The 96,790-nt window shown below is 67.9% G+C and carries 79 protein-coding genes (1 of these 79 only partly in view); 43 read left to right on the top strand and 36 right to left on the bottom strand.

The window, feature by feature from the left end; translation table 11 throughout:
- Positions 1 to 148: 148 nt before the first annotated feature.
- Positions 149 to 472, bottom strand: a complete 324-nt coding sequence (locus ACSFA5_RS31335; protein WP_435447954.1) for a cell envelope biogenesis protein TolA — start codon at positions 470 to 472, stop codon at positions 149 to 151.
- 219 nt (positions 473 to 691) lie between these two features.
- On the opposite strand from ACSFA5_RS31335, the gene icd reads away from it, so the two are divergent.
- The 19 genes from icd (at position 692) to ACSFA5_RS31240 (ending at position 26,830) form a co-directional block, all read left to right on the top strand.
- Positions 692 to 1,951, top strand: coding sequence for an NADP-dependent isocitrate dehydrogenase (gene icd, locus ACSFA5_RS31330; protein WP_435447953.1), 1,260 nt, complete (start codon positions 692 to 694; stop codon positions 1,949 to 1,951).
- Positions 1,952 to 2,309: 358 nt separating this feature from the next.
- Positions 2,310 to 5,012: a type VI secretion system ATPase TssH gene (tssH, locus tag ACSFA5_RS31325; protein ID WP_435447952.1), complete on the top strand. Its 2,703-nt coding sequence runs from the start codon at positions 2,310 to 2,312 to the stop codon at positions 5,010 to 5,012.
- A 76-nt stretch (positions 5,013 to 5,088) separates the two neighbouring features.
- Complete coding sequence (gene tssB, locus ACSFA5_RS31320) at positions 5,089 to 5,646, top strand: type VI secretion system contractile sheath small subunit (protein WP_435447951.1); 558 nt, start codon at positions 5,089 to 5,091, stop codon at positions 5,644 to 5,646.
- A gap of 21 nt (positions 5,647 to 5,667) precedes the next feature.
- Entirely contained in the window at positions 5,668 to 7,170 is a 1,503-nt protein-coding gene (gene tssC / locus ACSFA5_RS31315) for a type VI secretion system contractile sheath large subunit (RefSeq protein ID WP_435447950.1), read from the top strand.
- 121 nt (positions 7,171 to 7,291) lie between these two features.
- The gene (locus ACSFA5_RS31310) at positions 7,292 to 7,777 is read left to right on the top strand and encodes an Hcp family type VI secretion system effector (RefSeq protein ID WP_435447949.1); all 486 of its coding nucleotides are present in this window, start codon (positions 7,292 to 7,294) and stop codon (positions 7,775 to 7,777) included.
- A gap of 130 nt (positions 7,778 to 7,907) precedes the next feature.
- Positions 7,908 to 8,447, top strand: a complete 540-nt coding sequence (gene tssJ, locus ACSFA5_RS31305) for a type VI secretion system lipoprotein TssJ (protein WP_435447948.1) — start codon at positions 7,908 to 7,910, stop codon at positions 8,445 to 8,447.
- Positions 8,448 to 8,480: 33 nt separating this feature from the next.
- The gene (gene tssK / locus ACSFA5_RS31300) at positions 8,481 to 9,836 is read left to right on the top strand and encodes a type VI secretion system baseplate subunit TssK (protein ID WP_435447947.1); all 1,356 of its coding nucleotides are present in this window, start codon (positions 8,481 to 8,483) and stop codon (positions 9,834 to 9,836) included.
- A 152-nt stretch (positions 9,837 to 9,988) separates the two neighbouring features.
- The gene (gene tssL, locus ACSFA5_RS31295) at positions 9,989 to 11,356 is read left to right on the top strand and encodes a type VI secretion system protein TssL, long form (protein ID WP_435447946.1); all 1,368 of its coding nucleotides are present in this window, start codon (positions 9,989 to 9,991) and stop codon (positions 11,354 to 11,356) included.
- A gap of 20 nt (positions 11,357 to 11,376) precedes the next feature.
- On the top strand, positions 11,377 to 15,405 hold the full coding sequence (tssM, locus tag ACSFA5_RS31290) for a type VI secretion system membrane subunit TssM (protein WP_435447945.1): 4,029 nt from the start codon (positions 11,377 to 11,379) through the stop codon (positions 15,403 to 15,405).
- 2 nt (positions 15,406 to 15,407) lie between these two features.
- Positions 15,408 to 16,154 carry a type VI secretion system-associated protein TagF gene (gene tagF / locus ACSFA5_RS31285; protein ID WP_435447944.1) on the top strand — a complete coding sequence of 249 codons (747 nt, stop codon included), beginning with the start codon at positions 15,408 to 15,410 and terminating at the stop codon, positions 16,152 to 16,154.
- Complete coding sequence (locus tag ACSFA5_RS31280) at positions 16,151 to 17,260, top strand: TagK domain-containing protein (RefSeq protein WP_435447943.1); 1,110 nt, start codon at positions 16,151 to 16,153, stop codon at positions 17,258 to 17,260. The genes tagF and ACSFA5_RS31280 overlap by 4 nt, the downstream gene beginning before the upstream one ends.
- Before the next feature lie 29 nt (positions 17,261 to 17,289).
- The gene (gene tssG / locus ACSFA5_RS31275; protein WP_435447960.1) at positions 17,290 to 18,375 is read left to right on the top strand and encodes a type VI secretion system baseplate subunit TssG; all 1,086 of its coding nucleotides are present in this window, start codon (positions 17,290 to 17,292) and stop codon (positions 18,373 to 18,375) included.
- A gap of 20 nt (positions 18,376 to 18,395) precedes the next feature.
- Positions 18,396 to 19,391 (top strand): type VI secretion system protein TssA, encoded by a 996-nt coding sequence (locus tag ACSFA5_RS31270; RefSeq protein ID WP_435447942.1) that lies wholly within the window; start codon positions 18,396 to 18,398, stop codon positions 19,389 to 19,391.
- Positions 19,388 to 19,999 (top strand): hypothetical protein, encoded by a 612-nt coding sequence (locus ACSFA5_RS31265; RefSeq protein WP_435447941.1) that lies wholly within the window; start codon positions 19,388 to 19,390, stop codon positions 19,997 to 19,999. The genes ACSFA5_RS31270 and ACSFA5_RS31265 overlap by 4 nt, the downstream gene beginning before the upstream one ends.
- Before the next feature lie 138 nt (positions 20,000 to 20,137).
- Positions 20,138 to 20,497, top strand: a complete 360-nt coding sequence (gene clpS / locus ACSFA5_RS31260; protein WP_435447940.1) for an ATP-dependent Clp protease adapter ClpS — start codon at positions 20,138 to 20,140, stop codon at positions 20,495 to 20,497.
- A 67-nt stretch (positions 20,498 to 20,564) separates the two neighbouring features.
- Positions 20,565 to 22,886 carry an ATP-dependent Clp protease ATP-binding subunit ClpA gene (clpA, locus tag ACSFA5_RS31255; protein WP_435447939.1) on the top strand — a complete coding sequence of 774 codons (2,322 nt, stop codon included), beginning with the start codon at positions 20,565 to 20,567 and terminating at the stop codon, positions 22,884 to 22,886.
- Positions 22,887 to 23,009: 123 nt separating this feature from the next.
- The gene (cls, locus tag ACSFA5_RS31250; protein ID WP_435447938.1) at positions 23,010 to 24,455 is read left to right on the top strand and encodes a cardiolipin synthase; all 1,446 of its coding nucleotides are present in this window, start codon (positions 23,010 to 23,012) and stop codon (positions 24,453 to 24,455) included.
- A complete protein-coding gene (sbcB, locus tag ACSFA5_RS31245) occupies positions 24,456 to 25,895 on the top strand; it encodes an exodeoxyribonuclease I (protein WP_435447937.1) in 1,440 nt (479 codons plus the stop codon). It abuts the gene before it with no gap.
- An 83-nt stretch (positions 25,896 to 25,978) separates the two neighbouring features.
- Positions 25,979 to 26,830, top strand: a complete 852-nt coding sequence (locus ACSFA5_RS31240) for an NAD-dependent protein deacetylase (protein WP_435447936.1) — start codon at positions 25,979 to 25,981, stop codon at positions 26,828 to 26,830.
- A gap of 48 nt (positions 26,831 to 26,878) precedes the next feature.
- Here the strand turns inward: ACSFA5_RS31240 and ACSFA5_RS31235 are convergent, their stop codons facing one another.
- From ACSFA5_RS31235 to ACSFA5_RS31200, 8 genes are read right to left on the bottom strand one after another with little or no spacing between them, the layout of a single operon-like run.
- Complete coding sequence (locus ACSFA5_RS31235) at positions 26,879 to 27,793, bottom strand: isocitrate lyase/PEP mutase family protein (protein WP_435447935.1); 915 nt, start codon at positions 27,791 to 27,793, stop codon at positions 26,879 to 26,881.
- A gap of 29 nt (positions 27,794 to 27,822) precedes the next feature.
- Positions 27,823 to 29,037: an ABC transporter substrate-binding protein gene (locus ACSFA5_RS31230; protein ID WP_435447934.1), complete on the bottom strand. Its 1,215-nt coding sequence runs from the start codon at positions 29,035 to 29,037 to the stop codon at positions 27,823 to 27,825.
- A gap of 43 nt (positions 29,038 to 29,080) precedes the next feature.
- On the bottom strand, positions 29,081 to 29,803 hold the full coding sequence (locus ACSFA5_RS31225; protein WP_435447933.1) for an ABC transporter ATP-binding protein: 723 nt from the start codon (positions 29,801 to 29,803) through the stop codon (positions 29,081 to 29,083).
- Positions 29,804 to 29,807: 4 nt separating this feature from the next.
- The gene (locus ACSFA5_RS31220) at positions 29,808 to 30,659 is read right to left on the bottom strand and encodes an ABC transporter ATP-binding protein (protein WP_435447932.1); all 852 of its coding nucleotides are present in this window, start codon (positions 30,657 to 30,659) and stop codon (positions 29,808 to 29,810) included.
- The gene (locus tag ACSFA5_RS31215) at positions 30,656 to 31,630 is read right to left on the bottom strand and encodes a branched-chain amino acid ABC transporter permease (protein ID WP_435447931.1); all 975 of its coding nucleotides are present in this window, start codon (positions 31,628 to 31,630) and stop codon (positions 30,656 to 30,658) included. The genes ACSFA5_RS31220 and ACSFA5_RS31215 overlap by 4 nt, the downstream gene beginning before the upstream one ends.
- 12 nt (positions 31,631 to 31,642) lie before the next feature.
- Entirely contained in the window at positions 31,643 to 32,506 is an 864-nt protein-coding gene (locus ACSFA5_RS31210) for a branched-chain amino acid ABC transporter permease (protein ID WP_435447930.1), read from the bottom strand.
- A gap of 16 nt (positions 32,507 to 32,522) precedes the next feature.
- Entirely contained in the window at positions 32,523 to 33,056 is a 534-nt protein-coding gene (locus ACSFA5_RS31205; RefSeq protein ID WP_435447929.1) for a 3-isopropylmalate dehydratase small subunit, read from the bottom strand.
- The gene (locus ACSFA5_RS31200; protein ID WP_435447928.1) at positions 33,053 to 34,363 is read right to left on the bottom strand and encodes a 3-isopropylmalate dehydratase large subunit; all 1,311 of its coding nucleotides are present in this window, start codon (positions 34,361 to 34,363) and stop codon (positions 33,053 to 33,055) included. The genes ACSFA5_RS31205 and ACSFA5_RS31200 overlap by 4 nt, the downstream gene beginning before the upstream one ends.
- Before the next feature lie 160 nt (positions 34,364 to 34,523).
- Between ACSFA5_RS31200 and ACSFA5_RS31195 the strand changes: the two genes are divergently transcribed.
- Entirely contained in the window at positions 34,524 to 35,339 is an 816-nt protein-coding gene (locus ACSFA5_RS31195) for an IclR family transcriptional regulator (protein ID WP_435447927.1), read from the top strand.
- 3 nt (positions 35,340 to 35,342) lie between these two features.
- On the opposite strand, the gene ACSFA5_RS31190 is transcribed toward ACSFA5_RS31195, so the two are convergent.
- The 11 genes from ACSFA5_RS31190 to ACSFA5_RS31140 all read right to left on the bottom strand — a co-directional run bounded on the left by ACSFA5_RS31190 (position 35,343) and on the right by ACSFA5_RS31140 (position 49,623).
- Entirely contained in the window at positions 35,343 to 36,629 is a 1,287-nt protein-coding gene (locus ACSFA5_RS31190) for an amidohydrolase family protein (protein WP_435447926.1), read from the bottom strand.
- Positions 36,630 to 36,709: 80 nt separating this feature from the next.
- Positions 36,710 to 37,159, bottom strand: a complete 450-nt coding sequence (locus ACSFA5_RS31185; protein ID WP_435447925.1) for a hypothetical protein — start codon at positions 37,157 to 37,159, stop codon at positions 36,710 to 36,712.
- A gap of 2 nt (positions 37,160 to 37,161) precedes the next feature.
- The gene (locus ACSFA5_RS31180) at positions 37,162 to 38,085 is read right to left on the bottom strand and encodes an ABC transporter permease (RefSeq protein WP_435447923.1); all 924 of its coding nucleotides are present in this window, start codon (positions 38,083 to 38,085) and stop codon (positions 37,162 to 37,164) included.
- A gap of 279 nt (positions 38,086 to 38,364) precedes the next feature.
- Positions 38,365 to 39,429, bottom strand: a complete 1,065-nt coding sequence (locus ACSFA5_RS31175) for an ABC transporter permease (RefSeq protein ID WP_435447922.1) — start codon at positions 39,427 to 39,429, stop codon at positions 38,365 to 38,367.
- Positions 39,429 to 41,027 carry an ABC transporter ATP-binding protein gene (locus ACSFA5_RS31170; protein WP_435447921.1) on the bottom strand — a complete coding sequence of 533 codons (1,599 nt, stop codon included), beginning with the start codon at positions 41,025 to 41,027 and terminating at the stop codon, positions 39,429 to 39,431. Before ACSFA5_RS31170 ends, ACSFA5_RS31175 begins: the two co-directional genes overlap by 1 nt.
- A gap of 136 nt (positions 41,028 to 41,163) precedes the next feature.
- Positions 41,164 to 42,138, bottom strand: coding sequence for a 5'-methylthioadenosine/S-adenosylhomocysteine nucleosidase (locus ACSFA5_RS31165; RefSeq protein ID WP_435447920.1), 975 nt, complete (start codon positions 42,136 to 42,138; stop codon positions 41,164 to 41,166).
- On the bottom strand, positions 42,135 to 44,984 hold the full coding sequence (locus tag ACSFA5_RS31160) for a polysaccharide deacetylase family protein (RefSeq protein WP_435447919.1): 2,850 nt from the start codon (positions 44,982 to 44,984) through the stop codon (positions 42,135 to 42,137). Before ACSFA5_RS31160 ends, ACSFA5_RS31165 begins: the two co-directional genes overlap by 4 nt.
- Before the next feature lie 9 nt (positions 44,985 to 44,993).
- A complete protein-coding gene (locus tag ACSFA5_RS31155) occupies positions 44,994 to 45,995 on the bottom strand; it encodes a BMP family protein (protein WP_435447918.1) in 1,002 nt (333 codons plus the stop codon).
- A gap of 201 nt (positions 45,996 to 46,196) precedes the next feature.
- The gene (gene upp / locus ACSFA5_RS31150) at positions 46,197 to 46,826 is read right to left on the bottom strand and encodes a uracil phosphoribosyltransferase (RefSeq protein ID WP_187110530.1); all 630 of its coding nucleotides are present in this window, start codon (positions 46,824 to 46,826) and stop codon (positions 46,197 to 46,199) included.
- A 41-nt stretch (positions 46,827 to 46,867) separates the two neighbouring features.
- On the bottom strand, positions 46,868 to 48,274 hold the full coding sequence (locus ACSFA5_RS31145; RefSeq protein WP_435447917.1) for a URC4/urg3 family protein: 1,407 nt from the start codon (positions 48,272 to 48,274) through the stop codon (positions 46,868 to 46,870).
- Positions 48,271 to 49,623 (bottom strand): GTP cyclohydrolase II, encoded by a 1,353-nt coding sequence (locus ACSFA5_RS31140; protein ID WP_435447916.1) that lies wholly within the window; start codon positions 49,621 to 49,623, stop codon positions 48,271 to 48,273. Before ACSFA5_RS31140 ends, ACSFA5_RS31145 begins: the two co-directional genes overlap by 4 nt.
- Positions 49,624 to 49,759: 136 nt before the next feature.
- Between ACSFA5_RS31140 and ACSFA5_RS31135 the strand changes: the two genes are divergently transcribed.
- Both ACSFA5_RS31135 and ACSFA5_RS31130 read left to right on the top strand, forming a co-directional pair.
- Entirely contained in the window at positions 49,760 to 50,350 is a 591-nt protein-coding gene (locus tag ACSFA5_RS31135; protein WP_435447915.1) for a sigma-70 family RNA polymerase sigma factor, read from the top strand.
- Positions 50,347 to 50,988, top strand: a complete 642-nt coding sequence (locus ACSFA5_RS31130) for a DUF1109 domain-containing protein (RefSeq protein ID WP_435447914.1) — start codon at positions 50,347 to 50,349, stop codon at positions 50,986 to 50,988. Before ACSFA5_RS31135 ends, ACSFA5_RS31130 begins: the two co-directional genes overlap by 4 nt.
- Before the next feature lie 27 nt (positions 50,989 to 51,015).
- Here ACSFA5_RS31130 and ACSFA5_RS31125 read toward each other — a convergent pair whose 3' ends face one another.
- A complete protein-coding gene (locus ACSFA5_RS31125; RefSeq protein ID WP_435447913.1) occupies positions 51,016 to 52,533 on the bottom strand; it encodes a helicase HerA-like domain-containing protein in 1,518 nt (505 codons plus the stop codon).
- A gap of 100 nt (positions 52,534 to 52,633) precedes the next feature.
- Between ACSFA5_RS31125 and ACSFA5_RS31120 the strand changes: the two genes are divergently transcribed.
- The 10 genes from ACSFA5_RS31120 (at position 52,634) to fabG (ending at position 62,200) form a co-directional block, all read left to right on the top strand.
- Positions 52,634 to 52,945, top strand: coding sequence for a phosphopantetheine-binding protein (locus tag ACSFA5_RS31120; protein ID WP_435447912.1), 312 nt, complete (start codon positions 52,634 to 52,636; stop codon positions 52,943 to 52,945).
- Between the two features lie 71 nt (positions 52,946 to 53,016).
- A complete protein-coding gene (locus ACSFA5_RS31115) occupies positions 53,017 to 53,595 on the top strand; it encodes a COG4648 family protein (protein WP_435447911.1) in 579 nt (192 codons plus the stop codon).
- 16 nt (positions 53,596 to 53,611) lie between these two features.
- Entirely contained in the window at positions 53,612 to 55,339 is a 1,728-nt protein-coding gene (locus ACSFA5_RS31110) for an ApeI family dehydratase (RefSeq protein ID WP_435447910.1), read from the top strand.
- The gene (locus ACSFA5_RS31105; protein ID WP_435447909.1) at positions 55,339 to 56,361 is read left to right on the top strand and encodes an acyl-CoA synthetase; all 1,023 of its coding nucleotides are present in this window, start codon (positions 55,339 to 55,341) and stop codon (positions 56,359 to 56,361) included. Before ACSFA5_RS31110 ends, ACSFA5_RS31105 begins: the two co-directional genes overlap by 1 nt.
- Positions 56,333 to 56,977: a LolA-related protein gene (locus ACSFA5_RS31100; protein ID WP_435447908.1), complete on the top strand. Its 645-nt coding sequence runs from the start codon at positions 56,333 to 56,335 to the stop codon at positions 56,975 to 56,977. Before ACSFA5_RS31105 ends, ACSFA5_RS31100 begins: the two co-directional genes overlap by 29 nt.
- Positions 56,974 to 59,385: an MMPL family transporter gene (locus ACSFA5_RS31095; RefSeq protein ID WP_435447907.1), complete on the top strand. Its 2,412-nt coding sequence runs from the start codon at positions 56,974 to 56,976 to the stop codon at positions 59,383 to 59,385. The genes ACSFA5_RS31100 and ACSFA5_RS31095 overlap by 4 nt, the downstream gene beginning before the upstream one ends.
- 16 nt (positions 59,386 to 59,401) lie before the next feature.
- The gene (locus tag ACSFA5_RS31090) at positions 59,402 to 60,226 is read left to right on the top strand and encodes a polysaccharide deacetylase family protein (protein WP_435447906.1); all 825 of its coding nucleotides are present in this window, start codon (positions 59,402 to 59,404) and stop codon (positions 60,224 to 60,226) included.
- The gene (locus ACSFA5_RS31085) at positions 60,223 to 61,002 is read left to right on the top strand and encodes a methyltransferase domain-containing protein (protein ID WP_435447905.1); all 780 of its coding nucleotides are present in this window, start codon (positions 60,223 to 60,225) and stop codon (positions 61,000 to 61,002) included. Before ACSFA5_RS31090 ends, ACSFA5_RS31085 begins: the two co-directional genes overlap by 4 nt.
- A complete protein-coding gene (locus ACSFA5_RS31080) occupies positions 60,999 to 61,472 on the top strand; it encodes a hotdog family protein (RefSeq protein WP_435447903.1) in 474 nt (157 codons plus the stop codon). The genes ACSFA5_RS31085 and ACSFA5_RS31080 overlap by 4 nt, the downstream gene beginning before the upstream one ends.
- Positions 61,469 to 62,200 (top strand): 3-oxoacyl-ACP reductase FabG, encoded by a 732-nt coding sequence (gene fabG, locus ACSFA5_RS31075; RefSeq protein ID WP_435447902.1) that lies wholly within the window; start codon positions 61,469 to 61,471, stop codon positions 62,198 to 62,200. Before ACSFA5_RS31080 ends, fabG begins: the two co-directional genes overlap by 4 nt.
- An 87-nt stretch (positions 62,201 to 62,287) precedes the next feature.
- Here the strand turns inward: fabG and ACSFA5_RS31070 are convergent, their stop codons facing one another.
- Entirely contained in the window at positions 62,288 to 62,980 is a 693-nt protein-coding gene (locus ACSFA5_RS31070; RefSeq protein WP_435447901.1) for a P-loop NTPase family protein, read from the bottom strand.
- Positions 62,981 to 63,045: 65 nt separating this feature from the next.
- Complete coding sequence (locus ACSFA5_RS31065; RefSeq protein WP_435447900.1) at positions 63,046 to 63,825, bottom strand: hypothetical protein; 780 nt, start codon at positions 63,823 to 63,825, stop codon at positions 63,046 to 63,048.
- Positions 63,826 to 63,940: 115 nt separating this feature from the next.
- On the opposite strand from ACSFA5_RS31065, the gene smc reads away from it, so the two are divergent.
- The 5 genes from smc (at position 63,941) to def (ending at position 71,827) form a co-directional block, all read left to right on the top strand.
- A complete protein-coding gene (smc, locus tag ACSFA5_RS31060; RefSeq protein WP_435447899.1) occupies positions 63,941 to 67,456 on the top strand; it encodes a chromosome segregation protein SMC in 3,516 nt (1,171 codons plus the stop codon).
- Between the two features lie 14 nt (positions 67,457 to 67,470).
- Positions 67,471 to 68,574, top strand: a complete 1,104-nt coding sequence (locus ACSFA5_RS31055; RefSeq protein WP_435447898.1) for a cell division protein ZipA C-terminal FtsZ-binding domain-containing protein — start codon at positions 67,471 to 67,473, stop codon at positions 68,572 to 68,574.
- Between the two features lie 23 nt (positions 68,575 to 68,597).
- Positions 68,598 to 70,697 (top strand): NAD-dependent DNA ligase LigA, encoded by a 2,100-nt coding sequence (gene ligA, locus ACSFA5_RS31050; protein WP_435447897.1) that lies wholly within the window; start codon positions 68,598 to 68,600, stop codon positions 70,695 to 70,697.
- Positions 70,698 to 70,808: 111 nt separating this feature from the next.
- Positions 70,809 to 71,243 carry a hypothetical protein gene (locus tag ACSFA5_RS31045; RefSeq protein ID WP_435447896.1) on the top strand — a complete coding sequence of 145 codons (435 nt, stop codon included), beginning with the start codon at positions 70,809 to 70,811 and terminating at the stop codon, positions 71,241 to 71,243.
- Positions 71,244 to 71,287: 44 nt separating this feature from the next.
- Positions 71,288 to 71,827 (top strand): peptide deformylase, encoded by a 540-nt coding sequence (gene def / locus ACSFA5_RS31040; protein WP_435447895.1) that lies wholly within the window; start codon positions 71,288 to 71,290, stop codon positions 71,825 to 71,827.
- 6 nt (positions 71,828 to 71,833) lie between these two features.
- Here the strand turns inward: def and ACSFA5_RS31035 are convergent, their stop codons facing one another.
- Positions 71,834 to 72,229 (bottom strand): DoxX family protein, encoded by a 396-nt coding sequence (locus ACSFA5_RS31035; protein WP_435447894.1) that lies wholly within the window; start codon positions 72,227 to 72,229, stop codon positions 71,834 to 71,836.
- A gap of 163 nt (positions 72,230 to 72,392) precedes the next feature.
- Between ACSFA5_RS31035 and ACSFA5_RS31030 the strand changes: the two genes are divergently transcribed.
- The 4 genes from ACSFA5_RS31030 (at position 72,393) to ACSFA5_RS31015 (ending at position 77,112) form a co-directional block, all read left to right on the top strand.
- Positions 72,393 to 73,427, top strand: a complete 1,035-nt coding sequence (locus tag ACSFA5_RS31030) for an amino acid ABC transporter substrate-binding protein (RefSeq protein WP_435447893.1) — start codon at positions 72,393 to 72,395, stop codon at positions 73,425 to 73,427.
- Entirely contained in the window at positions 73,424 to 74,422 is a 999-nt protein-coding gene (locus ACSFA5_RS31025; protein ID WP_435447892.1) for an amino acid ABC transporter permease, read from the top strand. Before ACSFA5_RS31030 ends, ACSFA5_RS31025 begins: the two co-directional genes overlap by 4 nt.
- Entirely contained in the window at positions 74,419 to 75,474 is a 1,056-nt protein-coding gene (locus ACSFA5_RS31020; RefSeq protein WP_435447891.1) for an amino acid ABC transporter permease, read from the top strand. Before ACSFA5_RS31025 ends, ACSFA5_RS31020 begins: the two co-directional genes overlap by 4 nt.
- A 270-nt stretch (positions 75,475 to 75,744) precedes the next feature.
- Positions 75,745 to 77,112, top strand: a complete 1,368-nt coding sequence (locus ACSFA5_RS31015) for a homoserine dehydrogenase (protein WP_435447890.1) — start codon at positions 75,745 to 75,747, stop codon at positions 77,110 to 77,112.
- Between the two features lie 11 nt (positions 77,113 to 77,123).
- Here the strand turns inward: ACSFA5_RS31015 and ACSFA5_RS31010 are convergent, their stop codons facing one another.
- From ACSFA5_RS31010 to ACSFA5_RS31000, 3 genes are read right to left on the bottom strand one after another with little or no spacing between them, the layout of a single operon-like run.
- Positions 77,124 to 77,522 (bottom strand): PPC domain-containing DNA-binding protein, encoded by a 399-nt coding sequence (locus ACSFA5_RS31010; protein WP_435447889.1) that lies wholly within the window; start codon positions 77,520 to 77,522, stop codon positions 77,124 to 77,126.
- A gap of 4 nt (positions 77,523 to 77,526) precedes the next feature.
- The gene (gene pgm, locus ACSFA5_RS31005) at positions 77,527 to 79,182 is read right to left on the bottom strand and encodes a phosphoglucomutase (alpha-D-glucose-1,6-bisphosphate-dependent) (protein ID WP_435447888.1); all 1,656 of its coding nucleotides are present in this window, start codon (positions 79,180 to 79,182) and stop codon (positions 77,527 to 77,529) included.
- The gene (locus ACSFA5_RS31000; protein WP_435447887.1) at positions 79,179 to 79,862 is read right to left on the bottom strand and encodes an HAD family hydrolase; all 684 of its coding nucleotides are present in this window, start codon (positions 79,860 to 79,862) and stop codon (positions 79,179 to 79,181) included. Before ACSFA5_RS31000 ends, pgm begins: the two co-directional genes overlap by 4 nt.
- A 185-nt stretch (positions 79,863 to 80,047) precedes the next feature.
- Between ACSFA5_RS31000 and ACSFA5_RS30995 the strand changes: the two genes are divergently transcribed.
- Positions 80,048 to 80,404, top strand: coding sequence for a hypothetical protein (locus ACSFA5_RS30995; protein ID WP_435447886.1), 357 nt, complete (start codon positions 80,048 to 80,050; stop codon positions 80,402 to 80,404).
- A gap of 163 nt (positions 80,405 to 80,567) precedes the next feature.
- On the top strand, positions 80,568 to 81,908 hold the full coding sequence (locus ACSFA5_RS30990; protein WP_435447885.1) for a putative bifunctional diguanylate cyclase/phosphodiesterase: 1,341 nt from the start codon (positions 80,568 to 80,570) through the stop codon (positions 81,906 to 81,908).
- A gap of 36 nt (positions 81,909 to 81,944) precedes the next feature.
- Here the strand turns inward: ACSFA5_RS30990 and ACSFA5_RS30985 are convergent, their stop codons facing one another.
- The 9 genes from ACSFA5_RS30985 to ACSFA5_RS30945 form a co-directional block, all read right to left on the bottom strand.
- On the bottom strand, positions 81,945 to 86,357 hold the full coding sequence (locus ACSFA5_RS30985) for a cellulose biosynthesis protein BcsC (protein ID WP_435447884.1): 4,413 nt from the start codon (positions 86,355 to 86,357) through the stop codon (positions 81,945 to 81,947).
- Positions 86,333 to 87,664, bottom strand: a complete 1,332-nt coding sequence (bcsZ, locus tag ACSFA5_RS30980) for a cellulose synthase complex periplasmic endoglucanase BcsZ (RefSeq protein ID WP_435447883.1) — start codon at positions 87,662 to 87,664, stop codon at positions 86,333 to 86,335. The genes ACSFA5_RS30985 and bcsZ overlap by 25 nt, the downstream gene beginning before the upstream one ends.
- Positions 87,665 to 87,671: 7 nt before the next feature.
- The gene (bcsB, locus tag ACSFA5_RS30975; protein WP_435447882.1) at positions 87,672 to 90,116 is read right to left on the bottom strand and encodes a cellulose biosynthesis cyclic di-GMP-binding regulatory protein BcsB; all 2,445 of its coding nucleotides are present in this window, start codon (positions 90,114 to 90,116) and stop codon (positions 87,672 to 87,674) included.
- Positions 90,113 to 92,281 carry a UDP-forming cellulose synthase catalytic subunit gene (bcsA, locus tag ACSFA5_RS30970; RefSeq protein ID WP_435447881.1) on the bottom strand — a complete coding sequence of 723 codons (2,169 nt, stop codon included), beginning with the start codon at positions 92,279 to 92,281 and terminating at the stop codon, positions 90,113 to 90,115. The genes bcsB and bcsA overlap by 4 nt, the downstream gene beginning before the upstream one ends.
- Positions 92,278 to 93,120, bottom strand: a complete 843-nt coding sequence (bcsQ, locus tag ACSFA5_RS30965; RefSeq protein WP_435447880.1) for a cellulose biosynthesis protein BcsQ — start codon at positions 93,118 to 93,120, stop codon at positions 92,278 to 92,280. Before bcsQ ends, bcsA begins: the two co-directional genes overlap by 4 nt.
- Position 93,121: 1 nt before the next feature.
- Complete coding sequence (locus ACSFA5_RS30960) at positions 93,122 to 93,646, bottom strand: BcsR/BcsP family cellulose biosynthesis protein (protein WP_435447879.1); 525 nt, start codon at positions 93,644 to 93,646, stop codon at positions 93,122 to 93,124.
- Positions 93,643 to 94,116: a cellulose biosynthesis protein BcsD gene (gene bcsD, locus ACSFA5_RS30955; protein WP_435447878.1), complete on the bottom strand. Its 474-nt coding sequence runs from the start codon at positions 94,114 to 94,116 to the stop codon at positions 93,643 to 93,645. Before bcsD ends, ACSFA5_RS30960 begins: the two co-directional genes overlap by 4 nt.
- Positions 94,117 to 94,294: 178 nt before the next feature.
- Positions 94,295 to 96,364, bottom strand: a complete 2,070-nt coding sequence (locus ACSFA5_RS30950) for a sensor domain-containing diguanylate cyclase (protein ID WP_435447877.1) — start codon at positions 96,362 to 96,364, stop codon at positions 94,295 to 94,297.
- A protein-coding gene (locus tag ACSFA5_RS30945; RefSeq protein WP_435447876.1) for a sensor domain-containing diguanylate cyclase crosses the window boundary here: on the bottom strand, positions 96,365 to 96,790 show its 3' end. The gene runs 609 nt beyond the window's last position; the window shows 426 of its 1,035 coding nt (coding positions 610-1,035); the start codon falls outside the window, past its right edge — the gene reads right to left on this strand; the stop codon is at positions 96,365 to 96,367. It lies immediately after the preceding gene.

Genomic DNA, 96,790 nt, shown 5'->3' with positions numbered 1-96,790 from the left:
GCCTCGGTCCTGTCCGTGTCGATGTCCCATGGGTCAGTCTCCAATGAAAAATGCCCTCCAGACCAACGCCTGGAGGGCACTTCTCGTCGACTCGATGCAGACTATTTACACAGCCTGCGAAGAGCGCTTTCCTTGTGCGGCCCGCCAATTACTTGGGGGTAGCGCCTTGGGTCGACTTGCGCTTGATGCTGCCGTCCTTGTTGCGACGACGCTGGTCGCGCGTTTCAGCACGCTTCTCGCCGGAGGCCGCAGCCTTGTCGGTACCGATGGCGCCGCCTTCGGGGGTCTTGGCTTCGTCGCCAGCAGGACCGGCAACCTTGCCAGCCGGCTTGGCAGCCTTCTTGGCTTCGGCACGTTGCTGCGACTTGCTGTTGGTGGCGTTACCTTGTTCGGGCGTCGTACCAGCCGGGTTTTGGGCATAGGCGCCAGCGGCAAACAGGCCGGCGATCATGACTGCGAGAATTTTGCTCATTGATGATTCCTCTATCGAGAATTGGTTGGAAACGCCTCCCGGCGAGCAGAAGGTCAGCCACTAACGAGGCCGATGGCCTTACGGTTGACAAACGCTTGCTGATGGGTTGCGTCTAAAATGTACAGCGATTTGTTCACGGGCTGTACAGCGAATCCACGCCGTGTCTGAATTCGCTGACAGTCGTCAAAATTAAGTCAAACCTGGAGTCATCCGCCCCTTATGTCCAGTTATCAGCACATCAAAGTCCCGACCGAAGGTCAGAAGATCACGGTCAACACAGACAACTCGCTCAATGTGCCTGACGAACCGGTCATTCCCTACATCGAAGGCGATGGCACCGGGCTGGACATCACGCCCGTCATGTTGAAGGTGGTGGACGCCGCTGTGGCCAAGGCCTACGGCGGCAAGAAAAAGATTCACTGGATGGAGGTCTACGGCGGCGAAAAAGCGACCAGGGTCTACGGCCCCGACGTCTGGCTGCCCGAAGAAACGCTGCAGGCCGTTCGCGATTACGTGATCTCCATCAAGGGTCCGCTCACCACGCCCGTCGGCGGCGGCATCCGCTCGTTGAACGTCGCGCTGCGCCAAGAACTCGACCTTTACGTGTGCCTGCGCCCCATCCGGTACTTCAACGGCGTGCCCAGCCCGGTTCGCGAGCCGCACAAGACCAACATGGTGATCTTTCGCGAGAATTCGGAAGACATCTACGCCGGCATCGAGTTCGAAGCCGAAAGCGACAAGGCCAAGAAGCTCATCAAGTTCCTGCAGGAAGAAATGGGTGTCAAGAAGATCCGCTTCCCGAACACGTCGGGCATCGGCGTCAAGCCCGTGTCGATCGAGGGCACCGAGCGCCTTGTGCGAAAGGCGCTGCAGTACGCCATCGACAACGACAAGTCCAGCGTCACCCTGGTGCACAAGGGCAACATCATGAAGTTCACCGAAGGTGGCTTCCGTGACTGGGGCTACAACCTGGCCGCCAAGGAGTTCGGCGCCGAGCTGATCGACGGCGGCCCGTGGATGAAGTTCAAGAGCCCGAAGACGGGCAAGGACATCACCGTCAAGGACAGCATCGCCGACGCCTTCCTCCAGCAGATCCTGCTGCGTCCCGCCGAGTACAGCGTGATCGCCACGCTCAACCTCAACGGCGACTATGTGTCCGACGCCCTGGCCGCGCAGGTCGGTGGCATCGGCATCGCCCCTGGCGCGAACATGAGCGACACCGTGGCCATGTTCGAGGCCACCCACGGCACGGCCCCCAAGTACGCCGGCAAGGACTATGTGAACCCCGGTTCCGAAATTCTCTCCGCCGAGATGATGCTGCGGCACATGGGCTGGAAGGAAGCGGCCGACCTGATCATCAGTGCGATGGAAAAGTCGATTGCCAGCAAGAAGGTCACCTATGACTTCGCACGCCTGATGGACGGTGCCACGCAGGTGAGCTGCTCTGGCTTTGGTCAGGTCATGATCGACAACATGTAATTGTCTTTCCATTTGCCGATGTCTTGCGACGTCGGTCCAAGGCTCTTGAACTTCCGATGCGGAATTCAAGGGCCTTTTTATTTGTCCTTCGGGCGCGGTGCCTGGTGTCGCCATTGACACTTTAGTAATAGGCAAAGAAGGCGGCACTGGACAAACTTCACGGATCAATTGGCTCCTTTTCTGATTTAACTATTGGTAGAAACTGTGCGTCTTTGGCACCCCTGGAACACATCCAGAATCGCGCTCATTCCAGAAAGCATAGGGAGCGCGGAGTGGGCAAAACAGACTTGTGGACATCGGGTTCGGCGGACAGGTTGCACGGGGCGGTTGCGCCGCGTGCAACGTCTGGAGTCGCGCCATGACGATCGCGCGGCGCGCCCTGTTCGGCAAGCTCAACCTCACGCTGTTTCGCGGCATCGAGTCCGCAACAGCTTTCGCCAGATTGAGAGGCAATCCCTACGTCGAACTGACGCATTGGATTCATCAACTCTGGCAACTCAGCGACAGCGATCTGCATCGCATTTGCCGCCATTACAAAGTCGATTCGCAAGCCGTCGAGAAAGACCTCGCTTCCGCGTTGTCGGCATTGCCTTCGGGTGCCACCGCGCTTTGCGACTTCTCCCATCACATCGAGACCGTCATCGAGCGTGCGTGGGTGCTGTCCAGCCTCGAGTTCGGTGATCGCTGCATCCGAGGCGCCTGGCTGTTGTCGGCGCTGCTGCAGACGCCTGAACTGCGTCGCGCACTGCTCAACATTTCGCCTGCATTCCAGCGCATTCCCGAGAGTCAACTGACCACCGGGCTCGGCGCCCTCATTGTCGGCTCTCCTGAAGACCAGGAGGGCCCGCATGACGGCTCCGGCCTGACGCCTGCGATGACGGGGGAAGCCAGTGGTGCCATGGCCGCTTCATCGACTGGCTCGACTGCGCTGGAAAAGTACTGCACCGATCTGACCGCTCGTGCACGCAGCGAGCAGATCGATCCGGTGATCGGCCGCGCGCATGAAATTCGCACCATGGTCGACATCCTGTTGCGCCGCCGGCAGAACAATCCGTTGCTGACGGGGGAGGCCGGTGTGGGCAAGACGGCAGTGGTCGAAGGGTTGGCCTTGGCCATCGCTGGCGGCCATGTGCCGCCAACGCTGCGCGACGCCCGCCTCCTGAGTCTCGACATCGGGGCGCTGCTGGCCGGTGCCAGCATGCGGGGCGAGTTCGAATCGCGCCTGAAGTCGTTGCTCGACGAGGCGGGAAACTCGGTTCAGCCGGTCATCCTCTTTATCGACGAGGTGCACACCTTGATCGGCGCGGGCGGGCAGGCAGGCACCGGCGATGCGGCGAACCTGCTCAAGCCTGCGCTCGCGCGCGGAACGCTGCGCACCGTGGGTGCGACCACATGGAGCGAGTACAAGCGCCATATCGAGAAGGACCCGGCACTGACCCGGCGCTTCCAGACATTGCAGGTTGCAGAGCCCGAGGAGGCTGCGGCCATCGAGATGGTTCGCGGCCTGGTCGGCACGTTTGCCGTTCATCACGGCGTCACGGTCCTCGACGAGGCGGTGAGGGCCGCAGTCACGCTCTCTCATCGCTACATCCCTGCGCGGCAGCTTCCCGACAAGGCGATCAGCCTTCTCGATACCGCATGTGCGCGCGTGGCCATGTCGCTGCACACGCCGCCGCCGGTCGTGGATCGGCTCCGCGCACAAATTGCGGCGTTGCTGACCGAACTCGACTTGCTGGCACAGGCCCATCTGGTCGTGCAAGGCAGCGAGATCCGGCGCAAGGCGGTCGACATTGCGAAGGCAAGGCTGGGTGTCGCAACCGACGAGCTGGCATCCCAGGAGGCGAGATGGCGAGACGAGTTGGCTGCCGTCCAGCAGATTCATGCATTGAGAAGAAGTGAGGGAGGACGCGAAGAAGAGGCGGGCTGCGCCGGAGGCATGACGCTTCCGGCGCAGCTCATCGCCCTGGAGCAGGTGCTTGTCTCGCGCCAGCAAGACGCGCCGATGATCTTTCCCCAGGTCGACGAATCTGTGGTCGCAGCCATCGTGGCCGACTGGACCGGTATTCCTGTAGGCCGCATGGTGAAGGATGAAGTCGCGGCCGTGTTCAGCTTGCAGTCCAGTCTGGATGCAAGGGTCATCGGACAGAGCCATGCGCTCGCCACGATTGCGGAGCGCATCCAGATTGCACACTCGCGCCTTGCGGACCCGCACAAGCCGGTGGGCGTTTTTCTGCTGGTAGGACCGTCGGGTGTGGGCAAGACCGAAACGGCCTTGGCACTGGCACAGGCCATGTACGGCGGTGAGCAGAACCTCATCACCATCAACATGGGCGAGTTCCAGGAGCCGCACACCGTGTCGACCCTGAAGGGCTCGCCGCCGGGCTATGTGGGCTACGGCGAGGGTGGCGTCCTGACAGAGGCCGTGCGGCGCAAGCCATACAGCGTGATCCTGCTCGACGAGATCGAGAAAGCCCACCCCGACATTCACGAGATCTTCTACCAGGTGTTCGACAAGGGCTGGATGGAAGACGGCGAGGGGAGGCACATCGATTTCAAGAACACCACGATCTTGTTGACAAGCAATACGGGGTCGGAGCTCATTGCGCATCTTTGCGACGGTGTGGCGGTTGTGCCCGACGTTGACGCCCTGCGGGAACAACTGCAACCGATTCTGCGCACCGTCTTTCCAGTCGCATTCCTGGGACGCCTGTCCGTCGTGCCTTATTTGCCTCTCGGCGCGGGCGCTATGGCCGACATCGTTGCACTGCATCTGGCCCGCGTGGTCGATCGCATGCAAGAACAGCACGGCATCGACTTGGCCTACACGTCCGCTCTCGTGGCCGAGATCATCGAGCGCTGCGACACCCGTGAAGCCGGTGCGCGCCGCCTGATCGATTTCATCGAGCAGAAGCTGCTGCCCGTGTTGTCGCGGCAATGGCTCGACGCCTTGCGCGAGCAGCGAACGATCACCCGAATGTCCATCGACGTGAGAGGCAACACGCCTGCCAGCCAGGATTCGCAAGGAGGGGGCGCCATCGTCTGCCATACCGAGTACGCCTGATTTTTTCGGGCTGGCGCGCTGCAATCAACGCTCACGTCCGATTTTCGTTTCGTCTTTTTTTCAGCAGGGAGTTTTCATGGCCAACAACAACAGCAGTCAGAAGTTCATCGCCCGCAATCGGGCGCCACGCGTGCAGATCGAATACGACGTCGAGATCTATGGGTCAGAAAAAAAGATCGAGTTGCCCTTTGTCATGGGCGTTCTTGCCGACCTTTCCGGCAAGCCTGTCGAGGCGCTGCCACCGGTCGCCGAGCGCAAGTTCCTCGACATCGACATCGACAACTTCGACGAGCGCATGAAGGCGATCCAGCCGCGGGCCGCGTTCGCAGTGCCCAACACGCTGACGGGTGAAGGCCAGCTCATGGTCGACATCACCTTCGAAAGCATCGAAGATTTCTCGCCGGCCGCCGTGGCGCGCAAGGTCGAACCGCTCGCCCGACTGCTCGAAGCACGTACCCAACTCGCCAACCTTCAGACCTACATGGACGGCAAGGCCGGGGCTGAGGGTCTGGTCAACAAGCTCCTGCAAGACCCGGCGCTCATGAAGTCGCTGGCCCTGGCGCCCAAGCCTCGCGGCCCGATTGGTGAAGCGCATGCCAGCAACGACGAATCCTCCGCCGAATCGGCATCCTGACTCCATCGCACGGAACAAAAAATGACCATCACCAGCGATCAAGTGCTCCACGCGCCCCAGACGGCACGGTACGACACCCCTTCCGACTTCGCGGCCCTCCTGGACAAGGAGTTCAAGCCCAAGACCGAAGAAGCACGAGATGCCGTCGAAGCGGCGGTACGCACTCTGGCCGAGCAGGCGCTCGTCAACGCAGCGACCATGACGGACGATGCCTACAGCAGCATCGAAGCCATCATTGCCGAGATCGATCGCAAGCTCTCCGAGCAGATCAATCTTGTGCTGCACAAGGAGGACTTCCAGAAGGTCGAGTCGGCCTGGCGCGGCATGCATCACCTGGTCTACAACACCGAGACAGACGAGAAACTGAAGATTCGCTTCATGGACCTGTCGAAGGACGAAATGCGCCGCACCATGCGCCGTCACAAGGGCATCGCATGGGATCAAAGCCCCATCTTCAAGCGCGTCTACGAGGAAGAGTACGGCCAGCTCGGTGGTGAGCCCTACGGTTGCCTGGTGGCCGACTACTACTTTGACCACACGCCGCCCGACGTCGAATTGCTGGGCGCCGTTGCCAAGATCTCGGCCGCATCGCATGCGCCTTTCATTGCAGGATCGGCACCGTCGCTGCTGGGCATGGAGTCGTGGCAGGAGCTTGCGAATCCCCGTGACCTGGCAAAGATCACGTCGAACCTCGAGCATGCGCCCTGGAATTCGTTGCGCAGCACCGAAGACTCGCGCTATGTCGGGCTCGCCATGCCACGCTTCCTCTCGCGACTGCCGTATGGCGCCAAAACCAATCCGGTCGACGAGTTCGACTTCGAGGAGGAAACCGAAGGCGCCGACCACCGCAACTATGTGTGGAGCAATGCGGCCTATGCCATGGCCGTCAACATCAACCGCAGCTTCAAGCTCTACGGGTGGTGCACCATGATCCGCGGCGTGGAATCCGGCGGAACGGTCGAAAACCTGCCGTGCCACACCTTCCCGTCCGATGACGGCGGCTTCGACATGAAGTGCCCGACCGAAATCGCCATCTCCGATCGCCGCGAGGCCGAACTCGCCAAGGCCGGCCTGATTCCGCTGGTGCACCGCAAGAACACCGACCACGCAGCCTTCATCGGTGCGCAATCGATGCAGAAGCCTCAGGAGTACATGGACCCCGATGCAACGGCCAACGCCAACCTTTCGGCTCGGCTGCCCTATCTGTTTGCCAGCACCCGTTTCGCGCACTACCTGAAGTGCATCGTGCGCGACAAGATCGGTTCGTTCAAGGAGCGCGAGGACATGCAGCGCTGGCTCAACGAATGGATCATGCATTACGTCGATGCCGACCCTGCGAACTCGTCGCAGGAGACCAAGGCGCGCAGGCCGCTCGCCGCGGCTGAGGTCGTGGTGGAAGACATCGAGGGCAACCCCGGCTACTACAGCGCCAAGTTTTTCCTGCGTCCGCATTTCCAGCTCGAAGGCCTGACCGTTTCACTTCGGCTCGTGGCCAAGCTGCCATCGCTCAAGGAAGCAGCCTGATCTTCAGCGCTGCACAGCATTCGAGGAAGTGGCACGCAGATGCCACCGGCCAATCCGTTCAACGCGCCGCCAAGAGCGCTTGAGCATCTGTCACATCACAAAACAAGTTCAGGGAGTTTTCATGGCACAAGACATTTTTCTGAAGATCAACGGCATCGAAGGTGAGTCGCAGGACACCGACCACAAGAACGAAATCGAGGTGCTTGCCTTCAACTGGAAAGCCTTCCAGGAATCCACCATGCATGCAGGTTCTGGCGGCGGCGCTGGCAAGGCCACCGTCGAAGACCTCGAGTTCGACCACTACGTGGACCGATCGAGCCCCAACCTCATGAAGTATTGCCTCACGGGCAAGCACATCCAGGAGGCGAAGCTCACGGTTCGCAAGGCCGGCGGCAATCCACTGGAGTACCTGAAGTTCACGTTCTCCGACGTGATCATCACGGCCATCCAGCCTTTCGGCTCGAACGCCGACGAGATGCGCGTCAAGGAACGCGTGCGGCTGTCCTTCTCGAAGATCAAGCAGGAGTACGCGGTGCAGAACGCGCAAGGCGGTAGTGGCGGCGCGGTAACGGCCGGCTACGACATCAAGGGCAACAAGGAGTCCTGAGTCGTTTTCGCTCGGTTCCCGGGGTCTTCTCCAGGGATTCCCGGTTCGGTTCGGGTCGCGCACGTTGCTGTGCGGCCCGGCTTCGCTCTGGCTTTTCGACGAATAGACGTCGCTCTTCACTCTGCCTCATATGGTCTTCAACGTGCCCGGTCTCCGGTGGCTTCCAGTCGTGCGTTCGTGCGTGGTCATGGCGCTCACGCTGGCCATGGTGCTGCCTTCCCGCGCCCAGTTCTCATATCCCAGGGAGCAGACCAAGCTCGACATCACCATCACGGCAGACGCAGGGCTCAACCCCGACGACAAAGGCAGGGCGGCCCCGATCCTTGTGCGCATCTACGAATTGAAGTCCGAGGGCACCTTCGAATCGGCCGATTACTTTTCGCTCAACGCCAACGACAAGAGCGTCATTGGCAGCGACCTGCTGGTTCGCGACGAATTCATCCTCCGGCCGGGAGACGTCAGGACCCTGCGTCGCAAGTCGCACCCCGACCTGACCGCCATCGGCGTCATTGCGGGCTACCGAGAGCTTGCGCAAGCCGACTGGCGCGCGGTACTGAAGATCGATCCCGCACCCGAAGTCGCCTGGTACCGGTCGGTCATGCCGGCCAACAAGGTCAGGCTGCAGATCGACTTGCAGCCCAAGGGCATCCAGCTCATCACCATCAAGTGAGCCTCAGGGCTCTCAAGCACAACGACCCATTTCATGAGCTGGTACAACAAAGTCGCCTGGAGCGAAGGTCTCTTCCTGCGCCCGCAGCTGTTTCAGCAGCAGGAGCGTTACCTCGAACATCTCGCGCACAAGCGGGCGGCTTCGCTCGGTCCGTTCTACTGGGGCTTCACGCACTACGGCATCGATGCCGAATCGTTGTCGCTGGGCAAGCTCGTGCTAGGCAGCGCAGCGGGTATTTTTTCTGACGGCACACCTTTCGATGCCCCCGGCCAGACGCTGCCGCCTGCGCCGCTCACCATCCTGCCGGAGCATCTGGAGCAGGTCATCCACCTCGCCGTGCCCATTCGCACACCCAACGGCGAAGAAACCACCTTCGACGATGCCGCGGCATCCAACGCTTCGCTCGCACGCTTCTCGGTGTTCGACACCGAACTGCGCGACGCCAACTCCGTCGGACAAGGGCCCAAGACGGTCCAACTGTCCAGACTGCGCCTGCGGCTGTTGCCGCAGCGCGAACTCACCGACGCCTGGATCGGACTTCCACTCGCAAAGGTCACGGTCCTGCGGTCAGACGGCAGCATCGCGATCGACCCCCATCTGATCCCGCCCGTCTCCGGCTACGGCGCAAGTCCGTTGCTGACGGACTGGGTCACCAATCTGCACGGTCTGTGCCGACTGCGCGCGCAGTCGCTGGCAGGCCGGCTCAGCGGCAACGACGGCAAGTCGAGCGAGTCCGCCGAAGTGTCCGACTTTCTGCTGCTGCAGATTCTCAACCGCCACGAGCCTTTGTTCGAGCACTGGTTGCGCGTGCGGGAAACATCCCCGGAATCGGTCTACACGGCGCTGCGCACATTCAGCGGAGAACTTGCCACCTTCGTGCGTGCGAGCACGCGCCGGCCCCAGGCTCACCCGGCTTACCAGCACATCGACCCGTACCTTTCCTTCAAGGAACTGATGGGCGATGTGCAGGCCCTGTTGAACGACGTGCTGGTGCGCAGCGCGCAGAGCATTCCGCTGGCCAACCGCGCCAACGGCGTGCGCGTTGCCAGCGTCGAACCTTCCGAACTCCAGGGCTTTTCAAGCCTGGTGTTCGCTATCGCGGCGCACATCCCGCCCGATCAGCTGGCGAGTCAGTTTCCCGCACGTTGCAAGGTCGGGCCCAGCGACAGGCTGGCCGAACTCATCCGGTCTCACTTGCCGGGCATCCCGCTGCAAACCCTTCCGGTGCCGCCGCGCCAGATTCCGTTCAACGCGGGCTTCGTTTATTTCCAGATCGACCCGCGCGGCCCGCTGTGGGAACACATGGTCAAGCACGGCGGCCTGGCGCTGCACGTGGCAGGCGAGTTTCCGGGCTTGCGCATGGAACTCTGGGGCGTACGCGAGAAGTGACGTACAGGAGTTGCTCATGACCACCAGCCTGCATAAGAAATCCGTCCAACTGCCTGACTGCCCTGCGGCGTCCATGAACGACGGCGCCAAGGCCAAAGCGTGGCCGGGTTCATCTCTCCATTCCGCCCGGCCCCTTCATTCTTGAACGCACCATGCTCCATAACGAAGAACACGACGATGTCCACGGAGGCGGCGACAGGCGTGAGCCTCATGGCGACCCTCTGGACGGCGCGGTCGTCCCTGATGCTCGCGCCGACGGCCCGAGGCTTGTTCCGGAATCCTCGGCGCAAAAAAGGTTAGCCGCTGTCGCGGCTGCCCAGAACCCGCTGCTGGAAGCAGCACAGCCCTTGCTGCGCGCACTTGCCGACATGCCCGCGCAGCTGAGCGACGAGGGCGTGACCGTGTTCCACCGCATGCTGGAGCGCGAAGTCGCGCGATTTCAGTCGATCTGCAGCAGTGCCCTCGTCAAGCACGAGCATGTGGTGGCAGCGAGCTATTCCTTGTGCACCGCGCTCGACGAAGCCGCCAACAGCACGGAATGGGGCGGTGGCAAGGGCACGGAGGCGGGTATCTGGGCCAACCAGCAATTGGCTGCCAAGTTTCACGGCGACACCAAAGGCGGCGACAAGTTCTTTCTGCTGGTCGGCCGCCTGGCAGCCAGTCCGCAGGAGCACATCGATCTGCTCGAGCTGATGTACCAGATCCTCGGCCTCGGTTTCGAGGGGCGCTTCAGCACAGCAACCAACGGTCGAAGGCAACTTGAGACGGTTCGCCACCGGTTGTTCGGCCTGCTCGGTACTGCGCGGGGCGACGTTCCGCAAGACCTGTCGCCGCACTGGAAGGGCGTGGGGTCCGGCAAATTTCGGCTCTTGCGCAGCGTGCCGGTATGGGTGACGGCTTCGCTGCTGACGTTGATTCTTTTCGGCCTTTTTGCCTGGTACAAATACCAGCTATTGCAGCTTGGCGCGGACGTGGAAGGGCGCATTGCGGCTATTGGCCGCATGCGGCCGCCGCCTGCACCGCCGGTCAAGCCTTTGCGCTTGAAGGAGCTTCTGGCACCCGAGATCGCACGCGGTACCGTCAGCGTGGACGAAGACGACCGGCGCAGCGCCGTCACCTTCAAGGGCGACGACATGTTCGTGCCGGGGCAAGCGCGCATGAACGCAAAGATCCTGCCGGTGCTGGCCAAGGTGGCCGACGAAATCAACCAGGTCACGGGTTCGGTGAAGGTGACGGGGCATTCGGACAACCAGCCCATCCGCACGCGCGAGTTTCCGAACAACCAGGTGTTGAGCGAGAAGCGCGCGGCGGCCGTGGCCGCGGCGCTGCAGGGCAGGGGTGTGGTGGCATCGCGGCTCCGTACCGAGGGGCGCGGCGACACGATGCCCATCTCCGACAGCACCACCGCCGTCGGCCGCGCGAAGAACCGCCGGGTCGACATCGTCGTCACGCAAGGCGACGGCAGCGCCGCCGAGCCGCCTGTGTCCCAAGCCGCCACCGCCGCCCCCGGCAGGCGCTAGAGGCAGGTCAGAAAGCTCTCATGCAATACCTCAAACAGTTCGCGACATTCCTTTTTTCGCGGCAGATGCTCGCTTTCGCGGCCATGGTGCTGCTGGCACTCTCAGTCTGGTTCATCGGGCCCTTGCTTGCCGTCGACGGATTGCGTCCGTTGGCGACGGTGGGGGTGCGAGTCACCTTCATCGTGCTGCTTCTGGTGCTCGGCATCCTCTGGCTGGTTTCGGGTCCCTACAGCCTCGTGGGAATCGCCGCGCTCTGCCTGCTCGCATGGCACGCGGGGCCACTGCTGGCGGTCGGCGCGGTCAAGCCGCTGGCTCCGGTCTGGGTGCGGACGGCGATCATTGCTGCGGTCCTGTCGTCGTGCGCGCTTTATTGGCTCTATCGCCTTTACCAAGCCTTGCGCGACAACCAGGATCTCCTCGCCAAGTTCCTCAGCTTCGGTCGGGATTCGGGCAAGGACGAGACGGCGAAGGAAGAAATCAAGACGCTTACTTCCTCCGTCAACAAGGCTCTCGCACAGCTGAAAGGCCTGCGTGCACGCGGCGGCCTGTTCCGTTGGCTCGAGGGCAAGCGGTATCTGTACGAGCTGCCCTGGTACATGATCGTCGGCAGCCCCGGGGCCGGCAAAACCACGGCGCTGCTCAATGCCGGATTGCAGTTTCCCTTGGCCGGCCAAGCGAGCCACGCATCGAAGCGCATGGTGCTCAAGTCCCACGGCGGCACGCTGCACACGGATTGGTGGTTCACGAATGAGGCGGTGCTGATCGACACCGCCGGCCGCTACACCACGCAAGAAAGCAATGCCGTCACCGATCCGGTCGAATGGCGCGGCTTTCTTGGACTGTTGCGCAAGCACCGCCCGCGCGCCCCGCTCAACGGCGTGATCGTTGCACTCGATGTGTCCGAACTCCTGACCATGACCGTCATGGACCGTGCCGCGTATGCCGGCAGGGTGCGCGACCGGCTCGCCGACCTGCGCGAGGAACTGGGCATTCGTTTTCCGGTGTACGTCGTCGTGACCAAGGTGGACCTGCTGCGCGGTTTCGGCGAGTACTTTCAGTCTCTCACGAGCGAGGGGCGAACCCAGGCCTGGGGCTTCACCTTGCCCTTCACGGGCATCAAGAGCACCCGAGCGGCTGCGCAGGGGCGCGAGGCCTTGCGCACACAGATCGAGGTGGAACTGGCGCTGCTCCATGACCGGCTTGCCGCCGGATTGCGCTCCCGCCTGAACGAAGAGTTCGACGTCGACCGCCGCAAGCGCCTGTTCGCCTTGCCGCGTGAACTTGCAGGCCTGGCCGAGCCACTGGTCCCGATCCTCGACGAGATTTTCCTGGCCTCGCGCTTCGACCGGACGCAGCTGCACGACACACTGCGTGGCGTCTATTTCACGAGCGGTGCACAGGTCGACCTGGACCTGCCGGCTGTTCCGGACACCTTGTTCCAGCGGCTTCAGCGCAGCCTGGGCGTGCCGCCTCGAAAGGTAACCGACTCGACAACCAACCGCGGGCAGCAAGGCTTTTTTCTCCAGGACGTGCTGACCAAAGTCATCATTCCCGAAGCGCATCTGGTGCGGCCGAACCTGCGCTGGGAGTTTCGCTTCAGGTTGCTGCGCCTGTCGGGGCACGCGCTGTGCTTCGTGATCTTTCTCTGGCTGTCCGGCGCGCTGGCGCTGAGCTTCGGCAACAACCGCCAGTACCTGAACAGCGTGGGTCAGCGCGCGAACGTGCTGTCTGGCCAGGTTCGCGCGTTGTACGCCGGCTTCAAGCCGGCGGGGGTTCCCGACGTGCTCAACAGCGCCAGCGAACTGCCGGGCTACCCGGGGCTCGACATCCACAACCCGCCGGGCAGTTTCCAGTATGGCCTGTACACCGTGCCTCCGGTGCTACATGCAACGAGCGAAGCCTATGCCCAGTTGCAGGACCACATGCTGGTTCCGACGATCCTGAAGCGCATGGAAGCCGTGCTGGCGCAGGGTGTGAAAGACGGTGACGCGAAGACCGTCTATGAAACGCTTCGGGTCTACAAGCTGCTGCACGACCGCGATCGGTACATGAAAGGGGGCGCGCGGGACGTTCGCAACTGGGTGCTCAAGGACTGGGAGACGGCGGACAGCGCCGCGGCGTTTGGCGGTCGGGCTTCCATGGTCGGTCACGTGACGGCTCTTTTTTCTGGCGACCGCCCGGTGCAGTCGGCGTCACTGCCCAACGAGGTGCTGGTACGTGTCGTACAGGATTTTCTCGACAGCAACACGTCGACCCAGCGCGTTTATGAACGTGCCAAGGCTGCCATGCTCCCCGACGCACCGCAGGAATTCACGTTGATCCGCGCCGTCGGGCCGCAGGCAGGCACCGTGTTTTCGCGCGCCGGCGGGTTGCCGCTCGAAAAAGGCATTCCGGGTCTTTTTACCTATGACGGCTATCACGACGTCTTCGACAAGCGCTTGGCCGAGTTCGTCGGCCGTGCGCTCGACGACGATGCCTGGGTGATGGGGCGTGGGGCGTCAGCCCCAGGCGTTGTTGGAAGCGCCGGCACGAAGGTCGCAACTGCGCTGGACGACGCTGCTCGCAAGCTGCAGAACGATCCCCTGCTCGAGGACATCCGTCGTCAGTACCTGAACGAGTACGCCCGGCATTGGGAGACCTTCCTCGAGTCGGTTCGCACGGTCAGCGCCAGTGACGCCACCAGCACCAGCCTGGGTTTCGATCTCAACGTGCTGCGGCAGTTCGCCGCGCCCGATTCGCCTTTGGCGCGGTTGGCGCGCGCGGCCGCCCGGGAAACCACACTGTCGCGCCCGCTGGCCGTTCGCACGCAAGAGGAGAAAGGCTTTCTCGACAAGGCTACCGACGAGCTCAACAAGCAGACGGGCGCATTGGGCAGAAACCTCGGCATTCGCGCGGAAGAGCGGCTCGAAAAGCAGATCGTCGACAGCCGCTTCGCCGCGCTTCGGGAAGTCATCACGGGGCAACCCGACATCGGGGCAGGCGGTGTCGGTGCAGCCGGTGCCAAGCCCGGGCTCGAAACCATCTCCGGTCTCGTCAACGAGTTCTACACCTTGCTGGTTGTCGCGGACACGGCGCTCGCGGCCGGCAGCTTGCCGCCCGGCGGAAGCGAAGTCGGCGCGCGCCTGAGGCTGGAGGCCGGGAAACTCCCGGCGCCTTTTCGCGAGGTGTTGACCGCGCTGGCGACCAGTGGCAGCGACAAGGTGGTGCTGGGCGCCGCTGGCATCCTTCGCAGCCAGGCCCAGTTGCAGCTCGACCGCATCATGGGCCTGATGGCCATGCAGGTCAGCGAACCCTGCAAGCGGGGCGTGGAAGGTCGCTATCCGCTCGCCGCGGTCACGCAGGACGCGTCGATCGAAGACTTCACCCTTGTGTTTTCCGCTGGCGGCGCTGCCGACGAGTTCTTCAACAAGTACCTGGCGTCGTATGTCGACACCAGCGTGCGTCCGTGGCGCTACAAAGACCCCAACACGGCCAACGCCATGGTCGGCGCCGAAGGCGCTGCCCAGGGCGTGCCGCCGGCGCCCGCCACCACCGGCCCGACCTTGCTGGGCGAGCTGCTCAAGCTTCTGGCCCAGAGCGGGCCGAACCTCGATGCGTTCTATCGGGCGCAGCAGATTCGCGACCTGTTCTTTCGCGACGCGGGGGGCAAAAAATTCGCCTGGAAAATGGATCTGCGGGTGCTCGAACTCGAACCGGGCATCACCGACCTGGTCATCGACATCGACGGGCAGGGCCAACGCTACGTGCATGGTCCGGTCCAGGCCCTTCCGGTGAGCTGGCCCGGACCCCGCGGCGGCGCCATGGCAGAGATCACCGCAAATCCCCGCGTTTCGGGGCCGACCTCTACCTTGCTTGTCAACGGTCCGTGGGCGCTCTTCCGGCTGCTCGAGAAAGGGCGCATCGTGAACACCGCCACGCCGGGCCGCTTGAGCGTGGAGTACACCTTCGACGGGCGCAAGGCGCTGATCGACATCAACGCCGCAAGCCAGCCCAATCCGCTGGGCAGCGATGTGCTCAAGGGCTTTCGTTGCCCCGGCAGGGCGGCCTGACCATGTGGGCGCGACTGCTTGACGACTGGGGCATCACGCCGCCGGCCATCTGGGGCAAATTGCCGGACCACGCGGATTTCGTGCGAAGCGGCATGCGTCACGGCGAGCTGGAGGCATGGGCGTCCTGGCTGGACGGCCAGGCCCCGAATGCGGGTGCCGACGCCTCTGCCAAGGCCGTTGCCGTGCCTGCTGCCTTTCTCTTGCCGCCGGGCACCCTGGCATTTGCGCGACGCCGGTTCGTGCTGGGGGTGATTGCGCCGTCGATCGACAGGGTGGGACGCCACCATCCGTTGGTGGTCTACCAGCAAGCCCATCCGCGCTGGGTGCTGAACCACTTCGAAGTTCAACTGCGGCAACCCTGCAACTGGCAGTTCTGGCTGGCCCGCGCAGTCGCGCGACACACGCGCGTGGAAGGGCCGGCCGATCTTGCCGCGATGGAATGCACGTTGAAGGCGTTGTGGCGCGATCAGAAGCATGCGTCGACAGCGGCGGGTTCCGCTGCCTGCGACGAGGCCGAAGCCGCGGTGCGAATGCGCCGCACACACGGGCTGCTCGACCGGTGGGCTGGCGATGCGCCCCCGCACGACATGGGCGGCCAACTGCATGGCGTTCGCTACCTGCCATGGGCCGACTGGCCGCAGCGCCTGTCGGGTGCATGCGTCGAGAGTGCGTTCTGGCAGCAGGACGCCCAGGGGCGTTTCGTGGGCGCGGCCAACCGGCTGCAAAAACTGTGGGGCGGTGTGCCATGACCACCTCGAGCGGCGCTGATGCCGACCCAGCGCATGGCGAGGTTGCGGCTCTGCGCCTTCGACTGACGCACAGCGGCGGCGAGGTGCGCAGCGGCGCGCTGCGCATCCCCGTGGACGGCGCAGGAATGTCCGACGCGCTCGCGCTGAGCGGCGAGCGTTACGCCGACGCTCAATGGCCCCTGGCCAACCTGTGCCGCATTCAACGGGACGGCGGCTCCGGCCGCTGGCAACTGCTGAACCTGAGCCACACGCTGCTGTGCGTGCGCAACGGGCAGCGCGTACCGCCCGCGTGCCCCGTGCCTGTCTCCGCAGGCGATGTGCTTGAGCTGGGCCTGTTGCGCTTCGTGGTGGAACCGTGGGACGACTTTTCCATCGCGCACGAGCCGGCCAGCGCTGCCACCCCGGCGGCCCGGATCGTGACGCCTGCGGAAGATCCGGCACCAGGTTTCGATTGGCACGATCTGGCCGGCAGCCCGCAAGACAGCGGCGTCATGGGGGCTTCGTCCAGTGCGCCCATCGATCCCTTCGTTTTGCTCGGAATTGCAGGGGTGCAGTCTCGCTCGACGGCAGACGTGCTGTCGGCGTTGCTTGGCGAATCGCCGCAGCCAGAGCGGCGCGCGATGCCCGCGGTCCACACCGAAAGATCGCCGAGCGCTCCCGGCGGCCCGGCGGCCTTGCTCGACGAGCTGCATGACGAATTCGTGCGCGTCGTGCGCGATCCCGATCAACTCGCCGGTCGTACCGACTGGGAGGGCATCTTCGCCATCGACGGCGAGCCCGCGCCCACGCTGGACGAACTCAGCAAGCAGGCCGAACCCTATCCGTTGCTGCGCGACATCGTGCTGCAGCGAGAGGGCATCGACTGCATCATCGATGGCTTCGAACCGTTGGAACGGTCCTCGGTGCTCGATACGCCGCACACGGAAGATGTGCTGAGCTTGTTCGCTCCCGAACTGGCCCGCGATGCCCAGGCCGTGTTGCCCAGCCTCACGCGGCGAGAGCATCACGAACTGTCGCCTGACAGCCATGTCCGCATCGGCACGGCCCGCAGCATCCCGAACGGCCGTGGCAGCGACAGCGGTAGTGACAAGGGAGGCACCGAGTGAAGCCAGACGCCGGACTGGCCCTGCAGCCCATGCTCGAACGGCTGCGCCAAACGCCGTGGAGGTTCGGGTTTTTCTCCCTGCTTCGGCGGTTGGGGGCATCCCACGTGGAGCAACCGCCCATCGGACGGGCGAGCCGCCCTCAGCAGGAGCCGTTTCGCCTGGGCCAGACGGCTGCATTGATCTTCGCGCCCCGCGAGATCGCCGAAGCCGTGCTGCCCGAGGAGGCGCAGGCTCGCGTGCCTGGCGCTGCGCCGCCGCGCTCAGGAAACAACCCGCTGCTGCCGATGGTGCGTGTGTACGGCCTCGGCATGTTGGGGCCGAACGGGCCGTTGCCACTCCATTACACCGAGATCGTGCGCGACCGAAGCGAGAACCACAACGACACGACGCTCGCCGATTTTCTCGATCTGTTTCATCACCGCTATCTGACGCACATGTACCGGGCGTGGGCCCAGAGCCAGGCTGCGGCGGGGCTCGATCGTGCGGGTGACGAGGTCTTCAGCCGCTACGTGGCGCGCTTGACGGGGCACGATCCGCTGGAGATCCGGGACTCGGTGTTGCCCGCACACGCCAGGCTCGCGGCATCGACGCACCTGGCGCGTGAGTCCCGCAATCCCGACGGCCTGGCCGCCACGCTGGCGCGCTTCTTCGCGGTACCCGTGCAACTGCAGGAGTTCGTGCTGCACTGGATTCGCATCGACGACGAAGACCGGAGCCATCTGGGGCAGGCCCGCGCCTCCAGCGTCATGGGCGTGGGCGCGATGGCGGGCGAGGTCGTGGCCGACCGGCAGAACAAGTTCCGGCTCGTGCTCGGGCCGCTGAGCCTCGACCAGTACCTGCGCTTCACGCCGCAGGGGCGCGATCTGCCCTTGCTCGTCGAGTGGGTTCGGGGCTTCGTCGGCTACGAGTTCGTCTGGGAGGTCGAGCTGCGCGTGCGAAACGACAGCACGCCACCCGCACGGCTCGAGGACAAGGAAAAGCTCGGCTGGTCGACCTGGTTGGGAGGCGCCGAAGGCGCGACGGGGCCCGGCGACAACACGGTCGGCATGGTGTTCGAGCCCGAGCAGTACATCGGTTCCCGCTCTTCTCACGACGACACGCGCGCCGCGCGCTGAGTCTTTCCGCCCGCAAAACCATGACCCTCGTCACTTCGTCCCCCACTTCTTCCAGCGCCTTGCCCCTCAGCCCGACCGCTCCATGCGGTCCCAGCCTGGAGTACGACGCGGAGTACGCGGTCCTGCTCTCGCGCATGTCACCGCGCGGGGAGGCCCAGTACGGCGAGTTCATGGGCGTGCCGGAGGCGCCGAACTGGGCGGAAATCGAGCGGGACTGTCGGCGGTTGCTGTCTAGGACCCGGGATATCAACCTGTTCGTCTGGATCTGCAGGGCCCGCACGCGGCTCGCCCACGCCGCGGGGCTTGCACCTTCCCTGGGTGCGCTGGCCGAAGCCTTGCAGACCTGGCCCGACGCGATCCACCCGCTACTGGTCGTGGAGGGGGAGCGCGATCCGGCCGTGCGTGCCAACGCCCTGGCGGCGCTGGCCGACCCCGAGGGCCTGCTGGGCGACGTGCGCGAGATCGTGGTGGCGGCGAACGCGGCGCGTCACCTGACCGTGCGAGAGGTCGAGCGCGCCTTCGCGGTGCCTCGGCAGGTCGGCTCTCCCAGCCCCGAGTGGGTGGCGCAGCAACTGGACGGCTTGCGTCGGTCCGCTGCCGACGACGTCGACGCCCCGGTCAGCTTGCTTGCGACGGCGTCGAAGGCGGTACGGGAGATCGCCGCGTGGTCAGCGAGCAACCTGGGGCAGGACGCGCCGTCGCTGCAGGCGTTGGGCGTCCTGCTGGCCCCGTTCGAGTTGCCTGAGCCGCAGGGTGAAGCCGAACCGGCCGAACACGCAGAGGCCCACGGGCTCGTCGAGAGACCGCGCAGCCCCTCCGCGCTGTCGCGCGACGATGTCCGCGACAGCATCCGTGACGCCCGCGAATGGTTCGAGATCCACGAGCCCAGCAGCCCGGTCGCCGTGCTGCTCGGGCAGGCCGAGCGAATGGTCGGGCGACGCTTCTCGGAGGTGGCCGATGCGATTCCGCTCGATCTGGTGCGCAAATGGGACGCGGCAGGGGAGGTGCCTCGATGACGGGCGTCCCGCTCGGCCTGCCCCTGATCTGCTTCGTTGTCGGGATGCTGGGTGCCGGGCTGGGTGCCTGGCTCTGCGTGCGCAGTTCCCGCGCGCAGTTGGAAACCCAGCGGCATGCTTTCGAGCAGGCCCGCGATAAAGCCGAGCGTGACCTGCAACAGGCCTTGCTGTGCGTCCCCCAGTGGATGCAGCAAACAGTTCGCGTCGAGCTCGAGTTCCTGGGGAGGCAGCAGACGGAGCGTTGGAAGGAACTGGTCGGTGAGCAGCAGCGCCGGCAGGCCGCGCAGGACGGCCTGCGCAAGACCGAATGGCAGGCCCTGCTGGCGGGCTCCTCGACCCGGGGCCCTCTGACGGCTCCGGCTCCGGTCCCTGTGCCTGCAGCCCCCGCGCCGACGGCCCAAGTGGCGTCTGTGACCTCGCTTGCCGGTTCACCCGAGCCGCAGAAAGATCCCCGCCCTTTGCCAGATCCGGTGACTGCCCGGGAGCAGCTGGAACGGGAACTCACCGATGAGGAGATCGACGCCTTGCCGCCCGATTTACCGGTGCCCACGCGGTTGCCTGGCAGAAAATTGCCGGCGCCCAAGAGGCCCGTCCTGCGCAATTTATGAAAAACCGGCGGCTCGCCGGTTTTTTTATGGTCGATTTTCTGTTGTCGTACACGCCGCAAGGCCCTTGATTTGTCGAATACGCGCCACCAAGTCCGTCTGCGTCGGCACGGTGCTTGCACGCTCTATAGAATCTTTTTCATGGCAACGAGAATTCCCAAGACTCCCAACACCCCGCCGGCCCAGAAACCGGCCGGGGACGACGGAGATTCGGTCGTCCTGGAGCGCCGGCCGCAAAAAACTGCGCCGCCCCAGATGTACCAGGTGGTCATGCTGAACGACGACTACACCCCCATGGAGTTCGTGATCGTCGTTCTGCAGGAATATTTCAGCAAGGACCGCGAAAGCGCTACCCAGATCATGCTCAAGATCCACCTCGATGGCCGCGGCGTCTGTGGGGTCTATTCCCGCGACATGGCGGCCACCAAGGTCAACCAGGTGATGGAAGCGGCCCAGCAAGCCGGGCATCCGCTGCAATGTGTCAGCGAGCCGGTTGCATGAACCAGTTGAATTGCGCAAGCTCCAACCCATCTGAGAACTTATTTACAGCAAGGCAAAAGGAAATCACATGATTGCCCAGGAACTGGAAGTCAGCTTGCACATGGCCTTCGTCGAGGCCCGTCAGCAGCGCCACGAGTTCATCACCGTGGAGCATCTGCTGCTCGCTTTGCTGGACAACCCGAGCGCCGCGGAAGTTCTGCGCGCCTGCTCGGCCAACGTCGACGACCTTCGGGCGTCGCTTACGAACTTCATCAAGGACAACACGCCGCAAGTGGCGGGTACCGACGATGTAGACACCCAGCCCACGCTGGGTTTCCAGCGCGTCATCCAGCGCGCCATCATGCATGTGCAGTCCACCGGCAACGGCAAGAAGGAAGTCACTGGCGCCAACGTGCTGGTGGCGATCTTCGGTGAGAAGGACTCGCACGCCGTGTACTACCTCCACCAGCAGGGCGTGACCCGCCTCGACGTGGTGAACTTCATTGCCCACGGCATCAAGAAGAGCGATCCGCCGGAAGCCGTCAAGGGCAGCGGCGAAGCTCCCCAGGGCGAAGGCGAAGAGGGCGGCGGCGAACGCAACGAGAAAACATCGCCGCTCGAGCAGTTTACCCAAAACCTCAACCAGCTCGCCAAGGACGGCAAGATCGATCCGCTGATCGGCCGCGAATACGAGGTCGAGCGCGTCATCCAGATCCTGTGCCGCCGGCGCAAGAACAACCCGCTGCTGGTGGGTGAAGCCGGCGTCGGCAAGACCGCGATTGCCGAGGGCCTGGCCTGGCGCATCACGCAGGGCGACGTGCCGGAGATCCTTGCCGAAGCGCAGGTCTATTCGCTCGACATGGGCGCGTTGCTTGCAGGCACCAAGTACCGCGGTGACTTCGAGCAGCGCCTGAAGGGCGTGCTCAAGTCGCTCAAGGACAAGCCGAACGCCATTCTGTTCATCGACGAAATCCACACCCTCATCGGTGCGGGTGCAGCTTCGGGCGGCACGCTCGACGCGTCGAACCTGCTGAAGCCGGCGCTGTCCAGCGGCCAGCTCAAGTGCATCGGTGCAACCACCTTCACTGAATACCGCGGCATCTTCGAGAAGGACGCGGCCCTGTCGCGTCGCTTCCAGAAGGTCGACGTGGTCGAGCCGACGGTGCAGGAAACCGTCGACATCCTGAAGGGCCTGAAGTCGCGCTTCGAGGAACACCATGGCGTGAAGTACGCGCTGGCAGCGCTGCAGGCCGCCGCCGAACTCAGCGCCAAGTACATCAATGACCGTCATTTGCCCGACAAGGCCATCGACGTCATCGACGAAGCCGGTGCCGCCCAGCGCATCCTGCCGCCGAGCAAGCGCAAGAAGACCATCAGCAAGACCGAGGTCGAGGAAATCGTGGCGAAGATCGCGCGCATTCCCCCCGCCAACGTCAGCAACGACGACCGCGGCAAGCTGCAGACCATCGAGCGCGACCTGAAGAGCGTGGTGTTCGGCCAGGACAAGGCGCTCGAAGTGCTCGCCTCGGCGGTCAAGATGGCGCGCTCAGGCCTGGGCAAGGGCGACAAGCCGATCGGCTCGTTCCTGTTCTCCGGCCCCACGGGCGTCGGCAAGACCGAAGCCGCGAAACAGCTCGCCTACATCATGGGCATCGAGCTGATCCGCTTCGACATGTCGGAGTACATGGAGCGTCACGCGGTGAGCCGCCTGATCGGCGCGCCTCCGGGCTACGTCGGTTTCGACCAAGGCGGCCTGCTGACCGAAGCCGTCACGAAGAAGCCGCACTCGGTGCTGCTGCTCGACGAAATCGAGAAGGCGCACCCGGACATCTTCAACGTGCTGCTGCAGGTCATGGACCACGGCACGCTGACGGACAACAACGGGCGCAAGGCCGACTTCCGCAACGTCATCGTCATCATGACGACCAATGCGGGCGCCGAGACCATGAACAAGGCGACCATCGGCTTCACCAACCCGCGCCAGGCGGGCGACGAAATGGGCGACATCAAGCGCCTGTTCTCGCCCGAGTTCCGCAACCGGCTGGACGCCATCGTCAACTTCAAGCCGCTCGACGAAAACGTCATCCTGCGCGTGGTCGACAAGTTCCTGCTGCAACTGGAAACCCAGCTCAGCGAGAAGAAGGTGGATGTCACCTTCAGCGACAAGCTGCGCAAGCACCTGGCGAAGAAGGGCTTCGACCCGTTGATGGGCGCGCGTCCGATGCAGCGCCTGATCCAGGACACGATCCGTCGTGCACTGGCCGACGAACTGCTGTTCGGTCGCCTGACCGACGGCGGCCGCCTCGAAGTCGATCTCGACGACAAGGACGAAGTGCTGCTCGACATCCAGCCGCTGTCGAAGAAGGAAGGCAAGTCGAAGCCCGAAGCCGAAGAAGCCGCAACGGGTTGAACGAACCGGGCAATCCGTGGCCCATGAGGCCACGGAGACGCCACCAAAGGCCGGTAGCATCACGCTGCCGGCCTTTTTCTTTGGCCGGTGCATCCGCACCGCCGCTTCAACTCTCTTTTCGTCTTGATCCTCCCCGTCCTCAGCCCCGAATGGAAAACCGGCCTCTCCCTGGCCTGGAGCGGCTACATCGCAGTGCTGTCGATCTGGATCGTGATGCAGAAGCGCGCGCCGGTGTCCACCATGAGCTGGATCCTGTCGCTGGCGCTGCTGCCGTTCGCGGGTTTCGTCATCTATTACTTCCTCGGGCCGCAGCGCCTGCGCAAGCAGCGCATCAAGCGGCTGCGCAGCCGCGCCAGCGCTCATGCCCAGGCCGATGTCGCGCTCCTGCGCGACGTGGCGCAGAGCGCGCCGCCGGCCCTGCAGCAGATGGCGCGGCTGGGCACCGCGACCTGCGGGCTGCCGGTGTCCAGCGCCGTCGACGTGGAGCTGCTGTCGGGCGGCGCGCGCACGTTCGACGCCATCTTCGAGGCCGTGCGCGCCGCGCAGAACCACATCCACCTCGAGTACTACATCTTCGAGCCCGACAAGATCGGCACTGCGCTGCGCGACCTGCTGGTCGAGCGCGCGAAACAGGGCGTGACGGTGCGCCTGCTGATCGATGCGCTGGGCTCCAAGCGCATCGGGCGCAAGTTCATGGCGCCGCTGCACGAGGCGGGTGTGAAGGTGGCGCTGTTTCACGACACCAAGATCGGCCGCCGCCTGCGCCCGGTGACCAACTACCGCACCCACCGCAAGATCGTGGTGTGCGACGGCCGCGTGGGCTTCACGGGCGGCGTGAACATCACCGACGAGGAAGACAAGCGCACCAACCCCGACGCGTACCACGACGTGCACCTGCGCATCGAAGGCAGCGCGGTGCGCTGGCTGCAGACCACCTTCCTGGAAGACTGGACCTACGCCACCGGCGAGGACCCGCGCGGCATGGACGACACCATGGCTGCGATGCTGCCGCAGCTCGAGGCGGGCGATATTCCGGTGCAGATCGTGACGAGCGGCCCCGACAACGCCCTCGAGGCCATCCACCGCATGCACGTGGAGGCCATTCATTCGGCCACGCACCGCGCCTGGCTCACCACGCCGTACTTCGTGCCGGGCGAGCCCGCGCTGATGGCGCTCACCAGCGCCGCGCTGCGCGGCGTGGACGTGCGCCTGCTGGTGCCGCGCCGCAGCGACTCGGCCATCGTGAGCGCCGCGGCGCGCTCGTATTTCGACGAGCTGATCGCCGCCGGCGTGAAGGTGTGGGAGTACAAGGCGCGCATGCTGCACTCCAAGACCCTGGTGGTCGACGACCATTGCGCGATGATCGGCACCGCCAATTTCGACAACCGCAGCTTCCGCCTCAACTTCGAGGTCTGCGCGGTGGTCTATGGTCCGGAACTGGCCCGGCCGCTGGCGGAGCAGTTCGAGACCGACCTGCGCAGTTCTGGCGCGGTGCGCGCCCACCGGCCACAGAATTTCTGGCGTCGTCTCGGCGATGCCATTGCGCGCTTGTTTTCACCCCTGCTCTGAATGAACCACACCTTTCTCTGGCACGACTACGAAACCTTCGGCGCCGTGCCGCGCCGCGACCGCCCCTCGCAGTTCGCCGCCATCCGCACCGACGCCGAGCTGAACGAAGTCGGCGAGCCGCTCATGGTCTATTGCAAGCCCGCGCCCGACTACCTGCCCAGCCCCGAGGCCTGCCTGATCACCGGCATCACGCCCCAGGTGTGCCTGGAGCGCGGCATTCCCGAGCACGAATTCGCCGCGCAGATCGAGCAGGCCTTCTCGCAGCCCGGCACCATCGGCGTGGGCTACAACACCATCCGCTTCGACGACGAGGTCACGCGCTTCCTGTTCTGGCGCAACCTGATCGACCCGTATGCGCGCGAATGGCAGAACGACTGCGGCCGGTGGGACCTGCTCGACGTGGTGCGCCTCACCTACGCGCTGCGCCCCGACGGCATCGAGTGGCCGAAGAAGGAGGACGGCAGGCCCAGCTTCAAGCTCGGCGACCTGGCGCGTGCCAACGGCCTGCTGCACGAGTCGGCGCACGACGCGCTGTCGGACGTGCGTGCGACCATCGCGCTGGCCCGGCTGATTCGCGACAAGCAGCCCAAGCTGTTCGACTTTGCCTTCGGCCTGCACAAGAAGGACCGCGTGGCCACCGAGCTCGGCCTGCCCGCGATGCGCGAAACCGCCAAGCCATTCCTGCACGTGTCGGGCATGTTCCCGGTCGAGCGCGGCTGCATCGCCGTGATGTGGCCGCTGGCCAGCCACCCCACCAACAAGAACGAGCTGCTGGCCTGGGACCTGGCGCACGACCCCAGCGAGCTGCGCGACCTCGACGCCGACACGCTGCGCCTGCGCCTGTTCACCCGCACCGCCGACCTGCCCGAAGGCATGGTCCGCCTGCCGGTGAAGGGCATTCACCTGAACAAGTCGCCGATGGTGGTCGGCAACCTGCGCACGCTCGCGCCGGCCATGGCCGAACGCTGGAACATCGACCTCGACGCCGCCATGCGCAACGCCGCCATCGCCCGCGACCTGCCCGACATGAGCGCCATCTGGTCGCAGGTGTACGCGAGGCCGAAAGAGGCCGCGCCCGATGTGGACGAAGACCTCTACGGCGGCTTCGTCGGCAACGCCGACCGCCGCCGCCTGAACCAGCTGCGTGCGCTGTCGCCCGAAGAGCTGGCCAAGGATCGCACCGGTTTCGACGACGGCCGGCTCGACGAGATCCTGTTCCGCTACCGCGCGCGCAACTGGCCCGAGCTGCTCAGCGAAGAGGAAACCGAGCGTTGGGAAGCCTTGCGCGTGGCCAGGCTCTTCAAGGGCGAGGGCGGGGCGCGCACCATCGAGATGCTGTTCAGCGAGGTCGATGCGCTTTCAGAGAACGCCGACGAGCGCGGCGAGGAAATTCTGGGCGCGCTCTACGAATACGCCGAGGCCATCGCGCCGGAGGCCTGACCCATCGCTCGCTGGGCGTTCCCCGCCGACGGGTAAGAACGCAGCCATGGGCAAAAATCAGCCTGCCGATTTATGCTGCCCGCATGACCGCTCAAGCTGCCGCGCTCGCCGACTTCGCCACCCGCCACCCCAGGCTCTTCGTGCTCACCGGCGCGGGGTGCAGCACCGAATCGGGCATTCCCGACTACCGCGACGTGAAGGGCGAATGGAAGCGCCCATCGCCCGTCACCTACCAGGCCTTCATGGGCGAGGAATCGACGCGCCGCCGCTACTGGGCGCGCAGCCTGATCGGCTGGCCGACCATGGCCGGCGCCCGCCCCGGTGCGGCGCATCGCGCGCTGGCGCAGCTCGAGGCGGCCGGGCGCGTGGGACTATTGCTCACGCAGAACGTCGACGGCCTGCATGACGCCGCAGGCAGCCGGGGCGCCATCGACCTGCACGGGCGCATCGACACCGTGCGCTGCATGGGCTGCGAGCGGCGCACCACGCGCGCCGACCTGCAGCTGGCATTGCGCGAGCGCAACCCGCGCTGGGCCGCACTCGAAGCGCGCGCCGCGCCGGATGGCGATGCCGACCTCGAAGGCCACGACTTCTCGGCCTTCGACGTGCCCGTCTGCGCCCACTGCGGCGGCCTGCTCAAGCCCGACGTGGTGTTCTTCGGCGAGAGCGTGCCGAAAGAGCGCGTCACCGCGGCCTTCACGGCGCTCGAAGCAGCCGATGCGGTGCTGGTGGCCGGCTCGTCGCTGATGGTGTATTCGGGCTTTCGCTTCGTGCAGGCCGCAGCGGCGGCGGGCAAGCCGGTGGCGGCTGTGAACCTGGGACGCACGCGGGCCGACGCGTTGCTCACGCTGAAGGTCGAGCAACCCGTGGGCGAGGCGCTCTCGGCACTCGCGCAGCGCCTGGCGCCCGAGGCACAGCCCGACAGGCTGAACTGAGGGTGTGCGCCAGCGGCTTGCAGCTGCGCTTGCGGTTCAGGCCGCGTTTCAGGCCGCGCGCTTCAGCGGCGCCGCCTCGGCCTCGTAGTAAGCCTGCCGTTCCTCAACGGCGTTCCAGCCGATGATGTCCTTGAACGCCGGCATGGTCGTCTGCCCGCTCGGCAGGCCGTCGACATCGCCTGTGCGGCGCTCCGACAGCACCTGCAGGTTGGCCTGCAGCGCGTGCACGGTGCTCATCAGCGTGACGATCGGGTAGGTCGCGAAGGCCGCCACCGACTCGATCTGCGCACGGCTCAGCTTGGCCATCCACAGCCCCTGCATCAGCTGCAGCGACAGCCGCCGGCCCGTGGCTTCCTTCAGCTTCACCAGGTCGTCGTAGCCCTTGAAGGTGCGCGAAATCGGCTGGATCAGGTCGGCGCCGGCCTCGGCGTACTGGCAGGCGCGGTCGATCGCGTCCGACGGGTCGATGGCGTCGGTGCGCGCCACGATCAGGAAGTCGGGGTCCTGGCGCGCGTCCACCGCTGCGCGGATCTTGGCCACCGCGTCGCGCACCGGCACCAGCGGCATGGTGCTGGCGGCGGCGGGGCAGCGCTTGGGGCTGAACTGGTCTTCGAGCGAAATGGCGGCCACGCCTGTCTTCTCGAACTCGCGCACGGTGCGCGCCACGTTGATCACGTTGCCGTAGCCCGTGTCGGCGTCGGCAAAGATCGGCTTCTTCACGACGTTGGCGATGCGGTTCACCACGCCGACGTTTTCCGTCAGCGTGTACAGCTCCACGTCGGGCTGGCCCAGGAGCGAGGCCGAGATGCCGAAGCCGGTGGTGAAGATGCCGTCGAAGCCCGACTGGTCGACCAGCAGCGCCGACAGCGCGTCCTGCGCGCCGGCCATCCAGAAGGTGGGGCCGGCGGTGATGCGCGTGCGCATCGCCTTGCGAATCGACGCCGGGGATGGTGTGGAAGTCATGGAAAGTGCTCCTTGAAAGGTGGGTGGACTCAGCGCTTGACGGGGTCGATGTAGCCGCCGAGCGACACGAACTTCTGGTCCTTGAGCTCCATCAGCGCCACGCCGGTCTGGCCGCGCCGCGCATAGCCGCCGGCGGTCAGCGGCTGGAACGAAATCTTCGGACCGATCTTCTGGTCGAAGCTGCTCATGCCGTCGAGCGCGGCCACCACCTTGGCGCGGCTGGGCTCGTTGCCCGCGCGCTTGAGCGCCTCGACCGCCACGGCCGCGGCCGAGTAGCCCATCAACGCCGTGGAGGAGGGGGCCGACTTGGGGTACAGCCTGGTGTAGCGCGTGAAGAAGTCCTTGATGGCCGGGTTGTCGCCCTCCACCGCGTCGTAGTAAGAGGCCACGTACAGCTTGGCCGGGCTCTTGCCCAGCAGCTCGACGAACTTCGGGTCGTTCAGGCCGCCCGCGCCGAACACGGTGGGCTTCCAGCCCAGCTTTTCCGCGCCGCGGAAGAACAGCACCGCCTCCTGGCCCAGCGCATAGACGATCACCACGTCGGGCTCGGCCTGCTTGAGCTTGAACACCTGCGACGTGATGTCGGTGGCGAAGCGCTCGAAGCTCTGCGCCTCCACCAGCTTCAGGCCGTGCTTTTCCAGCTGCCTGCCCGCGATGTCGTAGGCCGGCTTGCCCCAGCCGTCGTTCTGGTAAAGCATGGCGATCTTCTTCGCTTTCAGCTTCTCCACCGCGTAGTCGATGTAGGCGGCAGTCTCGGTCGACTGCGGCGATGGCAGCACGTACAGCAGCTCGCGCGGCGGCGTGCTCGTCAGGTCGGAGATGCTCAGCGCGCCGATGGTCGGCACCTTCTTCGTCGAGCTGTATTCGTAGGCGCTGATGTTGGTGGCGTGGCCGATGTTGCCCACCATCGCGAACACGTTGTCGCGCTCGATCAGCAGCTTGGCGTTGGCCACCGACTTCGCGGGCTTGAGCTCGTCGTCGTAGGTGATCAGCTTGATCTTGCGGCCGTTCACGCCGCCCTGTTCGTTCACCATGTCGAAGTAGGTGCGAATGCCTTCGTCCACCGCCTTGCCCATGTAGGCCAGCGTGCCCGACATCGGCTGCGACGAGCCGAGCACGATCTCCTTGTCGAGCACACCTTCGGCCTTGTTCTCGAAAGCGAAGGCCAGGGGCGGCAGCGCGGCTGCGAAGAGCAGCGCGGCGCCGGTGGCAAGGGCGGTGCGGCGCGGGGCGGAATGGGTCATGGGTGTGTCTCCTGTCGTTGATGTTGGGAAATCTGCGTGAGCCTCAGCCGCCCAGGTAGGCGCGGCGAATGTCTTCGTTGCCGGCCAGTTCGGCCGCCGGCCCGTGCATGACGACGCGGCCGGTCTCGATCACATAGCCTTCGTCGGAAATGTCGAGCGCGATGTCGGCGTCCTGCTCCACGATCAGCAGCGTGAGCCGCTCGCGGTCGCGAATGTCGCGCAGCGTCGAGAAGATGGCGTCCTTCAGGATGGGTGCGACGCCCATCGAGGGCTCGTCCAGCATCAGCAGGCGCGGCTTGGCCAGCAGGCCGCGCGCAATGGCCAGCATCTGCTGCTCGCCGCCCGAGAGCGTTCCGGCGCGCGAGGTGATGCGCTCCTTCAGCCGCGGAAAGTAGCCCAGCACGCGCTCGATGTCCTCGCGCACCTCGCCGGCCGGGCGGGTGTAGCCGCCGAGCACCAGGTTCTCCTTCACCGAGAGCTGCGCGAACACCATGCGGCCCTGCGGCACATGCACCACGCCGCGGCGCACCAGCTGCTCGGCCGGCACGTTGGCGATGCTGCGTCCGTCGAACACCGCGGTGCCGCCCGCCACCGGCAGCAAGCCGGAGAGCGCGCGCATCAGCGTGGTCTTGCCCGCGCCGTTGGCGCCCAGCACGCACACGATGCCCGCAGCCGGCACCTCGATCGACACGCCGTGCAGCGCGCGGATCTTTCCGTAGGCGGCGCTCAGGTTGTCCACGCGCAGCAGCGGTTCGCCGCGCTTCATCGGTTCAACGGCGTTTGCCACTCTTGCCTCCTCCGAGATAGGCCTCGACCACGGCCGGGTTGCGTTCGATCTCGCGCGGCGAGCCCTGCGCCAGGAAGGCGCCGTTGTGCATCACGGTGATGGTGTCCGAGATCGACATCACCAGCGGCATGCTGTGCTCGATGAGCAGCAGCGTCGCGCCCGTGGCCTGCTGCAGCCGGCGCAGCGTGTCGCCCAGCGCGTCGATCTCGCGGTTGTTCATGCCGGCGGCGGGTTCGTCCAGCAGCATCAGCACCGGCTCCAGCGCCATGGCGCGCGCCAGTTCCACCAGCTTCTGCGTGCCGTAGGGCAGGTCGCGCACCAGCGTGTGGGCGTGTGCGCCCAGCTTGAGGCTGTCGATGATCTGCTGCGTGCGTTCGCGCTGCTCGCGCTCCTCGCGGCGCTGGCGCGGCAGCCGCAGCAGCGCCTCGGCCAGCGTGCAGCGCATGGCGCCCGAGCGCGCGATCAGCACGTTGTCGAACACCGTGAGCTCCGCGAACAGCTCCAGGTTCTGGAAGGTGCGGGCAATGCCCAGGCGCGAGATCTGGTGCGCCTTGCACTTGAGCAGATCGTGCTCGCCCGTGGCCGTGCGCAGGCGCATGGCGCCTTTCTGCGGCGTGTAGAAGCGGCTGATGCAGTTGAGCATCGTGGTCTTGCCCGCGCCGTTCGGGCCGATCAACGCATGCACGGTGCCGGGCATCACGTCGAAGCCGACGTCCTGCACGGCGACGATGCCGCCGAAGCTCATGCGCACGTCCGAGAGCGACAGCACGGGTGCCGTGCCGGGGCCGGCTTGCGGCCGGCTCGTGACGGGCGCGCCGTCGACCAGCGCCCTCATCGCGGCACCTCCGGGCCGGCGGCCGCGTCGGCGCCCGGCAGCTTCTTGCGCTTGAACAGGCTGGCCAGCCCGTCGGGCAGGAACATCAGCGCCAGGATCATCGCCACGCCGTACAGCGCGCGCTGGAACTGGTCGAAGCCGAAGTAGGTGAGCAGCTGCGGCGCGCCGATGACGAACACCGCGCCCAGCACCGAGCCCATGATCGAGCCCAGCCCGCCCACGATCACCATCGACACGAAGCTGATCGACACCATGATGTTGAAGAGCGACGGGTCGATGAAGCGCACCACCGGCGCATACAGCGCGCCCGACAGGCCCGTGTAGAACGCGCACACGCCGAAGGCGATGAGCTTGAGCCTGGTGGCGTTCAGGCCCAGTGCGCGCGAGGCCGTCTCGCTGCCCTTGAGCGCGAGAAAGCCGCGCCCGAAGTGGCTCTGCGAGAGGTTGCGCGCAATCCACAGCGCCGCGCCCAGCACCACGGCCACGAACAGGTGGTAGGCCCGCTCGTCCAGGGCAAAGCCGAACAGCGTGGGCCCGGGCGCGCCCATGCCGTTTTCGCCGCCCGTGAGCTCTCCGCCCGACTTGGCGATTTCCACCGAGATCATCACGAAGCCCAGCGTGGCGATGGCCAGGAAGACTTCTTCCAGCCGCAGCACCGGCAGCGCCAGCAGCACGCCCACCACCGTGGCCACGGCCGCGGCGATCACCATCGACAGCACCAGCGGCACGCCGAAGTGCGTGGTCAGAATGGCGCTGCCGTAGGCGCCGATGCCGAAGAACACCGCCCCGGCCATCGAGATCAGGTTGGTGTAGCCGGTGAGGATGTTGGTGCCGAAGGACGCGAGCGTGTAGATCAGCACCAGCGTGAAGATGTAGAGCACGTAGCCGCCCGGAACGAGCGGCGCGAGCACGAAGAGCGCAATGAACGCCAGCGGCGCCATCCAGGGCCGCGAATCGAAGATGCGTGTCATGGGTGGGCTTCCTCAGACTTTCTTGACCTGGCGCCGCGCCAGCAACCCGTGCGGGCGCAGGATCAGGATGGCCAGCATCACGATGAAGGGCACCGCGTCCTTCCATTCGGAGGACAGGTAGGCGCCGGTGAGGTTGGAGGTCACGCCGATGATCACGCCGCCCAGCAGCGCGCCCGGCATGCTGCCGATGCCCCCGAGCACCGCCGCCGCAAAGGCGAAGTGCAGGGCGCTCTGCATCATCGAGAAGTGCACGAAGGTGAGCGGCGCAATCAGCAGGCCGGCGGCCGCCGCGATCACGTGCGACAGCGCCCACGCCAGCGAGTAGATGCGCTTGATGGGGATGCCCATGAGCCGCGCGGCCGTCGGGTTTTCCATGGTCGCCTGCATCGCGATGCCCAGCCGCGTGAAGCGGAAGAACGCGAACAGCGCGCCGGCCAGCGCCGCGCACACGCCCACGATGCCCAGGTCGATGCCCGAGACGATCACGCCGCCCACGTCGATGGGCGCGGCCGGGAACACGCTCGGCAGCTCCTGCGTGTCCTTGCCCCAGAGCCAGATGGCGAGGTCGCCGAAGATCAGGAACAGGCCCAGCGTGCAGATGGCCGACGACAGCAGCGCCTTGCCGATGAAGCGCCGGATGATGAAGCGCTCGATCAGCATGCCCAGCGCCGCCCCGAACAGCAGCACCAGGGGCACCACGGCCCACATCGGCAGGCCCAGGCGCACGAGGGTGCAGGCGGTGAAGGCCGAGAGCATGGCCGCCTCGCCGTGCGCGAAATTGAGGATGCCGGTCGCCTTGAACACCATCACGATGCCCAGGGCGATCAGCCCGTAGATGGCGCCCAGGGCGACGCCGCTCACGATCATCTGGAGCATGCGGTGCGCTCCGGGCTCAGGCCGTGGCAGGGGTTTCGCCCTGCCGCGCCAGCCGTGCCTTCAGGTACGGAATGAAGCCGCCCGCCTCCAGCGTGCCGCGCTCCACCGACGACAGCCGCTCGAAGGGCAGCTGCCTGCCGCTGGCCACGTGGGTCACCGTGCTGGCGTCCCAGTCGACCTTCAGCGCATCCCAGCGCGTGGTGATCTCGCGGATGCCGGGGCAGGTGATGAGCGGAAAGCCCATGCTGATCTCGCCGCGAAAGAACCCCGGCGAGAACGACTCGGCAATCACGCCCGCCACGCCCAGGTGGCGCATGGCGCGCATCGCCGGGTAGTGCGGATGGCCGTAGCCGAAATTGTGGCCGCCCACCAGCAGGTCGCCCTTTGCCACCGACGTGGCGAAGGCGGGGTCGTAGCTCGTCATGGTGACGGCGGCCAGCTCGTGGATGTCGGTGATCTTGATGTTCTTGATGCCGACGATCAGGTCGATGTCGAAATCGTCCTGCTCGAAGATCCAGGCCGCGCGGCCTTGCAGGTTGGGCATGCTCATGCGGCGCTCCTTTCGAGGGCTTCGGCCTCTGCCCTGTTCCTGGCGGCTTCGGCCAGGTAGGGGCGGGGGTCGGCAATGCAGCCTTCGAGCGCCGAAGCCGCCACCACCGCCGCGTTGCAGATGAAGATTTCCGAATCGGCGCTGCCCATGCGGCCGGGCGTGTTCAGCGTGCCGGTCGACACGGCGCGCTGCCCGTCGGTCATGGTCGCGATGCGGCCGTAGCAGTAGTCGCAGCTCGACGAGCTGATGAAGGCGCCCGCGTCCACGAGCGTGGAAATCAACCCTTCCCTGGCGGCCTGCGACATGATGGCCTGCGAGGTCGGCACCACGTGCAGCTGAAAGCCCGGCTTGATGCGGCGCCCGCGCAGCACGTCGGCCGCGGCGCGCAGGTCTTCCAGCCGGCCGCTGGCGCAGGAGCCGAGGTAGCCGGTATGCACTTCGAGGCCCGCGTACTCGCTCAGGTCGCGCGTGTTCGCGGGGCTCGGCGGCGCCACCACGATGGGTGTGAGGTCGCTCACGTCGATGGTCACTTCGCGGTCGTACACGGCGTCGGCGTCGGGATAGACCGGGTCGAGCACGATCTTCGAGCGGCCCGCGGCGTAGGCCAGCGTTTTTGCGTCGGGCGCGATCAGCATGGTGGTCGCACCCAGGAACATCGCCTGGCCGCAGATGGTCTGGCGGCCTTCGATGCTCATGGCTTCGATCACCGGGCCGCACAGCTCCACCACCTTGAAGCGGCACGACGAAGGCCCCAGCACGCGCACCATGTGGTGGAACACGTCGCGCGCCATCACGCCCGGTTGCAGCGTGCCGGTGAGCGCGATCTTCACCGTGCCGGGCACGGTGAGCGCCATGGTCTCGCTCACGAAGGTTTCCAGCACGCTCTTGCGCGCGCCGATCGCCAGCGTGCCGAAGGCGCCGAGCTGGCTCACATGGCCGTCGAAGTGCACCGCGAAGGCCCCCGGCGTGGCGTAGCCCAGCTCGGCCGACACCTGGTGGCCGATGCCTTCGCGCTCGTGCACCGGCACGCCCTGTTCCTTGCCCCAGGCGCGCGTGACCTTGTGCAGCTCTTCTTCCTTGGGCGCGGTGGCCGGGACCATGTGGTCGATGAAGAGCACGAAGCGCTCGGGGCTGGGCACCTTGTCCACGCCGAACTCTTCGCGGGCCTCCTTGAAGAACACGTCGGTGTAGCCGGGGAAGTCGTAGGCAATCACGAAATCGGGGCGGGCCAGCACTTCGTCGCCGGGGCGAACGCTGGCGCGTCCGGCCACGCGGGCCAGGATTTTCTCGGTCATCGTTTGGGGCATCTGCATTCCTTGGGTATCCACAATGTGGCGACATGTGTTGTCGTCTCCCATGAATTACAGACGGGCAGACCTTTTGCCCCGGATGAGGTTAACCCTTAAATATCCACAATGTGGATGCAATATAAAGCGGCACCCAAGTAATAAAAGATGGAGGGTCTACATGGCAGACAAAGAACCGCCACAAGGTGAGAACGCACGCACCGGCACGCAAAGCATCGAGCGCGTGGTCGGCATGCTCCGCGTGGTGGCGTCGCGCGGCAGGCGCGGCATGCGGATCGGCGAAATCTCGGCCACCAGCGGGCTGCCGCAGTCGACCTGCGCGCGCATGCTGGCGCGGCTCGAAATCGAAGGGCTCGTTGCACGCGACGTGGCCACGCGCAAGTACTTCCTGGGGCCGCTGCTGCACGAACTCGGGCTGCTCGCGCGCCCGCGCTACCGGCTCAGCGACCTGTGCGACGGCGCGCTGCACCGCCTGGCCGACCTGACGCAGGACACGCTCTACCTCAGCGAGCGCAGCGGCATGGAGGCGGTGTGCACCAACCGCGCGCTGGGCGACTATCCGATCAAGGCGATGCCGCTGGACATCGGCATCCGCCGCCCGCTGGGCGTGGGGGCGGGCGGACTGTCGATGTTGTGCGCCATGCCCGAGGCGGAGGCCGAAGCCATCATCCAGGCCAACGGGCATCGCTACGAGAAGTTCGCGTCATTCACGGCCGACTTCCTGCGCGAGGCAGTGGCGCAGGGCCGGGCGCAGGGCTATTCGTTCCTCGACAGCGCGGTGACGCCGGGCACGGGTGCGATCGGCATCGCTTTTCCCGCGGAGAACCCCGTGGGCGCGATCAGCATCGCGGCCATCTCGGGGCGGCTGGGAACGGACCGCCGCGAGGACATGGCGCGCGAGTTGCGCCGGGAGGTGCGCAAGATCGAGTCGGCGCTGCTCGGCACGGCCGCTTCGGTGGCCGCCGACGAGGCCTGAGTTTCAGGCCTGGCGCTGCGGCGTCATCCAGCTCGTCGCACCACCACGCCCCGCGAGGTGCAGGCTCGCCGTGGCAGCGGGCGTTTCCGCCAGCAGCCGCCCCTTGCGGAACACCTTGAGGCGCGTGGCGCGCAGGCGAATCGCCTCGACCGGGTCGCGCGCCTGCAGCAGCACGAAGCTGGCATCGCAGCCCGCCGCGATGCCGTAGCCCTCCAGGTGCATCACGCGCGCCGCGTTCGTGGTCACGGCCTCGAAGCACTGGCGAATGCCGGCCTGGCTCGTCATCTGCGCCACGTGCAGGCCCATGTGCGCCACCTCGAGCATGTCACCCGAGCCCATGCCGTACCAGGGGTCCATCACGCAGTCATGGCCGAAGGCGACGTTCACGCCGGCGGCCATCAGCTCGGGCACGCGCGTCATGCCGCGGCGCTTGGGGTAGGTGTCGTGGCGGCCCTGCAGCGTGATGTTGATGAGCGGGTTGGCAATGACCGCCACGCCGCTCTGCGCGATGAGCGGCAGTAGCTTGCTCACGTAGTAGTTGTCCATCGAGTGCATCGAGGTGCAGTGCGAGCCCGTCACGCGGCCCTGCAGGCCCAGGCGTTGCGCCTCGAAGGCCAGGGTCTCGATGTGGCGCGAGAGCGGGTCGTCCGATTCGTCGCAGTGCATGTCGACCAGCTTGCCGCGCGCGGCCGCCATTTCGCACAGCAGCTTCACGCTGGCGGCGCCGTCGGCCATGGTGCGTTCGAAGTGCGGAATGCCGCCGACCACGTCCACGCCCCTGTCGAGCGCGCGCTCGATGTTCTCGACGCCGCCGGGGGAGCGCAAGACGCCGTCCTGCGGGAACGCCACCAGTTGCAGGTCGAGGTAGGGCGCCACCTGGCGCTTGACCTCGAGCAGCGCATCGACCGCCAGCAGGCTGGGGTCGCTGGTGTCCACATGCGTGCGCACGGCCAGCAGGCCCTTGGCCACGGCCCAGTCGCAGTAGGCCAGGGCACGTTCGATGAGCGCGTCGGCCGTGAGCAGCGGCTTCAGCTCGCCCCACAGCGCAATGCCTTCGAGCAGCGTGCCGCTCTGGTTGACGCGCGGCAGGCCATAGCTGAGCGTGGCGTCCATGTGGAAATGCGGGTCGACGAAATGCGGCGCGAGCAGCAGGCCCTGGGCATCGAGCGTTTCGTGCGCCGGGGCGGCGAGGCCCTCAGTCACTTCGGCGATGCACCCGTCCTGCACGGCGATCGACATGCCGGTGCGGCCGTCGGGGAGGGTGGCGTTGGAGATGAGGAGGTCGAGCATCGTGGTGGTCTTGTGTGTTGGGTGGAGCTGAATTGCCGGTGCTGGCAAAAAGGCAAAAGGGCTGTGCAGCACGCGAGGCGTCAGCGCGTGCGCTGCGCCCGGTACCGGTACTGCCCAGGCGCCGGCCCTACCTCGATCGTCACGCGCCGCAGCTTGTCGTCGTGGCCCGAATCGGCCTTGGCTGTCACGACGATGCCGCGCGGCGTCGAGCGGCAGGTCAGCCCCGACAGCGCGACTTCCGCATGGTCGTTGTCGAGCTCCGCAATGGCGACCGTGTGCTCGGCATGCAGCCCGCCGTTGGCGTCGCGCGTCATCCACTGCACGTACAGGAACGACTGCGCGTACTGCTCGGCGTGCACCACGCGGTAGGTGCCGTGCTGGTCCTTTCCCCACGTGCCGCACAGCTGCACCCAACTGACCGCGTCGGGCGTCTTGAAGGTCTCGTAGCTGTAGTCGCTGCCCAGCGCATGGGCGCCGGTGCCGCACAGCGTCAGCAGCGCGGCGAGCAGCGTGGTGGCGGTTGTCTTCATCGTCAACGTTCTCCCTTGCGATAGGGCTTCATCAGCGCCTGCGGATAGCTGGCCTTGCGCGCCACCAGCACCAGCGCCAGGATCGACAGCAGGTACGGCAGCATCAGGTACAGCTGGTAGGGCAGCACGGCGTCGCCCGATTGTTGCAACCGCAGTTGCAGCGCATCGAAAAAGGCGAACAGCAATGCGCCCAGCAAGGCCTTGCCCGGCCGCCACGAGGCGAACACCACCAGCGCCACGCAGATCCAGCCGCGTCCGTTCACCATGTTGAAGAAGAAGGCGTTGAAGGCCGACAGCGTGAGGAAAGAGCCCGCCATGCCCATCAGCGCCGAGCCCGCCACGATGGCGCCGGTGCGCGTGGCTGCCACCGACACGCCCTGGCTCTCGGCCGCCTGCGGGTTCTCGCCGACCATGCGCAGCGCCAGGCCGAGCGGCGTGCGGTACAGCAGCCAGCCGACGACCGGCACCAGCAGCAGCGCGAAGAGCGTGAGCGCGGTCTGCGCGTTGAGGATCGGTATCGGCAGCCAGTCCACCGGCGCGAAGGGCGTGATGGTGGGCGGCGTGTTCACTTTCGGAAAGCTCACGCGGTAGCCGAAGTAGCTCAGCGATGTCGCGAGCAGCGTGATGCCCAGGCCGGACACATGCTGCGACAGGGCGAGCCCGACCGTGAGAAAAGCGTGCAGCAGGCCGAACACCATGCCCGTGAGCGCGGCCACGCCCACGCCCACCCACAGCGGCGCGCCCGCGTACACCGCGAGCCAGCCGGTGAACGCGCCCGCGACCATGATCCCTTCGATGCCGAGGTTGAGCACGCCCGCGCGTTCGCACAACAGCACGCCGAGCGTGCCGAGGATCAGCGGCGTGGCGATGCGCAGCACCGCGACCCAGAAGGCGGGGTTGGCGAGGATGTCGAGCAGGTCGGTCATTTGGATTGACTCCCTCCCCTTCCGGGGGAGGGTTGGGGTGGGGGCGCGCGGCGCTCGATGGGGAAGCCGTTGCCCCCATCCCAACCTTTCCCCGGGAGGGGAAGGAGCAAGACCGAAGGCGCCGAGGCTGCAGGCATTGCGGTCATGGTGAATTTCTCCCTCCCCTTCCGGGGGAGGGTTGGGGTGGGGGCACGCGGCGCTCGCAGTGGAAGCCGTTGCCCCCATCCCGGCCTTCCCCCGGGAGGGGAAGGGGCAAGACCGAAGGCGCGAAGGCTGATGTCATTTCTTCATCCTCACCTGGTACTGCGTCAGCAGCGTCGCCACCAGCACCGCGATCAGCGAGGCCGCGACGATCACGTCCGCGATGTACGTCGGCACGCCCACCGCGCGGCTCATGGTGTCGGCGCCGACCAGCACGCCCGCCACGAACACGCCGGCCGCGATCACGCCCAGCGGATGCAAGCCCGCCAGCATTGCGATGACGATGCCCGTGTAGCCGTAGCCCGGCGACATGTCGAGCGTGACGTAGCTCGTGCGGCCCGCCACCTCGATGGCGCCCGCCAGTCCGGCCAGCGCGCCCGAAAGCAGCGCCACCATCACCACCGTGCGCGTCACCGGCACGCCCGCGAACGCCGCGGCGCGCGCGTTGGCGCCCACCGCGCGAATGTCGAAACCCAGCACCGTGTACCTGAAGACGGCCCACACCATCACCGCGAGCGACGCGGCCCACAGCAGCCCCGTGTGCACGCGCGTCTGCGCGATGAGCTTGCCCAGTTCCAGGTCGGGCTGCAGCGACACGCTCTGCGGCCAACCCATGGCGCTCGGGTCCTTCATCGGGCCGTCGAGCAAGGCCGACACGCCCAGCAGCACGATGAAGTTGATCAGCAGCGTGGTCACCACCTCGTCCACGCCCAGCTTGTTCTTCATCAGCGCCGGGCCCAGCAGCATGAGCGCGCCCGCCACGGCGGCCGCCAGCATCATGAGCGGGAACAGCAGCCACGGCGACAGCGCGAAGCCCGCGCCGCCATGCATGCCGCCCACGGCGACCGCGGCCAGCGCGCCCGCATAGAGCTGGCCTTCGGCCCCGATGTTGAAAAGCCGCGCCTTGAACGCGACCGTGGCCGCCAGCCCCGTGAGGATCAGCGGAATCGCGCGCGTGAGCGTTTCGCTCCAAGCGAACACCGAGCCGAAGCCGCCCTGCAGCAACGCGGCATAGGTGCGCCCGACCGGCGCGCCGGCCCACAGCACCAGCAGCGCGCTGACCACCATGGTGAAGACGACCGCGCCGATGGGTGCCAGCACCAGCGCGGCGCGCGAGGTTTCGTGGCGTCGTTCGAGCCGCATCACGATGCCGCTCCTTTGGTTTCGGACGCCGTCGCGCCGGCCATCGCCAGCCCGATGGCTTCGCGCGTCCAGGCCGTGGCCGGCCGTGCATCGCCCAGGTGGCCGCCGTGCATCACCGCCACGCGGTCGCCGAGCGCGAGCACTTCGTCCAGGTCATCGGAAATCACCAGCACCGCCGCGCCGGCGTCGCGCGCGGCAATCAGCTGCTGCTGCACGTAGGCGACCGCGCCGATGTCCAGGCCCCAGGTCGGCTGGTGCGCGACGATCAGGCGCGGGGCGCGGTTGGGGTACTTCTTGTTGCCGTCGCCTTTGATGGCCTCGGGCTGCTCGGGCGCCAGCAGGGCGCGCCCCAAAATCAGTTTCTGCATGTTCCCGCCCGATAGCGAACGGGCCGGCGCCATCAGGCCGGCGCCGCGCACGTCGAACGCCTTTTCGATGCGCCGGGCATGCAGGCGGGCGGCGGCGCGCTTCACGATGAACGACCAGCGCGAGAACACGGCGCTGCGCAGCCGCTCGGCCACCGCGTTCTCCCACACTGGCAGGTCGCCGACCACGCCCACCGCATGGCGGTCTTCGGGAATGCGCGCCACGCCGCGCTGCACCAGCCGGGCAGGCGAGGGCGGCAGCGCGCGGCCCATCAGTTGCGCGGTGCCCGACACGGCACGGCGCGTGCCGCACAGCAAGTCGGCCAGCGCCACCTGCCCGTTGCCGGAGACGCCCGCGATGGCGGTGATTTCGCCCGCGCGCAGCGTCAGCGACACCTCGCGAAGCCGGTCCTGCCCGCCGTTTTTCGAAGACGCGGTGCTCACATGGTCGAGCACGCAGACCGCATCGCCCACCGATGTCGCCGGTCGCCGCCGCGGCGCCTCGACCGCATGCCCGACCATCCACAGCGCCAGCTGCGCCTGCGTGGTGTCGGCCGTGCGCGCCTCGGCCACGAGCTTGCCGCCGCGCAGCACGGCCACGCGGTGCGACACGCGCAGCACTTCGCCGAGCTTGTGGCTGATGAAGATGACCGACAGGCCCTGCGCCACCATCTGCGCGAGCGTGGCGAACAGCGCCTCGCTCTCCTGCGGCGTGAGCACGGCGGTCGGTTCGTCCAGGATCAGGATGCGCGCGCCGCGGTACAGCGCCTTCAGTATTTCCACGCGCTGGCGCTCGCCGACCGACAGGCTGCCGATCTTCGCGTCGGGCTGCACCGGCAGGCCGAAGCGCTGTGCCACGGCCAGCAGCCGCTCGCGCGCGGCCGCGCGGTGCGACACCGGGCGCCACAGCGGCTCGGTGCCCATCATCACGTTGTCGAGCACGCTCAGGTTGTCGGCCAGCGTGAAATGCTGGTGCACCATGCCCACGCCGGCCGCGAGCGCGGCCTTCGGGTTGCCCGGAGGCAGTGGCGCGCCGAAGACCTCGATGCGGCCTCCATCGGCGACGTAGTGGCCGAACAGGATCGACATCAGCGTGGACTTGCCGGCGCCGTTCTCGCCGAGCAGCGCGAGCACTTCGCCGGCCTGCAGGTCGAGGGAAATGGCGTCGTTGGCGACCAGGCTGCCGAAGCGCTTGGTGATGCCCTGGAGGCGAAGGACATTGGCGTTGATCATGAAGGTTTTGCTCCTTCCCCCTTTGGGGGAAGGCTGGGATGGGGGCAAGCAGCGTCCGCAACGCCGCAGTGATCGATCGAGCGCCGCGTGCCCCCACCCCAGCCCTCCCCCGGGAGGAGAGGGAGCGAAGGCCAAATCACTTCCACGCAGCCAAAAACGCCAGCATGACCTTGGCGGAGTTGTCCGCCGCGATGCTCATGAAGGTGCCCATCTCGTTCTCGCCGTCGCCGCCGCCCGCAAGGTCGCTGAGCGAGCGGAAGGCGATGTAGGGCACGCCGTTGCTGTAGGCGACCATGCCCACCGCCGCGGTCTCCATGTCGAGCACATTGGCCTCGAAGGTCCTGTAGGTGTATTCGCGGTAGGCCTTGTTGTCCATGAAGGCCTGGCCCGACACGCCGTTGCCGCCCACCACCAGCTGCGGCTTGCGCGGCAGGCACTTGCCGGCGCCGCAGTTGGCCAGCTCGACGTTGCGGATGCTGCGCGCCACCTCGAGCATCTTCGGGTCGGCCTCGAACCAGAACTTGCGAACGATCTCCGGCTTCGCGGCCGAGCGCACCTCGACCGGCCGCGGGAACATCATTCCGAAGTTGGGCAGCGTGGCGTCGGTGATGAAGGGCGGGGCGCTGAACTTGCCCGGCGCTGTTTCGCGCGCCATCAGCACTTCGAGGTACTGGCCCCACTGGGCCGGCACCGTGACGTCGCCCACATGCAGCTGCGGGTTCACGCCGCCGGCAATGCCGCTGAACACGATGTTCGTCACGCGAAAGCGGTTGAGCGCCAGCTGCGTGTTCATGGTCGCGTTGGTCATGCTGATGCCCGAGAGGAACAACACCACCGGCTTGCCTTCGAGCGTGCCGGTGGTGAACTCCACGCCGTTCACGCGGTGCTTCACCGGGCCCTGCAGGCGCGTGAGCAGCAGCTTGAGCTCGGGCTCGAAGGCCGACAGCACCGCGATGCGCGGCGTGTCGTCCAGGCGCGTGCTGCTGTTGATGGTCACGACGTCGGACCGGTAGACACCGGCGCAGCCCGTGAGCACGGTGGCGATGAACGCGGCGAAGAGCGCGGCGGACAGCGGGCCGCGAAGGCGCTGGAGCAAGGGGGTGTTCGTCATGAGTTCACGGGCGGAAGTTGAGGGCGATGCGCGGCATCGGGCGTGGCGATCCAGGCCTGCAGCGCCGCGATGCGCGGATGCTTCGGCGCCAACCCCACGAAGGTGGTGTACGCGGCCAGCGCCTTGGTGTCGTTGCCGGCCTGCAGGTAGGCGTCGCCCAGGTTCAGGTAGGCCAGCGCGCGGCTGCCGTCCATGTCGATCGCCTGCTCGAACCAGCGTGCGGCTTCCACCGGCTTGGCGCGCTTGAAGTACACGAAGCCGAGGTTGTTGGCGGCCAATGCGAACTTCGGCTGCAGTTTCAGCGCCTCGGTGAACGCGGCTTCGGCCTCGTCGTAGCGGCGCTCCCGGTACAGCTGAAGGCCGCGGTCGTTGGCGCGCTGGGCCGCCACGCGCGGCGACACCGGCGCGGCGGCCGGCATGGTGAGCTTGGTGTCGGCACCGTCCAGGTTTTTCACGACCACCTCGATGGCGGCCGGTGCAGCCGCACCCGCTGCACCGGCCTTTGGTGCCTTGGCGGCCTGCACGGCATGCACCGCCTGCTCGTTGGCCTCGTCGATGCGCTTGTTGACCCGGCTGGCGGCTGCGTCGAGCTGCAGGCTGTCGCCGCTGAGGCCTTCGCGCTCCGCGGGCAGCTCGAACACGAACTCGCCGCCTTCCGAGCCCGGCAGGCTGCCGAAGGCCGGCGTCTGCCGGGCGATGGCGGACACCGCCGGCGCCACGTAGGCCGCGAGCTCGGTGCCGGTGATGACGCCGTCGCCGTTCAGGTCGGCCTTGCCCGACAGCGCCTGCAGCATGGTCCAGGTGAAGACCGAATGGCCGCCGGGGCCGTCGTCGGCCACCTGCTGGTCGGCGCCGCCGGCGGTGAGCATCTGGCGGCCGATGCGCCGCGCGTTGTCGTTCAGGAAGTTCTTGCTGCCCTGCGGCGCACCGCCGCGCGTGAGGCCCAGCCCCGAGTAGCAGGCGTCCACCAAAAAGAGCACGTGCTTGGCCGACAGGGCCTCGGCCACCTCCTGCAACTGCGGCATCGAGATGGCGTCGGACGCCAGGTCGTCCAGCGCTGCGTCCACCGGAACGATGTAGCCGACGTCGCGCCCGCTCACGAGCTTGCGCGTACTGCCGTGGCCGGCGAAGAACACCAGCACGCGGTCGTCGCGCTTCACGCGCTTGCCGTCGGTCAGTTTGTCGTTGAGCGCGCGCAGGATGTTGGAGCGCGTGGCGTCGCCGTCGTACAGCGCCGTGACGTTCTCGGGCTTGAAGCCGAAGCGCGTGACCAGCAACTGTTCCATGGACTTGGCGTCGGGCACCGCATGGTGCAGGCCGGGCCACTTGGCGTACTTGTCGATGCCGATCACCAGCGCGTGGCTCTCGCGGTAGAGCGTGTCGCCCGCAGCGGCCACGCTGTCGTCCGGTGCCGCACGCTTGGGCGCGTTGACGACGAACTTGCCGTCGCGCCAGGTGGCGAAGCGGTAGCCGTCGGCGACCAGCTGGTCGAGCACGGTGGGCAGGGCCTGCACGGTGCGGCCCTGGATGTCGTGGAACAAGATCACGCCGCGCTTGGCCTTGTCGACCTCGGCCAGCACGCGGTCGGCGATCGACTTGGGCACGGGGTCGGCCCAGTCCATCGAGTCGACGGTCCAGAGCATCGAGCGCAGCTTGAGCGCCTCGACCGTGCTCAGCTTGTCTTCGTTGCGCGCGCCATAGGGAAAGCGGAACAGCGTGGATTGCGCGCGGCCGGTGGCGTCGAGCAGGGCCTCGGTCTCGGTGGCCTCGGTGCGCACGGCGTCGTCGCTCATCTTGGCCATCATGCCGTGGCTGAAGCTGTGGTTGGCCAGCGTGTGGCCAGCCGCCAGCACGCGCTTGGCGACCGCACCGTTGGCGCCGAGCTGCGCCTTGCCCTGCGCGTCGAGCTTGCCGAGGTTCTGGCCCAGCTCGAAGAAGATGGCCGGCGCGTCGTAGCGCTTCAGGATCTCGAGGATCTCGTCGGTGTGCTTCGCATGCGGGCCGTCGTCGAAGGTCAGCACCACGGTCTTGGGCGGCAGCGAGGTGCCGAAGATCTCGCGCGTGTCGCCGCCTTCCTTTTCTTTCGCGCCGCCCGCGGGCAGCGTGTAGGGCACGATGGACCCGAAGTCCTTGAGGATCTGCTCGCGCGAATACAGGCCCTGCAGCTTGGCCACGTAGTCGGCCCATTTTTCGCGTTGGGGCTCGATGCCGCGTTGCGCGAAGCGGCCGAACACGTCTTTCAGTTCGCGGTCGTAGGCCTGCTCGATCTCCGCGAGCACCGCCAGGTCTTCGCTGGCGCGGCGGCCGAGCTTGAGGCCGGGCAGCGATTGCGCCTGGCCGTAGCGCGTGCTCAGCTCGCCCAGAAACTCCTTGAACGCCAGCCGGTCCGCGTCGAACCAGCTCGGCTCGCTCTCGATGCGGTCCAGCAGCGCGTTCAGGGCCGGCACCGTGGCCGGGTCGGTCATGTCGCCGGCCTGGGCGATCAGCGCGCGCTGCCGCTCCTGCATGTCGTGGAACAGCATCTGCCCGACCGCGCTCACCGCGCGCTTGTCGGCCGCGACCAGCGCACGCTCGCCGGTCATCAGCACGATCATCTGGCGGTGCGCGGCCAGCAAGGCATCGGCGCGCTCCTGCAGGGCGGCCGGAATGCCGACCGGTGCCGCGGCCGCGGCGGGCGAAGGGAGTGCAGGGGCCGAAGCTGCCGGCGCGGGCTGTACCGCAGCCGCAGCCGCAGTCGGGGCGGCGGTGCCCGCCGGCTCGCGCTCACACGCGGCCAGCCCGATCGTCAACGCCGCGACAGCCACGGCATGGCCTGCGATGTGCCATCGCGAACGTTTCATGGACATGGGCGACGCTTACTTGGCGGTGGACTTGGGTTGGCTGTCGTCCACCTTCACGGTGAACTTGCCGGCGAGGATGTCGGCCTGCCTGGCCTTCACCTTGGCGACGATGTCGGCCGGCACCTTCTTCTCGAAGGTGCCCAGCGGCGCCAGCTCGGAGCCCTTGTTCTTCATTTGCGCGTACACGCCGTAGTCTTCGGCCGCGAACTTGCCTTCCTTCACCAGCTTGATCGCGCGGTCGGCCGCTGGCTCGAAGTTCCACAGGGCCGAGGCGACCACCGTGTCGGGGTACTGGGCCTGCGTGTCGATCACGTTGCCGATGGCGAGCTTGCCCTTTTCCTTGGCTGCGTCCGACACACCGAAGCGCTCGGCGTACATCACGTCCGCGCCCTTGTCGATCATGGCGAAGGCGGCTTCCTTGGCCTTCGGCGGGTCGAACCAGCTGTTGATGAAGCTCACGCTGAACTCCACCTTCGGATTGGTTTCCTTGGCGCCGGCCATGAACGCGTTCATCAGGCGGTTGACCTCTGGAATCGGAAAGCCGCCGACCATGCCGATGCGGTTGCTCCTGGTCATGCCGCCGGCCACCATGCCGCTCAGGTAGGCCGGCTCCTGGATGTAGTTGTCGAACACGCTGAAATTGGGCGCCTGCGGCTTGAGCGACGAGCCCATCAGGAAGGCGACCTTGGGAAAGTCTTTGGCGACCTTGCGCGCCGCCGCTTCCACGCCGAACACCTCGCCCAGAATGAGCTGGTTGCCGCCGGTGGCGTACTCGCGCATCACGCGCTCGTAGTCGGCATTGCTGACGTTCTCGGTGGCCTTGTATTCGATTTCCCCGCGCGCCTCGGCCGCCTTCAGCGCCTTGTGGATCCGCCCCACCCATTGCTGTTCGAAAGGCACGGTGTACACCGCCGCCACCTTCAGCTTGGCCTGCGCCAGCGCGAGCCCCGGCGCGCCGGCCGCGAGTGCCGCGGCAACGGCCACGGAACGAATGATCAATTGACGACGTGCTGTCACGGTCTTCTCCTCGGTTTATTGAAAGAACCAGCGCTGCAATCCCCATGCCCGCTCGGACCTCGGGGCTCGGGCGCCCCGCGCCCGGCCGCCCGGCCCCCTTCCAGAGACACCGAGGAACCGGCTTCGCCGGGCCTCAGGTGTCGCCCCCGGTAGGGGGTTGGCGAAGCGGACACGAAGTGCCGCGCAGCCTGGGGGCGAGCCTTATTTCGTGCCGAAAATTCGGTCGCCGGCGTCGCCCAGGCCCGGCAGGATGTAGCCGTGGCTGTCCAGCTCGCGGTCGATCGCGGCGGTGTAGATCGGCACGTCGGGGTGCGCCTTCTGCATCGTCGCCACGCCTTCGGGGCAGGTCAGCAGGCAGACGAACTTGATCGACTTGGGGTTGAGCTCCTTCAGGCGCTCGACCGCGGCCACGGCCGAGTTGCCGGTGGCCAGCATGGGGTCGACCACGATCACGTCGCGGCTGTCCATTTCGCCGGGCATCTTGAAGTAGTACTCGACGGCCGTCAGCGTCTTGGGGTCGCGGTACAGGCCGATGTGGCCCACGCGCGCGCCGGGCACCACGGTGAGCATGCCGTCCAGGATGCCCGTGCCGGCGCGAAGAATGGACACCAGCACCAGCTTCTTGCCGTCGATGACCTTGGCCTGCATCGTCTCGAGCGGGGTCTCGACCTCGATGTCCTGCATCGGCATGTCGCGCGTGACCTCGTAGGCCATCAGCATGCTGATTTCGTTCAGGAGCCGGCGAAAGCTGTTGGTCGACGCGTCCTTGCGGCGCATCAGCGTGAGCTTGTGCTGGACGAGGGGATGGTTGACGAGGTGGACGTTGCTCATTGGAATTGTGTGTGGCGTTGCTGAACAGAGAACCCGTGAGTCTAAAAGACGGTGCCGTCGCTCTCGATCAGCAGAGGCGGGGCTCCGCCCCGCAAGCGCTGTGCCAGTGCCCGGCCCGCGGCCCAGGTGCCGCCTTCGAGCACGCAGGCCAGCGGCAGCTCTTCTTCGGTGCGGTCGAGCACCTTGCGCACGCGCGGCGCCACCTCGTCGAGCAGCGCCACCGTCAGCGCGCGCCACTCGACGATGAATTCGTCGCTGGCCTTCCAGCGGCGGGTCAGGAAGGCCGGGTCTTTGGGCACGATCATGCCGCTGTCGATCAGCAGGCCGCCGTTGCGGTACTCGGGCAGGGCCGTGAGCGCATCGAGGTGGCGCACCTTCACGCCCGCCCACTCGAAGGGTTCGAGCAGCGAATACGTGAGCCATTGCGACAGCTTGTGAAACGGCATCCAGCCGTTGGTGAGGCCGGGGCCGCGCACCGCGCTGTGGCGCCAGCAGTCGCCCAGCGCCAGCGCGGGGTCGCCCGAGCCGATGCCCGCCGCGCTGTCGCTGCCGTCGGCCGCGATGCTGTCCACCGCATTGGCCGAAGGCCAGATGCGCGAGAGGGTTTCCAGCAGCAGCGACAGGATCTGGTGCGCCGTGACTTCGGCCGTGGGCGGCGCGGCCGGGCCGTAGGGGCCGACCAGCGCGTCGAACAGCTTGCCGGGGCGGCCGTCGTCGCCGAAGGTCTCGGGCTGCTCGCGCATGGCTTCGCCCAGGCGGCGCAGCAGCATGGCGCGGCCCGCCAGGCCGACCAGCGGATTGGCCTCGCTGACCTGGAAGGCGTCGCCCAGCCGGTCGGCCACCAGGCCGCGCAGGCCGGCCGCATCGACCTGGTAAGGACGTTCGGGGTTCGAGGAGAACAGGCCGCTCATGAACGCGTGGTAGCTGGCCACGCCCAGGCCTTCGGAGCGCGTGAAGCGCTCGCCGGTGGCCGACTCGGTGTAGTGCCAGTCGGGCCCGGCGCCGGCGTCGAGCAGCACGCTGACCAGCACCAGGTCGATGTGGGCGCGAGCGCGCGTGCGCGCATCGGCTTCGCCCAGCAGCGTGTCGAGTTCTTCGATGCGGTTGATGCCGCCCGTCTCGAAATGGCGCCATCGGCTGTGGTACGGGATGGTGTCCCACGGGTAGCGCTCGCGCGTGACCTCGGCGACGGTGCGTGCCGTGTCTTCGAGTGTGTCGCTGCCGCCGATGCGAAACCACTGCGATTCGCCGTTGCGCGCGCGCGCCAGCAGGGCGCCCGCGCGCTGGCGGATGGCCGCCGTGGTGCGCAGCAGGCTGGCCGCGCCGGCCGGGTGGCTGGTGTCGGCGGTGAATTCGGTGGCCGGGTCGACCTTGCCGGCGCCGCCCGGTGGCAGGCTGCCGGACCCGTCGACGGGCATGTCGGGGTCGGTGTTGTGGCTGGTGGTCATTCGGTGAGTCCGCGGCCCTTGGCCTTTTTCAGTTCTTCTGCGTCCGGCACCGGGCCGGGGGTGAAATAGCCGGCGGCCATCTTCGCGTCCATCTCGACGCGCGCGTCCGCCGGAATCAGTGCGTCGGGAATGTTCACGCGCTCGCCGATCTCGATGCCCGAGCCGGTGATCGCGTCGAACTTCAGGTTGCTCATCGACACGAGCCGATGGATCTTGCGGATGCCCAGCCAGTGGAAGACGTCGGGCATCAGCTCCTGGAAGCGCATGTCCTGCACGCCGGCCACGCACTCGGTGCGCGCGAAATACTGGTCGGCCGTGTCCCCGCCGACCTGGCGCTTGCGCGCGTTGTAGACCAGGAACTTGGTCACTTCGCCCAGCGCCCGGCCTTCCTTGCGCGAGTAGGCGATGAGGCCCACGCCGCCGCGCTGCGCGCCCTGGATGCACTCTTCGATGGCGTGCGTGAGGTAGGGCCGGCAGGTGCAGATGTCGGAGCCGAACACGTCGGAGCCGTTGCATTCGTCGTGGATGCGCGCGGTGAGTTCCACCTCGGGGTTGGCCAGGTCCCGCGGGTTGCCGAAGATGTAGACCGTTTGCCCGCCGATGGGCGGCAGGAACACCTCCAGGTCGGAGCGCGTGACCAGCTCGGGGTACATGCCGCCGGTTTCTTCGAACAGCGTGCGGCGCAGGTCGTTTTCGGAGCAGCCGAAGCGGCGCGCCACTTCGGGCAGGTACCACACGGGCTCGATGGCGGCCTTGGTCACCATCGCGGCGCCGCCGGCGGTGAGGAAGTGGCCGTCGGCCTTGAGCCGGCCGCTCTGCAGCGCCTCGATCACCTCGGGCAGGATCACGTGGGCCTTGGTGATCGCGATGGTCGGGCGAATGTCGTAGCCGGCCGCCAGCTCGGTGGAGAACACGTCGGCCACCAGCGCGCCCCAGGGGTCGAGCGACACGATGCGTCCGGGCTCGCTCCACTGCGGGTAGGGGCCGATCACGGCGGTGGGCGCGGTGTTGGTCAGGTCGGCCTTGTGCTCGCGCTTGAGCGCCCCGGCCGCCACGGCCAGCGCGCGGTACACGCTGTAGGAGCCGCTGTGCGTGCCGATCACGTTGCGGTGCGCCCGCTTGGTGGTGGTGCCGACCACCGGCCCGCGCTCGGTGGGTGTGGACGCGCCCCAGCGGATGGGCAGCGCGCCGAAGCCGCCGGCGTGCGAGGTCAGCCGGATGTGCCCGGTCGAGGACGAGGCATGCAGCGGAGGAACGGAAGGATTCGGGGGGAGGGAGGTGGCACCGGCCGGTGGCGTGGGTGGCACCGATGGCGTCGTCGAAGGGATCGTTGTGCTATCTGCAGACATTGGTGGCCCTCAAAAAACACAATGTACCGATGGTGTGTGGTGCTTGCAAGCGGACGGCTTCGGCAAGGGCTTCGGCAAGGGCTTCGGCACAATGGCCCGAAATCTTTTTTCGACGAGGCTGTAACCGGCCGACCGGATGGCACGAAACACCGTAGGCAGCAGGACGAACTTGAGCGATGTGGAAGCGGCGCTGCGCAGCCTGTTCCTTCGCGGCCTCGACGGCGACGCCAAGGCCTACCGCGACTTCCTGCAGCAACTCGCGGCGCACCTGCGCGCCTTTCTGGGCAAGCGCCTTTTTGGCTGGCCCGATGAAGTGGAAGACCTCGTCCAGGAATGCCTGCTCGCCATGCACAACCAGCGCCATACCTACCAGAGCGACCAGCCGCTGACGGCCTGGGTGCACGCGATTGCGCGCTACAAAATGATCGACCTGCTGCGCGCCAAGTCGGTCCGCGAAGACTTGCATGACCCGCTGGACGACGATCTCGCGGTGTTCGCGGCGTCGGCCGAGGAGGCCAGCGACGCGAGGCGCGACCTGGGCGGGCTGCTCGACACGCTGCCCGAGCGCCAGCGCCTGCCGATCGTGCACGTGAAGATCCAGGGGCTGTCGGTGGCAGAAACGGCGAGCCTGACGGGCATGTCCGAGTCGGCGGTGAAGGTGGGCATCCACCGGGGCCTGAAGGCATTGGCCGCGCGCTTCGGCCACAGCTGGGGGCGTACCGCATGAAGACCGACGATCTCGTGGCGATGCTCGCCACCGGCAACGTGGCGGTGCCGCGCCGCAGCGCGAGCCGGTGCATCGGCTGGGCCGTGATGGCGGGCTTGCCGGTCTCGTTGTTCATCCTGTTCGCCGACTACGGAATGCGGCGCGACATCGTCCAGGCCATGTTCTGGCCGATGTTCTGGGTCAAGGTGCTGTTCCCGCTGTGCATTGCCGCCGCCGGCTTCGTGGCGGTGCAGCGGCTCGCGCGGCCGGGCGTCGAGGCCCGCGGGGCATGGCTGGGGGCGGCGCTGCCGGTGCTGGGTGTGTGGGCGCTGGCGGTGATTGCGTGGTTCACCGTGCCGATGGAAGCGCGCATGCCCTCGCTGATGGGGCAGTCGTGGCGCATCTGCGCGCTGAGCATCGGACTGATGGCGCTGCCGGTGTTCGCTGCCACGATGGTGGCGCTCAGGGGGCTGGCACCCACGCGGCCGGCGCTGGCGGGGGCCGCGGCGGGGGCGTTGGCCGGCGGCATGGGGGCCTCGGTCTACGCGCTGCACTGCATGGAACTCACCGCGCCGTTCCTTGCTGTCTGGTACGTGAGCGGGATCGCCGTGCCGGTGCTGGTGGGGGCCTTGCTGGGACCGCGGTTGTTGCGCTGGTAGCGGTGGAACGGCTCGCCGGTTCTTCCTTCAGCGCTTCTTGCTGCCGAAGATCCCGCCCAGCACGCCGCGCAGGATTTCCTTGCCCACCGAGGTGCCCATGGTCCGCACCGCCGACTTGGCCATGGTCTGCACCAGGCCGTCGTGCTTCGCGCCGCGCGGTCCGGTGGTGCCGAACAGCATGTCGTTGAGCATGCCGCCCATGCCCGAACCCGACGATTGCTCCGCGGGCTTGCCGCCCGGGAGAGTGGCTGTCGGCGCGTTGGGCGCGCTGTCGGCGCGGCCCTTGAGCTTTTCGTAGGCTGATTCGCGGTCGACCGTTTTTTCATAGACGCCGGCCACGAGCGAGCCGGCCACCAGCGCCTGGCGCTGCTCGGGCGTGATGGGGCCGAGCTGGCTCGCCGGTGGCACCACGAACACCCGTTCGGTCACGCTCGGGCGTCCTTTGTCGTCCAGAAAACTCACCAGCGCTTCGCCCACCGCGAGTTCGGTGATGGCCGTCTCGATGTCCAGGCCCGGCTTCTGGCGCATGGTGCTGGCCGCCGCCTTCACGGCCTTCTGGTCGCGCGGGGTGAAGGCGCGCAGCGCGTGCTGCACGCGGTTGCCCAGCTGGGCCAGCACCGAATCGGGAATGTCCAGCGGGTTCTGCGTGACGAAATAAACGCCCACGCCCTTGGAGCGCACCAGCCGCACCACGAGCTCGATGCGCTCCACCAGCGCCTTGGGCGCCTCGTTGAAAAGCAGGTGGGCCTCGTCGAAGAAGAAGGCCAGCACGGGCTGCTCGGGGTCGCCGATTTCAGGCAACTGCTCGAACAGCTCCGACAGCATCCACAACAAAAAGGTGGCGTACAGCCGCGGCGAATTCATGAGCTTGTCGGCCGCCAGGATGTTGATGACCCCCTTGCCGCCCACCGTCTGCATGAAGTCGGCGATGTTGAGCATCGGCTCGCCGAAGAACTTGTCGCCACCCTGGGTTTCGATCTGCAGCAGGCCGCGCTGGATGGCACCCACGCTGGCCGCGCTGATGTTGCCGTACTGCGTGGTGAACTGGCTCGCGTTTTCGCCCACGTACTGCAGCATGGCGCGCAGGTCCTTCAGGTCGAGCAGCAGCAGGCCGTTGTCGTCGGCGATCTTGAACACCAGGTTCAGCACGCCGGCCTGCGTTTCGTTCACGTCGAGCATGCGGCCCAGCAGCAGTGGGCCCATGTCGGACACCGTGGCCCGCACCGGATGGCCCTGTTCGCCGAACACGTCCCACAGCGTGACGGGGCAGGCCGCAGGCTCGGGCAGCTCGATGCCGCGTTCCTTCAGCGTGGCGGCCAGCCTGGCGCCGATGGCACCCTTCTGGCTGATGCCGGTGAGGTCGCCCTTGACGTCGGCCATGAACACCGGCACGCCGATGCCGGAGAGCTTCTCGGCCATGGTCTGCAGGGTGACGGTCTTGCCCGTGCCGGTGGCGCCCGTGATGAGGCCGTGGCGGTTGGCCAGGGCGGGAAGAAGTGCACACTCGATGCTGTCGTGCCGTGCGATCAGAAGAGGGTCGGCCATGGGGCGCTCCGGGTCGTATCGAAACGGGCAGTCTAATCAAGCCGCACTCCTATAATTCACGCCGCACGGTAGTTCAGGAAAAAGTTTTCAGGAGGTTTTTTTGTCATCGACTGCACAGCCCCCCATTCCCGCCACCGGCGACGCCTCCGAACAGTCGCCTATTGAAAAAGAGCTGGCCGTGTTGCTCGTGAACGCGCTGAACCTCGAGGTTGCACCCGAGGCCATCGTGCCGACCGACCCGCTGTACGGCGACGGCCTGGGACTCGACTCGATCGACATCCTCGAAGTGGCGCTCGAAGTCTCGCGCCGCTACGGCTTCCAGCTGCGTTCGGACGACGAGCGCAACCAGCAGATCTTTCAGTCGCTGCGCACGCTCGCGACCCACGTCGCCGAGCATCGCGTCGCTTCCTGAAGCCCATGTCGCGATGGCGAATAGCGCTCCTGCTGGTCGCAGGGGTGGCATATGCCGGCCTCTCCCACTGGATGACGCTCTTCCACCCCACGGCACCGTGGGCGGTGGTGGTGTTGCTCGGTCCGCTCTGGCTGGCCGCCGTGGGTTTTGCCGCCAGCTGGTTCGGTCGCTGGGGCTTTGTTGCCGCGGCCGCGCTGGGCGTGGGCGGCTTCACGCTCGTCTTCCTGGGTGAGGCCGGCGACCCCAACCGCCTCTATGTGCTGCAGCACGTGGCCATCAACAGCGTGCTGTGCGGCTGGTTCGGCTCCACGCTGCGCGGCCGCGGGCTGCCGCTGATCACCCAGTTCGCCCAGCGCGTGCACCCGCTCAAGGGGCACATGCTGGCCTACACGACGCAGCTGACGCGCATCTGGACCGCTTTCTTCGCGCTGGTGGTGGCGGTGTCTGTCGTGCTCTATCTCACCCGGCCGTTTTCCGACTGGTCGCTGTTCTCGAACGTGCTGTGCCCCTTGATGGTGGGCCTGCTGTTCGTGGGCGAGCACCTGGTGCGTTACCGGCTGCATCCCGAATTTGAACGCACGCGCCTGGTGGATGCCGTGCGCGCGTTCTACGGCACATCGTCGGTGGACTCCAGCGCCGGCGGCCAATGACACAGGCGTGGCCCGCGTGACGACAGACAACCCCGCTACCGCCGAGCCCGGCTTCCTGCCGCTGCTCGCCCCCCGAGACCTCGACGCCCCCCTGGCATGGCGCGCCGGCGTGCCCGTGAGCGCACGTCAGTTCCTGGCCGACGTGGCCCGCTTCGCGCCCACGCTCCCCGACGAGGGACCGGCCGTCAACGTGTGCGGCGACCGCTATGCGTTTGCCGTGAGCCTGTGCGCCGCGCTGGTGCGCGGCCATGCCAGCCTGCTGCCCCCCGATGCGCGGCCCGACACGCTGGCGCGGCTGCGCGAAGCCGGCGGCCCTCGGCTCTTTGCGCTGGCCGACGACGCGACGCTGAAAACACCCGGCATGCACCGCGTGCTGATCGAAGACCGTTCCAGCCCCGAAGGCGATGCCGACGGCGCGGTTCCCTCCATCGACGGCGCGCTGCACGCGGTCAGTTTGCTCACCTCCGGCTCCACCGGCGTGCCGCAGCCGCATGCCAAGACCTGGCGCACGCTGGTGGGCGACGTGCAGGTGGCTGTCCAGCGCCTGTGCCGCGTGCTCGGGCGGCCCACGCTGGAGGGCGTGACGCTGGTGGCCACGGTGCCGGTGCAGCACAGCTACGGGCTGGAGTCTTCGGCGCTGCTGGCCATGCTCGGCGGCGCCGCCTTCGAAAGCGCGCGACCTTTTTTTCCGGCCGACGTGGCGCAGACATTGGCTTCGGTGCCGCGCCCCCGCGCGCTGGTGACCACGCCGTTCCACCTGAAGACGCTGCTGCTGTCGGGCATCGAACTGCCGCCGGTCGACCTGATCCTGTCGGCCACCGCGCCGCTGTCGCCGCAGCTCGCGCTGCAGGCCGAGCAGGCCATGGGCGGCGTGCTGCTCGAAATCTACGGCAGCACCGAGTCGGGCCAGGTGGCCACCCGTCGCACCACCGACAGCGAAATCTGGGAAACCTTCGGCGAGATCAAGGTGCACGCCGAGCCTGCTGCGGACGGCGGGCCCGAGCGCTTCATCTTCTCCGGCGACTTCATGCCCGAGCCCACGGCAATGGCCGACGTGCTCGAGCTGCTCGACGACCGCCGCTTCCGGCTTTTCGGCCGGGCCAACGACCTGATTCATGTGGCCGGCCGGCGCAGCTCGCTGGCGCACCTGAACTTTCACCTCAACAGCATTCCCGGCGTGGACGACGGTGCCTTCTGGCTGCCCGACGAGGTGGCCGACGGCGTGGTTCGGCCGGTGGCCTTCGTGGTTGCGCCGACGCTGTCCGCCGCTGAAATCATTGCGGCGCTGCGGCTGCGCCTGGAGCCGGTGTTCGTGCCGCGCCGGGTGGTGCAGGTCCAGGCGTTTCCGCGCGAGGGCACAGGCAAGCTCACGGTTCGGGCACTGCGCGAGTTCGCGTTGGCCCAGCTGGCGGAAGACGACACGCCCGTGCAGATGGCCCTTTCGGTGCCGGCCGACCACCCCGCGTTCGCCGGGCACTTTCCGGGGCAGCCGCTGCTGCCGGGCGCGCTGATCCTGGCCGAGGTACTGGAAGCCGTGCGGCGCGTGCCGGCCCTGACGGCGCGGCTGGGCGCCAGCCCCACGCTGGCCGCGGCCAAGTTCCTGGCGCCGGTGCGACCCGGCAGCACGCTCTCCATCGAGCTGCATCCGGAAGCCGGCACCGGTCGCGGCGTGCGCTTCGACGTGCGTTGCGACGGCGTGGTGGCTGTCACCGGCCGATGGACCGCCGTGCAAGGCTCTGCGTGATGAAGCACACCGACGTAGAGTCGCGCGCCGTGGACGAGGCGGCCCGCGCAGGGCAGGGCGCACAGAAGAGCGACAAGCCCGACACCGGCGACTGGGCACGCGCGCCCGAACGCAGCAACATGCTTGCGCTGCGCTTCATCGTGTTCATGGCGCTGGTCTGTGGACGGCGCATCACGCGGCTCCTGCTGCCGCCGATCGCGCTCTACTTTCTGCTGTTCGCACCCACGCAGCGCCGCCACATCAAGCGCTACCTGTTCAGGGCCATCGGACCGCACGCAGGCTGGATGGACGGTTTTCGCCTGCTGCACGCCTTCGCCTCGACCGTGCTCGACCGCGTGTATTTCCTGCGCGGACGCATGGACCTGTTCGACCTGAGCATCGAAGGCAACGTGCCGCTCGAGGCCGAAGCCGTGGCGGGGCGCGGCGCCTTCATGCTCGGCGCCCACGTGGGCAGCTTCGAGGTGATGGGTGCCTGCAAGCAGCACACGGCTCAACACAACCTGCGCCTGGCGATGCTCATGTTCCCGGACAACGCGCAGCGCATCACCGCCATCCTGAATGCGATCGCGCTGCCGGAATTGCGACCGCACGTCATCGCGCTCGGCCGCCCGCATTCGATGCTCGACCTGCGCGACTGGCTCGACAGCGGTGGCCTGGGCGGCATGCTGGCCGACCGCACGCTGCCCGGCAGCGAAGACCAGCCCGCCGCGCAGCGCGGCAACAGCATCGTGCTGCCGTTCCTCGGGCAGCCCGCCAGCTTCAACGATGGGCCGTTCCGGCTCGCGGCCCTGCTGCGGCGCAAGGTGTTCTTCATGGCCGGGCTCTACCGCGGAGGCGCGGGCTACGATATTCGGTTCGACCTGCTGGCCGACTTCACGGAGCGGGTGCCGGACGCCGCCGAGCGGGAACGCCGCATCGGTGCGGCGGTCGAAGCCTATGTCGCGCGCCTGGAAGCGCTCTGCCGCGCCTACCCCTACAACTGGTTCAACTTTCATGATTTCTGGCTCGAAGATGCGGCTTGACCTGCTTTGCAAGGCCTTCGTGCTGGGCCTGGCCTTGGCCCTGAGCGCCGCGCCGGCCTGGGCGGCCTTCGAGCTCCCTGAACTGATGGGCCTGCTGGCCCGGCAAAAGAGCGGGGAGGCCCGCTTCACCGAACAACGCTTCGTGCACGGCCTGGAAGGCCCGCTCGACGCCAGCGGCACGCTCAGCTTCGATGCGCCCGACAAGCTGGTGCGCCGCACGCTGTCGCCGCGCATCGAGACCATGGCGGTCGAAGGCAACACGCTGACGCTGTCGCGCGGCGGCCGCAACCGCACGCTGGCGCTCGACAGCATGCCCGAGCTGCTCGGCCTGGTCGAAGCCATGCGCGGCACGCTCACCGGTGACGGCGCCACGCTGCAGCGTTACTTCAAGAACACGGTGACGGGTTCGCCCGCCAAGTGGACGCTCGATCTCGTGCCGATGGACAGCCGGCTGGCCGCGCAGGTGCGCAGCATCCGCATCAGCGGGCGGGCCAGCGACGTGCTGGGGCTGGACATGGAATTTGTCGGCGGCGATCGCTCGTCGATGAACATCACGCCGGGCGCCGCACCGGCCGCCGCGGCCCCGTCCGTCACCCCCGGACGCTCCACGCCGTGACCCCATTGCACACCGACGGCCCGCCGAGCGGGTCGCGCCGGGCGATCGTGCTGCTGGCCTGGCTGCTGGTGCTGCTGTGCGGCGCGGTGGTCATCGCCCGCACGCACATCGGTGCCGACCTGTCGGCCTTCCTGCCCAAGAGCCCCGACGTGCGCCAGCGCGTGCTCATCGAGCAGCTGCAAAGCGGCGTGGCCTCGCGCACGCTGATGCTGGGCATCGAAGGCGGCAGCCCGGAGCAACGCGCCGCCGTGTCGCGCGCGGTGGGCAAGGACATGCGCGAGAGCAAGCTGTTCGACCTGGTGCAGAACGGCGACGTGAGCGACTGGAGCGAGGCGGGCGCGTGGGTCTTGCAGCACCGCTACCAGTTGTCGCCCGGCGTCACGCCCGGCCAGTTCACCGCCGAAGGGCTGCGCGACGCGATCAACGAAACCCTGTCGATGCTCGGCACGCCGGCCGGCAACGCGATCAAGCCGCTGCTCGACCGCGACCCGACGGGCGAAACCCAACGCATCGCCATGGAACTGGTGCCCGCCAGCGCACCGCGCAGCGAAGACGGTGTGTGGATGTCGCGCACCGCGCCGCGCGCGCTCATGATTTCCACCACGCGCGCGGCCGGCAGCGACCTCGACGCCCAGGCCGTGGCCATCGCGCGCGTGCACTCGGCCTACGAAGCCGCCACGCGCGAGATGGGCGCGTCGGCGCCCAAGCTGCTGCTCAGCGGCCCCCCGGTGTTCTCGGTGATGAGCCGCGACAAGATCAAGACCGAAGCCATCCACCTCGCCGTGGTGGGCGGCATCGTGATGGGCGGGCTGCTGCTGCTGGCGTTCGCCTCGCCGCGCGCGCTGGTCATCGCCTTTCTGCCGGTGGCCACCGGCGTGGTGATCGGCACCGCCAGCGTGAGCTTGGTGTTCGGCTCGGTGCACGGGCTCACGCTGGGCTTCGGCAGCACGCTGATCGGCGAGACGGTGGACTACGCCATCTACTACCTCATCCAGGCCCGTCAGGTCGGGGCGGGCGCCGTGGCAGGCACCGGCTGGCAACGCTGGCGCGACCTGAACTGGCCGACCGTGCGGCTCGGCCTGCTGACCTCGGTGTGCGGCTTCGCGGCGCTGGTGTTCTCGGGCTTCCCGGGGCTGGCGCAACTGGGGGTGTTCTCGATTGCCGGGCTGGTGTCCGCCGCGCTGGCCACGCGCTATGTGCTGCCGATGCTCGCACCCGACGGTGCCACCGGCATGGGAATGCGCCGGTACATGGCGCAGATGGCCGGCGCGCTGGTGCGCGGCCTGCCGCGCCTGCGCTGGCCGCTGGCCGCGCTGGGCGTTGCTGCCCTGGGCCTGGTGCTGTGGCAGGGCGGCCATTTGTGGCGCGCCGACCTGGGCGCCATGAGCCCGGTGCCCAAGTCCGCCCAGCAGCTGGACGAAATGCTGCGCAACGACATCGGCGCGAGCGACGGCGGCGTGCTGGTGGTGGCCTACGGCAACGACGAGCAGTCGGCGCTGCGCCACACCGAAGCGGCCGCCGCGCGGCTCGACGCGCTGGTCGACAAGGGCGAGCTCGTCGGCTACGAAACCGTCACGCGCGTGCTGCCGAGCGTGCAGACGCAAACCGCGCGCATCGCGAGCCTGCCGAACAGCGACATCCTGCGCGCCAACCTGGCCGAGGCCACCAAGGGCATGCCGCTGCCGGCATCGCGCCTGGGGCCGTTCGTGGACGACATCGAGGCCTCGCGCAAGCTGCTTCCGGTGCAGCGTGCCGACCTGTCCATCGGGCCGCTCGCCTCGGTCGTGAACACGCTGATGTACGAGCGTCCGGGCGGCGGCTGGGGCACGCTGGTGGTGCTGCACCCCGGCAAGACCTTCGACCAGGGCCGGCTCGAAATCGCGCTGGCCGGGCTGCCCGAGGTGCAGGTGGTCGACGTCGGCCGCGAACTCGCGGGGCTCTACCAGCGCTATCTGCACGAGGCTTTCGTGCAGGTGTTGCTGGGTGCGCTGGCGGTGGTGGTGCTGCTGGGCATCTACCTGCGTTCGTGGCGCCGCCTGCTGGCCGTCTGCCAGCCGCTGCTGTTCGCGGTGGTGCTGGTGCTCGGCGGCATGGCCGTGCTGCAGTCGGCGCTCGGCATCCTGCACCTGGTGGGGCTGCTGCTGATCGTGGCGGTCGGCTCCAACTACGCGCTGTTCTTCGACCAGCTGCGCACCACCGGGCGGGCCGACGAGGACACGCTGGCGTCGCTGATGCTGGCCAACCTGACGACCGTGGTGTCGTTCGGGCTGATCGCCATTTCGGACATTCCGGCGCTCTCGTCCATCGGCCGCGTGGTGGCGCCGGGGGCGCTGCTGGCGCTGCTGCTGTCGGCCGCGTTCGCGCGCAGCGTCGCGCCGTCGGTCAAGTCGCCGGCCGAGCGTGGTTGACGGAAAATCCGAGCCCATGACGTCCGCCTCCGCTCCAAACACCGATTCATGGCCCTGGCCGCCCGCCATCCGTGCCAGTGCGGCGTGGCACGTGGCCGCCATCGGTGCGGGCGTGCTGGTGCCGGGCGCGTTGCCGTGGGCCGTGGGCGCGATCGTGCTGAACCATGCGCTGATCACCGGTGCCGGCCTGACGCCGCGCAGCAGCCTGCTGGGCCCCAACGTCACGCGGCTGCCCGAAGCGGCCGCGGCGCGGCGCGAAGTGGCGATCACCATCGACGACGGCCCCGAGCCCGAGGTCACGCCCCGCGTGCTCGACCTGCTGGACGCGCACGGCCAGCGCGCCACTTTTTTCTGCATTGCCGAGCGCGTGCTGGCGCAGCCCCAGCTGGCGCGCGAGATCGTGGCGCGCGGCCACAGCGTCCAGAACCACACGGCGCGCCACCGGCACAACTTTTCGTTTCTCGGACCCCGCGGTTTCGCCGCCGAGATCGCGCGCGCGCAGGACATCCTGAGCGACGTCACCGGCCAGCGCCCGACCTGCTTCCGAGCGCCGGCCGGCCTGCGCAATCCGTTTCTCGAACCGGTGCTGCACCGCCTGGGCCTGTCGCTCGTGAGCTGGACGCGGCGCGGCTTCGACACGCGCGAAGGCGCCGCCGCCAAGGTGATGGCGCGCCTGGCCCGCAACCTGCAGGCCCGCGACATCCTGTTGCTGCATGACGGCAATGCCGCGCGCACGGCCGAAGGACAACCCGTTTTGCTGGAGGTACTGCCCTTGCTGCTCGAACGCCTGCGTGCCGATGGACTGCGCGCCGTGACCCTGCCCGAAGGACTGAAGCCATGACGACGGCCATGTTCGCGGCACCCGCATCGTCGCCCACCGACAAGGCCTGGCGCGAGCTGCACGAGGCCGCCACGGTTCCCTACAAGAAGGGCGGCACTTTTGCCTGGCGCTTCGCACGCGGCAAGCTCGGGCGCGACCCGGTGTTTCGCGGCCTGCTCGAACGCGGCCTGATCGGTGCGCAGCACCGGCGCGTGGTCGACATCGGTTGCGGCCAAGGGCTTTTCGCGAGCCTGCTCGCCTCGATGAGCGCCATGCAGAAGCGCGGCCGCTGGCCGTCGTCCTGGCCCGTGACGCCCGCTGCCGCCGACTACACGGGCATCGAGCTGATGCCCAGGGACGTGGCGCGCGCCGAAGCGTCCATCGGCCATCTGCAGCCTCCGCCGCAACTGCTGTGCGCCAACATGTGCTCGGCTGCGTTGCCGGCATGCGACCTGGTGGTGATTCTCGATGTGCTGCACTACGTCGACCTCGAGGCCCAGGAAGGCGTGCTTGTGCGCGTGCGCGATGCGCTGCAGCGCGGCGGCAACGCGCAGGCTCGCTTGCTGCTGCGCGTGGGCGATGCGTCCAGCCGCGGCGGCTTCGCCGTCAGCCAGTGGGTCGATCGCATGGTGACGCGCATCCGCGGCCACAAAGTCTCGCCGACCTGGGGCCGGCCGCTGGCCGAGTGGACCGCGCTGCTGCAGCGCCTGGGCTTCCAGGTCCAGAGCATTCCGATGAGCGAAGGCACGCCCTTTGCCAACGTGCTGCTGGTGGCCGACCTGGGCCCCGCGGCATGACCGCACCGCAGACGCTGGCCCGCGCGGGCATCGCGCAACGCATTCCGCACAGCGGCAGCATGTGCCTGCTGGACCGCCTCGAAAGCTGGGACGCCGAGGCGATCCACTGCAGCAGCACGACGCACGCGCAGGCCGACAACCCGTTGCGCACCGAGAGCGGCTTGCTCGCGCCCAACGCCATCGAGTACGCGGCGCAGGCCATGGCGCTGCATGGCGGCCTGCTGGCGGCCGAGGGCAGCACGCCGTCGGCTGGCTTCCTGGCGAGCGCGCGCAACGTCAAGCTGTCGGTGGCGCGGCTCGACGACGTGCCCGGCGCGCTGCAGGTGCGTGCCCAACGCCTGTCGGGCGACGACCGCCAGGTTCTTTATGCGTTCACGGTCACGGCCGACGACGGCCGCATGCTGGCCGAAGGCCGCGCCGTGGTCGTTCTCAACACACCGCTGGCCACAGAAAGCACCCCCACGCCATGAGTCTCGAAGGAAAACGCGCGCTGATCACCGGCGCCAGCGGTGCGCTCGGCGCCGCCATGGCCGAGCGCCTGGCGCGCGACGGCGCCACGGTGCTGTTGCACGCCAATTCGCGGCCGGAGTCGGTCGAGCAACTCGCCGCGTCGATCGTCGCGGCGGGCGGCAAGGCGCAATGCCATGTGTTCGACCTGCGCAGCGACGAGGCCTGTGCGGCCGCGTGTGCCCGCATCCTCGAAGGCGGGCCGGTGCAGGTGCTGGTCAACAACGCGGGCGTGCACGACGATGCGGTGATGCCGGGCATGCGCGCCGAGCAGTGGCACAAGGTGATCGACGTGTCGCTCAACGGCTTCTTCCGCGTCACCCAGCCCTTGCTGCTGCCGATGATGCGCACGCGATGGGGACGCATCCTGAACATTTCGTCGGTGGCCGCGATTGCCGGCAACCGGGGGCAGGTGAACTACGCGGCCGCCAAGGGCGCTTTGAACAGCGCGACCAAGGCGCTGTCGCTCGAAGTGGCCTCGCGCGGCGTGACGGTGAATGCGATTGCGCCCGGCATCATCGCGTCGCCGATGGCCGACGCCGTGTTCGATCCGGCGGTCATCAACCAGATGGTGCCGGTGAAGCGGGCGGGTACGCCGCAGGAGGTGGCGGCGTTGGCGGCTTTCCTGGCCAGCGACGAGGCGGCCTACATCACGGGGCAGGTCATTTCGATCAACGGCGGCATGATCTGACTCGCTCCCTCTCCCCTCGGGGAGAGGGGCGGGGTGAGGGTCGGGGTGAGGGCTGACGGCGCCAACGAGGCGCACGGCTTCAAACCGTCAAAGCGGCAAGGTATCGAACGCCGCGTAAGCCGTCGCCAGCCACGACTTCACCCGCTGGCGCTCCAGCAGCCCCAGGGCATGCACCCCTTCGCGGTCGTTCACTGCCTTCCAGAAGCTGGTGTTCTGCGCATCGATCTTGCGCATGCTCGCGTCGTGCAGCCGGGGCAGCGCGATCACCCGCGCGCCGTTCGCCGTCGCCTTGGAAAGCGATTGCGAGCCCAGCAGCATCCCGAAGTCGCTGCCGCGCCCGTAGTTCTGCACCACGATGTAGTTGGGCCGGTTGCCGAAGGTGTCGATCAGCGAGCCGAGCAGGTCGGTGGAGTCCTTGCCGTCGTCCAGCACATGCCAGAAGTTGACCGTGACGCCGATGTCGGCGAACACGTCGAACAGGTCCGACTCCTTGATCCAGCGCGACAGCGGCGCCAGCGTTTGCGCGGCCAGGTCGACGATCACGCTTTGCTGCGGGTTGCTCTCGAAGCCGTTGACCACGGTGTCCAGGCCCTCGAAGCTGTCGACCACCACGGGGGAGGCGAAGCCTTCGTAGAAGCGGGTGAACGAACTGTGCGAACGGTCGGTGTCGAAGCCCACGAACGGACGGCTGTGGTCGATGAAGTACTGCGCCAGCACACGCGCCGTGACCGACTTGCCGACGCCGCCTTTTTCGCCGCCGATGAAATTGATGGAGCTCATGAATTGCTGCTGCCTCGAATGGGTTGAGGTGTGAAGGGCCGGTTGATTCTAGGGGCGCACCCGGCTCACTTCGGCACCAGCGTGAAGAAGGGCATGACCACGCCCATCACCCAGTTCTGCCCGAAGTCGAGTGCGGCCCGGCGGTACTTTTCGTCGGCCTGCGCGGCCAGCAGGTCGAGCCGCGCCACCACCTTGGACAGCTCGCGGTCGGCCACGAGGTTGCGGCCGCGCTCGCTGATTTCGGTGGCCAGCAGCAGCGGCTGGCCGTCGGGGCCGGTCTTGGAGGAAATGAGCCACAGCGAGATCTCGAAATTGCGCGCGGCCCGAAAGCTGTTCTCGGCGTTCACGCCGTCGATCATGGTCTGGTCCCAGGTGTCGCCGTTGGCCTGCTTGAGCAGGGTGGCCCAGCCGTACACCAGCGCCGCCACGCGGTCGCCCTGGTAGCCCTGCGGCGCGGTGTCGAAGGCCAGGCGGATCGCGTCGATGCCGGTGGCGCCCTTGAGCTCGGGCATGGGCGGGCCCTTGAGCACGGCGTCCCAGGCGCGCTGGGCGGCTTCGTCCATGCTGGGCGCCGACTTGCGCCATTCGCGGGGGTTGCGCTTGTACAGCGTGCTCTGCACGCGCCGCACCGACTGCAGGTTGTCGCGCAGCGACAGGTTGGCGATGCGGTTGGCGCCGGACTGCAGCCATTCCTGGTTGGCGTAGGGCTCGGCACGCTGGGTGTCGTGCGTTGAAGAGCAGCCTGCAAGACCGAGCAGGGCGGCCGCGCCGGCCACCGTGGCTGCGAGGATCGCGGGACGGTAGCGTCGTCTTGCGGCCAGGGGGGGAACAAGGGATTCGCTCATGCCCTGACGTTATCATCCACGGCTCGGGCGGCGGCCTGCTGCAAGCTCGCAGGCCCGTGCAATTTTCCTTACAAATCAATACCTTGGCGCTGCAGCCAAGCCAGGCCGACAAGTCGTGCGTCTTAATTCCATCAAGCTCTCGGGCTTCAAGTCGTTCGCCGAACCCACCAACTTCCTGCTGCCGGGCCAACTGGTGGGCGTGGTCGGGCCCAACGGTTGCGGCAAGTCGAACATCATGGATGCGGTGCGCTGGGTGCTCGGCGAGTCGCGCGCCTCCGAGTTGCGCGGCGAGTCGATGCAGGACGTGATCTTCAACGGCACGACCACCCGCAAGCAGGCCAGCCGCTCCAGCGTGGAGCTGGTGTTCGACAACGCCGACCATCGCGCCGGCGGCCAGTGGAACCAGTTCAACGAAATCGCGGTGCGCCGCGTGCTCACGCGCGACGGCACCAGCAGCTACTACATCAACAACCAGCCTGTGCGCCGCCGCGACGTGCAGGACGTGTTCCTGGGCACCGGCCTCGGGCCGCGCGCCTACGCGATCATCGGCCAGGGCACGATCAGCCGGATCATCGAGTCCAAGCCCGAAGAGCTGCGCCTGTTCCTGGAGGAAGCCGCGGGCGTCTCCAAGTACAAGGAGCGCCGCCGCGAAACCGAGAACCGCCTGGGCGACACGCGCGAGAACCTCGTGCGCGTCGAAGACATTCTTCGCGAGCTGAACGCCAACCTCGAAAAGCTCGAGAAGCAGGCCGAGGTGGCTGCGCGCTACAACACGCTGCAGGGCGATGCCACGAAGAAGCAGCACCAGCTGTGGTTCCTCAAGCGCAGCGAGAGCGACGCCGACCAGGCCAAAATCAAGGCCGATTCGGAAAAGGCCATCAACGACCTCGAGTCACGTACGGCCGACCTGCGCCGCATCGAGGCCGAACTCGAAACCGTGCGCCAGGCCCACTACGGCGCCGGCGACACCGTCAACCAGGCGCAAGGCAAGCTCTACGAGGCCAGCGCCGAAGTCGGCCGGCTCGAAGGCGAGATCCGCTTCGTGGTCGAGGGCCGCCAGCGCGTCGAGCAACGCCTGGTGCAACTGCGCGAGCAAATGGGCCAATGGGGCCGCCGCCGCGACGAGGCCGAAGCCGAGATCGAGACACTGGCCGGTGCCGGCGTGGACGCCGAAGAGCAGGCCATCCTGCTGGCCGCGCAGCTCGAAGAGCACGATGCCCGTCTGCCCGAACTCGAAGAAGCCGTGCAGCGCGCCCAGGACCAGGCCAACACCCAGCGCACGACCGTGTCGCAGGTGCAGCAGCAGATCCAGGTGCTGGCTGCCGACCAGCGCAACATCGAGGAACAAAGCCGCCAGCTCACGCAGCGCAGCGAACGCCTGCGCGCCGACCAGAACGCACTGGCCGCGCCCGACGAGGCCCGCCTGCTCGACATGCAGGAACAGCACGCCGCCGCGCAAGAGGCCGCCAGCGAAGCCGACGGACGCCTGCAGGAGCTGCAGGAAACCGTGCCGCAGCTCGACGACGACCGCCGTACGAGGCAGCAGGCCGTCAACACCGAAGGCGCACGCCACGCCGAGTTCTCGGCCCGCCTCGAGGCGCTGCGCGCGTTGCAAGAGAAGGTCAAGACCGACGGCAAGCTGGCGCCCTGGCTCGCCAGGCACGGCCTCGACGGCCTGCAGGGCCTGTGGAGCCGCATCCACATCGAGCAGGGCTGGGAGAGCGCGCTCGAGTCCGCGCTGCGCGAGCGCCTGGGCGCACTCGAAGTCAGCCGGCTGGAGATGGTGCGCGCCTTCGGCAACGACGCGCCGCCAGCCAAGCTCTCGTTCTACAGCCCGCCGGTAGCCGGCCTCCCGCCGGGCCCGGCCGCGCTGCCGCGCCTGTCGAGCCTGCTGCGCCTGAACGACGCGGGCCAGCAGGCGCTGCTGACCGACTGGCTGCACGGCTGCTTCACGGCCGCGAGCTTCGAGGAAGCGCTGGCCCAGCGCGCCACGCTGCAGCCCGGCGAGGTCATCTACGTGCAGAGCGGCCATGCCGTGTCCGCGCACAGCGTCAACTTCTACGCACCCGACTCCGAGCAGGCCGGCCTGCTGGCGCGTCAGCAGGAAATGGAAAACCTGGAGCGCCAGTTGCGCGCCCAGACGCTCATCAACGAAGACGCGCGCACCGCGCTGGTCCGCGCCGAAGCCGCCTACGGCGACGCCGCCTCGCGCCTGGTGACCGCGCGGCGTGAAGCCGCCGAAACCCAGTCGCGCGCGCATGCGCTGCAGGTCGAGACGCTGCGCATGACGCAGCTCGCCGAACAGACCCGCGCGCGCAGCGCACAGCTGGCCAACGACCTCGGCGAGGTCGACGCGCAGCTCGAGGAACTGCAGGAACGGCGCATCGCCGCCGAGGGCCGCTTCGAAGAACTCGACATGCAGCTGGCCGACAGCCAGGAGCGCCATGCCGAGCTCGACGAGCGCGTCATCGAGGCCGGCCGCGCGCTGAACGCCAGCCGCGAGCAGCACCGCAGCCTGGAACGCCAGGCGCAGGAAGCGACCTTCTCGCAGCGCACGCTCGAAGCGCGCCGCGGGGAGCTCAACCGCTCCATCGACACCGCGGCGCAGCAGGTGGTGTCGCTCACCGACGAAGACGAGCGCGCCCGCGCCGAGCTGGGCCGCCTGTCCGACGCCGCCGCGCAAGCCGGCCTGCAGGACGCGCTGTCGCTCAAGCTCGAACGCGAAACCGCGCTGGGTGCCGCGCGCAGCCAGTACGACGACCTCACGCTCAAGCTGCGCGCCAGCGACGAGCGCCGCCTGCAGCTCGAGCGCGAACTCGATCCGCTGCGCCAGCGCATCACCGAGTTCCAGCTGAAGGAACAGGCCGCGCGCCTGGGTGTCGAGCAGTACCAGCAGTTGCTGGACGATGCCGGCGCCGACCTGGAATCCGTCGAACGCTCGATCGAGACCGACAAGGTCAAGCTGACCGGCCTGCAAGGCGAAATCGACCGCCTCAACCGCGAAGTGGTCGCGCTGGGCGCGGTGAACCTGGCCGCGCTCGACGAACTGGCTATTGCCAGCGAGCGCAAGACCTTCCTGGACGCGCAGTCGGCCGACCTGAACGAAGCCATCGGCACGCTCGAGGACGCCATTCGCAAGATCGACGCCGAAACGCGCGACCTGCTCGGCGGCACCTTCAAGATCGTCAACGAGCACTTCAGCCGCATGTTCCCCGAGCTGTTCGGCGGCGGCAATGCGCGCCTGGTGATGACGGGCGACGAAATCCTCGATGCCGGCGTGCAGGTGCTCGCGCAGCCGCCCGGCAAGAAGAACCAGACCATCCACCTGCTCTCGGGCGGCGAGAAGGCGCTCACGGCCATTGCGCTGGTGTTCGCGATCTTCCAGCTCAACCCGGCGCCGTTCTGCCTGCTCGACGAAGTCGACGCGCCGCTGGACGACGCGAACACCGAGCGCTATGCCAAACTCGTGACAGCCATGAGCCGCGAAACCCAGTTCCTCTTCATCAGCCACAACAAGATCGCCATGGAAATGGCCGAGCAACTGATCGGCGTGACGATGCAGGAGCAGGGCGTGTCACGCATCGTGGCGGTCGACATGGAGTCGGCGGTCTCGATGGTCGACGCCGCCTGAGCAGAGCGGCAACCATGAGCAATCTCACCCTCGCCCTGGCCATCCTCGGCGGCCTCGTTCTCGCGGCCGTCGTGGCCTACAACACCCTGATGTCGCGCCGCAATGCGCCGCGCCAGCCCGACGCGGTCGACATCGCGCTGGACGAAGCCGAGCGCGCCCTGTCGTCGTCGGCCGGCGGCGTCGAGCCGATGCTGCACGCCGACCCCAGCCAGGTGGCGGGCAGCGACCGCCACGAGCCCCTGTTCGACCCCGATCTGCCGGCGCCCAGCGGCGTGCCCGTGCCCACCGGCGAGCGCCGCGGCGGGCTGGACCCGCTGATCGACGTGATCGCGCCGGTGTCGCTCGAAGGCCTGGCCTCGGGCGACGCCGCCATCGCCGCCATGCCGCCGACGCGGCGCGCGGGCAGCAAGCCGGTGGCCATCGAAGGCCTGAACGAACACAACGGCCAGTGGGAGCCGCCCGTGGCCGGCCAGCGCTACAGCGCCTTCCAGGTCGGCGTGCAGTTGGCCAACCGCACGGGCGCGCTCAACGAGATCGAGTACTCCGAGTTCGTGGTCAAGGCGCAGGCCTTTGCCGACGCCGTCAACGGCGCGCCCGAATTCCCCGAGATGCTCGACGAAGTGGCGCGCGCCCGCGAGCTCGACCAGTTCGCCAGCGCGCACGACGCGCAGCTGGGCTTCGTGCTGCGCGCGCTGCACGCGGCCTGGAGCCCCGGCTACGTGCAGCAGAACGCGGCGCGCCTGGGTTTCGTGGCCGGCATCATTCCGGGGCGCATGGTGCTGCCGACGGGCGAGGCCGGCCTGCCGCCCGTGCTCGGCCTGGCGTTCGACACGCAGGCCGCGCTGGCCGACGACCCGGCCCAGTCGGCCATCCGCGAGCTGAGCCTGAGCCTGGACGTGCCGCAGGTCGATCGCGGCGAGGAGCCGTTTCGCCGCATGCGCGAAGCCGCCGCCACGCTCGCGCGCGAGATGGACGGCGTGGTGACCGACAGCGACGGCCAGCTGCTGCGCGACGAAACCATGGACGTGATCGGCAACGACCTCGAGCAGCTCTACGACACGCTCGACGCGCGCGACCTGGCGGCGGGATCGCCGCTGGCGCGCCGCCTCTTCAGCTAACTTCGACCTTCTGGAGACACCCCATGACGACGCGCGACGAAGCGGCACGCGAAGCCGCCGCACTGAGCGAACAGCTGCACCGGCACGGCCATCTCTACTACGTGCTGGACGCGCCCGAGCTGCCGGACGCCGAATACGACAAGCTGTTCCAGCGCCTGCAGGCCCTGGAAGCCGAATTCCCCGACCTGCGCACGCCCGATTCGCCGACCCAGCGCGTGGGCGGCAAGGTGCTCGACGGTGCCACCAAGGTGCGCCACAAGGTGCCGATGCTGTCGATTCGCACCGAGACCGACATCACGGCCGGCGGCGCCAGCGTCTTCGACGCGCGCGTGCGCAAGGAACTGGGGCTGGCCGAAGACGGGCCGCAGGTGTCGTACGTCTGCGAGCTGAAGTTCGACGGCCTCGCCATGAACCTGCGCTACGAGCACGGTGTGCTGGTGCAGGCCGCCACGCGCGGCGACGGCGAGGTGGGCGAAGAGGTCACGCAGAACATCCGCACCGTGCGCGAGATTCCGCTGCGCCTGGCCGGCAAGGCGCCGCCGGTGGTCGAGGTGCGCGGCGAGGTCTACATGAAGCGCGCCGATTTCGATGCGCTCAACGAACGCCAGCGCCAGAAGATCGCGGCCGGGCACAAGAACGAGAAGGTGTTCGTCAACCCGCGCAATGCGGCCGCCGGCGCCGTGCGCCAGCTGGACCCTGCAATTGCCGCGGAAAGGCCGCTGAGCTTCTTTGCCTACGGCTTGGGCGAAGTCACGCCCGCGGCCGAAGGTGGGCCCGACCATCCGACCCAGTTCGACTGGCTCAAGCAGTTCGGTGCATGGGGTTTTCCGGTCGCCACGCAGACCGCACGTGCGAATGGTGCTATTGAATTAATAGCATTCCACGAAAACATTGGGCGTCAACGCGACGCCTTGCCCTACGACATCGACGGCGTGGTCTACAAGGTCGACAGCATCGAGCTGCAGCGGCAACTGGGCTTCGTGTCGCGCGAGCCGCGCTGGGCCGTGGCCCACAAGTACCCCGCGCAAGAGCAACTGACCGAGGTGCTCGGCATCGAGATCCAGGTGGGGCGCACCGGCAAGCTCACGCCGGTGGCCAAGTTGGCGCCGGTGTTCGTCGGCGGCGTGACCGTGACCAACGCCACGCTGCACAACGAGGACGAGGCGCGCCGCAAGGACGTGCGCGTGGGCGACACCGTCATCGTGCGGCGTGCCGGCGACGTGATTCCCGAAGTGGTCGGCGTCGTGCCCGAGAGCCTTGCGAAACCCGACGGCGAGCGCGGCGTGCAATTCACCATGCCGCACCAATGCCCCGTGTGCGATTCGGAGGCCGTGCGCGAGGAGGGCGAGGTCGACTACCGCTGCACCGGCGGCCTGTTCTGCGCGGCGCAACGCAAGGAAGCCATCCTGCATTTCGCGGCGCGGCGCGCGGTCGACGTCGACGGGCTTGGCGACAAGCTCGTCGAGCAACTGGTCGACGCCGACCTGATTCGCACCTTGCCCGACCTGTACAAGCTGGGCTTCACCACGCTCGCCGGGCTGGACCGCATGGCGGACAAGTCGGCGAAGAACCTGGTCGACGCGCTCGAGGCGTCGAAGAAGACCACGCTGCCGCGCTTCCTGTTCGGCCTGGGCATCCGCCACGTGGGCGAGACCACCGCGAAGGACCTGGCCAAGCACTTCGGCAAGCTCGACGCGATCATGGACGCGACCGAAGCGCAGTTGCTCGAGGTGAACGACGTCGGGCCGGTGGTGGCGCAAAGCCTGCGCACCTTCTTCGACCAGCCGCACAACCGCGAGGTGGTCGAGCAGTTGCGCGCCTGCGGCCTGACATGGGAAGAGGGCGAGCCCGCGGTCCGCGCGCCGAAGCCGTTGGCGGGCTTGACCTTCGTGATCACCGGTACCCTTCCTACGCTGAGCCGCGATGAGGCCAAGGATAAGTTGGAGTTGGCCGGTGCCAAGGTGGCCGGTTCCGTCAGCAAGAAAACCCATTACCTCGTGGCCGGTGAAGAGGCCGGGAGCAAGCTCGACAAGGCCCGTGAGCACGGGGTCGAGATCATCGACGAGGCGCGCATGCTGGAGATCCTCGCCAACGGCGTGCCGGCAGCAACACCCGAAGGATGAGGCAGCGGCAGGCCCTCTTTACCGGCCGTTACGCCGCTTCATCGCAGCGCAGTCAACAGGGTCTACAACCTGGCGTTGAAAGATAACTGAAGGCCACAAGGAGAGTCCCTCATGCAAAAAATTCGAATTCTTGGTGCCTGCGTTGCACTCGGCGGCGTCGCGCTGCTGAGCGGTTGCGTGGGGGTTCCCGGCGATCCGTACTACGGTGGCGGGGGCTATGCGGGCGGGGGCTATTCCTCCGGTCCGTACTACAGCGAACCTGCCCCGGTGTACGTGGCACCCGCACCGGTCTACATCAACGGCGGCGGCTACTACGAGCGCGATCGCCGCCCGTATTACGACGGTGGGCGCCAGTATTACGGCCGGCCCGCCTACCCGGCGGTGCGACCAGGGTACCCGGCAGCGCGCCCGCCCAATTTTGGTGGTGGACGCCCGGGCGTCGCGCCGCAGCCGCGTCCCCCGATGGCCGGTGCAGTTCCCCAGGAACCGCGTGGCAACGCGCGCCTTTGGACGTCGCCGGATTCCAAGGGTCAAACCCCTCCCTGATCCGTCAGCGGACGAGGGCTCGAGGCTGTCGCGATAATTCCGCCATGGCCATCCACGACATCCTCAAGATGGGCGACCCCCGGCTGCTGCGCATTGCGCAGCCGGTCACCGCCTTCGATTCCGACGAACTGCACCTGCTGGTGCGCGACATGTTCGAGACCATGCATGCAGTCAACGGCGCCGGCCTCGCGGCGCCGCAGATCGGCGTCGACCTGCAGCTCGTGATCTTCGGCACGGACATCGTCAACCCCCGCTATCCCGATGCACCGCTGGTGCCCCGCACCGTGCTGCTGAACCCCGTCATCACGGCGCTGGACGACGAGGAGGAAGAAGGCTGGGAAGGGTGCCTGTCGGTGCCGGGCCTGCGCGGCGTGGTGCCGCGCTTTGCCAACATCCGCTATACAGGCTTCGATCCGTACGGCGACCCGATCGACCGCATTGCCACCGGCTTCCATGCGCGCGTGGTGCAGCATGAAGTCGACCACCTGCTGGGCAAGCTGTACCCGATGCGGGTGCGCGATTTCTCGCGCTTCGGCTACACCGAGGTCCTCTTCCCGGGCCTCGATGCGGCCGACGACGATTGAGCCCGCTCAGTTGTACTTGCTGCTGAGCGCGAAGCGGCCGCCGCCCATGAACGCCAGTGCGAGCGCCGCGAACAGGAACATGCCTTGCAGTTCCAGCGCCCAGCCGCCTTGCTTGCCGAGGGCCGTGAGGTCCTTGGCGTGGACCAGCGCAAACGCCACGAGCATGTTGATGGCCACGATCCAGGCGGCCGGGCGCGTGTACAGGCCGATGATCAGCAGCACGGGTGCCACGATCTCACCGATGTAGACCAGGTAGGCCAGTGCGCCCGGCAGCCCGTGCTGGGCCAGCATGCCGGAGATGAAGCCGACGCCGCCCTGCAGCTTGGCGATGCCATGCAGCAGGATCAGCACGCCTAGAGAAACGCGCAGGATGAACTTGCCGGTGTCGTCGGATTTGACCATTTGAGTAGGTTCCAGTGAGAGTGTTGAGAGGGCCGTATGGTAGTGAACATCCGGCACTTCCAGCCAGCCTCTTGCGGTGCATATGCATCCAACCCGGAGTTCTTTGGCAGAGTCGGGGTCGGCCCGTACACTGCCTTTTGCTTACTGTTGAGGAGAACCACCAATGAACAATCGATTCCGCCCGGCACTGCTTGCCGCCGCCTCCGTCCTCGCGCTGGCCGTCGCCGCGCCGGCCTTCGCAGGCAAGACGCTCGACGCCGTCAAGCAACGCGGCACCGTCAAGTGCGGCGTGACCAACGGCGTGGCGGGCTTTTCCGCACCGGACACGCAGGGCAACTGGTCGGGCCTGGACGTCGACACCTGCCGCGCCATCGCGGCGGCGGTGCTCGGCGACGGCAAGAAGGTCGACTTCGTGCCGCTCAATTCGCAGCAGCGCTTCTCGGCCCTGCAGGCCGGCGAAATCGACATCCTCGCGCGCAACACCACCTGGACCCTCACGCGCGACGCGTCGCTGGGCTTCAACTTCACCACCATCACCTACTACGACGGCCAGGGCTTCCTGGTGCCGAAGAAGCTCAAGGTGACGAGCGCCAAGCAACTGAAGAACGCGACCATCTGCACGCAGTCGGGCACCACCAACGAGAAGAACGTGTCCGACTACTTCCGAGGCCTGAACATCCCGGTGAAGACCGTCGTGTTCGAGAGCTTCGAGGCCTCGTTCAAGGCCTTCTTCTCGGGCCGCTGCCAGGCTTTCACGACCGACGCCTCGGCGCTGGCCGGCCTGCGCAACAAGGAAGCGCCGAACCCCGACGACTACCTCATCCTGCCGGAGCTGATCTCCAAGGAGCCGCTCGCGCCGCTGGTGCGCCGCGGCGACGACGAGTGGTTCGCCATTGCCAAGTGGGTGCCCAACGCGCTGATCGAGGCCGAGGAAGCCGGCGTCACGCAGGCCAATGCCGACGAGCTCAAGGCCAACAGCAAGGACCCGGCGCAGCAGCGCCTGGTCGGCACCGGTGAAGACCTGGGCAAGCTGCTGGGCCTGGACAAGGACTGGTCGTTCCGTGCGATCAAGGCCGTGGGCAACTACGGCGAAATGTTCGAGCGCAACGTCGGACCGAAGTCGGTGCTGAAGCTGCCGCGCGGCTCCAACAACCTGTGGAGCAAGGGCGGCCTCATCTACGCACCCCCGGTTCGATGAGTCCTGAGGCCTCGCGCCGCGGCGCCTGGCTGGCCTGGGTCGTCCAGGCGCTGCTGGTGCTGGCCGTGGTGGCCGGCGCGGTCTGGGTGGTCCACCACGCGCTGGAGGTGCTGCGCGCGCGTGGTGTGCGCTCCGGCTTCGACTTTCTGACCGAGCCCGCGGGCTTCTCCATCAGCGAGGGCTGGCTCGACTTCGATGCGAGCCAGCCGTTCTGGCGCGCCTTCCTGGCAGGCCTGATCAACACGGTGCGCGCGGCGGTGCCCGCGGCCATTTTTTCGGTCGTGCTCGGCACGCTGATCGGCATCGGCCGGCTGGCGCCGCATGTGCTGCTGCGCGGCATCTGCACTGCGTATGTCGAGCTGCTGCGCAACGTGCCGCTGCTGGTGCAGTTGCTGATGCTGGCCTTCGCCATGGCCAACCTGCTGCCCGATCCGACCGAGCCCGTTCGGCTGTTGCCGGGCGTGTGGCTCAGCAAGGGCGGCCTGGCCGTGCCGTGGCCGGTGGCGGGCGAGGGCGGCTGGTGGCCCACGCATTTCGAGTGGCCCGAGCGCGGCGACTTCGGCGTGAGCGGCGGCGCGGCATTGAGCCCGGAGTACGTGACCATCGTCGCGGGCCTCACCTTTTATTCGGCCGCCTTCGTGGCCGAAATCGTGCGCGCGGGCATCCTGTCGGTGTCGCAAGGGCAGGTGCTGGCGGGGCAGGCTTTGGGGCTGTCGTCGGGGCAGCAGTTGCGCATCGTCGTGCTGCCGCAGGCGCTGCGCGTGATCGTGCCGTCGCTCACCAACCAGTTGCTCAGCCTCACCAAGAATTCGTCGCTGGCGGTGGCCGTGGGCTATCCGGAACTGGTGTCCGTCGCCAACACCACCATCGGCTCGAACGGCCGCGCCTTCGAGTGCATCGCGATCATCATGGCGATCTACCTGGTGCTGTCGCTGCTGATTTCCTTCGGCATGAACCGCTACAACGCGCGCGTCGCCTTGCGGGGCTGGCAATGAGGAACGTCGCGCAGGGGCCCATCGCGTGGCGCAGCGAACTGTGGGGTTCGCCGCTGCGGGCATTGGCGACGGTGCTGTTGCTGGCATTGCTCGCATGGGGCGGTTTTCACTTCGTCGAATGGGGCGTCGTGCACGCGGTGTTCCGGCCCGACGCCGAGGCCTGCCGCGCGGTGCAGCACGGCGCCTGCTGGGGCGTGGTGGCGGAGAAGTGGCGCCCGATGCTGTTCGGGCGCTTTCCCTATGAAGAGCAATGGCGTCCGGCCATTGCAGTGGTCGTGCTGTCGGCCGTGACGGTCCTGAGCGCCTGGCCGCGCAGCTGGCGCTGGTGGCTGCTGCCGCTGTGGGCCGTCGCGCTGCTGCTGTTCGTGGGGCTGATGCGCGGCGGCGTGCTCGGCCTGGCCCCCGTGCCCACCAGCCGCTGGGGCGGCCTGCCGCTGACCATCGGGCTGGCGGTGGTCGGGCTGGCGCTGGCGTTTCCGCTCGCTTTGCTGCTGGCGCTGGGGCGCCGCTCGGGCTGGCCGGTGGTGCGCACCTTGAGCGCGAGCTACATCGAGCTGGTGCGCGGCGTGCCGCTGATCTCGGTGCTGTTCATGGCGTCGTTCCTGCTCCCGCTGCTGTGGCCGGCCGGCTGGCAGCCCGACGTGCTGGTGCGCGTGCTCGCCGGCCTCACGCTGTTCGTGGCGGCCTACCTCGCCGAGATCATCCGCGGCGGGCTGCAGGCCGTGCCGCGCGGACAGACCGACGTGGCGATGGCGCTGGGCTTCGGCCGCTGGCCGGTGCAGCGCGACATCGTGCTGCCGCAGGCGCTGCGCCTGGTGGTGCCCGCGTTGACCAACAGCGTGGTCGGCACGCTGAAGGACACGTCGCTCGTCACCGTGGTCGGGTTGTTCGAGCTGACAGGCGCGCTGGGCCTGGCGCTGGGCGGCGACCCCACGTGGCGGCCGTTCTACCTCGAGGGCTACCTTTTCATTGCCCTGGTGTACTGGGTGCTGTGCTTCGGCCTCTCGCGCTACAGCGTGTGGCTCGAGAAGCGGCTGTCGGCCGCGCCCTGAGCGTGCGGCCAAAAGCCTCCTGTACACTCCGGGCCTTCATGACGAGCCACAACTTCTACCCCGCATCCGCCGCAGCCTCCATGGCTCGCATGATGCCGTCTGCCTCCGCGCAGGCGATGGTTGTTGCTCGAATGATTACCACCATTACCACCGCGGTCACCTGACACGCGCAGGTGGCCGTTCCGGCAGCCACCTGGTGTATCGCTCTCTCCCCGAACGAATGAACCCAGCTCTGGCAGCTGGGTTTTGTTTTTTCGTCTGGAGATGTCCATGTACCGCGATCCCGTTGAATCCCTCGAGCCCCTGCACAGCCTGAACGACCAGGCGGCCACACGTACCCTGCGCGTGGGGATGATCGGCATCGGCACCGTGGGCTCCGGCACGTTTCGCGTGCTGGCGCGCAACCGGGCCGACATCACGGCCCGTGCCGGCCGGTCGATCGAGCTGGTGATCGTCGCGGCGCGCGACCTGGCGAGGGCGAAGGGCATCGTGGGCGACAGCGTGGCGCTGACGGCCGATCCGATGCAGGTCGCCACGCACCCCGATGTCGACGTGGTCGTGGAAGTCGCCGGCGGCACCGGCGCCGCACGCGACTGGGTGCTGGCCGCCATTGCGCACGGCAAGCACGTGGTCACGGCCAACAAGGCGCTGCTGGCGGTCCACGGCACGGAAATATTCGCCGCCGCACGCCAGCAGGGCGTGGTCGTGGCCTACGAAGGCGCCGTGGCCGTGAGCATCCCCATCATCAAGGCGCTGCGCGAAGGCCTGGCGGCCAACCGCATCGAGTGGGTGGCCGGCATCATCAACGGCACCACCAACTTCATTCTCAGCAAGATGCGCGACGAGGGCCTCGACTTTGCCGCCGCGCTCGCGCAAGCCCAGGCGCTGGGCTACGCCGAGGCCGACCCGAGCTTCGACATCGAAGGCATCGACGCCGCCCACAAGCTGACCCTGCTCGCCGCCAACGCCTTCGGCATGCCGCTGCGCTTTGCGGATGCGCAGGTGGAGGGCATCACGTCCTTGCAGGGGGCGGACGTGGCCTGCGCCGAGCAACTCGGCTATCGCATCAAGCTGCTGGGCGTGGCGCGCCGGCAGCCGAACGGCGTGGAGCTGCGCGTGCAGCCCGCGCTGGTGCCGGCCGGGCACCTGATGGCGCATGTCAACGGCTCGATGAACGCCGTCATGGTCAAGAGCGATGCGGCAGGCCTCACGATGTACTACGGCGCGGGCGCAGGCTCGGAGCAGACGGCCTCCGCCGTGATTGCAGACCTGGTCGACGTGGCGCGGCTCGACGGCGTCCACGCCCGGCAGCACGTGCCGCACCTGGGCGTTCACGCGCATGCGACGAACGCGCTGGCCGTGCTGCCCCGCGCGGCGGTGTTCACGTCGCACTACCTGCGCGTGCCGGTCGCCGTCGCGAGCCACGTCCAGGCGGTGACGGCCTGCCTCGCGGAGCAGCGCGTGCCGGTGCGCCAGGTCGCGTTGGCGACCGATCGGCCGGGCTCGGGGCCGCAGGTGCTGGTGCTGACCGGGCCCGTGGTGCAGGGCACGCTGGACCTGGCGGTGCATGCGCTGCAGGCGCGCGCCGAAGTGGCCGGCCCGGTGGTGACGCTGCGCGTGGAGTCGCTGGAAGGCTGAAAGTCCGGGCTTCAGGGCTTGCGGCGTGGCATCAGTTCGGCATAGCCGGTGAGCGGGTCGTGCGTGCGTGCGAACTGCCAGTCGGGCAGCAGGGCGAGAAGGATTTCGGCGGTGGTGCGCACCACGCACCCCGGCGCCGCATGCCCGCCGAAGACCCGGCCTTCGCCGTCCGAAACGCTCATGTGAATGTGCGAACCGTCGGGCGACAGGCTGCCTGCCAGCGTGAGGATTTCCAGGTCGCCCTCGATGCGTGCCGGCGTCTCGGTACCCGCGAAGCGCACGCTGGCCCCGCGCAGGCTGCCGATGCCCGAGACCACGAACGCGGCCTGCGCGTTCGCTTGCCCCAACGCCGCATCGAGCGACGCGCGCAGGTCGTCGCCCGGGTTCAGGCGCAGCACCAGCGTCTGCATGGGGTCAAGCTCCCGAGAGCGCCCCGTCCACCACGTGCTGCGCCTCTTCGAGGATGCGCGCCAGGTGTTCCTTGCCCTTGAAGCTCTCGCCATAGATCTTGTAGATGTTCTCCGTGCCCGAAGGCCGCGCCGCGAACCAGCCGTTCTCGGTCGCGACCTTCACACCGCCGATGGCTGCGCCGTTGCCCGGCGCATGGCTCAGCACGTTCACGATCCTGTCGCCCGCCAGTTCGGTGGAGCGGATCTGTTCCGGCGACAGGCTCGACAGCCGCTTCTTCTGCTCGACGGTGGCCGCCGCGTCCACCCGGTCGGACACCGGATGGCCCAGCGCCTGCGTCAGCTCCGCGTAGCGCTCGCCCGGGTCGCGCCCGGTGCGCGCGGCGATCTCGGCCGAGAGCAGGGCGGGCACCATGCCGTCCTTGTCGGTGGTCCACAACGAGCCGTCGTGGCGCAGGAAGGTCGCGCCCGCACTCTCTTCACCACCGAAGGCCAGCGAGGCGTCGACCAGCCCGTCGACGAACCACTTGAAGCCCACCGGCACCTCGTACAGCTTGCGCCCCAGCCGCGCCGCGACGCGGTCGATCATCTGGCTGCTGACCACCGTCTTGCCGACAGCGGCCTGCGCGGGCCACTGCGGGCGGTGCGTGTAGAGGTAGTCGATCATCACCGCGAGGTAGCTGTTGGGCTGCATCAGCCCCGTGCTGCCCGCCACGACGCCGTGGCGGTCGTGGTCGGTGTCGCAGGCGAAGGCGATGCCGAAGCGGTCTTTCAGGGCAATCAGCTTGTGCATGGCGTCGGGCGATGACGGGTCCATGCGGATGCGGCCGTCCCAGTCGAGCGACATGAAGCGGAAGGTCGGGTCGACCTCCTGGCTCAGCACGTTCAGTCGCGAGAGCTTGTAGCGTTCGGCGATCGCGGGCCAGTAATGCACGCCTGCGCCCCCCAGCGGATCGACGCCCAGGTCGATGTTCACGCCGCGGATCGCGTCCATGTCCAGCACCTGCGCCAGGTCTTCGACGTAGGTGTTCAGGTAGTCGTGCCGGTGCGTGGTGGAGGCGCGCAGGGCTTGTGCGAGCGGCATGCGCTTCACGCCCTCGAGGTTGCTGGCCAGCATCTTGTTGGCCGCCGCTTCGACGGCCGAGGTGATGTCGGTGCCCGCCGGTCCGCCGTTGGGCGGGTTGTACTTGAAGCCGCCGCTCTCGGGTGGGTTGTGCGAGGGCGTGATGACGATGCCGTCGGCCAGACCTGTGGTTCGGCCTCGGTTGTAGACCAGGATGGCGTGCGACACGGCCGGCGTGGGCGTGTATTCGTCGTCCTTCGAGACCATCAGCTCGACCCCGTTGGCCGCGAGCACTTCCACCGCGCTGTTGAAGGCCGGCGTGGACAGCGCGTGCGTGTCGATGCCCAGGAACAGCGGCCCGTCGATGCCTTTTTGCTTGCGGTGGTCGCAGATGGCCTGGCTGATGGCCAGCACGTGCCATTCGTTGAAGGCGTCGTCGAACGAAGAGCCGCGGTGCCCCGAGGTGCCGAAGGCCACGCGCTGGCTGGCCACGGACGGGTCGGGCCGCCCGGTGTAGTAGGCCGAGATCAGGCGCGGCACGTTGACCAGCAGGTCGAGCGGGGCGGGCTGGCCCGCGAGTGGGTTGGTGGCTTGGCTCATGTCGATGGAAAGTCGAAGTTGATCAGGTCGCCGATGCGTTCGATGGTGATGTCGGCCGGGGCGTAGGCGGCAATGGCCTGCGTGTCCAGCGCATAGTGCCCCTGCCGCACGAAAACGGTCGTCAGACGTGGCCCCCAGATGGCCTTCATGGCCGACAGGATGCGCAGCTTGTCGTCGATCATCACGTAGTGCGCAGCGGGGTGGCACTGCTCGACGGCGTCGAGCATCTGCTCCTTGTGCACGTAGATCAGCACGCGGCCGTCGGTGGCCTCCCACAGGCCCGAGCGCTGCACCTTGCGCGGCTGGAACACCACGTCGCCGTCGGACAGGATCACCGTGGGCCCGTGGCGGCGCAGGTGCTTCAGCGCCTCCAGCGCGCCGGGGTACAGCCGCTCGGCAAAGGGGTAGTCGATGAGAAAGCTCGACATCAGCAGCAGCCGCGAGTCGCTCATGCCGTGGCGGCTTTCCTCGGCGCGGTAGCGCTGCAGGGCGCCCAGGTAGTCGACGTAGCCGAGTTCGCTGCGCAACTGCTCGAAGGCCGTCCAGTAGCGGCTGGCGCTTTCGGCGCCGAAGGCGTCCTCGAGGTGCGCGCGAAGGTCGGCAATGACCCGGTCGTTGTCGAGAAGGGTGTTGTCGACGTCGATCAGGAAAACGGTGGAGGCAGGCTGCTGCTGTGTCATGGAGGGGGCGGCCGGTGGGCCCGGGTGCGGGCGTCGGTTTCAGCATACGCCTCGAACGCAGGGCCGGCCCGCGGCGGCGTGAATTAGTTGATGCTTTGCGCCGCGCTGGCGTAACCTGTGGCGCGGAGCCGCCGCCGGGTCCCCTAAGCTCTCGCCCAGTTTCAAGGAGCAAGAAAAAAATGCGCATGACAAATGGTCGAGACGGGATCCGGCCTGCACTGCGGGCGCTGGGCCTGGCGATGGGAGCGAGCTTGCTGGTGGCGGGCTGCCAGTCGCCCCCGAAGGACAGGCCGCTCACATCCGAGGTGCCTGAGCCGCCGAGCTTCGCCGCGCCGCCCGACGCCTGCCGGGCCGCCGACGCGCGTTTCGGGTTGGGCCTGCGTGCGAGCCCGCCGCTGCTGGAAGAAATGCGCCAGCGCGCAGGCGCCAGTCTGGCCCGCGTCGTGCTGGCCACGGACAGCGCCGACCCGGCGCAGGACATGATGCGGCTCAACGTGCAGATCGAATCCACGGGCCGCGTGGTGGGAGCGTTCTGTGGCTAAGCCGGCAGGCCCGCGTCGCGGGATGCATGCACGAGTGTTGTGCGCACACCGCGGCTGTAACAATTCTGGGTACCGACGCGCAGAACGCCCCGAATTGGGAGAACAATAGTCCGCGACTTCCCGGAGCCACAGTCTTTTGTCGAACACGCAACCTCCCGCCTCATTGACCTCGTATCACGACGGTTCGGCGCGCCTTCCGCCGGATGAAGTGCTGCGCCCGCTGATGGCCGATTGGGCCCGCGCAGGCAAGCGCCTGGCGGCCGTCTGCTACATCGACGTCGACCGCTTTGCCGAGCTGAACGACCGCCTGGGCATGGTCGCGGGCAATGCCGCGCTCGAAGAGGTGGCCCGCCGCGTGCAGGCGCAGTTGCCCCGCGAAAGCGTGATGGCCCGTGTGGGCGGCGACGAGTTCGCGGCCGTGTTCGCCGGCCTGGGCACTTCGCAGTGCGCGCAGGTGCTCGAACGCATCCAGACCGCGCTGGCCGAGCCCTGGGCCTGGCGCGACCAGCCCGCCAGCATCGACGCCAGCATCGGCGCCATGATGCTCGACAGCAATGGGCCGCCGCCCGAGACCGCCCTGCGCCAGGCGCAGCACGCAGCCTTCTTCGCCAAGCGCGCGGCCGACGGCAAGGTGCACTACTTCGACGCCCCGCAGGCGCGCGCCGACGAGCAGATCGTGCGCGAGCGCCAGCGCATCCAGGAAGGCTTGCTGCAGGGCGAGTTCTTCCTGGTCTACCAGCCCAAGGTCGACATGCAGCGCGGCGTGGTGGTTGGCGTCGAGGCACTGATCCGCTGGCAGCACCCCGAGCGCGGCCTGCTGCCGCCCGTGCAGTTCGTGCCGCTCATCGAAGACGATGCGCTGGTCGAGCAGGTGGGCGACTGGGCCATCGCCACCGCGCTCTGGCAGGCGCACCAGTGGCGCCTGGAGGGGCTGCAGATTTCGGTGAGCGTGAACGTGGCTCCGCGCCACATGATGCGTTGGGACTTCGTCGACCGGCTGGCGCGCCACCTGTCGCAGTTTCCCAAGCTGGGCGCGGGCATGCTCGAGCTCGAAATCCTCGAGACCACGGCCATCAGCCAGTTCGCGAACGTGGCCCTGTTCGTGGAGGCCTGCAAGGCGCTGGGCGTGGGCGTGACCATCGACGACTTCGGCACCGGCTATTCGTCACTCACGTACCTTCGCCAGCTGCCGGTGTCGGCCGTGAAGATCGACCAGTCCTTCGTGCGTGGCATGGCCGAGAACGAACAGGACCGCGCCATCGTGCAGGGCATCCTGGCGCTGCTGAACGCGCTCGGCCTCACCGCGGTGGCCGAGGGCGTGGAAACAGCCAAGCTGGGCGAGGTGCTGCTCGCCATGGGCTGCACGCTGGCCCAGGGCTATGGCATTGCAAGGCCGATGGCCGCCAAGGACATCGTGCAGTGGGTGGCGCAATACGAGCAGGCGCCCCTGTGGGGCACCGACGCGCCGATCGGCACGATCGTGCTGCCCGCTGCGGCCAGCTGAGCAACCGAACCGGGGCGCGGTGCCCCGGCTCGCGCGTCAGAGAAGCGGCGTGTACGGCGAGCTCATCGGGTTCAGCGTGGTGCCGCTCCCGCTGCCGTAGCCCGGCGCACCGAGGGTGCTGGGGCCGCCGAACATGTAGCGCAGGTACACGCTGCCGGTGAACTGGCGGTAGTTCTGCGCATTGTTGAAGCCCAGCGCACCGCCCAGGAACATCTTCGGCGCCAGCTGGTACTCGAGCACCGCGGCCAGGTTGTAGGCCAGGCCGGTCTTCGACGTGCCGGGGTACGTGTTGTTGTACACGGTGCTGCTGAAGCCCAGTTGCGTCGCCAGGTTCGCCACGCGCTGCGCTTCGGCGTTGCGCGCGGAGTCGGTGGGGAAGTAGGGCGACGTTTTCTGGGTGAACGACTGCACGCCCAGCGACGCGTTCACGCGCCACGCGAGCCGGTCGGAGCGCCCGGTCCAGTCGACCGGGAAGGCCACGCTCACGAAGCTCTGCGGGCTGAAGTAGCCGCCTTGCCCGAAGGTGTAGTAGCTCAGGTTCTTCTCGTAGCCCATCAGCCCGATGTTCATGCCCAGCGTGAGCTTGGAGCCCGGGTTGTTCAGCAGGTGCAGATAGGCGCCGCCGCCGGTTTCCACGCGCGAGTTGCTGGCCACGTTCTTGCCGGTGATGCCGTGCGCCGAGAGGTAGGTGTACGCGCCGTAGGTGCCGTCGTCGTAGCCGATGTCGCCGCGCACGCCGGTGGCGACCACGCCGCCCCAGCGATCACCGGTGCGCGCGTCCTTCGCGCCGGCGAACGACAGCACGCTGTCTGTCACCGCGCGGCGCGACACGTCCGCCTTGTAGTTCCACGAGTCGCCGAAGCTGCCCTTGAACGTCGCGTTGCCGACCACGTTGGTGGTCGGAAAGCCCAGCGGCGTGGTGCCGATGCCGCCATCGAAGTTCTTGCCCTCGTAGCCCACGTTCAGACCGACGCCCGAGGCGTTCTGCTGGCCGGGTTCGGTCTTGTCCTGCTGGCTGGGGTCGTTCAGCGCGGCGAGCGATCTGGCCACGGCCGTGGGGCCGCCGCCGAAGCGGCTGAGGGTCGAGTAGTTGCTGGCGGGCGTGCCGGCGTCGAGCACCGTGGGCGTCACGCCCACGACGATCTTGCCCTCGCCGACCGGAAAGCGCGCCTGCACCGGCAGCTGGAAGTCCGACAGCCGGCTCAGGCCCGCCTCGCCAGCGCGGTTCCGGAAGACGGTGCCCGCGGTGAGGCTCACGGCGCGCTGCGCCTCCAGGTCCTGCAGCTCCGAGGTCAGCGTGTTCGCCGGCGCGGCGCGCAGCGGCGCGTTCCAGCTGGGTTCGCTGCGCGGCGCGTTGGCCTGCGCATAGGCCGCGTTGGCTTGCGGATACACCGGATAGCCGCCGGGCTGTCCCTGCGGAATGTAGACCGGCGCCACTTGCTGCGTGCCGGGCACCGGGTACTGCTGCATCGGCTGCATCGACGGTGCGACATAGGCCGAGGCTTGCGGTGTGTTGTTGTTCGCGTTGTTGCGCGCGGTGCGTGTCGAGCCCTTGGCCGTGGCCGCTCGGCCCTTTGCGTTCGAGGCCGGTGCTGCGGAACCCCAGGGCAGGGCGCCCGGTGGGTAGGCGTTCGGCGCCGCGGCGCCAGGGTAGGCGGGGTAGGCCTGCTGCGGGTTCACGGGGTAACCCGCCGCGGGGTAGGCCTGCGCGTAGACCGGTGCCGCACCCGCCGCGGCGGGATAAGACACCTGCTGCATGCGCGCCTGCTGCGCGAACGGATTGCCGTTGGCCGGTGGGTAACCCGTGGGCACGGCCGCGCCCGGTGCGCCGCTGCCGGTCATGCCGGCGAAGGGGTTGCCGCCGCCCATCTGCATCGGCATGCCGCCCGGTGCACCGCCCGAGGCGACCTGCCGTTCAGCGTCCACCGCCGCGCGCAGGTACTGCTCGGCCTTGCGGCTTTCGCCTGCGTTGCGGTACACGCGGCCGGCGGCGGCCAGCACGCGCGACTGGTCGGGCGCCTGCTTCAGCGCGGCCATGACGTAGTTCTCGGCCTCGCCGTGTTCGCGCTGCGCGCTGGCGCTGGCCGCAGCGGCCAGCAGGGTGTCCAGGTCGGTCGGGTTGCGTTGAAGAATGCGCTGGTACAGGGCCAGGGCCTGGCTCTCGTCGCGCGCCGCCGAGTACATGCGTGCCAGAGCGCCCATGGCCTGCGGATCGTTCGGTCGCTCGGCCAGCACCGGCGCCATCGCGTTGTAGGCGGCTTCCAGGTTGCCGGCCTCGCGCAGCGCGTCGGCCTGGCGCAGGGCAAAGGCCACGCGCAGGCTGTCGAAGTCGTTGCGCTGGCTGGCCGTCATGTTCACGCCGGCAAGCTGGCGCAGCACGGCGGACAGCTCGATGTCCTGCTTCGTCTTGAGCAGCACCGACGCGTACAGCAGCCTGTCGCCGATGCTCGGAGTAGGCGAACGCGCGAGCAGTTGCCGGCTCATGGCGAGCGCGCGAGGCGCATCGCCGATTTCCGCGTAGGCGCCCGCGAGCTGGCCCCACAGTTCGGCCGGCATGTCGGTGCTCAGCGCCGACTCGGCCTGGACGAGCACGCCGCGGGCTGCATCGACCTGGCCCTGGCGCGCCAATGCGAGTGCGCGCGCGGCCTGCGACTGCGCCCACAGGCGGCGTTGCAGGCCGGACATTTCGCGCGTGCGCGATGCGGCGGGAATGCGTTCGAGGTACTGGATGCCGGCGGCCGAGTCGCCTGTTTCGGACGCGAGCAGGGCGCTGGCGTACAGCGCGTCGGGCATGTCCGGCTGCGACATCAGCAGCCCTTCCATCACGCCGCGTGCCTCGGACACCATGCCCTGCTTGCGGTAGATGTTCGCCAGGTCCAGCCTCACCCACGGGCTGTCGGGCGCCGCGAGCATCGCGTCTTCGAGCGTGCGCTGCGCGCCTGCCGCGTCGCCGGCATCGGCCTGCTGGCGGGCGCGGGTGCGTGCCTGCTCGACCTGGATGTCGCGCAGACCGCCGAGTTGCGTGGCCTGCTCGGGCGTGAGGCGGCGCGCGAGCGCCAGGGCCTCGTCGGGGCGGCCGGTCTGGCCGTACACCGAGATCAGCCCGCGCAGCGCCTGCGTGTTCTGCGGCTTGCCTTCGAGCACGCGCTTGTAGCCCTGTTCGGCCTGCGCGTAGTCGCCGGCGGCGGCGCGCAGGTCGGCCAGCGCGTTCTGGCCCACGGGCTCGCGACCGTCGATGCGCACGGCACGCTCGTACAGCGACTGCGCACCGCGCAGGTCGTTCTTGCCTTGCGCGGCGCGGGCCTGCCCGACCAGCGTCCAGTAGGTGGCGCTTTGCAGCGCGGAATTCCATTTGCTGCCGCCGCCGCGCACCGCGCGTTCGAGTAGCTCCTGCGCTTCGGCGAAGCGCTCCTGGCGCAGGCGCACCAGGCCCAGGCCGCCCAGGGCCTCGGTGTCGTCGGCCTTGGTGCGCAGCGCCAGCTGGAAGCGCTGCTCGGCGGTGGCCGCGTCGCCGCGGTCCAGCGCCTTGAAGCCTTCGCCCACGGGCACGTCGGGCGTGTTCGCCGCGGCGGCCTTGGCGGTGGTGAGCGTTTCCAGCCGGGCGGCCACGGCCGCATCGGTCTGGTTGCTGCTCAGGTAGTCCTGGTAGAGCGGCACGTCGGGCTGGCGTGCGTCGAGCCAGATCAGCGCCTGGCGCCAGGCCGCGCGCGCGGCGCCGGCCACGGCGGGCTGCTTGCTCAGCTCGACCAGCTCGCGAATGCCGGCGCGTCGCGTCGGTTCGCTGTAGGTCTTCTGCTGCGCCAGCGCGAGCCGGTAGTTGGCGTTGTCGGGGTGGTCTTTCACCAGTTCTTCGAGGCCCTTGCGGCCTTCGTCGGCGCCTTGGGGCGTGCTGGCGAGCACCTGGTAGTACTCCAGCGCCAGCGCCTCGGGCGGCGCCTTGTTGTCGAACTGGCTGCGGTACAGCTCCACGGCCTCGGCGGCGCGGCCGCTGCGCGCGGCGGCGCGGGCGCGCTGCAGCGTGCTGCCGGCCTGGCCGGGCTGCTGGGCCTGCTGCTGCAGGCGTGCAAGGCGTGGGTCGTTCGGGGCGGCGGCGCGCAGCCGGGTGATCCAGCCGCGCGCGGGCTCCGCGTTGTTACGCGACAGCTCGACCTGCGCCATGCCGTACATCGCGTCGGCCGAGCGCGGGTTGACGGTGAGCAGCTTCTTCCAGCTTTCCTCGGCCAGGTCGGCGCGGCCCTGGGCCTGCCAGTAGTTGCCTTGCTCGATGAGCGCCGCGGTGGCGTCGGCCTGCGCGTGCGCGGGGTTGGCGGTGCACAGCGCGGCGAGCATGCCCAGGCAGGCCATCCACTGCTGCGACTGGGACGACAGGCGCCCCGGCGTGCGTGTCGGCAGGAGCGTGGCGACGCCAGAGGGACGCTGCGGCTTCAAGCCGGTCGATTGGGACGGCATAGCGTTCTCCATGAGGTTTGCAGCTGGCCGTTTCGGCCGAATTCATAACGGCCGTCGAGCCAGGCCTGGCCGAACAGCAACAGGCACTGTTCGTAGTAAGGCAAAGGCGCCACCGGCGGGGTGGTGTCGTTCGGCGCACGGGGCGGCACGCGGCCGCCCGGCACGCGCGCGACTTGTGCGGCCAGGGCGTCGGTGTCGTTCACCGCCTTCAGGTAGGGGAGCATCGCGCCCGAGAAACCCAGCGGCGCCATGCCGCGCACGGCGCCCGTCACGGTGTCGACGAATTCGGGCACCGGATGGCCGTCGGCCATTTGCAGGCGCGGGCCGCGCAGGTTCAGCAGCAGCATCTTGCGCGCCGGGTCCTTGTCGGACAGCATGCCCGCCCAGAGGTACGTGCGAATGGCGTCGTAGCTGCCGGTGACGCCCTTCAGCGGGTCGGCCACGAAGGCGCGGTCGCTCTGCGACCAGGCGCACCAGTCGGGCGCAAAGCCCTTGGGCGTGACGCCGCCGAACATGCGCAGCGTGTTGTCCGTGACCTCGTTCCACGGGCCTGCGGGGTCGGCCTGCTGGAAGTAGCGCAGCAACTGCAGCGGCATGTAGCTCGGGTTGAGGCGCCACAGCGGCCCGCTGGCCACCGACTTGGGCCAGGGCAGCAGCATGCGGCCGAGCCCGGGCAGCGAGATCACCTCGTCGCGCACCACCATGGCGAGCACGGCGCGCCCGAGGGTGCGGTAGTTGGCTTCGTTCCAGAGCCGGCCGCCCTCCATCAGCGCGTAGGCGATCCACAGGTCCGAGTCGGACGCCGAGTTCGCGTCGAGCACGCCCCAGCCGCCTTCGGGCTTGCGGCCCCACTGCCAAGCCGGCAACTGCTTGGCCAGGCTGCCGCCCGCGAGGTTGGCCTCGGTCCAGGCCAGCACGCGCGCGAAGGTGGCGCGGTCGTTGTGGACCAGCGCGAAGAACAGGCCGTACGACTGCCCCTCGGAGGTCGACTGCTGCTGTGCCGTGCTGAAGTCGATCACCCGGCCGTCGGGCTGGATGTGGCGCCCCGCGAAGGCGGCCCAGTCGGTGGCCGGATGGCAGGCCGCGGCGACCGGTGCGGGCGCAGCAGCGGACGAAGAAGGCGAGGGCGCGCTGGCCCGCGCCGCAGCGGCGGATGCAGGCGCGACCGCAGGCGCCGCAGCAGGCGCAGAGCCCGGCGCCGCGGCCGCCAGCTTCGGCAGCGTCAGCGCTAGGCCGGCCGCCGCCAGCAGGGCGCGCCGGCCGGCGAGTCGTTCGGGGGGGGGCGTGATGATCGGCAAACGTCGCATGAAAAGATTATTTGGGCTTGTTGACCGACAGGCGACGGCGCGCCCGCAGTTGCAGGCCCGCATACGACACGGCCGCGCCCAGCAGGGCCAGCACGATCACCAGCGCGCCCAGCAGCAGCGGGCTGCGCGACAGGTTCCATTGCACCCAGGCGATGGGGGGCAGGCGGCCGACGTAGTAGGTGTCGCCACCCAGCACGCTGTTGACCTGCGTGTCGCGCACGATGGCCATGCTGCCCTGCACGCTCTTGAGGAGGTCGGGCGTCATCAGCGCGTTGAGCAGCGCTTCCTTCGAGCCCGCGGTGGTGATGGCGGCAATCACGCTGCGCCCGCTGCGAAGCGGTGACTCGAAGCCGGCCAGCACCGCGTCGCGGCCGTCGTCGCCCACCGCGATCTGCATCGCGCCGGGCAAGTCTTCACGGGTGCGCGCGCCGATCACGAAGTCGACGGCGTTGTCGATCCAGCTGTTGACCTTGAGCTCCGGCGAATTGCCGTTGCGCTTGAGCGGCATCTTGTCCGCCCACTGCGTGAACAGCGGCTGGCTCTGCAGGTTGCCGATGACCAGCAGGTCCTTGTCGGCCCACTGCGCCGCCTCGCCCGAGCGGCCCACCTTCACGCGCAGCGCGGGGTAGCCGGTGGAGCGGCCGATCTGGCCGAGCAGGCCCAGGTAGGTCTCGGTGTCGTTGTTGTCGGGCTGGTCCGGCAGGATCACGGCGGTGTCCGACAGGTCGGCCATGCGCGAGAACGGGAAGCCGCCGTTGGCATAGGCCGCCAACTCGGGCATGGCGATGAAGTGCGGGAAGCCCGACACGTCGATCTTGGAGGTCGGGTCGATCGAGCCGCGCACGTTGTCCAGCTGCGGCACGCAGCGCCCACCCACGGGCTCGAAGTAGTAGTGCAGGCGCAGCTGGCTGCGCGCGCCCATGGCCAGCGGCGGCAGGATGATTTCCTTGTGCTCGGCCAGCGTGCCGTCGGGCATCAGCTTCACGGCCAGCGGGTTCCACCAGCGGTCGCCGGCCGGGTTGGCCGAGCGCAGCGGCAGCCCGCCGATGAAGTTGTCGTTGACGTTGACGTTCAGCGTCGACTGGTCGGGCCGCACGCGCGGCGTGTAGCGGTATTGCAGGTCGAGCGGAATGCCGCGGCTGCGCCAGGTGAACAGGTCGGGCGGCAACTGCAGGTTGACGCGCACCACGTCGGGGTTGTAGCCGGTCACCGACAGGTCGGCGGCAGTGGTCAGCTCGCCGAGCTGCAACGCGCGGTCGCTGGGAATCCAGCGTGGCGCGTCGTAGGGCTTGCGCGCCGGCGGCTCCTGGAACGCGGTGACCGCGGCCTGCGCGCCGGCGAAGGCCTTGCTGTTGAGCGCCAGCGCGGCGGCGGCGGTGCGCAGGTCGGCGGGCGTGCGGCCCATCACCAGCAGCAGCTTCCCCGAGGCGTCCTGCGGGTTGTCGACCACGGCCAGCGCCGGGCCCTGGATGGCGGGCAGCGTGAGGCCGGGAATGTTCGACTCCGGCGTGACGAACACCACCGCGTGGCCGTTCGGCAGCTCGCCGTTGGACACGGGGAAGGTCGCGCCGCGGTAGTCGGCCAGCGAGCCGAACCACGACGACAGCACGCCGGCCGCCTCGAGCACCGGGCCCGCCGCGGGCGCGCCGAAGACGAACGGAATGCGCGCGCGCCGCACGTCGCGGCGGTCGAAGAAGGGCTGGGGCAGCGAGCCCAGGTCGTTCGTGAGCTTCAGCGGCGCCACGGTCAGCTTCAGCGTGCTGGTGGCGTCGATGCGCGCCCACAGGCTGGTGTGGGACGGGTCCTCGCACTCGCGCGTGTAGTGGCCGATCAGCTCGACGTTGATGCGGTTGAACTCGGTGATCAGGCGCCGGTCGATCGGAATGTCGGCTGTCTGCGGCTTGCCCGCGTCGGCACGGTTCACCGCCAGCGTGGCCACCAGCACGTCGTTCACCGTGACCTTCAGGTGCGACAGCTCGGGAATCAGCGAGGGCGAATATGCGTAGTTCAGCTTGAACGAGGCGGCCGTGACCAGCTCGTCGGCGCGCACGTTGAACGGAATGCCCACCGTGCCGCTGATGCCGCGCAGCTGCACCGCGTAGTCGATGCCCAGCTGCGTGAGGTTGAACTCGCGCACCGCACCGGCGGCCGGCGAGGCGGCAGGCGCGCCGGCGGCGACGACCGGAGCGGCTGCGCGGGACGCGGACGCCGTCGGCGCGGTGGTGACTGGTGCGGCCGGCGCGGCAGCCGCACCGGCCGGCGCCTGTGCGCTGGTCGAGGGCGGTGGCGCCAGCGGGCGCGGCTGGGCCCGGACATTGCCGGCGAAAGCAGCAAAAGCGCCTAAAAGGGCCACCGTCAGCAGCGTGGCGCCGGCGGGCGAGTGCGAAAGCGAGCGGGAAGCCACGCGAGCAGGGGTCACGGCGCGACGGTGCGCGCGCTGGGTGGTCGTCACGTGGATTCCTTGGCTTTGACGGGGCGCAGCCGCGAGGCGGCCGAACGGTAGTAATGGCTGAACATGTCGCGAAAACCTGTGCCGCTGATGCTGATGATGTGGCCGAGCACCCGGTGGATGGGCACGCGCGGATGGTTGCCCCAGCGCGCTGCCCAAATGTCGGCGCGCGCGGTCGTGCACTGCACCAGCGCGCGCTCCTGCGCGAAGCTCATCGGTGCGAAGCGCAGGCCCAGGCGCTTGCCGGCGCTGAAGCGCACGGTGGAGGCGAAGCGCGACTCCTGGTCGTTGCGGTACAGCGCCACCTGCACCGGTGTTTCGAGGTCGAGCTTCAGGTCGTCGGGCAGCTCCACGCCCAGGCCGCCGCTGGAGAAGTCGAAGGTGTTGCAGCGCAGCGAGCGGCCGTCGGCAAAGTACAGCGTGGCCGGCAGCACCAGGTCCACGCGGTGCGCGCCGCGCAGCTGGCGCGACTCGTTGGCCGCGGCCACGCAGGCGCCCAGGATCATCAGGTTGTAGATGGTCCAGGCCAGGTTCAGCCACACGGTGGCGATGTTCTGCGGGTCGACCCAGGTCAGGCGCCACACGCCCAGGCACACGCCCACGAAGTTCAGCGCCAGCAGCACCAGGCTCGCCTTGGCGATGGTGCTGTCGAAATACTCTTTCTGGATCAGGCCGCCCTTGGCCGTCACGTTGAAGCTGCCGAGCTTTGGGTTGATCAGCGCCACCAGCGTCGGGCGGAAGATGTACCAGGCCAGCACGGCCTCGTACACCTCGTTCCACAGCAGGTATCGAAAGCGCCCCTGGATGCGGCTGTTGGTCAGGTTGGCGTGCAGGATGTGCGGCAGCGCGAAGGCGAAGATCATCGACGCCGAGGCATGGATCACGCTCGCGCCGAAGTACAGGTAGGCCAGCGGCGCCGTCAGGTAGATGAGCCGCGGCAGGCCGTACAAGAAGTGCAGCATCGCGTTCACGTAGCACAGGCGCTGCGCCCAGTGCAGGCCGCGCCCGAACAGCGGGTTGTCGATGCGGAAGATCTGCGCCATGCCGCGCGCCCAGCGAATCCGCTGGCCCACGTGGCCCGACAGGCTTTCGGTGGCCAGGCCGGCGGCTTGCGGCAGCGCCAGGTAGGCCGTGCTGTAGCCGCGGCGGTGCATCTTCAGCGCGGTGTGGGCGTCCTCGGTCACGGTTTCCACCGCGATGCCGCCCACCTCTTCCACGATGGTCCGGCGCAGCACCGCGCAGGAGCCGCAGAAGAAGGTGGCGTTCCACAGGTCGTTGCCGTCCTGGATCAGGCCGTAGAACAGCTCGCCTTCATTGGGCACCGTGCCGAAGGTGTCCAGGTTGCGCTCGAACGGGTCGGCCGAGAAGAAATAGTGGGGCAGCTGGACCATGCCCAGCTTGGCGTCGCGCCCGAACCAGCCCATGGCGATCTGCATGAACGAGCGCGTGGGAATGTGGTCGCAGTCGAAGATCGCGACAAACTCGCCCGTGGTGTTCTTCAGCGCGGCGTTGATGTTGCCGGCCTTGGCGTGCAGGTTGTTGTCGCGCGTGACGTGGGTCACGCCCACGTCTTCGCAGAACACGCGGAACTCGTCGCGCCGGCCGTCGTCCAGCACGAAGATCTTGATCTTGTCGCGCGGCCAGTCGATCGACTGCGCCGCCAGCACGGTCGAGCGCACCACCGACAGCGCCTCGTTGTAGGTGGGAATGAACAGGTCGATGGTCGGCCACTCGGCGGGGTCTTCCGGCAGCGGCACCGGCTTGCGCTCCAGCGGCCAGGCGGTCTGGATGTAACCCAGCAGCAGCACGATGAACGCGTACACCTCGGCCATCAGCAGGCCCAGGCCCAGCAGCAGGTCGACCGGGTTGTCCATGAACATGGTCTCGGTCACGCGCCAGTAGGTGTAGCGCGAGGACACGACCACCGACAGGAAGATCAGCACCAGGCTGGCGAAACGACCGCGAATCCGGTTGGTGATGAGCGCCGCGGCGAAGATGCCCACCGACAGCACGATCTGCTGCTCGAAGGTCATGGGCGCGATGATCAGCGCGGGCAGCAGCACCAGCGCCGCGAGCCAGCCGGCAATGCGCACCGGCAGCAGGCGCAGCAAGGCGGGGGCGGGGCGCGGAGCGGGTTGCTCCAGCGGGCCGGACGAGGCGCTTTTCATCGTGTCTGTTCCATGTTGCGCGGAGAAAACGGGTTTTGGGCTTGCTCCAGTTCGTGCGCCAGTTGCTGCCGATGCCGGCCGGCATCGACGCGCTCGAGCAGCCGCTCGGTGCACGAGGCAATGTCCTGCGTGGCCTGGCTCATCGGTGCGTAGCGCTGCACCGGCACCGCCGAGGCCAGCGCCTCGGGCACGGCCTGGTCCAGGTGCAGCACCCCCAGCAGGTCGGGGCGCAGCTTCTGGCGCAGCATTTCAAAGACGTCGTGGTTCAGGCGCTTGCCGGGGTCGACCTGGTTCACCACGTAGCCGGTGCCGAAGTAGTCGGCGCGCGGGCGTGCGTACTTGTCGAGCATGCGTTCGACGATCGGCAGGGTCGCGAACGAGCCTGCGTCGGGCAGCACCGCGACCACGCCGAACTGGGCCGCGCGCAGCGCCTGTTGCAGGTAGACCGACGGGCCGGGCGGGGTGTCGAGCACCACCAGCATGTCGGCGGGCAGGCCGAAGCGCACCAGTGTCTCGGCCAGCCAGCCGGGGCTGCGGGCCAGTTGCTGTTCGAACGTGATCTGCCGTTCGTCGTCGACGTCGCCAAAAGGCAGCAGCATGACGCCGCCATGCGCCGGGCGAATGGCGCGCGCCCAGGGCATCAGGCCGGTGGCGGCCTCGACCAGGCCGGTGTCGCAAGCCTGCGGTTCGTTGGCAATGTGAAAGCGCAGGGCGTTCTGCGGATCGAGGTCGATCGCCAGCACCTGGCGCCCGCGCTGCGCAAGCGCCGTGCACAGGTTGGCCGTGACCGTGGTCTTGCCTACGCCGCCCTTGGATGAAATGACCGGAATGACGACCATGTCACGTCGGCCTTCGCCAGCGGGACATGGGGCCGGGCGGTGCGGCAGGGGGCTGCGGCGAGACCAGGCGCTCGAACAGCTGTTCGAGCGGTGTGCTCGCAGCGCCGGGCGCACCGGCCATTGCAGCGGCAGGCACGGCGGCCAACGCCGCGGCGGGAGCGACGGCGGGTCGTGCCGGCGGCGCGCCCAGCGGCTGCGGTGCGTGCAACGGCGCCAGCACGGGCTCGATGCGGGCCTGCGGCGCGGCGAACAGCGGCGCCGGCGCTGCGACCGGTGCCGGCAAAGGCGATGGCGCCCAGGCAAGAGGCGGGGCAGGTGCGCTGGCCGGAGCGAGCGCAGGCGCCGCCGCTGCGGCAGCCTGCACCGGCGGGTGCGAGATCTTCTCGCCGGACAGCAAGGCCCAGGCGCGAGGCGCTTCACCCTCGGTCTCGGGCGGCGAGAATTCCCTGTAGCCGTGGGCATCGCCGCCGAACTTGCGGAACAGGCCCGCAATGTCTTCCGGGGTCGGTTCGTCGGGGTTGCTCATGCCACGACTTTCGACAGCCGCAGGTCGATGCGGGGACCGGCCTGCGCATCGGGCTGCAGCGACTGCACCCTGAGTTCGGGGGGCATGTGCTGCGAATCGAACCAACCCTGGTACACGCCTTCGAAAAAGCCGGTGCTCCAGCTGGTGGCGTCGGGGCCGAACGCCACGGCGAGGGGACTGCAGGCGTGTGTGATGGCGACGCCGTCGGCTTCTTCGCTCAGCACGGTGAAGCCCCAGTCGATGCCGTTCCAGCGCGCATTGAACTGGTCCTGCAAGTCATCGAGCGTGGCGCAAAGCGGCACGGGCAGGGAGTTCGCCAGACGCTGGCCGATACGGAAGAACAGTTGCCGCAGGTCCTCGGGCGGCAAACCGGCGCTCAACTCGGCAGCCAGGCCGCGGTTGAATTCCAGCCATTGCGCACTGCAGGAGTTCCTCTCGTAATACTGAATAAGCGTCGCGCCAGTGTCCATGTCGGTGAATTCTCTGAGATCGATTAACGGTTGACAACAAATGCGAACTTTTCATTGCATTTTGAGCGTCAGACTGTCTGAATTGCGGGACTGGCCAAACAGGCTACCCCTCTTTTTGCCAACGAATGCACAAATCGTACGCCTCTGATACGACTTGACACACTTGGCGGATTCAAATTCAGTCGTCGGCGTTGTTTTCAGCGCTTTTTTCGATGCTGTTGGCGACGATTCGCGCGGCGACGGGCGCGCGCGGCGCCAGTCCGGCGCGCACCACGCCGCGGCCTGCCGCCTTGGCGGCGTAGCAGGCGGCGTCTGCCGCCGAGATCCAGTCTTCCACCGAATCGATGTCGCCCGACAGGCTGGCCACGCCCACGCTGGCGCCCACGTGCAGGCTGCCCGACATCCATGGCAAGGCAATGGCGGAGATGGAGGCCACGATGTCCTCGGCCACGCGCACCGCCGCCTCGTGCGTGCACTGCTCGAGCAGCAGCGCGAACTCGTCGCCGCCGATGCGCGCGGCCAGGTCGTTCGAGCGCACCCGCGACATGATGGCCGCGGCCGCCGCGCGCAGCATCGCGTCGCCCGAAAGGTGGCCGCCGGTATCGTTCACCTTCTTGAAATGGTCGAGGTCGATAAACACCATGGCCGCCGGCAGCGACAGCGGCCGGGCCTCGATCAGCCGCAGTGCGTGCTGGTCGAAGCGCTGGCGGTTGGCCAGCCCCGTCAGGCCGTCGTGGGCGGCCGACCATTCGAGCGCCTTGCGGGCGCTGCGTTGCTCGTCGATGTTCAGCACCGTCCAGATGGAGCCGAAATCGGTGTGCTCCGAATCCACTGGCCGGCTGCGCAGCCGGGCCCAGAACCGGGTGCCGTCGCCGCGCTGCATGCGGCATTCGCCCACGTAGGAATTGCTGCTGGCAAAAGCCTCCTTCTCGAGCGCGGCCAGCGCGGGCTGGTCGTCTTCCGGCGGCACCACGATCAGGTCGACCGCCTGGCCCAGCAGGTCCTTGTCGTCATAGGCGAGCAGGCGGCACAGCTCGTCGCTCACCAGCTCGAAGCGCCGGTCGCGGATGAACGCGATGCCGATGGGCGCCGAGCGCATCACCGAGCGCAGCTTGCTGATCATTTCGCCGTTCAGGCGCTCCAGTTCGGCGCGCTGCACGCCGACGTCGCGCAGCACCTTGCCGAGATGGCCGATTTCGCCGTCGGCCTTGGGCCAGCCGTCCTCGGGGCGCATGGCGCCGTCGAACATGTGTTGCGCGCGCCGCTCCAGCAGCATCAGCGGCTGCAGCAGCCACCACAGGGTCAGGAACATGCCGGCAGACACCACGGCCACCAAGCTGGCGGCCCATGCCATGGCCTGCTGGCGTGCCGCCTTGACCGGGGCGAGCACCTCGGTTTCGGCGCGCGCGCGCCATACCATCCAGTCGGGGCCGGGCACGCCGGCCACGCTGGCGATCTGATGCGGCTGGGCCAGCAACAACCCTTGCGACTCGACCGGGCTGCCCGCGGCCTGCCATTCCTTGAAAGCCTGCGCGAGCCGGGGTTCTTCGGTGATCGGATGCATCAGCCGCCGCCAGTCGGGGTGCGTCAGCATCTGGCCTTGCGCATCGGTGACGACCATCAGCGCGCCGCGGTCGCTTTCCTGGGCGTCGGCCAGGCCGGCGAGCAGGTCGCGGCTGGACAGGCGCAGCGTGCCGGCGAGCACGCCGAAGACGCCGTTGCGGTTGCGCAGCGGCTGGCTGAACACGACGATCGGCTCGCCGGTGATCGGGCCCACCTGGGCCTCGCCGACCAGCGGGCGTCCTTCGGCCATCGTGCGGCGGAAGTTGGCGCCGTCGCGCACGTTCAGCTCGGGCCGGTAGATCCCCTTTTCGTCGACCATCACGCGCACCTGCCCGTCCGCGCCGGCGATGTAGATGGTGGCGAAGAAATTCTGCAGCATCGGCTTGTCGCGCATGAAGGCGTTCAGCGCGGCCGGGTCGTCGAGCATGGTCTCGTCGAGCACCTGCCCCACCGACTGCAGCCCGCGCTGCAGCTGGATCACCTTGTGGCCCAGCAGCGCGGCCGTGCGCACCGCCTCGACGATCTCGCGCTGACGCTGCGCCTCCAGCAGGTCGTGCTCGGTGCGCTGCACCAGTACGGTGGTGATCACGCCGATGCCCAGCACCAGTGCCATGATCCCGCCCATCGTGATGCGCGCCTTGAGCGAACCCAGGGCGTTTTCCAGGCGTACCAGGCGGGTGTTCATTCAGCTGGACGACGCTTGCCTTGTGCCTGTCGCGGCATGGCGGCTGCGCTTGACGGCGTACATGGCGTCGTCCGCCAGCCGCAAGGCCTCTTCGGCGGACGTGGTGCGTGGGTCGACGGCCACCACGCCCACGCTGGCACCGCCGTAGTCGAGCATGGTCTGGTTCAGCCGCAGTTCGCCGATGGTGCCTTCGCCCAGGCGGTCGGCGAGCGCCCGCGCGGCGGTGCGCGGCGATTCGTCGTGCGCAGGGCCGGCGCCGACTACCACGAACTCGTCGCCGCCGAAGCGCGCGAGCACGTCGCTCGCCCGCAGCGAAGCCGACAGCCGCCCGGCCATGGCGGACAGGAATTCGTCCCCGATGTCGTGGCCGTGCGTGTCGTTGATCTTCTTGAAACCGTCCATGTCGATGAAGCCGACCAGCACGCT

Source organism: Variovorax monticola (assembly GCF_051216855.1).
Lineage (GTDB): Bacteria > Pseudomonadota > Gammaproteobacteria > Burkholderiales > Burkholderiaceae_C > Variovorax.
This window is presented reverse-complemented; position numbering and strand designations above follow the sequence as displayed.

Excerpts from the sequence above, each read along its gene's own strand:
- ACSFA5_RS31035 (WP_435447894.1), bottom strand. The coding sequence starts at position 72,229 with ATGGTCAAATCCGACGACACCGGCAAGTTCATCCTGCGCGTTTCTCTA.
- icd (WP_435447953.1), top strand. The coding sequence starts at position 692 with ATGTCCAGTTATCAGCACATCAAAGTCCCGACCGAAGGTCAGAAGATC.
- ACSFA5_RS31170 (WP_435447921.1), bottom strand. The coding sequence starts at position 41,027 with ATGATCAACGCCAATGTCCTTCGCCTCCAGGGCATCACCAAGCGCTTC.
- ACSFA5_RS31090 (WP_435447906.1), top strand. The coding sequence starts at position 59,402 with ATGACGTCCGCCTCCGCTCCAAACACCGATTCATGGCCCTGGCCGCCC.
- ACSFA5_RS31230 (WP_435447934.1), bottom strand. The coding sequence starts at position 29,037 with ATGACCCATTCCGCCCCGCGCCGCACCGCCCTTGCCACCGGCGCCGCG.
- clpS (WP_435447940.1), top strand. The coding sequence starts at position 20,138 with ATGGCAACGAGAATTCCCAAGACTCCCAACACCCCGCCGGCCCAGAAA.
- bcsA (WP_435447881.1), bottom strand. The coding sequence starts at position 92,281 with ATGAAAAGCGCCTCGTCCGGCCCGCTGGAGCAACCCGCTCCGCGCCCC.
- tssH (WP_435447952.1), top strand. The coding sequence starts at position 2,310 with ATGACGATCGCGCGGCGCGCCCTGTTCGGCAAGCTCAACCTCACGCTG.
- ACSFA5_RS30950 (WP_435447877.1), bottom strand. The coding sequence starts at position 96,364 with ATGAACACCCGCCTGGTACGCCTGGAAAACGCCCTGGGTTCGCTCAAG.
- ACSFA5_RS30985 (WP_435447884.1), bottom strand. The coding sequence starts at position 86,357 with ATGCCGTCCCAATCGACCGGCTTGAAGCCGCAGCGTCCCTCTGGCGTC.
- ACSFA5_RS31025 (WP_435447892.1), top strand. The coding sequence starts at position 73,424 with ATGAGTCCTGAGGCCTCGCGCCGCGGCGCCTGGCTGGCCTGGGTCGTC.
- ACSFA5_RS31105 (WP_435447909.1), top strand. The coding sequence starts at position 55,339 with ATGAAGCACACCGACGTAGAGTCGCGCGCCGTGGACGAGGCGGCCCGC.
- ACSFA5_RS31200 (WP_435447928.1), bottom strand. The coding sequence starts at position 34,363 with ATGCCCCAAACGATGACCGAGAAAATCCTGGCCCGCGTGGCCGGACGC.
- bcsD (WP_435447878.1), bottom strand. The coding sequence starts at position 94,116 with ATGGACACTGGCGCGACGCTTATTCAGTATTACGAGAGGAACTCCTGC.
- tssB (WP_435447951.1), top strand. The coding sequence starts at position 5,089 with ATGGCCAACAACAACAGCAGTCAGAAGTTCATCGCCCGCAATCGGGCG.
- ACSFA5_RS31280 (WP_435447943.1), top strand. The coding sequence starts at position 16,151 with ATGACCACCTCGAGCGGCGCTGATGCCGACCCAGCGCATGGCGAGGTT.
- ACSFA5_RS31020 (WP_435447891.1), top strand. The coding sequence starts at position 74,419 with ATGAGGAACGTCGCGCAGGGGCCCATCGCGTGGCGCAGCGAACTGTGG.
- ACSFA5_RS31115 (WP_435447911.1), top strand. The coding sequence starts at position 53,017 with ATGACGCTCTTCCACCCCACGGCACCGTGGGCGGTGGTGGTGTTGCTC.
- ACSFA5_RS31125 (WP_435447913.1), bottom strand. The coding sequence starts at position 52,533 with ATGGCCGACCCTCTTCTGATCGCACGGCACGACAGCATCGAGTGTGCA.
- ACSFA5_RS31100 (WP_435447908.1), top strand. The coding sequence starts at position 56,333 with ATGATTTCTGGCTCGAAGATGCGGCTTGACCTGCTTTGCAAGGCCTTC.
- ACSFA5_RS31165 (WP_435447920.1), bottom strand. The coding sequence starts at position 42,138 with ATGACGAACACCCCCTTGCTCCAGCGCCTTCGCGGCCCGCTGTCCGCC.
- ACSFA5_RS31190 (WP_435447926.1), bottom strand. The coding sequence starts at position 36,629 with ATGCTCGACCTCCTCATCTCCAACGCCACCCTCCCCGACGGCCGCACC.
- ACSFA5_RS31070 (WP_435447901.1), bottom strand. The coding sequence starts at position 62,980 with ATGAGCTCCATCAATTTCATCGGCGGCGAAAAAGGCGGCGTCGGCAAG.
- tssC (WP_435447950.1), top strand. The coding sequence starts at position 5,668 with ATGACCATCACCAGCGATCAAGTGCTCCACGCGCCCCAGACGGCACGG.
- ACSFA5_RS31065 (WP_435447900.1), bottom strand. The coding sequence starts at position 63,825 with ATGAGCGAATCCCTTGTTCCCCCCCTGGCCGCAAGACGACGCTACCGT.
- bcsZ (WP_435447883.1), bottom strand. The coding sequence starts at position 87,664 with ATGCGACGTTTGCCGATCATCACGCCCCCCCCCGAACGACTCGCCGGC.
- ACSFA5_RS30960 (WP_435447879.1), bottom strand. The coding sequence starts at position 93,646 with ATGAGCAACCCCGACGAACCGACCCCGGAAGACATTGCGGGCCTGTTC.
- ACSFA5_RS31010 (WP_435447889.1), bottom strand. The coding sequence starts at position 77,522 with ATGCAGACGCTGGTGCTGCGCCTGAACCCGGGCGACGACCTGCGCGCG.
- pgm (WP_435447888.1), bottom strand. The coding sequence starts at position 79,182 with ATGAGCCAAGCCACCAACCCACTCGCGGGCCAGCCCGCCCCGCTCGAC.
- ACSFA5_RS31135 (WP_435447915.1), top strand. The coding sequence starts at position 49,760 with ATGGCACGAAACACCGTAGGCAGCAGGACGAACTTGAGCGATGTGGAA.
- ACSFA5_RS31145 (WP_435447917.1), bottom strand. The coding sequence starts at position 48,274 with ATGACCACCAGCCACAACACCGACCCCGACATGCCCGTCGACGGGTCC.
- ACSFA5_RS31045 (WP_435447896.1), top strand. The coding sequence starts at position 70,809 with ATGCAAAAAATTCGAATTCTTGGTGCCTGCGTTGCACTCGGCGGCGTC.
- fabG (WP_435447902.1), top strand. The coding sequence starts at position 61,469 with ATGAGTCTCGAAGGAAAACGCGCGCTGATCACCGGCGCCAGCGGTGCG.
- ACSFA5_RS31180 (WP_435447923.1), bottom strand. The coding sequence starts at position 38,085 with ATGACCGACCTGCTCGACATCCTCGCCAACCCCGCCTTCTGGGTCGCG.
- ACSFA5_RS31205 (WP_435447929.1), bottom strand. The coding sequence starts at position 33,056 with ATGAGCATGCCCAACCTGCAAGGCCGCGCGGCCTGGATCTTCGAGCAG.
- ACSFA5_RS31055 (WP_435447898.1), top strand. The coding sequence starts at position 67,471 with ATGAGCAATCTCACCCTCGCCCTGGCCATCCTCGGCGGCCTCGTTCTC.
- ACSFA5_RS31265 (WP_435447941.1), top strand. The coding sequence starts at position 19,388 with ATGACGGGCGTCCCGCTCGGCCTGCCCCTGATCTGCTTCGTTGTCGGG.
- tssM (WP_435447945.1), top strand. The coding sequence starts at position 11,377 with ATGCAATACCTCAAACAGTTCGCGACATTCCTTTTTTCGCGGCAGATG.
- ACSFA5_RS31015 (WP_435447890.1), top strand. The coding sequence starts at position 75,745 with ATGTACCGCGATCCCGTTGAATCCCTCGAGCCCCTGCACAGCCTGAAC.
- tssL (WP_435447946.1), top strand. The coding sequence starts at position 9,989 with ATGCTCCATAACGAAGAACACGACGATGTCCACGGAGGCGGCGACAGG.
- clpA (WP_435447939.1), top strand. The coding sequence starts at position 20,565 with ATGATTGCCCAGGAACTGGAAGTCAGCTTGCACATGGCCTTCGTCGAG.
- ACSFA5_RS31080 (WP_435447903.1), top strand. The coding sequence starts at position 60,999 with ATGACCGCACCGCAGACGCTGGCCCGCGCGGGCATCGCGCAACGCATT.
- ACSFA5_RS30995 (WP_435447886.1), top strand. The coding sequence starts at position 80,048 with ATGACAAATGGTCGAGACGGGATCCGGCCTGCACTGCGGGCGCTGGGC.
- def (WP_435447895.1), top strand. The coding sequence starts at position 71,288 with ATGGCCATCCACGACATCCTCAAGATGGGCGACCCCCGGCTGCTGCGC.
- ACSFA5_RS31235 (WP_435447935.1), bottom strand. The coding sequence starts at position 27,793 with ATGACTTCCACACCATCCCCGGCGTCGATTCGCAAGGCGATGCGCACG.
- ACSFA5_RS31130 (WP_435447914.1), top strand. The coding sequence starts at position 50,347 with ATGAAGACCGACGATCTCGTGGCGATGCTCGCCACCGGCAACGTGGCG.
- ACSFA5_RS31220 (WP_435447932.1), bottom strand. The coding sequence starts at position 30,659 with ATGAGGGCGCTGGTCGACGGCGCGCCCGTCACGAGCCGGCCGCAAGCC.
- ACSFA5_RS31225 (WP_435447933.1), bottom strand. The coding sequence starts at position 29,803 with ATGAAGCGCGGCGAACCGCTGCTGCGCGTGGACAACCTGAGCGCCGCC.
- ACSFA5_RS31140 (WP_435447916.1), bottom strand. The coding sequence starts at position 49,623 with ATGTCTGCAGATAGCACAACGATCCCTTCGACGACGCCATCGGTGCCA.
- ACSFA5_RS31270 (WP_435447942.1), top strand. The coding sequence starts at position 18,396 with ATGACCCTCGTCACTTCGTCCCCCACTTCTTCCAGCGCCTTGCCCCTC.
- tssK (WP_435447947.1), top strand. The coding sequence starts at position 8,481 with ATGAGCTGGTACAACAAAGTCGCCTGGAGCGAAGGTCTCTTCCTGCGC.
- ACSFA5_RS31000 (WP_435447887.1), bottom strand. The coding sequence starts at position 79,862 with ATGACACAGCAGCAGCCTGCCTCCACCGTTTTCCTGATCGACGTCGAC.
- tssJ (WP_435447948.1), top strand. The coding sequence starts at position 7,908 with ATGGTCTTCAACGTGCCCGGTCTCCGGTGGCTTCCAGTCGTGCGTTCG.
- ACSFA5_RS31240 (WP_435447936.1), top strand. The coding sequence starts at position 25,979 with ATGACCGCTCAAGCTGCCGCGCTCGCCGACTTCGCCACCCGCCACCCC.
- ACSFA5_RS31335 (WP_435447954.1), bottom strand. The coding sequence starts at position 472 with ATGAGCAAAATTCTCGCAGTCATGATCGCCGGCCTGTTTGCCGCTGGC.
- ACSFA5_RS31195 (WP_435447927.1), top strand. The coding sequence starts at position 34,524 with ATGGCAGACAAAGAACCGCCACAAGGTGAGAACGCACGCACCGGCACG.
- ACSFA5_RS31310 (WP_435447949.1), top strand. The coding sequence starts at position 7,292 with ATGGCACAAGACATTTTTCTGAAGATCAACGGCATCGAAGGTGAGTCG.
- ACSFA5_RS31185 (WP_435447925.1), bottom strand. The coding sequence starts at position 37,159 with ATGAAGACAACCGCCACCACGCTGCTCGCCGCGCTGCTGACGCTGTGC.
- ACSFA5_RS31215 (WP_435447931.1), bottom strand. The coding sequence starts at position 31,630 with ATGACACGCATCTTCGATTCGCGGCCCTGGATGGCGCCGCTGGCGTTC.
- upp (WP_187110530.1), bottom strand. The coding sequence starts at position 46,826 with ATGAGCAACGTCCACCTCGTCAACCATCCCCTCGTCCAGCACAAGCTC.
- tssG (WP_435447960.1), top strand. The coding sequence starts at position 17,290 with ATGCTCGAACGGCTGCGCCAAACGCCGTGGAGGTTCGGGTTTTTCTCC.
- ligA (WP_435447897.1), top strand. The coding sequence starts at position 68,598 with ATGACGACGCGCGACGAAGCGGCACGCGAAGCCGCCGCACTGAGCGAA.
- sbcB (WP_435447937.1), top strand. The coding sequence starts at position 24,456 with ATGAACCACACCTTTCTCTGGCACGACTACGAAACCTTCGGCGCCGTG.
- ACSFA5_RS31085 (WP_435447905.1), top strand. The coding sequence starts at position 60,223 with ATGACGACGGCCATGTTCGCGGCACCCGCATCGTCGCCCACCGACAAG.
- ACSFA5_RS31175 (WP_435447922.1), bottom strand. The coding sequence starts at position 39,429 with ATGCGGCTCGAACGACGCCACGAAACCTCGCGCGCCGCGCTGGTGCTG.
- ACSFA5_RS31160 (WP_435447919.1), bottom strand. The coding sequence starts at position 44,984 with ATGTCCATGAAACGTTCGCGATGGCACATCGCAGGCCATGCCGTGGCT.
- ACSFA5_RS31210 (WP_435447930.1), bottom strand. The coding sequence starts at position 32,506 with ATGCTCCAGATGATCGTGAGCGGCGTCGCCCTGGGCGCCATCTACGGG.
- bcsQ (WP_435447880.1), bottom strand. The coding sequence starts at position 93,120 with ATGGTCGTCATTCCGGTCATTTCATCCAAGGGCGGCGTAGGCAAGACC.
- tagF (WP_435447944.1), top strand. The coding sequence starts at position 15,408 with ATGTGGGCGCGACTGCTTGACGACTGGGGCATCACGCCGCCGGCCATC.
- ACSFA5_RS31030 (WP_435447893.1), top strand. The coding sequence starts at position 72,393 with ATGAACAATCGATTCCGCCCGGCACTGCTTGCCGCCGCCTCCGTCCTC.